Annotated in this window: 122 protein-coding genes, 1 pseudogene and 3 riboswitches (2 of these 126 running past the window's edge); of the genes and pseudogenes, 31 read left to right on the forward strand and 92 right to left on the reverse strand. The window is 38.7% G+C overall.

The features are described from left to right. From J2S10_RS09645 to J2S10_RS09725, 17 genes are all read right to left on the reverse strand, one after another. On the reverse strand, positions 1-927 hold the 5' portion of the coding sequence (locus J2S10_RS09645) for a glycosyltransferase family 1 protein (RefSeq protein ID WP_307407029.1). It extends 219 nt beyond the left edge of the window; 927 of the gene's 1146 nt are visible here — the first part of the coding sequence; it begins with the start codon at positions 925-927; its stop codon lies off the left edge, out of view. A 24-nt stretch (positions 928-951) separates the two neighbouring features. After that, positions 952-2019 carry an EpsG family protein gene (locus tag J2S10_RS09650; protein WP_307407031.1) on the reverse strand — a complete coding sequence of 356 codons (1068 nt, stop codon included), beginning with the start codon at positions 2017-2019 and terminating at the stop codon, positions 952-954. A gap of 67 nt (positions 2020-2086) precedes the next feature. After that, positions 2087-2971: a glycosyltransferase family 2 protein gene (locus J2S10_RS09655; protein WP_307407034.1), complete on the reverse strand. Its 885-nt coding sequence runs from the start codon at positions 2969-2971 to the stop codon at positions 2087-2089. Positions 2972-2976: 5 nt separating this feature from the next. Further along, complete coding sequence (locus tag J2S10_RS09660) at positions 2977-4083, reverse strand: glycosyltransferase family 1 protein (RefSeq protein ID WP_307407036.1); 1107 nt, start codon at positions 4081-4083, stop codon at positions 2977-2979. Continuing rightward, positions 4068-5219, reverse strand: a complete 1152-nt coding sequence (locus J2S10_RS09665; RefSeq protein ID WP_307407038.1) for a glycosyltransferase family 4 protein — start codon at positions 5217-5219, stop codon at positions 4068-4070. The genes J2S10_RS09660 and J2S10_RS09665 overlap by 16 nt, the downstream gene beginning before the upstream one ends. Positions 5220-5251: 32 nt before the next feature. After that, a complete protein-coding gene (galU, locus tag J2S10_RS09670; RefSeq protein ID WP_307407040.1) occupies positions 5252-6133 on the reverse strand; it encodes a UTP--glucose-1-phosphate uridylyltransferase GalU in 882 nt (293 codons plus the stop codon). 19 nt (positions 6134-6152) lie between these two features. Further along, positions 6153-7973, reverse strand: coding sequence for a polysaccharide biosynthesis protein (locus tag J2S10_RS09675; protein ID WP_307407043.1), 1821 nt, complete (start codon positions 7971-7973; stop codon positions 6153-6155). A gap of 37 nt (positions 7974-8010) precedes the next feature. Then, complete coding sequence (locus tag J2S10_RS09680) at positions 8011-8151, reverse strand: hypothetical protein (protein ID WP_307407045.1); 141 nt, start codon at positions 8149-8151, stop codon at positions 8011-8013. Positions 8152-8412: 261 nt separating this feature from the next. Beyond that, the gene (locus J2S10_RS09685) at positions 8413-9078 is read right to left on the reverse strand and encodes a CpsD/CapB family tyrosine-protein kinase (protein ID WP_307407047.1); all 666 of its coding nucleotides are present in this window, start codon (positions 9076-9078) and stop codon (positions 8413-8415) included. Continuing rightward, positions 9056-9790, reverse strand: a complete 735-nt coding sequence (locus tag J2S10_RS09690) for a YveK family protein (protein ID WP_307407049.1) — start codon at positions 9788-9790, stop codon at positions 9056-9058. Before J2S10_RS09690 ends, J2S10_RS09685 begins: the two co-directional genes overlap by 23 nt. Before the next feature lie 210 nt (positions 9791-10000). After that, on the reverse strand, positions 10001-11812 hold the full coding sequence (locus tag J2S10_RS09695) for an ABC transporter ATP-binding protein (protein WP_307407051.1): 1812 nt from the start codon (positions 11810-11812) through the stop codon (positions 10001-10003). Positions 11813-11824: 12 nt separating this feature from the next. After that, complete coding sequence (locus J2S10_RS09700) at positions 11825-13012, reverse strand: nucleotidyltransferase domain-containing protein (RefSeq protein WP_307407053.1); 1188 nt, start codon at positions 13010-13012, stop codon at positions 11825-11827. Positions 13013-13031: 19 nt separating this feature from the next. Beyond that, positions 13032-13487: a lasso peptide biosynthesis B2 protein gene (locus tag J2S10_RS09705; RefSeq protein ID WP_307407055.1), complete on the reverse strand. Its 456-nt coding sequence runs from the start codon at positions 13485-13487 to the stop codon at positions 13032-13034. A 43-nt stretch (positions 13488-13530) separates the two neighbouring features. Continuing rightward, positions 13531-13824, reverse strand: coding sequence for a lasso peptide biosynthesis PqqD family chaperone (locus J2S10_RS09710; RefSeq protein ID WP_307407057.1), 294 nt, complete (start codon positions 13822-13824; stop codon positions 13531-13533). Between the two features lie 3 nt (positions 13825-13827). Beyond that, on the reverse strand, positions 13828-14757 hold the full coding sequence (locus J2S10_RS09715; RefSeq protein WP_307407059.1) for an aldolase: 930 nt from the start codon (positions 14755-14757) through the stop codon (positions 13828-13830). Between the two features lie 183 nt (positions 14758-14940). Further along, positions 14941-15072: a paeninodin family lasso peptide gene (locus J2S10_RS09720; protein WP_307407062.1), complete on the reverse strand. Its 132-nt coding sequence runs from the start codon at positions 15070-15072 to the stop codon at positions 14941-14943. Positions 15073-15086: 14 nt separating this feature from the next. Then, positions 15087-17027: a lasso peptide isopeptide bond-forming cyclase gene (locus J2S10_RS09725; RefSeq protein WP_307407065.1), complete on the reverse strand. Its 1941-nt coding sequence runs from the start codon at positions 17025-17027 to the stop codon at positions 15087-15089. A 460-nt stretch (positions 17028-17487) separates the two neighbouring features. Continuing rightward, positions 17488-17602, forward strand: a riboswitch (SAM riboswitch). A 190-nt stretch (positions 17603-17792) separates the two neighbouring features. Here J2S10_RS09725 and J2S10_RS09730 point away from each other — a divergent pair. The 8 genes from J2S10_RS09730 (at position 17793) to J2S10_RS09765 (ending at position 28188) form a co-directional block, all read left to right on the forward strand. Continuing rightward, complete coding sequence (locus J2S10_RS09730; protein ID WP_307407067.1) at positions 17793-18905, forward strand: methionine biosynthesis PLP-dependent protein; 1113 nt, start codon at positions 17793-17795, stop codon at positions 18903-18905. Continuing rightward, positions 18905-20092: a cystathionine beta-lyase gene (metC, locus tag J2S10_RS09735; protein WP_307407069.1), complete on the forward strand. Its 1188-nt coding sequence runs from the start codon at positions 18905-18907 to the stop codon at positions 20090-20092. The genes J2S10_RS09730 and metC overlap by 1 nt, the downstream gene beginning before the upstream one ends. After that, positions 20089-21951, forward strand: coding sequence for a bifunctional homocysteine S-methyltransferase/methylenetetrahydrofolate reductase (locus tag J2S10_RS09740; protein WP_307407071.1), 1863 nt, complete (start codon positions 20089-20091; stop codon positions 21949-21951). Before metC ends, J2S10_RS09740 begins: the two co-directional genes overlap by 4 nt. Then, complete coding sequence (metH, locus tag J2S10_RS09745) at positions 21929-25378, forward strand: methionine synthase (RefSeq protein ID WP_307407073.1); 3450 nt, start codon at positions 21929-21931, stop codon at positions 25376-25378. The genes J2S10_RS09740 and metH overlap by 23 nt, the downstream gene beginning before the upstream one ends. 251 nt (positions 25379-25629) lie before the next feature. Continuing rightward, a complete protein-coding gene (locus J2S10_RS09750) occupies positions 25630-26043 on the forward strand; it encodes a MarR family winged helix-turn-helix transcriptional regulator (RefSeq protein WP_307407075.1) in 414 nt (137 codons plus the stop codon). A gap of 13 nt (positions 26044-26056) precedes the next feature. Then, on the forward strand, positions 26057-27259 hold the full coding sequence (locus tag J2S10_RS09755) for an MFS transporter (RefSeq protein WP_307407078.1): 1203 nt from the start codon (positions 26057-26059) through the stop codon (positions 27257-27259). A gap of 66 nt (positions 27260-27325) precedes the next feature. After that, positions 27326-27568: a hypothetical protein gene (locus J2S10_RS09760; protein WP_307407080.1), complete on the forward strand. Its 243-nt coding sequence runs from the start codon at positions 27326-27328 to the stop codon at positions 27566-27568. A gap of 56 nt (positions 27569-27624) precedes the next feature. Further along, a complete protein-coding gene (locus J2S10_RS09765) occupies positions 27625-28188 on the forward strand; it encodes an FAD-dependent oxidoreductase (protein ID WP_307407082.1) in 564 nt (187 codons plus the stop codon). A 148-nt stretch (positions 28189-28336) separates the two neighbouring features. Here J2S10_RS09765 and J2S10_RS09770 read toward each other — a convergent pair whose 3' ends face one another. Then, entirely contained in the window at positions 28337-29203 is an 867-nt protein-coding gene (locus tag J2S10_RS09770) for an aldose epimerase family protein (RefSeq protein ID WP_307407085.1), read from the reverse strand. A gap of 20 nt (positions 29204-29223) precedes the next feature. Next, positions 29224-29691, reverse strand: a complete 468-nt coding sequence (locus tag J2S10_RS09775; protein ID WP_307407087.1) for a MarR family winged helix-turn-helix transcriptional regulator — start codon at positions 29689-29691, stop codon at positions 29224-29226. A 154-nt stretch (positions 29692-29845) separates the two neighbouring features. Between J2S10_RS09775 and J2S10_RS09780 the strand changes: the two genes are divergently transcribed. Next, entirely contained in the window at positions 29846-31372 is a 1527-nt protein-coding gene (locus J2S10_RS09780; RefSeq protein ID WP_307407089.1) for an MDR family MFS transporter, read from the forward strand. Positions 31373-31411: 39 nt separating this feature from the next. Here J2S10_RS09780 and J2S10_RS09785 read toward each other — a convergent pair whose 3' ends face one another. The 7 genes from J2S10_RS09785 to J2S10_RS09815 form a co-directional block, all read right to left on the reverse strand. Continuing rightward, positions 31412-32140: a VC0807 family protein gene (locus J2S10_RS09785; protein ID WP_307407092.1), complete on the reverse strand. Its 729-nt coding sequence runs from the start codon at positions 32138-32140 to the stop codon at positions 31412-31414. Between the two features lie 239 nt (positions 32141-32379). Further along, the gene (locus tag J2S10_RS09790) at positions 32380-32781 is read right to left on the reverse strand and encodes a cytosolic protein (protein WP_307407095.1); all 402 of its coding nucleotides are present in this window, start codon (positions 32779-32781) and stop codon (positions 32380-32382) included. 104 nt (positions 32782-32885) lie between these two features. Further along, entirely contained in the window at positions 32886-34370 is a 1485-nt protein-coding gene (locus J2S10_RS09795) for an aldehyde dehydrogenase family protein (RefSeq protein ID WP_307407097.1), read from the reverse strand. A 220-nt stretch (positions 34371-34590) separates the two neighbouring features. After that, positions 34591-35529, reverse strand: coding sequence for a magnesium transporter CorA family protein (locus J2S10_RS09800; protein ID WP_307407099.1), 939 nt, complete (start codon positions 35527-35529; stop codon positions 34591-34593). 11 nt (positions 35530-35540) lie between these two features. Continuing rightward, positions 35541-35672 carry a hypothetical protein gene (locus J2S10_RS09805; RefSeq protein WP_307407102.1) on the reverse strand — a complete coding sequence of 44 codons (132 nt, stop codon included), beginning with the start codon at positions 35670-35672 and terminating at the stop codon, positions 35541-35543. Positions 35673-35747: 75 nt separating this feature from the next. After that, positions 35748-36650: a cation diffusion facilitator family transporter gene (locus J2S10_RS09810; RefSeq protein WP_307407105.1), complete on the reverse strand. Its 903-nt coding sequence runs from the start codon at positions 36648-36650 to the stop codon at positions 35748-35750. Positions 36651-36811: 161 nt separating this feature from the next. After that, positions 36812-36949: a hypothetical protein gene (locus J2S10_RS09815; RefSeq protein ID WP_307407108.1), complete on the reverse strand. Its 138-nt coding sequence runs from the start codon at positions 36947-36949 to the stop codon at positions 36812-36814. Positions 36950-37051: 102 nt separating this feature from the next. Here J2S10_RS09815 and J2S10_RS09820 point away from each other — a divergent pair, with 102 nt between their 5' ends. Beyond that, positions 37052-37234, forward strand: coding sequence for a YozQ family protein (locus tag J2S10_RS09820; RefSeq protein ID WP_307407110.1), 183 nt, complete (start codon positions 37052-37054; stop codon positions 37232-37234). Between the two features lie 45 nt (positions 37235-37279). Here J2S10_RS09820 and J2S10_RS09825 read toward each other — a convergent pair whose 3' ends face one another. After that, on the reverse strand, positions 37280-38038 hold the full coding sequence (locus J2S10_RS09825) for a yteA family sporulation protein (protein WP_307407113.1): 759 nt from the start codon (positions 38036-38038) through the stop codon (positions 37280-37282). 432 nt (positions 38039-38470) lie between these two features. Here J2S10_RS09825 and J2S10_RS09830 point away from each other — a divergent pair, with 432 nt between their 5' ends. Then, a complete protein-coding gene (locus J2S10_RS09830) occupies positions 38471-38632 on the forward strand; it encodes a hypothetical protein (RefSeq protein WP_307407115.1) in 162 nt (53 codons plus the stop codon). Between the two features lie 105 nt (positions 38633-38737). Next, positions 38738-40048, forward strand: a complete 1311-nt coding sequence (locus J2S10_RS09835) for an amino acid permease (RefSeq protein WP_307408103.1) — start codon at positions 38738-38740, stop codon at positions 40046-40048. Positions 40049-40204: 156 nt separating this feature from the next. On the opposite strand, the gene J2S10_RS09840 is transcribed toward J2S10_RS09835, so the two are convergent. Continuing rightward, a complete protein-coding gene (locus tag J2S10_RS09840; protein ID WP_307407117.1) occupies positions 40205-40831 on the reverse strand; it encodes a LysE family transporter in 627 nt (208 codons plus the stop codon). A gap of 122 nt (positions 40832-40953) precedes the next feature. Continuing rightward, positions 40954-41988, reverse strand: a complete 1035-nt coding sequence (locus J2S10_RS09845; protein WP_307407119.1) for a glycosyltransferase family 2 protein — start codon at positions 41986-41988, stop codon at positions 40954-40956. A gap of 171 nt (positions 41989-42159) precedes the next feature. Between J2S10_RS09845 and galU (J2S10_RS09850) the strand changes: the two genes are divergently transcribed. Together galU (J2S10_RS09850) and J2S10_RS09855 are read left to right on the forward strand one after the other, a co-directional pair. Further along, complete coding sequence (galU, locus tag J2S10_RS09850; protein ID WP_307407121.1) at positions 42160-43044, forward strand: UTP--glucose-1-phosphate uridylyltransferase GalU; 885 nt, start codon at positions 42160-42162, stop codon at positions 43042-43044. A gap of 346 nt (positions 43045-43390) precedes the next feature. Beyond that, the gene (locus J2S10_RS09855) at positions 43391-44377 is read left to right on the forward strand and encodes a potassium channel family protein (RefSeq protein ID WP_307407123.1); all 987 of its coding nucleotides are present in this window, start codon (positions 43391-43393) and stop codon (positions 44375-44377) included. A gap of 2 nt (positions 44378-44379) precedes the next feature. On the opposite strand, the gene J2S10_RS09860 is transcribed toward J2S10_RS09855, so the two are convergent. From J2S10_RS09860 to J2S10_RS09875, 4 genes are all read right to left on the reverse strand, one after another. Further along, a complete protein-coding gene (locus J2S10_RS09860; protein WP_307407126.1) occupies positions 44380-44787 on the reverse strand; it encodes a YugN-like family protein in 408 nt (135 codons plus the stop codon). Between the two features lie 72 nt (positions 44788-44859). Beyond that, positions 44860-45807, reverse strand: a complete 948-nt coding sequence (locus tag J2S10_RS09865) for a metallophosphoesterase family protein (RefSeq protein ID WP_307407128.1) — start codon at positions 45805-45807, stop codon at positions 44860-44862. 86 nt (positions 45808-45893) lie between these two features. Next, positions 45894-47243: a glucose-6-phosphate isomerase gene (locus J2S10_RS09870; RefSeq protein WP_307407130.1), complete on the reverse strand. Its 1350-nt coding sequence runs from the start codon at positions 47241-47243 to the stop codon at positions 45894-45896. Positions 47244-47492: 249 nt separating this feature from the next. Then, a complete protein-coding gene (locus tag J2S10_RS09875) occupies positions 47493-48656 on the reverse strand; it encodes an iron-containing alcohol dehydrogenase (protein ID WP_307407132.1) in 1164 nt (387 codons plus the stop codon). Between the two features lie 164 nt (positions 48657-48820). Between J2S10_RS09875 and J2S10_RS09880 the strand changes: the two genes are divergently transcribed. Further along, positions 48821-49054: a DUF378 domain-containing protein gene (locus tag J2S10_RS09880; RefSeq protein ID WP_307407133.1), complete on the forward strand. Its 234-nt coding sequence runs from the start codon at positions 48821-48823 to the stop codon at positions 49052-49054. A 43-nt stretch (positions 49055-49097) separates the two neighbouring features. On the opposite strand, the gene J2S10_RS09885 is transcribed toward J2S10_RS09880, so the two are convergent. The 3 genes from J2S10_RS09885 to yugI all read right to left on the reverse strand — a co-directional run bounded on the left by J2S10_RS09885 (position 49098) and on the right by yugI (position 52311). Further along, positions 49098-50381, reverse strand: coding sequence for a Glu/Leu/Phe/Val family dehydrogenase (locus tag J2S10_RS09885; RefSeq protein WP_307407135.1), 1284 nt, complete (start codon positions 50379-50381; stop codon positions 49098-49100). Between the two features lie 24 nt (positions 50382-50405). After that, entirely contained in the window at positions 50406-51605 is a 1200-nt protein-coding gene (locus J2S10_RS09890) for an ornithine--oxo-acid transaminase (RefSeq protein WP_307407136.1), read from the reverse strand. Between the two features lie 301 nt (positions 51606-51906). Beyond that, on the reverse strand, positions 51907-52311 hold the full coding sequence (gene yugI / locus J2S10_RS09895) for a S1 domain-containing post-transcriptional regulator GSP13 (RefSeq protein ID WP_307407137.1): 405 nt from the start codon (positions 52309-52311) through the stop codon (positions 51907-51909). Positions 52312-52517: 206 nt separating this feature from the next. Between yugI and J2S10_RS09900 the strand changes: the two are divergent. Beyond that, positions 52518-52706: pseudogene (locus tag J2S10_RS09900) on the forward strand (helix-turn-helix domain-containing protein); the annotation flags it as partial. Between the two features lie 222 nt (positions 52707-52928). Here the strand turns inward: J2S10_RS09900 and J2S10_RS09905 are convergent. From J2S10_RS09905 to J2S10_RS09935, 7 genes are all read right to left on the reverse strand, one after another. Continuing rightward, positions 52929-53192: a DUF1871 family protein gene (locus tag J2S10_RS09905; RefSeq protein ID WP_307407141.1), complete on the reverse strand. Its 264-nt coding sequence runs from the start codon at positions 53190-53192 to the stop codon at positions 52929-52931. 155 nt (positions 53193-53347) lie between these two features. Next, positions 53348-54760 (reverse strand): NADP-dependent phosphogluconate dehydrogenase, encoded by a 1413-nt coding sequence (gene gndA, locus J2S10_RS09910; RefSeq protein WP_307407142.1) that lies wholly within the window; start codon positions 54758-54760, stop codon positions 53348-53350. Between the two features lie 270 nt (positions 54761-55030). Further along, positions 55031-56227: an alanyl-tRNA editing protein gene (locus J2S10_RS09915; protein WP_307407145.1), complete on the reverse strand. Its 1197-nt coding sequence runs from the start codon at positions 56225-56227 to the stop codon at positions 55031-55033. 125 nt (positions 56228-56352) lie between these two features. Further along, complete coding sequence (locus J2S10_RS09920) at positions 56353-56652, reverse strand: hypothetical protein (protein ID WP_307407148.1); 300 nt, start codon at positions 56650-56652, stop codon at positions 56353-56355. A 376-nt stretch (positions 56653-57028) separates the two neighbouring features. After that, on the reverse strand, positions 57029-57577 hold the full coding sequence (locus J2S10_RS09925; protein ID WP_307407151.1) for a superoxide dismutase family protein: 549 nt from the start codon (positions 57575-57577) through the stop codon (positions 57029-57031). A 103-nt stretch (positions 57578-57680) separates the two neighbouring features. Beyond that, positions 57681-57887 (reverse strand): hypothetical protein, encoded by a 207-nt coding sequence (locus J2S10_RS09930; RefSeq protein WP_307407153.1) that lies wholly within the window; start codon positions 57885-57887, stop codon positions 57681-57683. A 92-nt stretch (positions 57888-57979) separates the two neighbouring features. Then, positions 57980-58720, reverse strand: a complete 741-nt coding sequence (locus J2S10_RS09935; protein ID WP_307407155.1) for a peptidylprolyl isomerase — start codon at positions 58718-58720, stop codon at positions 57980-57982. A gap of 119 nt (positions 58721-58839) precedes the next feature. Here J2S10_RS09935 and J2S10_RS09940 point away from each other — a divergent pair, with 119 nt between their 5' ends. Beyond that, on the forward strand, positions 58840-59220 hold the full coding sequence (locus tag J2S10_RS09940) for a kinase-associated lipoprotein B (RefSeq protein ID WP_307407158.1): 381 nt from the start codon (positions 58840-58842) through the stop codon (positions 59218-59220). A gap of 143 nt (positions 59221-59363) precedes the next feature. Here the strand turns inward: J2S10_RS09940 and kapD are convergent, their stop codons facing one another. The 10 genes from kapD to J2S10_RS09990 form a co-directional block, all read right to left on the reverse strand. Then, complete coding sequence (gene kapD, locus J2S10_RS09945) at positions 59364-59984, reverse strand: 3'-5' exonuclease KapD (protein ID WP_370876185.1); 621 nt, start codon at positions 59982-59984, stop codon at positions 59364-59366. A 203-nt stretch (positions 59985-60187) separates the two neighbouring features. After that, entirely contained in the window at positions 60188-60571 is a 384-nt protein-coding gene (locus J2S10_RS09950; RefSeq protein ID WP_307407162.1) for a hotdog fold thioesterase, read from the reverse strand. Between the two features lie 124 nt (positions 60572-60695). Continuing rightward, complete coding sequence (locus J2S10_RS09955) at positions 60696-60944, reverse strand: hypothetical protein (protein ID WP_307407164.1); 249 nt, start codon at positions 60942-60944, stop codon at positions 60696-60698. A 280-nt stretch (positions 60945-61224) separates the two neighbouring features. Continuing rightward, positions 61225-62733 (reverse strand): leucyl aminopeptidase, encoded by a 1509-nt coding sequence (locus J2S10_RS09960; RefSeq protein WP_307407166.1) that lies wholly within the window; start codon positions 62731-62733, stop codon positions 61225-61227. Between the two features lie 63 nt (positions 62734-62796). Beyond that, positions 62797-63177 (reverse strand): DUF309 domain-containing protein, encoded by a 381-nt coding sequence (locus tag J2S10_RS09965; protein WP_307407168.1) that lies wholly within the window; start codon positions 63175-63177, stop codon positions 62797-62799. A 98-nt stretch (positions 63178-63275) separates the two neighbouring features. Then, positions 63276-63992, reverse strand: a complete 717-nt coding sequence (locus tag J2S10_RS09970) for a 3D domain-containing protein (protein WP_307407170.1) — start codon at positions 63990-63992, stop codon at positions 63276-63278. A 134-nt stretch (positions 63993-64126) separates the two neighbouring features. After that, a complete protein-coding gene (locus tag J2S10_RS09975) occupies positions 64127-64450 on the reverse strand; it encodes a YuiB family protein (RefSeq protein ID WP_307407172.1) in 324 nt (107 codons plus the stop codon). A gap of 169 nt (positions 64451-64619) precedes the next feature. After that, positions 64620-64757, reverse strand: a complete 138-nt coding sequence (locus tag J2S10_RS09980; RefSeq protein ID WP_307407175.1) for a YuiA family protein — start codon at positions 64755-64757, stop codon at positions 64620-64622. 155 nt (positions 64758-64912) lie between these two features. Continuing rightward, positions 64913-65404: an NUDIX domain-containing protein gene (locus tag J2S10_RS09985; RefSeq protein ID WP_307407177.1), complete on the reverse strand. Its 492-nt coding sequence runs from the start codon at positions 65402-65404 to the stop codon at positions 64913-64915. 85 nt (positions 65405-65489) lie between these two features. Next, on the reverse strand, positions 65490-66707 hold the full coding sequence (locus J2S10_RS09990) for an NAD(P)/FAD-dependent oxidoreductase (RefSeq protein WP_307407179.1): 1218 nt from the start codon (positions 66705-66707) through the stop codon (positions 65490-65492). Between the two features lie 471 nt (positions 66708-67178). On the opposite strand from J2S10_RS09990, the gene J2S10_RS09995 reads away from it, so the two are divergent. After that, positions 67179-68174 (forward strand): NAD(P)/FAD-dependent oxidoreductase, encoded by a 996-nt coding sequence (locus tag J2S10_RS09995; protein WP_307407181.1) that lies wholly within the window; start codon positions 67179-67181, stop codon positions 68172-68174. Positions 68175-68221: 47 nt separating this feature from the next. Here the strand turns inward: J2S10_RS09995 and J2S10_RS10000 are convergent, their stop codons facing one another. After that, positions 68222-68587, reverse strand: coding sequence for a HesB/IscA family protein (locus J2S10_RS10000; protein WP_307407183.1), 366 nt, complete (start codon positions 68585-68587; stop codon positions 68222-68224). A 129-nt stretch (positions 68588-68716) separates the two neighbouring features. Beyond that, entirely contained in the window at positions 68717-68956 is a 240-nt protein-coding gene (locus tag J2S10_RS10005) for a YuzB family protein (RefSeq protein ID WP_307407185.1), read from the reverse strand. Positions 68957-69230: 274 nt separating this feature from the next. On the opposite strand from J2S10_RS10005, the gene J2S10_RS10010 reads away from it, so the two are divergent. Continuing rightward, positions 69231-70298: an NAD(P)/FAD-dependent oxidoreductase gene (locus J2S10_RS10010; RefSeq protein ID WP_307407187.1), complete on the forward strand. Its 1068-nt coding sequence runs from the start codon at positions 69231-69233 to the stop codon at positions 70296-70298. A gap of 22 nt (positions 70299-70320) precedes the next feature. Here J2S10_RS10010 and J2S10_RS10015 read toward each other — a convergent pair whose 3' ends face one another. Both J2S10_RS10015 and J2S10_RS10020 read right to left on the reverse strand, forming a co-directional pair. Further along, entirely contained in the window at positions 70321-71358 is a 1038-nt protein-coding gene (locus tag J2S10_RS10015; protein WP_307407189.1) for an acyltransferase family protein, read from the reverse strand. A 135-nt stretch (positions 71359-71493) separates the two neighbouring features. Beyond that, positions 71494-71823 (reverse strand): DUF1462 family protein, encoded by a 330-nt coding sequence (locus J2S10_RS10020; protein WP_307407191.1) that lies wholly within the window; start codon positions 71821-71823, stop codon positions 71494-71496. Between the two features lie 152 nt (positions 71824-71975). Here J2S10_RS10020 and J2S10_RS10025 point away from each other — a divergent pair, with 152 nt between their 5' ends. Beyond that, a complete protein-coding gene (locus J2S10_RS10025; protein ID WP_307407193.1) occupies positions 71976-72212 on the forward strand; it encodes a NifU family protein in 237 nt (78 codons plus the stop codon). An 86-nt stretch (positions 72213-72298) separates the two neighbouring features. Here J2S10_RS10025 and yutH read toward each other — a convergent pair whose 3' ends face one another. Continuing rightward, on the reverse strand, positions 72299-73306 hold the full coding sequence (gene yutH / locus J2S10_RS10030; protein ID WP_307407195.1) for a spore coat putative kinase YutH: 1008 nt from the start codon (positions 73304-73306) through the stop codon (positions 72299-72301). A 209-nt stretch (positions 73307-73515) separates the two neighbouring features. On the opposite strand from yutH, the gene J2S10_RS10035 reads away from it, so the two are divergent. Beyond that, positions 73516-74022, forward strand: a complete 507-nt coding sequence (locus tag J2S10_RS10035; RefSeq protein WP_307407197.1) for a phosphatidylglycerophosphatase A family protein — start codon at positions 73516-73518, stop codon at positions 74020-74022. Positions 74023-74191: 169 nt separating this feature from the next. Here the strand turns inward: J2S10_RS10035 and J2S10_RS10040 are convergent, their stop codons facing one another. Continuing rightward, on the reverse strand, positions 74192-74956 hold the full coding sequence (locus J2S10_RS10040) for a TIGR01457 family HAD-type hydrolase (protein ID WP_307407199.1): 765 nt from the start codon (positions 74954-74956) through the stop codon (positions 74192-74194). Positions 74957-75025: 69 nt separating this feature from the next. Further along, positions 75026-75463, reverse strand: a complete 438-nt coding sequence (gene hepT, locus J2S10_RS10045; RefSeq protein ID WP_307407201.1) for a type VII toxin-antitoxin system HepT family RNase toxin — start codon at positions 75461-75463, stop codon at positions 75026-75028. 236 nt (positions 75464-75699) lie between these two features. On the opposite strand from hepT, the gene J2S10_RS10050 reads away from it, so the two are divergent. After that, complete coding sequence (locus tag J2S10_RS10050; protein ID WP_307407203.1) at positions 75700-75966, forward strand: DUF3055 domain-containing protein; 267 nt, start codon at positions 75700-75702, stop codon at positions 75964-75966. Between the two features lie 61 nt (positions 75967-76027). Further along, on the forward strand, positions 76028-76315 hold the full coding sequence (locus J2S10_RS10055) for a cytosolic protein (RefSeq protein WP_307407205.1): 288 nt from the start codon (positions 76028-76030) through the stop codon (positions 76313-76315). Between the two features lie 34 nt (positions 76316-76349). On the opposite strand, the gene J2S10_RS10060 is transcribed toward J2S10_RS10055, so the two are convergent. Beyond that, positions 76350-76625 (reverse strand): YutD family protein, encoded by a 276-nt coding sequence (locus J2S10_RS10060; protein ID WP_307407207.1) that lies wholly within the window; start codon positions 76623-76625, stop codon positions 76350-76352. Between the two features lie 114 nt (positions 76626-76739). Between J2S10_RS10060 and J2S10_RS10065 the strand changes: the two genes are divergently transcribed. Then, positions 76740-77375, forward strand: a complete 636-nt coding sequence (locus tag J2S10_RS10065) for a YhcN/YlaJ family sporulation lipoprotein (protein WP_307407209.1) — start codon at positions 76740-76742, stop codon at positions 77373-77375. A gap of 56 nt (positions 77376-77431) precedes the next feature. On the opposite strand, the gene lipA is transcribed toward J2S10_RS10065, so the two are convergent. Further along, a complete protein-coding gene (gene lipA / locus J2S10_RS10070; protein WP_307407211.1) occupies positions 77432-78349 on the reverse strand; it encodes a lipoyl synthase in 918 nt (305 codons plus the stop codon). Between the two features lie 237 nt (positions 78350-78586). Here lipA and J2S10_RS10075 point away from each other — a divergent pair, with 237 nt between their 5' ends. Next, a complete protein-coding gene (locus tag J2S10_RS10075; RefSeq protein WP_307408105.1) occupies positions 78587-79534 on the forward strand; it encodes a M23 family metallopeptidase in 948 nt (315 codons plus the stop codon). Between the two features lie 25 nt (positions 79535-79559). Here J2S10_RS10075 and yunB read toward each other — a convergent pair whose 3' ends face one another. The 22 genes from yunB to J2S10_RS10185 all read right to left on the reverse strand — a co-directional run bounded on the left by yunB (position 79560) and on the right by J2S10_RS10185 (position 102768). Beyond that, on the reverse strand, positions 79560-80324 hold the full coding sequence (gene yunB / locus J2S10_RS10080; RefSeq protein ID WP_370876186.1) for a sporulation protein YunB: 765 nt from the start codon (positions 80322-80324) through the stop codon (positions 79560-79562). 81 nt (positions 80325-80405) lie between these two features. Continuing rightward, positions 80406-80708: a YunC family protein gene (locus tag J2S10_RS10085; protein WP_307408107.1), complete on the reverse strand. Its 303-nt coding sequence runs from the start codon at positions 80706-80708 to the stop codon at positions 80406-80408. Positions 80709-80769: 61 nt separating this feature from the next. Further along, a complete protein-coding gene (locus J2S10_RS10090) occupies positions 80770-82122 on the reverse strand; it encodes a bifunctional metallophosphatase/5'-nucleotidase (protein ID WP_307407215.1) in 1353 nt (450 codons plus the stop codon). Between the two features lie 21 nt (positions 82123-82143). Continuing rightward, complete coding sequence (locus J2S10_RS10095) at positions 82144-82965, reverse strand: sulfite exporter TauE/SafE family protein (protein WP_307407217.1); 822 nt, start codon at positions 82963-82965, stop codon at positions 82144-82146. A 40-nt stretch (positions 82966-83005) separates the two neighbouring features. Next, positions 83006-83851: a DUF72 domain-containing protein gene (locus tag J2S10_RS10100; protein ID WP_307407219.1), complete on the reverse strand. Its 846-nt coding sequence runs from the start codon at positions 83849-83851 to the stop codon at positions 83006-83008. A gap of 324 nt (positions 83852-84175) precedes the next feature. Next, positions 84176-85573 carry a Fe-S cluster assembly protein SufB gene (gene sufB / locus J2S10_RS10105; protein WP_307407221.1) on the reverse strand — a complete coding sequence of 466 codons (1398 nt, stop codon included), beginning with the start codon at positions 85571-85573 and terminating at the stop codon, positions 84176-84178. A gap of 170 nt (positions 85574-85743) precedes the next feature. Then, the gene (gene sufU / locus J2S10_RS10110) at positions 85744-86184 is read right to left on the reverse strand and encodes a Fe-S cluster assembly sulfur transfer protein SufU (protein ID WP_307407223.1); all 441 of its coding nucleotides are present in this window, start codon (positions 86182-86184) and stop codon (positions 85744-85746) included. Next, entirely contained in the window at positions 86174-87403 is a 1230-nt protein-coding gene (locus J2S10_RS10115; RefSeq protein ID WP_307407226.1) for a cysteine desulfurase, read from the reverse strand. The genes sufU and J2S10_RS10115 overlap by 11 nt, the downstream gene beginning before the upstream one ends. Further along, on the reverse strand, positions 87403-88713 hold the full coding sequence (sufD, locus tag J2S10_RS10120) for a Fe-S cluster assembly protein SufD (RefSeq protein ID WP_307407228.1): 1311 nt from the start codon (positions 88711-88713) through the stop codon (positions 87403-87405). Before sufD ends, J2S10_RS10115 begins: the two co-directional genes overlap by 1 nt. 18 nt (positions 88714-88731) lie before the next feature. Further along, on the reverse strand, positions 88732-89517 hold the full coding sequence (gene sufC / locus J2S10_RS10125; RefSeq protein WP_307407230.1) for a Fe-S cluster assembly ATPase SufC: 786 nt from the start codon (positions 89515-89517) through the stop codon (positions 88732-88734). A gap of 448 nt (positions 89518-89965) precedes the next feature. Beyond that, a complete protein-coding gene (locus J2S10_RS10130) occupies positions 89966-90808 on the reverse strand; it encodes a MetQ/NlpA family ABC transporter substrate-binding protein (RefSeq protein WP_307407232.1) in 843 nt (280 codons plus the stop codon). 22 nt (positions 90809-90830) lie between these two features. Further along, a complete protein-coding gene (locus J2S10_RS10135; RefSeq protein ID WP_307407235.1) occupies positions 90831-91502 on the reverse strand; it encodes a methionine ABC transporter permease in 672 nt (223 codons plus the stop codon). Next, positions 91495-92520, reverse strand: a complete 1026-nt coding sequence (locus tag J2S10_RS10140) for a methionine ABC transporter ATP-binding protein (protein WP_307407237.1) — start codon at positions 92518-92520, stop codon at positions 91495-91497. Before J2S10_RS10140 ends, J2S10_RS10135 begins: the two co-directional genes overlap by 8 nt. A gap of 176 nt (positions 92521-92696) precedes the next feature. Further along, a riboswitch (SAM riboswitch) is annotated at positions 92697-92803 on the reverse strand. Positions 92804-92937: 134 nt separating this feature from the next. Further along, complete coding sequence (locus J2S10_RS10145; RefSeq protein WP_307407239.1) at positions 92938-94254, reverse strand: O-acetylhomoserine aminocarboxypropyltransferase/cysteine synthase family protein; 1317 nt, start codon at positions 94252-94254, stop codon at positions 92938-92940. A 95-nt stretch (positions 94255-94349) separates the two neighbouring features. Continuing rightward, positions 94350-94449: riboswitch (SAM riboswitch) on the reverse strand. A 69-nt stretch (positions 94450-94518) separates the two neighbouring features. Then, positions 94519-94875, reverse strand: a complete 357-nt coding sequence (locus tag J2S10_RS10150) for a hypothetical protein (protein ID WP_307407240.1) — start codon at positions 94873-94875, stop codon at positions 94519-94521. 280 nt (positions 94876-95155) lie between these two features. Continuing rightward, positions 95156-95464: a thioredoxin family protein gene (locus J2S10_RS10155; RefSeq protein WP_307407242.1), complete on the reverse strand. Its 309-nt coding sequence runs from the start codon at positions 95462-95464 to the stop codon at positions 95156-95158. Between the two features lie 11 nt (positions 95465-95475). After that, positions 95476-95832, reverse strand: coding sequence for a toprim domain-containing protein (locus J2S10_RS10160; protein WP_307407244.1), 357 nt, complete (start codon positions 95830-95832; stop codon positions 95476-95478). Between the two features lie 310 nt (positions 95833-96142). Continuing rightward, positions 96143-96526 carry a glycine cleavage system protein GcvH gene (gene gcvH, locus J2S10_RS10165; protein WP_307407246.1) on the reverse strand — a complete coding sequence of 128 codons (384 nt, stop codon included), beginning with the start codon at positions 96524-96526 and terminating at the stop codon, positions 96143-96145. Between the two features lie 89 nt (positions 96527-96615). Beyond that, a complete protein-coding gene (locus J2S10_RS10170) occupies positions 96616-96972 on the reverse strand; it encodes an arsenate reductase family protein (protein WP_307407249.1) in 357 nt (118 codons plus the stop codon). A gap of 218 nt (positions 96973-97190) precedes the next feature. After that, on the reverse strand, positions 97191-98975 hold the full coding sequence (locus J2S10_RS10175) for an acyl-CoA dehydrogenase family protein (protein ID WP_307407251.1): 1785 nt from the start codon (positions 98973-98975) through the stop codon (positions 97191-97193). Between the two features lie 71 nt (positions 98976-99046). Continuing rightward, complete coding sequence (locus J2S10_RS10180; RefSeq protein ID WP_307407254.1) at positions 99047-100222, reverse strand: acetyl-CoA C-acetyltransferase; 1176 nt, start codon at positions 100220-100222, stop codon at positions 99047-99049. 158 nt (positions 100223-100380) lie between these two features. After that, positions 100381-102768 (reverse strand): 3-hydroxyacyl-CoA dehydrogenase/enoyl-CoA hydratase family protein, encoded by a 2388-nt coding sequence (locus J2S10_RS10185; RefSeq protein ID WP_307407256.1) that lies wholly within the window; start codon positions 102766-102768, stop codon positions 100381-100383. A 207-nt stretch (positions 102769-102975) separates the two neighbouring features. Here J2S10_RS10185 and J2S10_RS10190 point away from each other — a divergent pair, with 207 nt between their 5' ends. The 3 genes from J2S10_RS10190 to J2S10_RS10200 all read left to right on the forward strand — a co-directional run bounded on the left by J2S10_RS10190 (position 102976) and on the right by J2S10_RS10200 (position 103924). Next, positions 102976-103110 (forward strand): YuzL family protein, encoded by a 135-nt coding sequence (locus tag J2S10_RS10190; protein WP_307407259.1) that lies wholly within the window; start codon positions 102976-102978, stop codon positions 103108-103110. A 23-nt stretch (positions 103111-103133) separates the two neighbouring features. Continuing rightward, entirely contained in the window at positions 103134-103412 is a 279-nt protein-coding gene (locus tag J2S10_RS10195; protein ID WP_307407261.1) for a hypothetical protein, read from the forward strand. Positions 103413-103579: 167 nt separating this feature from the next. Then, positions 103580-103924, forward strand: a complete 345-nt coding sequence (locus tag J2S10_RS10200) for a spore coat protein (RefSeq protein WP_307407263.1) — start codon at positions 103580-103582, stop codon at positions 103922-103924. A gap of 101 nt (positions 103925-104025) precedes the next feature. On the opposite strand, the gene J2S10_RS10205 is transcribed toward J2S10_RS10200, so the two are convergent. Genes J2S10_RS10205 through J2S10_RS10215 form a run of 3 tightly spaced genes read right to left on the reverse strand, consistent with a single transcriptional unit; the run spans position 104026 to position 106915 of the window. Then, the gene (locus J2S10_RS10205) at positions 104026-104838 is read right to left on the reverse strand and encodes an ABC transporter ATP-binding protein (protein ID WP_307407265.1); all 813 of its coding nucleotides are present in this window, start codon (positions 104836-104838) and stop codon (positions 104026-104028) included. A gap of 20 nt (positions 104839-104858) precedes the next feature. After that, entirely contained in the window at positions 104859-105914 is a 1056-nt protein-coding gene (locus J2S10_RS10210; protein WP_307407267.1) for a FecCD family ABC transporter permease, read from the reverse strand. Beyond that, entirely contained in the window at positions 105911-106915 is a 1005-nt protein-coding gene (locus J2S10_RS10215; RefSeq protein ID WP_307407269.1) for a FecCD family ABC transporter permease, read from the reverse strand. The genes J2S10_RS10210 and J2S10_RS10215 overlap by 4 nt, the downstream gene beginning before the upstream one ends. Before the next feature lie 210 nt (positions 106916-107125). On the opposite strand from J2S10_RS10215, the gene J2S10_RS10220 reads away from it, so the two are divergent. Then, complete coding sequence (locus J2S10_RS10220; RefSeq protein ID WP_307407271.1) at positions 107126-108079, forward strand: ABC transporter substrate-binding protein; 954 nt, start codon at positions 107126-107128, stop codon at positions 108077-108079. Between the two features lie 152 nt (positions 108080-108231). Here J2S10_RS10220 and rodA read toward each other — a convergent pair whose 3' ends face one another. Continuing rightward, positions 108232-109404 (reverse strand): rod shape-determining protein RodA, encoded by a 1173-nt coding sequence (gene rodA / locus J2S10_RS10225; RefSeq protein WP_307408109.1) that lies wholly within the window; start codon positions 109402-109404, stop codon positions 108232-108234. Positions 109405-109512: 108 nt separating this feature from the next. Further along, positions 109513-110280, reverse strand: coding sequence for a DUF4931 domain-containing protein (locus J2S10_RS10230; protein WP_307407273.1), 768 nt, complete (start codon positions 110278-110280; stop codon positions 109513-109515). A 177-nt stretch (positions 110281-110457) separates the two neighbouring features. Between J2S10_RS10230 and J2S10_RS10235 the strand changes: the two genes are divergently transcribed. Together J2S10_RS10235 and J2S10_RS10240 are read left to right on the forward strand one after the other, a co-directional pair. Beyond that, positions 110458-111240, forward strand: a complete 783-nt coding sequence (locus J2S10_RS10235) for an undecaprenyl-diphosphate phosphatase (RefSeq protein WP_307407275.1) — start codon at positions 110458-110460, stop codon at positions 111238-111240. 161 nt (positions 111241-111401) lie between these two features. Next, entirely contained in the window at positions 111402-112160 is a 759-nt protein-coding gene (locus J2S10_RS10240) for a (S)-benzoin forming benzil reductase (RefSeq protein WP_307407277.1), read from the forward strand. A 57-nt stretch (positions 112161-112217) separates the two neighbouring features. Here the strand turns inward: J2S10_RS10240 and J2S10_RS10245 are convergent, their stop codons facing one another. From J2S10_RS10245 to kamA, 3 genes are all read right to left on the reverse strand, one after another. Continuing rightward, entirely contained in the window at positions 112218-113711 is a 1494-nt protein-coding gene (locus J2S10_RS10245; RefSeq protein WP_307407279.1) for an amino acid permease, read from the reverse strand. A 168-nt stretch (positions 113712-113879) separates the two neighbouring features. Beyond that, the gene (locus J2S10_RS10250; RefSeq protein WP_307407281.1) at positions 113880-114158 is read right to left on the reverse strand and encodes a YokU family protein; all 279 of its coding nucleotides are present in this window, start codon (positions 114156-114158) and stop codon (positions 113880-113882) included. Between the two features lie 2 nt (positions 114159-114160). Beyond that, positions 114161-115343 carry the 3' portion of a lysine 2,3-aminomutase gene (gene kamA, locus J2S10_RS10255; protein WP_307407283.1) on the reverse strand. The gene runs 227 nt beyond the window's last position, so 1183 of the gene's 1410 nt are visible here — the last part of the coding sequence; its start codon lies beyond the right edge, outside the window; the stop codon is at positions 114161-114163.

Genomic DNA, 115343 nt, shown 5'->3' on the forward strand with positions numbered 1-115343 from the left:
ATCTGCAATGACACATGGGGTTCCAGAGCATTGTGCTTCTATTGTAACAATGCCAAAGCCTTCGAATTTTGAAGGAAATAGAAATACATCGAAAGCCTTCATTAATTTAGGGATATCTGACCTAACTCCTAGAAACCTTATATGATTTAGTACTCCAAGCTTTGCCGCTTCTTTTTCAATATTAATTCTTAATGGCCCATCGCCAATTAATAAAGCAACATAATGATCGTCTTCCTCTATCAATTTTTTCAAAACCTTCAAAATAAAAAAATGATTTTTTGAATCTGAAAACCGTCCAACATGACCTATAATTTTTACATTACCCGATAAATTTAGTTCATTAATAACACTATTCCTTAAATTTGTTCTTGCCATAGTAAATTGTGCAATATCTACCCCATTCTTAAGAATACTTACTTTTCCTGTTTTTCCGATATTTTGACCAAATAAGAACTGTGCGGCTTCTAAACTGCAGCTACAGTAATTTGTCGCCGATATCTTTATTAAAGAGCGAAGTATGATTAGGGTGACCCAACTCTTGAAACTTTTTGCTTTTGACCAGTTATTACTGTGTGAATGACAGATTCTTTTGTTGATACCAGCTATTTTTGCTGCTAAAGCTGGAAACCCGCCTTGATAGTCTGTATGTGAATGAACCGCGATATAGGAGTTAGAATTCATAATCTTAATTAAATTCTTTATATAGGAAAGTGGTCCAAGGTTTCCGAGACTAGGAATCTTATAGATTCTTCCTCCAAGTGTTAAAATTTCTTCATCGAAATCCCCTTTTTTATTCGAATGGGTTATGAAATCAAACTGTAATTTGGTTCTATCTAAATTTCTGTATATATTCATGATTAAAGTTTCTGCGCCGCCACGTTCCATGGAGCTAACAATGTGTAAAATCCTTTTAGGTTCCTTTTCCATTTCATCAACTCCATGTTTTTTCTATCAGATATAATTACTTTGGTAAATAATATTTAAAGATTTAACACTCTCATAATAATAATAAATCAAATAACAGACCAAAATGAGATAATAGACAACCCTTTGATCTTTCTGATTAAAAAGCTTTACGATCCATGAAATTAAAATTAATTGATATAATTCGAAATAAATCGAAAATCGTGCAAATATCCAGTTTTGTGTTGAAACTATCATAAATATAAACCCTATAATCGACATATTTACAATATAATCACTCTCTGGGAAAATCCCCCTGAGTTTTTCCCTTCCAAAATAAGAAATTATAATGGGTACCCCAAATACTGCTACCCTTAGAGTGTTTGCGCCGCCTTCATTAAAATTCTGGTAGTGTCCATACTCGGTGTCCTTAATGGCCGAAAATAGTACGGATGAAAATTTATCAAATCCCAAAACTATGAGTACAGAGAGACCTAAAAGGATAAAAGTAGCCTTTGACCAAGCTCTATACCTAGATAAAAAATAAATGGGTATTAAAACTAATGCACTTTCATGGAATGTGGATGCAAAAAGAACAACCAAGATGTATCTTTTCCAACTTCCATCAATTAGAAATTTAGTTGCAGTAAAAACTATTGCTGCAGCTAGACATTCCCTTATTCCATTCATCGAAACTAAAAACCAACCACCTGTAATATAAACATACGTACTTAGCTCAAACATTCTTGAGTATTTATACAAAACAATAATAATCAGTACATTGGTAATGATTGCAGTAGTTAATAGTAAAATTTGTGGATCACTTGAATACCTCTTTAAGATCATTTGTAAAATTCCAAAACCGATTTCTTTTTGAGATTTAACAAAGTCCCAAGTATAATTATTTATTTCAAATGAATGCTTGTAAAAGTAAGTATCCCCAATGTTAGATCGTAAACCGGAAATCACCGCTAATGAAAACAAAACACCAAAAGCTAGAAATTTATTTGGTTTAATGGACATTGGATATATTGTTGCATATGTTGTAACGGCGAAGTATCTTGAAAAAAAGGACAACATAAAAACTATGGCAAGGTTAATCCATAGGATAGTCATAAATTATTTCCTTTCAGAGGTACTTTTTCTTTTGGTTATCATCAAAAAACATGCTTAAATTAATAATTCAGACAGTCCTTGTTTTAGTTGAAATATATAAAAATAATAAAATACCAAATGGGATTGCCAAAAATGTATGAATTTTGTATGGGGTTTCGCTTAAAAATCTCCAATTATTGCTCATTAAACTGCTCGAGACAAAATGAATTGCTTGCCTAAACTTAAATGATGAACTCGTAAAAGGTAATTTCATTAACTCTTTACGATAAAAAGCGAATCCCCTAGGGTTCTTTCGGTACTGATTAAACATATTTAAAGATGACCCATCAGGGAGGTACTCAACACAACAAAGCACTTCATTCATTAACAACATTTCATACTCTTTATCAAGCATATAATATTTATAAGCTAGCCCAACATATTTCTCGTTATTAAATATTGGATAAGGATATTTCCTGGTTAGATCAGTGCGATAGACAAGCTTTTTATCCCCACTAACACCATGCTTATAATAAAGATCAAACAATGTAGATTTTATAATGTCTTTTGGTAATTTTGTCCCTATGATTCTATCATCGCTATCTGCATCAAGACCGATGATACCACTTACTTTTTCACTTCCAAATTTACTCCAAAAATTTACTATCTTTTCAACTGCTTTCTCTGGCATATAATCATCCGAATCAATACAAACATTTAATTCTGTATCAATAAGTTCATAGGCTGTATTGTGCGCACCATGCATTCCCTGGTTTTCTTGCCTATGATATTTAATTTCAATCTTATTCTCCTTAATCCAGCTATTTACTAATTCCAATGTATTATCGGTTGAGCCATCATCAATGATTAACCAAACAAAATCAGTACATGTTTGATTAAGAAGGCTTTGATAACAGTTATTAAGGCAATATGCTCGATTATATGTCGGAGTAAAGACCGTTAGCTTTTTCAAAAAAATCACCCCGAAATACTTAAATAAAATTCTTCAATATTCCCCGCTGTTTCTTTAATATCATATCCTTGTATTGAAATTGAATTTGAAGCAATCCTTCTGTTGAATCCTATAGGTTCAATTCCTTTTATTTTTTGTACCCACTGTTTTAGATCTGTTAGCGGAATGAAATCTACTAAATTACAACCAAGATCCACTTCCTGTGAAATATTATCTGATATTAAGCAAGGTAATCCAGCGCCCTGTGCTTCTATCAATGAGACAGGCAATCCTTCATGCAAAGATGGGAATACTAATACATCAAAAGCTTGGAGTAAACGATGTATATCACTTCGAATTCCAACAAACTTTACCTTGTCTACTAAGTTTAGGTCCCTTACTTGTTTCTCAATATCAACTCTTAATGGCCCGTCACCAACTAATATCAATACAGAATCATTGTTAATTTGGCTGAAATTCGAAAATATTTCAATAAGGAAGTGATGATTTTTTTGATGTGCAAATCTTCCTATATGGCCTATTACAAATTGGTTAGTAAGATTTAGTTCTTCCCGTATTTCTTTTCTTATTTTAGGAGAGTAGGCAAATTTTTCACTCTCAATCCCGTTTTTTAAGATTTTTGCAGAGTTTGATTTTCCTGTAAATAACCAATCAGCCGCTTTATTTGAACAGGCAAATAAATTGGTGGCGCTTGTTAAAATGTATTTCCCTATATACCATTTATAAACTCTTGCTGCAAATCCTCCCTCACTGCTAGTGTTATGACTATGTGAAATTCGAATTGGGATTCCTGCCCTTTTGGCTGAGCGAAGAACCAATCCAGTCATCTTATCCATGTGTGAGTGGACAATTTTATATTGATTATTTGCAGAAAAAAAATGATCTAACTCATTCACATATTTGAAATGGCCAACATCCGAAATGTAAGGAATTCTATGGACATTACCACCCATTTTTAGTATTTCGGAATCGAATACACCTTCTTTACATGTCAAAAAGTCAAATTGAACCTTAGAGCGATCTATATTCCGATACAGATTCATGATCAACGTTTCTGCACCGCCCCTGTTCATATTGACAACAACATGCAATATCCTTAATGGACTGCCCACATTGCATCCTCCATTTCATCCATATACAATCTATAAATATCGCTTTTTTCCTCAAGGATTTTATTTATGCTATACCTCGTAAGGATCAGGTTACGTCCATGTAATCCAAGCTCATATTTTAGATTCCTATTTCTTGCAAGAAGCTTTATCTTATTTGAAAACTCCACTGAATTATTCTTAATAATAAAACCATTTTTGCTATTTTCTATTAGTTCTTTATGCCCTCTATTTTCATTTGCGATAACCGGCAATCCGCAGGCCATCGCTTCCATAATATTCACTGGAAGTCCCTCACGAAAACTCGACCCAACTGCTGCGTCACACATTTTTAAAAGCTCCTCAATATCATCCCGATAACCGAGAAAGTCAACCATCCCATCAACACCTAACGTAACGGCATGTTCTTGACATTCCTTTAATAAGGGCCCATTTCCTGCGAGTAAGAGCTTCATATTCGGCACCTCATTTTTAATTACGGCTAAGGATTCAATAAGCAGCTTTTGGTTTTTATTTTTGTTAAATTCAGCAGCATAAAACATTAAAAACTCACTTGTTTTATACCCTTGAGCTTTTCTAATAATATCCTTTTGATCTTTTTCTATTGGTTTAAACATCTCCGTATTAATGCCGACACCATGAACATGCTTGATTGATTCAGCCTTAAATCGATGTTTGTTTGCCAGATTAAAATCCTCCTGATTGATCGTAATCAAACAATCTGTAAACCTGGAAAGAAACTTTTCAATCGGATAATATAGAATCCAGTTAGCTATAGGTGCGCCTTTACAAAAGTGAAAGCCATGGGCAGTATAAATGACCTTAGTCCCATTCTTTCTTGCCATTCTTGCAGCTAACCGAGTGAGCACTCCACCCATTGGTGTGTGGCAATGAATAATCTTATATTGATGTTTATTTATAATTTCTTTAAGCTCTTTGTAAGCTACTAAATTCATTTTGTTCAACGGAGATCTTTGAATGGGAATATTAAATTTTCTGTCTACATACGGTAGCTTCAAATCTCCATTTGCTGCAACATGAACCTCCCACCCTTGCTCCTTAAACCACTTCAAATATGGAAGGTGGAAGGCTTTGAAGTGGAAATCCACTGTGGCACAAAAAAGCACTTTTTTAGGCATTTTTATCACCTCCTATTATCTTTTTGTACGAATTATTCCTTAATTAGCTCTTTATTCAGTACAGATGATAAATAATCTAACAATTGATTCCTCAAATCATCACGTTGTAATGCAAATTCAATACTTGTTTGAATGAAGCCCATTTTTTCACCGACATCGTATCTGACACCTTCAAAATCATAAGCGTAAACAGCTTCGTATAAATTCAAAGCAGCTATTGCATCAGTAAGCTGAATTTCTCCACCAGCTCCGGGTTCCTGTTTACCTAATATTTCGAAAATTTTCGGACTTAAAATATATCGGCCAAGAATAGCAAGATTAGAGGGTGCCTCTTCTTGTTTTGGTTTTTCTACTAAACTATTAACACTATAAAAACGTTCGTTAATAAAATTACCGTCAACAATTCCATACCTCGATACTTCACTTTCTTCAACTGTTTGCACACCAAGGATAGAAGCATTGTATCTTTCATATTGATCCATCATTTGTCTTAAACAAGGTTTATCTGCTTGCACAATATCATCACCCAAAAGGACGGCAAATGGTTCATCGCCAATAAACTTTCTCGCACACCAAATGGCATGACCTAATCCTTTCGGTTCCTTTTGACGAATATAATGGATGTCAACCAACTTCGATGATTTTTGAACCTCATCTAATAAGGCAAATTTCCCTTTTTCATATAGGTTTTGTTCTAGTTCAAAAGAGTTGTCAAAATGATCTTCAATCGCTCTTTTGCCTTTACCGGTGACGATAATAATATCCTCAATCCCTGACTCTACTGCTTCTTCCACAATATATTGGATAGTCGGTTTATCAACTATTGGTAGCATTTCTTTAGGCATTGCTTTAGTTGCAGGAAGAAACCTCGTACCTAGTCCTGCTGCTGGTATAATTGCTTTTCTAACTTTCATTACATACACTCCTTTAAATCTAGACCGATAATATTTGTTGAGGCATTACTTTTTTATTGGCTAGTTCCAAAAGCCTTTCTCTAATTTCCTCTTTTTCCAGAACTGAATAGGTTGTTATTATTTCTTCTATTTCCGCTAAAAAAAGTTCAGATGTCTTTCCAATATAAATTTTCGGATAGATTTGTTGATCTTTAACTTCATCTTCTTTTAATAATTCTTCAAATAACTTTTCCCCAGGTCTCATTCCTGTGAATTCAATCCCTATTTCTTCAATGGAATTGCCCGAGAGTTTTATTAAATTCTTAGCCAAATCTACAATTTTCACTGGATCCCCCATATCTAATACGAAGATCTCCCCCCCCTTGGCAAGAGCCCCAGCTTGAAGGACCAACCTCGATGCTTCAGGAATCGTCATAAAGTAACGAACCATTTCAGGGTGGGTAACCGTGACGGGTCCACCTTTTTCAATCTGTCTTTTAAATAATGGGATAACACTCCCTCTACTCCCTAATACATTCCCAAAACGTACCGCAACAAATTTTGTATCACTAATTTTATCCATGTTTTGGATAATCATTTCCGCAAGCCTTTTTGTTGACCCCATTACACTTGTTGGATTTACTGCTTTATCAGTTGAAATCATCACAAACGTCTTAACCCCATGCCAACTTGCTGCTTTTGCCGCATTCATTGTTCCAATTAAGTTATTTTTGACCGCTTCTTCTGGGTTACCTTCCATTAAAGGAACATGCTTATGAGCAGCAGCATGATAAACCGCATCTGGTTGATATGTACTCATAACCATCATCATCTTCTTTTCATCTTGTAAATCGGCAATAACTGGAACAAATTCAATTCCTGAATTTTTATATGTCTCTTTCAATTCCATCTCAATGGAATAAATGCTATTTTCACCATGGCCTAATAGGATAAGCTTTTTGGGATTAAAATTTGCTATTTGTCGGCAAATTTCCGATCCAATGGAGCCACCAGCACCGGTTACTAGAACAACTTTATCCTTAATATAGCCTGAGATACTATCAATATCTAATTCCACAGGATCCCTTCCTAATAAATCCTCAACCTGCACGTCGCGAAATTGTTTAACTGATACTTTTCCTGTCATCAGATCCTCAAGCATTGGAAGAATTTGCGTTTTTGCGTGGGTCTTTATGCATTCCTGAAAAATGGTATTTAACTCTTTTTTACTCAATGATGGAATGGCGATAACAATGTTATCTATATCTAGCTCATTGACAGTTGCCTCGATTTCTGTAATACCGCCACGGACAGGAATTCCTAAAATATCCAGGCCATGCTTTTTATCATCATCATCAATAAATCCAACTGGAAAAAGGTCAGCCTCGTTATTTTTTTTTAGTTGTCTTGCAACCATCATCCCTGCAGAACCTGCACCAACAATGAGTGTTCTCTTTTTGTTCTCTATCTTAAAAAGGTAGGAATCCCTAAACATTCTCCAACAGAAACGAGATCCACCTATAAGAGACATATTGAGTAACCAAGTTACGATAAGTAGTCGAAACTGTGTTTTTTGAAGTAATAGTTGTTGTACAACTGCAGCAATAAGAATTGTAAATGTTACAACCTTTAAAATAATTAATAATTCACCAACACTGGCATATTCCCAGGCCTTTTTGTATAGTTTGAATTTAATTGAAAGGAAATGGTGACAGAGTAAAATAACTACAGAGCTTAGTGCGATTGGATATGTAATAACATAAAAAGTTCCGTTTACTAAAAAACGACTAAAAAAAATAGCGGTTAAAACAATACATGAATCAATAATGATAAATAATGATAGCCTTTGGCGATACGTCATACTTTCCCTCCTTTAAGAAAGCTTTACATTACATCTACTAATCTACTTTAAGACTTCTTAATTTGATTGCATTTTCAATTAATTGCCTAATTTCTTCGAGCTGTTCCTTCGTCGCATCCTGTTTTATGTATCTAATAGCCTTTTTGATTGATTTTGGGTAATGATCAATATTTTTCATTCTTTCATCTCCTTAAAAAGGTTAATTATTTGAACTTCGTAAAGAACAAATAATTAACCTTTTTAATAATAAAATCGGGCATCTAACCCGTCCTCACGTCACACTCTCGACGACTAGCGTCTAAGGCTTTGGACCCACAGCATGACCGAGTGCCTCCATTGATAATGGAAAGGAGACATTACCAAACTATTAAAAGATACAAATTCGTCCCCAATAAAGAACGTCAAAACAAAAAAATATACACTGATTTATTCGTTGGTTTTATTGATTGAAAACTACTCCAACCAACCTTGCCTTGGCAAAATCTAACACTTTCTTTGCCTCTTTGGCTTTTTCAATCTTTGTTTTGCCATTCTGCATGACCAATACCACACCATCACATTGCTGCACTAAAAGTTTGGTATCCGTAACATCAAGCACTGCGTTAGAATCAATTAATATCACATCATAGGATTGTAAGGCATAATTGAGTAATTCCTGCATCATGTTTGATCCTAATAATTCAACTGGATTATGCGGAATGAATCCGCTTGTTAATACGTCTAACCTGCCAATTTCGGTATGATTAATAGCTTCTTCAAATGAGGACTTACCTGTTAGAACTTCTGTCAACCCATTAGAATTAGGAAGTTTAAAAAAGGAATGCAAAGAAGGATTTCTTAAATTTGCATCGATTAAAAGGACCCTTTCCTTTTGCTGAGCCATCGAAACGGCTAAATTAGCAGAAGTAGTCGATTTTCCTTCCCCTTCACTTGGAGAGGTAATTAAGAACTTTCGGCCTTTTTGCTCAGCAATTGAAAATTTAATATTTGTTTGAATCGTCCGAAACTGCTCAGATATGATGGATTCAGGAAAAGAATAGGTAATTAATGTTCTTTTTTTTGTTTCAGCCAATGTCTTTCGTTTATTTATAACCAATGGTCTCACCCCTTAATTCTAAGTCAGGCTGCTTATTGTTCTTCTTTTTTATATTTTTTTTGTTCATCTTAGAGATTCTTCCTAATACCGGTACTCCCAATATGGCTTCAATTTCGCGATCTGAACGAATGGTATCGTCCAATGACTCTAATAAAAAGACGAGCCCAACTCCGACAACTAAACCAAAAATAAATAAATAAATGATTTTATTATAATTTTTTTGATTAATTGGTATTGGATTTACTTTAGCATTAGATAATAAGCGAACATAATCTTGACCAACAATAATTGGTACTTCATCTTTAAACACTTGTGCTGTGGTATCAGCAATTTTAGCAGCTCGTAAAGGGTCTGTATCCATCACACTAATACTTACTACTTGGGAACTATCTACACTCGAAACCGTTATTTGCCCTGCCAAAGCCTCTGCTGATTTTTGAAGACCCAGTTCTTCAACCACTTTGTCTAAAATAGTTGAGTCCCTAACAATTACTTGGAGCGTTTTTCTAGATTCTTCATCTGCACCAATAATGACTCTTGAAGAGGCTTGATATTGTAATACAGTAGGAGACATACTTTGAATGATCCCTGCTATACTAGCAAGTAGCGTAATAATCCCTATTACCCAAAAACGCCTTTTTATTACGACAAATAACTCTTTTAAATTGATTTCTTTTGCTTTTCTGTTATCTCCATTGTTAACTTGTTGAAAGCTATTCATTTGACCACCTTTTTAGTAAGACTTTTAATATCTTGATTACGATTAATTTCGTTCAAAATAATGAACAATTTAATCAAAAAAAATACTTATTAATTCTTATTATTATGTTTTTGAGTATTTTCTCTGAAAAATCTAAAAACAAACTTTATATTCATTATAATAGTTCTTTATAAAGAACATGTCAATAAAAAATATTTTTAAAAAAAGTGGCTAATTCATAGATCTAACACTAACTCCCATTTGCTTTCTTAGCAACCTACTAAACATTCCTTTTTTTTCATTTGCAAGTTGACTGAATTGACCTTGTTGGATAATCTCCCCGTGATCTAAAACAATTACTTGGTCCGCATTCCGAATGGTTGATAATCGATGGGCAATGACAAGGATCGTCATCGTTCCTTTGAGCCTTTCTAATGCTTCTTGGATCTTAGACTCGTTCTCAGTATCTAAAGCACTAGTGGCCTCATCTAAAACAAGGATTGATGGTTTACGCAATATAGCCCGGGCAAGAACAAGTCTTTGACGTTCTCCACCAGATAGCTTAATACCCCTGTCACCAATCAGAGTATCAAGTCCATTAGGTAACTTTCTAACGAAATCAGCAGCTGCAGCGAAATCAAGTGCCTCCCAAATTTGTTCTTCGTTAGCATATTGATCAATAATCTGCAAATTTTCACGGATAGTTTTATTAAATAAAAATGGATCCTGTGGTACATAACTGATTGAACGTCTCAAAGCGAGCAAATTTTGACTAGTTAATGATTCACCGTCAATTAGAACTTCGCCTGTTTCAGGCTGATTAAGTCCCATTAATAGATCAATTAATGTGCTTTTTCCTGCACCTGAGCGACCAACAATAGCTGTCATACGATTAGCTGGGATGTTTAGATTAATATTTTGTAACGCATAGGTATTTTCAGTTGTATTGTATCGAAAATTGATATTTCGACACTCCAAACCTTTTTCAATTAAAAGTGGTTTTACATTATGAAGATCTCTTTCATTAAATTCCTTAGTCTTGTTACATTGATCTTGCAAATCTACTAATGCCTTAAAAGATGGAGAAACGGATCCCAATTGTTCTAAATTAGATTGAATGCCACTAAATCGAGGCCATAACCTTGAGAATATAATAACAATTAGTATTAATTGTGCTTGCTGCGCTTGAAACATTTTAATTGAGAAAAACATAAAAATTACAATTAACACAGCCGAAACTATTTTATATATAAGCTCAGAAATAGTATTTAATTTTACCAATTTCAACCGATTTAGTTCCATTCTTTTACTTAAATCCTGAAACCAAGTTAAATGGGGTTCTTCAAGCATATTACTTTTAATATCTTTAATTCCATTAAAATGGTCTGTAATACCTGCAATATACATTTCAGTTAGTTCATATGTTTCATTTCCAATTAAATTAGATTTATTTATAAATTTTCGAGAGAAAAAAATAATTGCTATTCCAAAAAACATGACACATATTGTCATTTTTGGGGATAAACAAAACGCTATTCCTAACTGAATTAAAGTAAATACAATTGAGGTAAGGAATTGTAAAAACATATTCGTTCCTGCACTAACCAGAATTATCTCATTTGTCATTAAATTAATAATGTCTGACTTTCTCTTGTTGAGAAAAAATGACCAATTCGCTTGAAGTAATAACTTATAGGTCTCTTCTCTTAAATGTCGAATAAAACTTTGTTGAATCTTTGTATTTAATATTGTTTGCTTTCTCTGAAAGAAACTTTGCCCTAAAATTAATAATAAATACATTACTAAAATTATTAACAAGCTTATTGTTTTGGGGAAATTATTAAAAAAAGTAGACAACCAAGAAAAAGCCGAAGTTGATTTGGAGTTAACATCTAACAAACCAGTTAAATTGATCAGTGGTATTAACAACAAAATGCTAACACCTTCAAATAAACTTACCAATACCATCCCTATAAGGTTGAGATATAAAATTCGTCCAGAAAAGGAGTGTATTCGCTTTGTAAAATATAATACATGTTTCATTTCCATATCCTCCTATGATAATGCATGGTGCTTCGTTTTCCGCCAAGCCCATAAAAACGGACGTAATAGAAAATATAAAAAGTGAAGACGTTCTGGTAAAGGCAAAGTCTTAGCATCCTCAGGATATGGGTATAAAAAGCTCAAAATAAAGAACAACTTTTGCTTCTTAGACATTAAAGAATATAAATGTCGTTTATGATAACTTGCAACATCATCCGGTACAGGGTCATTATGTAAATTAACCATTCTTTCCAAATAATAGATGGCTTCCTGAGCTAATCTTTTTGTATGATTTCCTTTGAATAATTTTTTCATTTCTTGCGTCATAGGAGTGCTTAATAATTGTGAAGCTAAAACAAGCGCCTGTCCTCCTACATGAAGGTACTGATATTTCTTTAATAATCTACTAAGTGTTACCCAATCGATCCTTTGTCCAACTATCTGATTTATATCTAATAACCATCGAAGGCGAGACCAACCATGTCGCGCACCATGAGAAACAAGAAATAAAAATAAATCCTCTCTTCCCAAATAGTAGACAGGATAACTTGTTAGTGAACTTACTCTTTTCCGCTCCCATAATTCGTTGAAGCTTGGTTCTTTCCCAGGTCCTGGATTTAGTCTCCAATGGATTTCTAGTTTAATCTCTTTTTTAGGATGAAAATATGTAACATGATGATGTCTCCATTTCCAGTCATTTAATACCGTTTGAATATAATCATCCTTCTCATATCCATGACTTTTAAGAAGTTGATCCGCTTTATCCAAATCATTTATTGAGATAAGAAAATCTAAATCACCAGATGACCTGAGTGAGACATCTCCATAAAGATCAACACCAAGTACTGGGCCTTTTAAGTTGAGCAAATTTATTTTATTACCAGCAAATAATTTACATACTTGTTCCATTTCACCGCTAAAATGGAGCATATTTAATGTATTCATCAGATTTGTTTGGTTAATAGTTTGTATAACATGTGGAGGTATCAAGGTTGAATTGATAGTTTTAAATTTTCTCGATAATAATGGAAAAACTCGATGATGTATAGCAAGTTCGATAAATAAATCCCAATCTGTATCTTTAAACCATTCATTTAAATGAGGATGAGAGGTTTCATCATTTTTTATCGTTAAGATTTCAATAATTAGTTTTAGTTCCTTTGGGATTTGGGTAATATTGAGACTGAAATTTGTTTCCATGGCTGTCTCCTTTATTATTTTAAGAAGATATTTTTTTAGCAAATTTACTTACGACCACAAATTGGTCCATAACTTCTGCTCCTGTTATATAGAAAGGTCCACTCCGGAGCCAGGCATGAGCAATCAGTTTCCCAGTCTCATCTTTTGCGGTTCCTAAATAAATGGTACTCTCAATTTGACGTCTTTCTAACATTTTCATTGCAGCAATTGCTTTAACCAGACACATGCTTTCCCAAAATGTATTACGACTCATTATATTGACTGCTTCAGATATATTCTTAAGTTGTTGTTTTTTAGATTCATCTATAATTAGAGATGTTTCATTCATGTGCTCACCTAAAGAAGGAGCAATCTTTGAAAATGGCATACTTTTCAGAATGCGAGCCCAACCTAGTAGAAAAAACGCCTCTAAGAAAAGGAGCTTAATATTTATACCCAATAACAAAAAAATCCTTATACTTTTAAACACTTTCATTAGTTGCTCCCTACCTATAAATTAATATTAGGTTGCTAAATTATTAATTATCAGAAATTTCAATTAAACCTTCATTCAATAAAAGTTCCAAAAAGGAGATAACTTGTTTCTCACATTCTGATTGATCTACTTCATAATCTGTCAATAATGTTGAAACCAATTGATTAACCGATTTCTTTTCTTCAATTAGATCCCAAATATCTCCACCAATGCCACCTAAGTTATAATACTTTCCATTTTTCACACTTAGCATAACCTTTTCTCCACCCATATCACTTACTATATTTCCTTTGATTTGTGAAACAGTTTGACCAATTGAAATTCTATTTGTAATCATAATTTATTCTCCTTCACTTAATGTTTTTAAAATTTGGGCTACCATCTGAGTAGGACTTGTTCCAGAAACAGGGCGTTGTATTTGGTAAATACCTATTTTATTTATGATTTTTGTTGTAGTATTAAAGTGCCAAGCCATAAGCCCTAAATTGGGAATAAAACAATTTTGGTAGGTATTGTAGTATAGTGTATGAAATCGTTCAAGGCTATCGATTCTACGAATATCAAACTCACTATTCTCTGATTTAATTAGTTCAAACACACCCCCAAGTGGTAATGGTTCAGTGAAATATTTTGAAGAAACGGGTATGGAATACTTTGCTTCCCTCCCATATATTGGTCGAAAATTACTTACCTCCATTCCAAGGCTACTAAGACTATCATCCCAAAGTTTTTGATGTGGATAGGATGGAGTAACAAATGGAATATCTTCTTCTTTCGAAAGCGATACTGCAATCACATCATCACTTAAAAGTTTATAACCTTGATTCAAGAATGCTGATGCTAGCGTAGACTTTCCCGCACCGGAATTGCCCATGAAAGCATATGCCTTTCCATTAATGGCAACTGCACTGCCATGAAGGGGTAATACCTTTCTTTGCATCAGTATAGCTCCCATACAGGTTCCAAGAATATATAGCCTTATGTGGTTTTCTTCGTCTTCTTTCAAAGGGGAAACTGTAATTCTTTTTCCTTCCTGTATAGAAAACGTAGCAATATTAGGAACTTGAAACATAACAAAGTTTTCCTTAATAACAAAGGCATTTTCTTCATCAGATAATTCAAACCAAAGTTTTGATAAATCCCCTTTTACTATTTCAACATCTATTGAACATATTTCACTATCTAAATGTGGCAATTCAGGTAAAGGAATTTCACTGGTTAAAGTTAAACCAAATGCTTTGTATATTAGTTTCTTTTCAGTTTCTATCATTCTTTTCACTCCAATTTACCAATTGTCATGTTAAAAGCCCTTATTCTCTATTTCAAGTATAAGGGCTTTAACATCTTGTTCTATAAAACATAATCTACCAGGTGCCTTATGTAGTTCCCAAGCAGATTTGCAGAATAGAACAAAGTTAATAATTTAACTTGTTCTATCTCTTTTCTAATTTCCTTAACAGAAAGTTAACTTACCTTTTGGAGTGTTTGCCGGAAAAGCAGCATCTGTATAATCTCCATCTTTTCCAAGCATCGTCATTTTTACATCAAGTACTTCTAATACAGGTTTTTCCCACTGTTTTTTCATTTTATCACCCCCTTTCAAGTAAATTTCTTAATGAATCTATATACTATTAAACTACGCATTAATATTTTATAATTCGGATCAGTGGCATTTTCAGGTTTAACTCCTATTTCTACCTTCGAAAAGGCAGTTTTTAGCACCTGGCCATCTAAATATTCTAAAACTTTTTTATCTGAACAAAGTTGCCTTAATTCCTCCTTATATTTGTCCCAATAAGGAATTATCCGGTGAACCCAATCCGCACCTTGAACACCCCGAATGCGTTGATTTAACCTTACATTTTCAGGTAAATAGTTTAAGGTTGCCCTTCGGATAAGAGCCCTGTCTAATCCATTTTGTACAAATTGCTCTTCTGGGACGGATAAACAAAAACGGACTACACGTAAATCATTCGTTGGATCACGTTTCCATAATTTATAACGTAAAGATAGTTTTGTAGAAAGTGTATTCCCAGCATTCCACTGAAAAACATCTTGAAAATGTCTTTTTCTTTCATGAAATATACTTGAATTGGAATACCATCCAGATTGATCAATTCCGTGCTCTTTAAATCTTTTGAAAACGCCTGTTATTTCTGCAAATTCTGGGTTAATTAGCATAGGACGTTTATAGGGTGCTTCTTCCGGAAAGATTTTATCAATGATCGGAAAACCTATTCTTGCAATGTCGGGTAAATTACCTAATCTTGCTCCGCCTACATTTTTACTAAAGTAATCTAATTCTTGAAAAAGTCGAATCCACTTTAGCTTTTTTAATAGTGTGGCGTAATAGTCTAGGGCAAATCCCCAAGAAACGGTAAAGTTCCCTCTATCACCGTTAAGTAATATACCGATTCCTTTCTCATGAGCCTTCTCAAACATTCCCTTTAACCAGAATGAGTTTTCAAAAAACTTGTATGGCATCTCTAGTATTTCTAAAAATTCATCGATATCCGAATAAGAATTTTTCTCCTTAAAATCAAAGTAGTGGTCTTCAATTCCACCTACATGTTGTACTGTTGAATGAATAAATGGCCTCTCATCAGCCAATAAATATTTAGGTGTGAAATCTACAAAATCTTCTGGAGGAATATAACTAAAGGTATGTAACTTTTTTTTTTCCTCAAGCATTGCTTTTGCTGCAAAACCAACTACAGCTCCTGAATCAAGTCCGCCACTTAACTGTGCTCCTATATTAAGGTGCGTACGTAACCTTGAAGTAACTGCTTTTTGGAATACATCTTGAAAAGCTTCAACATATTCTTCATTTGACTTAAGTTTTAGATGTTCTCCTTGTGCTAAAGTACAATATTTGGTTAGTGTAATTTTATCCCTAACAACAGAAATGCTATGAGATGGAGGCACCTGCTCTATATTTTTATAAGGGGTTATTGAAGCATCTACTGCATCAATCATCCCGGCAATAGCCAAATATTCCGCAAGCCACTGCTCATTAAGTTTCATATCAATATAAGGAAAAGACAATAATGGGTGAATTACTGTACAAAATGAAAACCGCTGAAGATTATTATTAAAGTAGAGAGTTCGTGCACCAGAAAAGTCCCTAGCTCCAAAAAGTTTACGATGTTTCTCATCCCAAATCATAAAGGCAAAGTCACCTAGTAAATGCTTAGGTGTATCTTCTCCCCATTTATAATAGGAAAGTAGTATAAGTTCACTATCAGACATTGTTTTTCTATCGGATTTTTTAACTTGTAGCTTTTCAAATAATTCCTCACGATTATCAATAATCGCATCAGCCGTAATGGCTAACTGCCTTTCCTGATCATAGTAAGGCAACTTTTCACCAATAGATTCCGGGGTGATCCACTGTGCATGGCAGCCAAGAAAGACTTTGTCACTATGCCAGGTTTGAACATCATCGGCGGGATACTTCTCTAACTCTTTCATCATCCGCCTGCCATGTTCTAGATTAATTGGTTCATCGTTCAAGTGATAAATACCAGCAATAGCGCTCATCTTTTCCTCCTTCCAAACATGAAATAAACTGTATGTAGTTTAAATATTTTAAATAAAGAATTAACATATAGAACGCTACCAATTATAGTTCTTTAAACAGAACGTACAATCCATAGTTAACCAATAAGGGTTCATTTCACAATGATTCTCCCCTATTACAAGCAATTATTTCATTGTATAAAACCATGTAAATCTATGTTTTCTTCCTTTTTAGGCTAAATTTCATTAGGACTATACAAGAGATGTGCTGTTTAATTAAGTTCATTATTAAGAACATCTTATGCATTAAAAATATCATCTCTTAATAGTAGTGTCAACATCTTTCTTGGAAATTAATTTTATATTTTTTCATGACTTTTTCATGATTTTTTCATCTAGAATCTTCAATTTAAAAAAATAAAAAACAATTTGACACCGTCTCAAAATTGTAGTAAATTTTATAAATAATCTAAATATTGATTTCTTATCAAGAGAGGTTGAGGGAATGGCCCGAAGACACCTCAGCAACCTTCAATGGTTTTTTCATTGAAAAGGTGCTAAGTCCTGCAAATTCTAGGTAATTTGCGAGATAAGAAGAATGACGATGCGTTCGTGCAAACAAAAGTCTTCTTCTTATAAGAAGGCTTTTTTCTATTTATGCGTTAAAGGGCTGAAATCATTGCCTCAAACGAATCGTAAATGTCCGATTAGTTCAACTACCCAACAATGGGAATCAATTACCCTCGACCGGTGGAAATCAATAATTTAAAAATGGGAGTGGATGACATGTATAAGATCGAAACGAAGCTTGCTCAAATTGGAAATCGTAGTGAAACCGCAACAGGGACTGTAAACCCACCAGTTTATTTTTCAACGGCCTATCGCCATGAAGGGATTGGGCAGTCAACTGGCTTTGACTATAGCCGTACAGGAAACCCGACTCGCCAGCTCCTTGAAAAAGCGATTGCCGATTTAGAATACGGGGACCAAGGTTATGCCTGCAGCTCGGGAATGGCAGCTATCTTTACGATTCTTTCATTATTCCAATCTGGCGATGAATGGTTAGTAAGTGAGGATTTGTACGGTGGTACCTACCGTTTGTTAGAACAAGGCTTTAAAAAATGGGGCTTAAAGACTCAATATGTGAATACGTGTTGTCCGGAAGAAGTGGAAAGTAAGATTACTCCTCATACAAAGGCCATCTTCCTTGAAACTCCGACCAATCCCCTCATGCAGGAATCGGATATTGCCGCGATTTCAGAAATTGCCAAGAAACACGGAATCCTGTTGATTGTTGACAACACTTTCTATACTCCTCTTCTGCAGCAGCCAATCAAACTTGGTGCTGATATCGTCATCCATAGTGCCACTAAATATTTAGGCGGACACAATGATGTCCTTGCCGGGCTGATAGTGGCGAAGGGTGAAAAACTTTGTCAGGACCTAGCACTCTATCATAACGGAGCAGGCGGTGTCCTTGGACCATTTGATTCCTGGCTGTTAATGCGCGGAATGAAAACCTTAGCCCTCAGAATGGAAAAGCATGAGAAAAATGCGAAGGATATCGTTGAATTTTTATCTAATCATGATGGGGTTACAGACGTTCTTTATCCTGGAAAAGGCGGAATGCTTTCTTTCCGGATCAAAGATGAGTCTTGGGTAAATCCATTTTTACAAAACTTATCACTTATTTCTTTTGCTGAAAGCCTTGGCGGTACAGAAAGCTTCATTACCTATCCGGCAACGCAAACACATGCTGATATTCCGGAAGAGATTCGTATTCAGCAGGGTGTATGTAATCGTTTATTACGGTTCTCCGTTGGAATTGAAGATGCACATGATATAAAACAGGATCTTGAACAAGCATTTGCCAAAATTAAAGAAGGAGTGATCGCATAATGGGAGAATATACCTTTGAGACGAGGCTCCTTCATAATAAACACAAAGTCGACCCGGCCACAGGGGCTGTATGTGTACCAATCCAACATGCATCCACCTTCCACCAATCCGATTTCGATCAGTTTGGTAAATATGATTACGGCCGCAGTTTGAATCCAACAAGAGAAGCGTTGGAAGATGTGATTGCCGAGTTAGAAGGCGGCGCTAAAGGCTTTGCTTTTTCATCGGGGATGGCCGCCATTTCAACGGCATTTCTTCTTCTCTCTGCAGGTGACCATATCGTTATTACCGAGGATGTTTATGGCGGTACATTTCGGATGGTTACACAAGTACTTACGAGATTCGGAATTGAACATACCTTTGTTGATATGACGGATATTAATGAAGTAAAACAAGCCATCCAGCCGAATACAAAAGCATTTTATGTAGAAACACCATCCAACCCGTTAATGAAAGTAACGGATATTAAAGCAATTAGCGAGTTAGCGAAGGAAATTGAAGCATTAACCTTTGTCGATAACACCTTTTTAACTCCTGCCCTGCAAAAACCGTTGGACCTTGGAGCAGATGTTGTCCTGCATAGTGCTACTAAATTTTTGTCCGGACACAGTGATGTAGTTGCAGGACTTGCCGTTGTCAAGGACGAGGATTTGGCTAAAAGATTAGGCTTTTTGCAAAATGGCTTCGGCGCAGTCCTTGGCGTTCAGGATGCGTGGCTCGTTCTAAGGGGATTAAAGACGCTTCACGTCCGCCTGGAACAATCGCAAAAATCAGCTATTAAACTGGCAGAATTTTTAGATGCGCATCCGCTCGTTGAAAAGGTACATTATCCGGCCCTTGAACATCATCCGCAATACCATGTGCAAAAAAGCCAGGCAGCAGGTCCCGGTGCGGTTTTATCCTTTGAGCTGGCAAATGAGGATGCCCTTCGTTCCTTTGTTTCAAAGGTTAAGATCCCTGTTTTTGCTGTAAGCCTTGGGGCGGTTGAGTCAATTTTATCCTATCCGGCGAAAATGTCTCATGCCGCAATGCCTGAAGCAGAAAGGGAAAAACGCGGTATTAAAAATAGCCTGATTCGTTTATCAGTTGGCCTTGAGAATCCCGATGACCTCATTAAGGATTTTTCTGAAGCCCTCCAATCTATACAGCAAAAAGAATTAGTTTTACAGCAAGGAGAATCCTCATGAGCTTTTTAGAAAAATTACAAAATCAGATTTTAATTGCTGACGGCGCCATGGGTACTCTGCTTTACTCATATGGGACTGATTGTTGTTTTGAAGAGTTAAACCTGTCCCATCCTGAGCAAATCCAGCATATTCATAAAGCCTATATCAATGCGGGTTCAGATGTTATCCAGACCAATACCTATGCAGCTAACTATCTGAAGCTGCTCAGGTACGGTCTGGAGGATTCAGTTAAAGAAATTAATAGCGCAGCCGTTCGCAACGCTAAAATCGCTGCCGCAAATCAAGCATATGTTCTTGGAACGATTGGCGGAAATCGTGGGATCAAGCCTAATTCTATTACAAATGAAGATATAAAGCGGAGCTTTCGGGAGCAGCTGTATTGTCTCTTGTTAGAAGGTGTAGACGGAATACTGCTCGAAACCTTCTATGACTTGGAAGAGCTTGAAACCATTCTGACCATTGCAAGGAAGGAAACCAAGCTGCCGATTATTGCTCAGGTTTCTTTGCAGGAGCCGGGAATTTTGCAAAATCAAACGCCTGTAAATGATGCCCTAAAGCGTCTTGAAGGTCTTGGTGCCGATGTAGTCGGCCTCAATTGCAGACTCGGTCCCCACCATATGCTTTTAACACTTGAACAAATCGAACTGCCGAAGAATGCCTTTTTATCAGCGTATCCAAATGCCAGTCTTCCAACCTATACAGATGGAAAATTCCATTATGAAAGTGATGCTGATTATTTCCGCAATTCCGCCCAAGCCTTTCGAAAAGAAGGCGTTCGCTTGCTTGGCGGCTGCTGCGGGACAACGCCTGAACACATCAAGGCCTTTGCTTCCGAACTAAAGAATAGTGTACCGATTACCGAAAAAAGCGTAAAATTAAAGCCAAAGAAAATCATTGTTGAACCTGTCTCAGCTAAACGCGATGATGCTCCTCTTCATGAACTCGTTAAAGAAAAGCCGTCAGTAATCGTAGAATTAGATCCTCCGAGAAAACTAGATACAACAAAGTTTTTTGAAGGAGCAAGAGCATTAAAAGAAGCGGGAATCGATGCGATTACGCTAGCCGATAATTCCCTTGCCTCTGTAAGAATTTCGAATGAATCATTAGGATATTTGGTCAAACAAGAGTTAGGGATGAGACCACTTATCCATATTGCCTGCAGGGACCGAAATATTATCGGACTGCAATCCCATTTAATGGGTCTCCACACCCTGGGCATGCATGATGTTTTGGCGATCACAGGCGATCCTGCCAGAGTGGGAGATTTCCCGGGGGCTTCATCCGTTTACGATGTATCTTCCTTTGAATTAATTCAAATGATTAAACAGTTGAATAACGGGTTATCTTTTTCAGGAAAAGATCTTGGACAAAAGACTGCCTTTAGCATTGCTGCTGCCTTTAATCCAAACGTACGATCACTTGAAAAAGCGGTGAAAAGGCTTGAAAAGAAAATTCACTTCGGGGCCGATTACTTTATCTCCCAGCCAGTGTTTTCCGAAGAGAAATTACTCGAAGTCTATGAAAATACGAAGCATCTTGAAGCACCGATTTATATCGGCTTAATGCCATTGTTAAGCAGCAAAAACGCGGAGTTTCTTCATAACGAAGTCCCGGGAATCAAAATCGCCGATAGCATTCGCGAATCTATGGCAGCCTTAAATGACAATCCTGAGCTAGCCGTTCGTGAAGGAATTGAAATTACGAAATCATTAATTGATGCAGCCCTTGACCTATTCAACGGAATTTATTTAATTACACCATTCTTACGCTATGAACTAACAGCAGAGTTGGCAATTTATTCCCGTCAGCGTGCAAGTCAGATTAGGGGGAACAGCTATGCCGAAAGCACCATTTATTGATCAATTAAAGAAACGAATCCTCATAATGGACGGGGCAATGGGTACAATGCTCCAGCGGGCCAATCTTACGGCTGCCGACTTCGGCGGTGAAGAATATGATGGCTGTAACGAGAACCTGAATTTAACAGCTCCTTCGGTGATTGCTACTATTCATAAAGAATATTTGGATGCAGGAGCAGATATCATTGAAACCAATACCTTCGGGGCAACGAGCATTGTCCTTGATGAATATGGACTTGGATACAAAGCATATGAAATTAATAAAATCGCCGCACTGATCGCGGGCCGGGAAGTACAAAAGGCTTCTACAGATGAATGGCCCCGCTATGTTGCCGGTTCGATGGGACCGACAACGAAAACCTTAAGTGTCACCGGCGGGACAACGTTTGATGAACTCACTGCTTCCTATGAAGAACAAGCCATTGGCTTGATTGACGGCGGAGTAGATCTTTTATTGCTTGAAACGAGTCAGGATATGTTGAATGTCAAAGCCGGATTCGTTGGGATCCAAAATGCTTTTTCAAAAACAGGCAAGACTCTGCCGTTAATGTTATCGGGAACGATTGAACCAATGGGCACCACGCTTGCCGGTCAATCGATTGAATCCTTCTATATTTCTATCGAACATATGAACCCGGTTGCGGTCGGTTTGAATTGTGCGACAGGTCCGGAATTTATGCAGGAGCATATCCGCTCCTTGGCGAATTTGGCCACAACTGCTGTCAGCTGTTATCCGAATGCCGGTTTGCCGGATGAAGAAGGACACTATCATGAAACACCTGAAACATTAGCGAAAAAGCTTGGGGACTTTGCAGCCCAAGGCTGGCTTAACATTGTTGGCGGATGCTGCGGTACCACTCCAGAGCATATTCGCGCCATTTCTGAAGTGATGCAAAATTATCAGCCGCGGGAAACCAAATCATCATCAACTCACATGGTTTCAGGCATTGAGCCATTTATTTACGACGATCCTACCCTCCGCCCGATTATGGTTGGCGAACGAACAAATGTCATTGGGTCCCGTAAATTTAAACGGTTGATTATCGAGGGGAAATTTGAGGAAGCTTCGGAAATTGCCAGAGCACAGGTAAAAAGCGGTGCACATGTCATCGATATTTGCCTTGCCGACCCGGATCGTGAAGAAATCGTCGATATGGAAAACTTTGTTAAAGAAGTGGTGAAGAAAATCAAGGTACCACTTGTTATCGATTCAACAGATGAAAAAGTAATCGAAAGGGCTCTAAAGTTTTCACAAGGAAAGGCAATCATTAATTCGATCAATCTTGAAGACGGCGAAGAACGTTTCGAAGCGATAGTACCTTTAATCCATCGTTACGGCGGAGCAGTTGTTGTTGGAACCATTGATGAAGAAGGCATGGGGGTTTCGGCGGAGCGAAAATTAGCAATTGCGAAACGATCCTATGACCTTTTAGTTAACAAATATCATCTTAATCCACAGGATCTTATTTTCGACCCGCTTGTGTTTCCAGTCGGCACCGGGGATGAACAATATATTGGTTCGGCAAAAGCAACTGTTGAAGGAATTCGCCTTATCAAAGAACAGCTTCCGGAGACACAAATCATTCTCGGAGTCAGCAACGTATCATTCGGACTTCCACCTGTTGGCCGTGAAGTGCTAAACTCTGTTTTCCTCTACCACTGCACACAGGCCGGACTTGATTATGCGATTGTCAATACAGAAAAACTGGAGCGATTTGCTTCAATTTCCAAAGAAGAAGTAGCAATGGCAGAAGAACTGCTCTTTAAAACAACGGATGAAACGTTGGCTACCTTTACTGAATTTTATCGGGGCAAAAAGAAGGAAGCGAAAGTGACAGTTCCTAATATGACCTTGGAGGAGCGTCTTGCCTATTACGTAATAGAAGGAACAAAGGAAGGATTGCTTCCGGATTTAGCAATAGCACTCGAAGCATATCCTGCACCGCTTGAGATTATTAATGGTCCATTAATGGAAGGGATGAAGGAAGTCGGCCGTCTCTTTAACGATAATCAGCTCATTGTTGCTGAAGTGCTGCAAAGTGCCGAAGTCATGAAAGCAGCCGTATCGTTTTTAGAACCGTACATGGAAAAAGGCGATGTTTCCTCTTCAAAAGGAAAAGTTATTTTAGCAACCGTCAAAGGCGATGTTCATGATATCGGTAAAAACCTTGTCGACATTATCCTTAGCAATAACGGTTATGATGTCATCGACATGGGCATTAAGGTTTCACCCACCGAATTGGTCCAGGCGATTCGTAAAGAAAAACCTGATATGGTCGGATTATCCGGCTTGCTGGTAAAATCAGCACAGCAAATGGTATTAACGGCACAGGATATGAAGGAAGCGGGAATTTCCTTGCCGATTTTAGTTGGGGGCGCTGCCCTTTCGCGTAAGTTTACAGATACCAAAATTTCTAAGGAATATGATGGTCTTGTCCTTTATGCAAAGGATGCGATGACAGGTCTTTCCCTTGCGAATCAACTGAATTCAGAAGAGGAAGTTCAGAAACTGTTAGCTGAGAAAAATGAAAAGTTAGCTTCTTTAGATGTTCCTAGGGAGTTTGAGCGCAGGACTTCTGTTTCCGTTGCGGTGAAACCAAAGCCGGCTGTTTCAACTCAGGTCCCTGTATTTACGCCAATGGACACGAAGAGGCATTTACTAAGATCGTATTCTCTTTCTCATATTGAACCATATATCAATATGCAAATGTTGATTGGCCACCATCTTGGTGTAAAAGGGAAAATCGCTAAATTAGTAGCCGAGAAGGATGAAAAGGCGCTAAAGGTAAAAGAAGTAGTCGACCAATTGCTGGCAGATGCAAGTCAAAATAATTGGATTACACCTGCAGCTGTTTATCAATTTTTCCCTGCTCAATCGGATGGGAATAAAGTGATTATTTATCATCCGGAAAACCCTGATCAGGTTATTGAAACGTTTGACTTCCCTCGTCAGGAGTCAGCACCGCATTTGTGTTTAGCTGATTTTCTTAAGTCTGTTGAAAGCGGCGAGAAAGATTATGTTGGCTTCTTTACGGTAACAGCAGGCCGTGGGATTCGTGAACGGGCTGAGCAGTTTAAAAGTGAAGGACGCTTTTTGGAAAGTCATGCGCTTCAAGCGTTGGCACTGGAATCAGCAGAAGGGTTTGCTGAATTGATTCACCGGCAAATGCGCGACCGCTGGGGATTCCCGGATCCAATTGAGTTTTCGATGCAGGATCGTTTTGCCGCTCACTATCAAGGTCAGCGTTTCTCCTTTGGATACCCAGCATGTCCTGAATTAGAAGATCAGAAGAAATTGTTCGGGCTCATCCATCCGGAAGAAATCGGCATTGAATTAACCGATGGATGTATGATGGAACCGGAAGCCTCGGTTTCGGCGATAGTCTTTGCCCATCCGGAAGCCAGGTATTTTAATGTTTTAAGATAATTTATTTGTTTTTCCGCGGGAAGAATATAATTTTCCCGCGGATTTTTATTTTCAGATTTAGATTTAGATTTTTATCTGCCACTTTTAATGTTTTATGTGCCGCTTTTTTAAAGTTATGGGCCACTTTCCCGGGTTTTTGTGCCAGCCTATAGTTCAGGAGTTCAGTAACAAACCTTGACATTCCTGTTAAAATAACATATAGTTACCTAGGTAACTATTTTATCAATTAACTATCCGGAGTGACTTTTATCATGCATAGCCACGAATTGTTCCATACCCTTCATCAGCTTTCACGGCATCTTACCAACAAACTTAATGAAGTATTAAAATCATTTGGACTTTACGGCGCTCAGTGGGCCGTCATTTTTGTTTTGAAATCAAAAGGTTCCTTAACGCAAAAAGAACTTTGTGAGTATTTATTTGTTGAAGCACCGCCAATGACAAGAACCATTCAAAGACTTGTCAAGCAAGGATATGTAAAACAGGTGCCCGGAAAAGACAAACGGGAGAAGCACATTCAATTAACTGAAGAAGCACTGAATGAGTATCCAAAGTGGGAAAAGGCTGTTACTGATCATAACCAGTCGTTATTAAAAAATTTCCCTGATGAATCCCAAGAACAACTTTTCGCCTTACAAAGCGCATGGTTAAAGAATCTTTTATAAAGGAGTGCCGAACATGAACAAACCTAAATTATGGACAAAGAATTTTATTAGTATTTCCTTAAGTAACTTTTTTCTGTTTTTAACTTTTTATATCCTGCTCGTTACCCTTCCTATTTTTGCATTAAAGGATTTTCACAGCAGTGCTACACAGGCAGGATTAATGACAACTGTATTTTTACTTTCAGCGATCATATCACGGCCGCTCGCCGGTCAATGGCTTGAGAAGGTCGGGAATAAAAAAGTACTGTTAACGGCTCTAATCATATTCGCAGGTGCTTCACTTCTATACTTTTTCCCGAAAACGGTCATGGGTTTCTTAGCGATTCGTTTGTTACATGGGGTTGGCTTTGGGATGGCGACAACAGCTGTCGGGACCATTGTTGCTGATATCATCCCAATTTCACGCCGCGGAGAAGGAATGGGATACTTTGTAATGTCGACAAATATGGCGATGGTATTAGGTCCATTTTTCGGTTTGATGGCCATTCAACAATGGGGCGCACAAATATTGTTCATCGTAAGTGTGATAGTTGCCTTCGGTGCTTTGGTTACGGGTTTAAGTGTCAAGATTACGAAAACGGAACACTCGAATCAATCAGCTTTTTCCATTCGAAACCTTATCGAACCTTCTGCTGTTCCGATCGCGATTGTTGGCGGCTTCCTGGCGATCGTTTATTCTGCCCTGTTATCTTTCGTATCGGTTTATGCAAATGAAATTCATCTTGAACATGTTTCAAGTCTTTTCTTTGTGGTCTATGCCATTGTGTTGTTAATGTCTAGACCGTTTACGGGAAAATGGCTGGATCGGTATGGTCCAAACGTTATTTCCTACCCGGCTATCTTTCTTTTTGCCATGGGAATGTTTGTTTTAGGTAAAAGCGGTGGAGCGGTCACATTCCTCGTTTCAGCCGGAATGATTGGTTTAGGCTGGGGAACTCTTTTTCCAACCTTTCAAACGATTGCCATTCAAGATGCTGCACCGAGAAAAAGAGGCTTAGCAACGGCAACCTTTTTATCGATTTATGATACCGGCATTGCCTTGGGTTCGTTTTTAGTGGGCTTAGTTGTGGCAAAAATGGATTATAGTTCTTTATATTTCTTATCCTCCTTCTACGTTCTGATCGGGGCTGTTCTCTATTACTTTTTGCATACACGCAAACGGGCTGTCTCAGAGAAATTAACTAGCCGGGAGAATTTAACGGTAAAAGAGTCATAAAACACCTCGCCAATACGCTCTTACTGTAATATAATGGATTGTACTATTATATTAGGAGTGAATATTATGGCCAAGTCCAAAGCCAAAAAACTGCGCGAAAAGCTGACGCGGGAAGGAAGACTGAATCCTGAAGCAAAGCGAAGTCCCTTTGTTTTTACTGACATGAGAACAAGGACAACCAAGACGAAAAGAGATCATTTATATCAATTTAAACATAAGAACCATCAATCCCAAGAAGGAAATGATGGTTCTTTTTATTTTGCTTTTCTGCATCAAATTGGTAAGGAAGCACTTTCATTTACAATTTAATCCTATATAAGGTACACTTTATTTATAATAACTATAAATATTAGGAGGTATGTATTATGTTTGATGTAGTAATTATTGGTGCCGGGGCTGCAGGCGCAAGTGCGGCATTATTTACGGCAAAAGCCGGTAAGAAAACATTGGTTCTCGATAATGATAAAAGCATGACAAAACGAGCATGGATTGAAAATCATTATGGCGTATTGGAAATTACCGGGCCGGAACTTATTGAAATCGGTAAAAAGCAGGCAAGCAAATTTGGTGCTGAAATTGTCCAAGCTACCGTTACGAACGTTACGAAAATCGAAGCCGGCTACAAAGTAGAAGCTGAAGATAATAGCTATGAAGCTAAACACGTAATCGTTGCAACCGGAGCTTTGGTAAATCTTGCGGAAACTATTGGATTAAAAACAAAGCCTGGAACTGAACCAAGAATCAAAACCGTGCTGGATGTTGATGCAGCCGGAAAAACAAATTTAGAAGGTATCTGGGCAGCCGGTACAGTTGCCGGAGTGAGTGTCCATACAATCATTACCGCCGGTGACGGAGCCAAGGTAGCTATTAATGTGGTAAGTGAATTAAACGGCGAGCGTTATGTTGACCATGATGTTTTAAAAGCGTAATTTATTAGGAGGAAAATCCTTGGTGGCTGAACGAAGCCACAGCACTTCCTAACGGATATCGTCTATTTTATGTTCGAAGACCAGAAGGCGAGAAGGTCGAGTTTTCCAAAAGGTAATGTAGAAGGCCACCGATATGCTGGCCTTCTTTTTATTGTATGGATATTCGCATAGTGGTTTTCAAGGCTTTCCCCGGCTGGACTATAACTAATTCTTCTTTTCGATTCAGTTCATTGGTTAATGCCATCCACGGTTCAACACAAACGAAATCTTGGTCTTTTTCCGTCCACAGGACAACATATTTAAATTCCTCACCATAGGTCAGCACGAAAGTTTTCTTGCGTTCTGGTAATTCAAATTCAATTTCTCTCTTGGCTGCATCCAAAAGCGCGAAAGATTCCTTCTTTTCCGTCAAATCTAAGCTTCCTTTAATCACTTTAATTTCCATATCATTATAATCCAAATAGGTTTTTGCATCGGTAATGTATGATAAGTCTTTGTGTGTTGTTCTAAAGTATGGATGAAATCCGGGATACATCGGCATTGGAGAATCGGAATGGTTTATGTATTGTTGCTGAATGTCTAAACCGCCTGCCCCTATTGTATAGGTGAAAATTAATTCAAAATCAAATGGAAATTCTTTTTTTGTTTCTTGATTACTTTTTAAACATAAGGTCATCGATGCTTGTTCTTCATTTGCCTTTGTGTTCATTACTTCCCATGGATTATTCCTTGCCACACCATGATTTTTCATTTGATAAACTTTTCCGTTCCATTCATATTCGCCGTTATCTAATTGACCTGAAATCGGAAAAAGAATCGGGATCCCGCCTCTAATATTTTTATCAGGATTATATAAAGTTTCTTTGTTTAGGAAAAGCGTTTCTTCCCCGTCTACTCCAAAACCAATAATAATTCCGCCTCGCTCGGGAACTACCTTTAACCAAGATTCAGCTTCTGAATTAACAAGCTCATAAACATCAAATTCCTTATCTTTATATACTTTAACTTGATACATAAGCTCTTTACACCCTTTCCTTAATCCAAGTGACTATTACGTTGAATTTCCTTTTCATGGATCGCAATCGTTTTTTCAATAAAACCAATAATAAGGGATAATTCTTCTTCAGTATAGTGTGAGCATAACTCTGAAAAAGATTTGTTTAACGGGACATAATGCTCTTTGATAAATGCATGACGTTCTTTAACAGGAACAATAATGACCCGACGGCGGTCGTTGGGATCTTTTTCTCTCCTCACATATCCCGCTTGCTCGAGCCTGTCGATTAAAGCTGTTACAGACCCTGTGCTAAGAGCGGTTATTTTTCCTAACTCACCAGCAGTCAGCGGTCCGACTTCATTCAAAATGTCAGCCGTTTTAAAATCAGTATGAATAACCCCAAGTGAATGAGCGGCTTTTTGTTGAAAAAGAACCGTTCTCGTGGTTAGTCTTCGTAAACCGCTAATTAATTTACTAATGAGTTCAGGATGATTGGACATAGTCATTGACAGTTTTCATCCTTCCTTTTAAAATTGAAATATCTTGATTATCAAGATATACGGTATTCTAATATTTATTTTATCTTATTCAATTTTTAAAATAAAGGAGGTTTATTAAAACTATTACATTAAATTTCAGGAATGAATAAGGAGACATTTTATGATAAAAAAAGATAATAACCTTAAGTTCGTTGTTGCGGGTCTGCTATTAGGGATTTTAATGGCTGCTATGGATAATACGATTGTAGCGACGGCGATGGGAACAATCGTGTCAGACCTTGGCGGTTTTGACAAATTTATTTGGGTAACTTCTGCCTATATGGTTGCTGTTATGGCGGGTATGCCGATTTTCGGTAAGCTGTCAGACATGTTCGGGCGGAAACGCTTTTTCATATTCGGATTAGCTGTATTTCTAATCGGCTCTGCCCTTTGTGGATTAGCGCAAAGTATCATTCAGTTAAGTATCTTCCGCGCTATCCAAGGGATTGGCGGTGGCGCTCTCATGCCGATCGCCTTTACTATTGTTTTTGATATTTTCCCACCTGAAAACCGTGGAAAAATGACTGGTTTACTCGGTGCAGTATTTGGTGCAGCCAGCGTTTTAGGACCACTGCTTGGAGCCTATATAACTGATTATTTTAGCTGGCATTGGGTGTTTTATGTAAATGTGCCGATTGGAATTGTTTCACTTATTTTGATTGTTCGTTTTTATAAAGAATCTTTACAGCATTCGAAGCAAAAAATTGATTGGGCCGGCGCAATTACTCTTGTCATCTCCGTTGTAAGCTTAATGTTTGCCCTCGAATTTGGCGGAAAAGAATATGATTGGAATTCACCTCAAATTATCGGGTTATTTGCAAGCTTTTTCATCTTTTTCGTTGCCTTCTTCATTGCCGAAATCAAGGCGGAAGAACCGATTTTACCGCTGTGGCTGTTTAAAAGGCGCTTATTTGCGACATCGCAAATTCTTTCCTTTTTATATGGCGGCACTTTTATTATTCTAACTGTTTTTATACCGATTTTCGTGCAAGCTGTTTACGGCGGTTCCGCTAAGAACGCCGGCTTAATTTTAACACCGATGATGTTAGGATCTGTTGCTGGAAGCTCTGTTGGTGGTATTTTTCTTACAAAGACTTCCTATCGAAACCTGATGATTATTTCGATTATTTCATACGTGGCAGGAATGTTTTTCCTTGGAAACATGACACCCGATACTGCACGTTATTTAGTGACGGTTTATATGATTCTTGTTGGATTCGGGGTCGGTTTCTCCTTCTCTTTATTGCCAACAGCGTCCATGCACAATCTCGAGCCGCAATACCGTGGTTCAGCCAACTCTACAAATTCATTCCTTCGCTCTTTTGGTATGACATTAGGAGTAACCATTTTCGGTTCCATTCAGACGAATGTGTTTACAGATAAATTGAAGATAGCATTTAAAGGAATGCAGGGAGCTGGAAATCAAGGGGCAGCATCGTTTAAAATGGGGGACCCGCGCGAAATATTCCAAGCGAGCGAACGCTCGAAGATCCCTGGCTTTATTTTAGATAAAATTGTTCATGCTATGTCGGATTCGATTACACACACATTCATGCTTGCATTAATTCCCATTGTACTTGCAGCCATTGTGATTATTTTTATGGGTAAAGCGCGAGTTCAAGTATCCAAACAAGTTATGAAAAGCTAAACATAAGACACTGGATTTGCATCCAGTGTCTTTTTTGTGTTACCTTCTTTGGTTGCTTAGAAAAAAATAATTAATTTCATAATGTTTATAGTACCAGTTAAAAGATACTATTAGCCGTTTTTTTCTCTGTTGACTATTTGACTTCATCTGATGGACCAATTTAATTTCATCTATGTTTTTATATAATAGGATAAATCCAATCACAGAAATCCCCGATATTACTAAACTTAGCGTTTGATCAATGATGATACTGTAACTGTATGCTTCTATTCCATTTTTTGAAATGGATTGAATCAGTAGTAGTGCATATAGAAGGTTGTCAATACTATTTATAACGGTCATTAATTTTAAAATGTTTAATGAATTTGTTTCTTTCAGCATTCCCTTCGTTATTTCCCTGTCATATCCCTGTAAAACCAATATATCTAAGGCAAAATACAAGAAAATAGGCTTATGAATAAAACAACTGGTAAGGTAAAGGAATGCTAGTCCTATGGAGTAAAAAGCTGAATTCCATAATACTTGTATGGATGAACGAGATAATAAAACCACTGCCATTTCAGCAACAATATTTATGATCAAAAATACCCTCGTGAAATTAAGCCCCCTAGAACGGAACAATCGATAAAAGCTATAGATAATCCCTGGCATATAGGAAAGGATTATTGCAAGATAATCATTGAAATATGGTCTGCACATTTTCCAGATTACAAGTGGAAAAAGGAAGTAAAAAAAAAGATCTAATATCAGGTTCATTTCTTTTCTCATTTAAGGTCTCCCATTTTTTGTGGACTAGTATACTTTATTTTAACTTCTATTTAATTATGTATTTTTTGACCCAATATTCTATAATCAAAAAAGGCATACAGCGAAAACTGTATACCTTTTTTATGTTTACTTGACTTACTCTAAGAATTTCCCTTCTGATAAATCGGTTAGATTCGCTGATAAAACAGTTTAAATTCATTCAAAAGGAAAACAATAGATTTTTCACAAAAAGCTTAGATTTATACCTCAAGGTCCTCCCCCTCTTGAACTATATGAAACAAGAGATGTGCGAGATGATGAATCGGTCCGTATTCTTCCTCATCAGCTTCTTCGTCGATTTCTTCATTAAATTCCAAGTCATTTAAGTAAAGTGCCATAAACTCGTAAAAATCCTTCATCTGGAAGGAGTAGCAGCCGACCGGGTCTTCATTGTCTTCTTCATATTGAAGCATCAAATAGGAAACATCTCCATCCGCATCCTCTGCATCGAAAAAGACAAAAAAGCCAACGTTTGTATCAAGATCAAATAAATGCCTTGTACCGCCTTCCGTTGCTTTATTAAATTCCTCTTGACTTAGTTTTTGAATCTGCATGCTATCTACATTATCTTCTTGATGAAAGCCAACAATAAATGATTTCATAATATCCTCCTTAAATAAGCAAATATAGGTTTAGCATACCCAATTTAACAATAAAAAAACGAGAACTGAAAGTTTTCCAGTCCTCGAATGAATTATCTTATGTTTTAATTCAACCCAACCCAGACACTCTTCACTTCAGTGTAGTTGTTCAATGCATACGATCCCATTTCCCGGCCAATGCCCGATTGTTTGAAACCGCCAAAAGGAGAAGCAGCATCGAATGCGTTGTAACAGTTCACCCAAACAGTTCCTGCACGGAGTCGTCCCGCAATATAATGTGCTTTTGACACATCCTTTGTCCAAACGCCTGCCGCCAAGCCATATTGGCTGTTATTCGCACGATCAATTAATTCATCAAGATCTTCGTATGGCAATGCCGAAATTACAGGACCGAATATCTCTTCCTTGGCAATTGTCATTTCATCACGTACATCGGCAAAAATTGTCGGGGAAACAAAATATCCTTGTTCAAAAGGCTTTTCTCCGCCGACTAACAGTTCTGCCCCTTCATTCACGCCTTTTTCTATATATCCAAGAACACGGTTTTGCTGCTCAATTGAAACGAGCGGCCCGATTTCAGTATCCGAGTGTATTCCAAAGCCCTGCTTAATTTTTTGCGCATGGCTTACCATATCAGCCACAACATTATCAAATTGTTTCTTTTGAATAAATACACGTGAGCCCGCACAGCAAACCTGTCCTTGGTTGAACATTACACCATTTAACGCACCTGGAATTGCTTTCGTTAAGTCTGCATCAGGTAAAATAATGTTTGGTGATTTTCCGCCAAGCTCCAGCGTCACTCGTTTAAGTGTTTTTGCCGCCTTTTCCATGATTAGTTTTCCGACTTCTGTGGAACCGGTAAAGGCAATTTTATCAACAAGCGGATGATCAACAAGCGGCTGGCCTGCTGTTTCGCCAAAACCGGGAACAATATTGACAACCCCTGCCGGGAATCCTGCCTCTTGAATTAGCTCTGCTAAATATAAAGCTGTTAGTGGAGTTTGTTCAGCCGGCTTTAAGACAACTGTGCATCCGGTCGCAAGAGCTGCTCCTAGCTTCCACATTGCCATTAGCAGCGGGAAATTCCATGGAATGATTTGTCCAACCACACCAACTGCTTCATGGCGGGTATAGTTAAAGTATGGTCCGTTCACAGGAATTGTCTGGCCTACGATTTTCGTCGCCCAGCCTGCATAGTAACGCATATGCTCAATCGCAAGCGGGATATCTGCAGCTGTTGTTTCCCGAATCGGCTTTCCGTTATCTAACGTTTCTAGTTGTGCAAGCTCTTCTTTATTTTGTTCCATTAAATCCGCTAGCTTGTACATTAATCGGCTGCGTTCTGCTGTACCCATTCTTGACCAAGGACCTTCATCAAAAGCTTTACGTGCAGCCTTTACTGCCCGATCAATATCTTCAGGCCCGGCTTCAAAAACTGCTGCAAGGACTTCACCGGTAGCTGGGTTATAGGTATCAAACGTTTTTTGAGAGAGACTTTCTACAAATTGACCATCAATATACAGCTTCTTTTTCCCCAATAAGAATTTCTCAACCTTTTCTTTTAAACTGACTGCTAATTGACTCAAATGTTATTCCTCCCTTTGCAATATGTACAACCTTGGAAATCTCGTAAACATTTATTGATAACGCTTACATTCCCTTGTTAATATTAGCACTTTTAAAAACTAGCAATCAACTAAAAAATGTTCAAATATTCAAAATATTTACGACAGCATTTTTAGACATCTTTCGGTACTGGATGGTTCATAATTCGTAAAAAAAACCGGCCCAAAGGAGGCCGGTATATTAAAAATACTTCTTTTTCCAAAATATTAAGGCAGTTATGCAAGATAAAAATCCTGATAATAATAGCGCAATTAAAAATGAATGAGGGCTGTGTTGAAACGGGATATTGACGTTCATTCCATAGAAGCTGGAAACCATCGTTGGAAATGAAAGAATAATTGTAATCGATGTTAAAAATTTCATGACTATATTCAAGTTGTTGGAAATAATCGATGCGAAGGCATTCATCATCCCATTCAAAATGGAGCGGTAGGTTTCCGCCATTTCAATGGCCTGCGTTTTTTCAATAATAACGTCTTCTAATAAATCCTTATCTTCCTCGTACATTTTTAAATAGTTAAAACGGAGAATTTTATCCAAAACGACCTTATTTGATTTTAAAGAGGTCGTAAAATAGACCAAACTCTTTTCTAAAGCCAAAAAGGCATATAATTCCTTATTTTTCATCGATTGATGTACTTCACGTTCAATTTCATTTGTCTTCTTATTAATTTGTTTTAGATAACGAAGATAATAAGAAGAAATCACAAACAGAATTTGCAGCGCAAACCGCGTCTTTTTAAAAGTAAAAAATTCTTTTATGCGATTTTTTCTGAACTCCTCCATGATTGGGGAATCTTTTAATGAAACAGTAATAATACAATCATCAGCCAAGACAATTCCAATAGGGATCGTTTCGTAAATTGGAAACCCTGATTCATCATGGGTAATATACGGAAAGTCGACAATAATATAAACCTGTCCGTTATCTCTTTCAATCCTCGGACGTTCTTCATCGTCCAAAGCATCTTTTATAAGATCAACATCAATCTGGGCATCATTCGCCACTTGATTTATTTCTTCTTGCGTGGGTGAATACATATTAACCCAGCAGCCTTTAGAAATCTTATCGATTTTTTCTAATACTTTTTCATCAGTGCTTTTAAAAATTTCTAACATATAAAACCTCCTCACTTTAATGTTTGAGGAAGCCATCCTACCTTTTCCAGAGCTGATATTCTTGAAGAATCCAATGCAATCAATTCAAAGATAATATTGACTTCCCCGCGCCTACTTGGGTCCGGGTCTACGGAATAACTCAAAAATATCAACTCCTTCGTACTTTTATATCCTATCCTATCATAAACCGAAACGCACGAAAGTACCAAGTAGTTTTTTTAGCTTTTAGGATCATTCGAAAAATATGGATTTAAATGAATTAACACTTCTTCGATGTTATCATTTTTCTCCATTAATTTTCTTTTAATCGCTTTAGATAGGTCATGCCCCTCTTTTATTGTTTTATAATGGTCAATGGAGATTCGAATATCGACTAAAACATAATGCCCGTGCTCTCTTGCCCTAAGCCGATCAATCCTCTTAACCTCTTGAAATTCTGAAACAATATCCATGTAATCCTGAAGTATTTCTGTGTTGATATTCCGTTCCAGTAAAATATCAAATGCTTCCATTATCATTTCTTTTGAAATTTTGAAAATTAAAAATGCGACAAAAATACTGGCTGCCTTATCACCGTAAACTAAGAAGTGAAGATTAAAGCGCTCACCTAAAATAGAAATAAGAACCCCTAGTGCAGCAGCAATGGAGGCAACAATATCAGCTTTATGGTCATAAGCAATCGCTTCAATTGCCTTACTGCTTTGTTGTTTAGCTGCCCTTAAAGATGTCCGGTATAAAATAATCTTAATGATGTAAGAAAAAATAGCCACCCACATTGCTAAAAAACTCGGCGTTTCAACTTCATGAAAGAAACCGCTAATTCCTTCGATAACAACATAAACGGCAACAAGAAAAAGCAAAATCCCGATAATTTCCGAGACGATCACTTCTGCCTTTCCATGACCATATGGGTGTTCTTTATCAGCGGGTTTATTTGAAATTTTTATCACTAATACCACAATAATCGATGCAAACACATCTGCCGCGGAATGGATTCCATCTGCAAATACGGCATCACTATTTCCATACAATCCAATGATAATTTTTCCTAGAGTAAGGAGAATGTTGCTCAGCACACTGATCCAGGCCACTTTTCTAGCCAGTGTTTCTCTCATTTCCATATTAAACCACCCCGAAAATTTCTCTTGAAATCATACCAAACAAAAGGCGGATGGGTCTAGAGAAAAAATCTTGCCCCTATACAACCTTCTCTGATAGATTTCCGCTTGTATCCTCCGAAACTTCGGTGGGAAAAAGGCCCAAGATACAATTAAATTATTGTTTACTCTTCCTGCCCATCTTTTTCATTCATTACCATTTCTTCTTCCTCATCAACAGATATTCTCGTGATTTGGTCCTGAAGGAAATGAAACGCTTCATCTAAATCTCTCCGTGATGGAAATTGGCTTTTTTTGCGCAATAAAATCAGCTCCCTATAATTTTTTCAACAGATTGTAGGAGTAATCCTTAGATAAAAAGAAGAAAATACGCATGTATCAATTTTAAAAAAGGAGTGTTTATTATGGATAAAAGGAATCTAAACGAAAATACTGAAATTGCAGGCCGCACCTTCCACCCAAGTGATTATCAAAAAGACGATTCCCTTTCTTCAGGCCTAGCCACCACCCATGAGCAGGTTAGCGATACCTACATGGAAGGAGAAATCGGTGTCGGGACAGAAAATAGCAACAAGACACAAAAATAAAATCAGAGAAAACAGCTCTCCTTAGCGAAAGCTGTTTTCTTTTTCTCATCTTTTATCATCATCCACATATGGGTCATGTTCGAATGCGGGTAAATCTCCATAGCTTGTCATAATCCCTTCGTCATCAAGTGAATCTTCATAGCGCTCATGCTCAGGATTAGGATAAACCTTAATATTTTTACCATCTATATCATTACCGACAAAATTCTCAAAATCCTCCACATAGCCAACATGCTCATCCGCTTCAATATAGATGTCATTGTATTCATCCTGCGGAAATGCCAAATCTGAAGGGGTTTCGGATGTTCCCCATTCTGCAACTGCTTGCCATGAATCCTCAGCATCAAAGGCAACATCCTCATCTTTTTCATCCATATCAAATTTACCCCACGGCGGCATCAATACACCTTCCTCTACCGGTCGATCATGAGAAACAACCTGATCAGGGCTATGCTCTTTACAGAAGGTAGTATTAGGTAAGGCTTCTAATCGCTCAACCGGAATATCTTTACCGCACACCTCACATTTTCCATACGTTCCGTTTTCCATTGCCTCCAATGCTCTATCTATATTACTAAGCAGCAATTCATAATGTTCATTTAACGCAATGTCTTTTTCGCGTTCATATAACTCGGTTGCATCATCTGCAGGATGGTTATCGTAGCTGGATAATTCCCCCATTGACTCATGAGAATGACCTCGTTCTAAGCCAAAATGGTCATTTTGCTTAAAATGTTCTTCAACCTCAGACTTTTCTTTTAATAATTGTAACCGTAACTCAGCTAACTGCTGTGTCGATAGCATATTACAAACCCCTTTCAAATTAGAAAAGCGCAAGCGCCCCGTTTAGCTTAGCGGCGTATGGACTGGAGCACACCGTATGATATAAAGGAAACACGAATCGCGTTTTTTGCGATTCGATGTTGACTTATCGTAAGGAGGTGAGCGAAGTACACTAGCCGCTGGGCGCTGAAGCTGGACAAATCTCAAAGTCAAAAATTTATACTTTCTTATCCTTTAAGAAAAGCAAGTGCGCATTCTGCGAAGCATATCTAATTTTTCCTCAGTGAACAAAATCTTTTCTTTTTATTTTCAATGAATTCGCGATTGATTATGTACTAAATTTTTAATTCCATCAAAATCCTAAAAGTTTCTTTCGCATCTGTTGGAATAAGATTCAGTTACTCGTGCAATCTTAATAATTGTTAATGCATTTAAAAGAAATGAGGGGAACCTGTGGTAAATGAAAACTGGGATAAATTTAGAAAAACTCAAGCGACACATCAGGGTGAATATTTAGGAAATGGGAAAAATCAAAAACCCGGCCTTAATGATGCAGAATATAATAACCAGGATAATACCGATAAATCGGTTGGAGCAACTGGCTTCAATTTATAAGCTTTTTTTTCAGTAATTGTAAATACTGAATGGTTGGGGATGTTTCCCCAACCTTCTTTACTTGAAGGAGGGGCGTGATTGGGTGCTTTGCAAGAAAAAAACGATATGAAATGGTGGCAGCTTTCTTTATTCGGAGTAGCGTGTACCATTGGCACAGGTTTTTTCCTTGGATCAAGTCTTGCGATTAAAATGACCGGTCCTTCCATTTTAATTGCCTTTGTAATCGCAGCAATTGGTACTTATTTAGTTTTTGATGCCCTTTCTAAAATGACGGTACAGGATCCGCAAAAAGGCGGTTTTCGCAGCTATGCTAAAAAGGCATACGGAAGGTGGGCAGGATTTAGCAGCGGCTGGGTTTATTGGTGTTCCGAAATGCTTATTATGGGAAGCCAAATGACAGCACTCTCCATTTTTTCGCGCTTTTGGTTTCCAAAGGTTCCGTTATGGATATTCGCAACCGTCTATGCGGTTCTGGGACTGGTTGTCCTATTGATTGGCGTAAAGGTATTGAACAAAGTGGAAAATATTTTGGCGATCCTCAAAATTTCTGCGATTTTAATGTTTATCATTATCGCAGGATTGGCACTTTTCGGAGTCATAGACGGTGACCGCCCTATTCAATATCCAAAAAGTTTAAAAGCATTTTTTCCTAGTGGTGTTAAAGGTCTGTGGTCTTCTGTTATCTTCGCTTTTTATGCATTCGGAGGAATCGAGATATTAGGTTTAATGGCAGCCCGATTGAAGGATCCAAAAGAAGCTCCGAAATCCGGCAAAGTGATGCTGTTTACATTAACCGCCATATATATCCTCTCAATTGGACTTGCAGTCATCATGGTAGCTTGGAGTTCCTTTAACTCAAAGGAAAGTCCTTTCGTCGTGGCATTGGCTCATTATCATTTATCCTTTGTACCGCATCTATTTAATGCAGCCTTAATTATTGCCGGTTTTTCAACAATGTCCGCATCGCTTTTTGCCGTTACAAGCATTCTGGTTACTTTAGCAGAAGAAGGAGACGCTCCTGCACTTTTTTCTAAAAAAGGCAAACTAAAGGTCCCCCTTCCTGCTTTAATTCTCACGATAATCGGAATTGCAGCCTCCATTGTGACAGCTTTAGTGATGCCTAATCGGATTTATGAATATATCACAACAGCAGCAGGGCTCATGCTCCTGTATAACTGGATTTTTATCCTTGCTTCATCAAGAAAGATTTTAGAATTAGCCGTAAAGGACAAGATTAAATATTCGCTTGGAGCCCTCTTTATTTTAATCGCCGTAAGCGGAACCGTTTTCCATGAAACAAGCAGGCCTGGATTCTTTATCAGCCTATTGTTTGTTGGCGTCATTAGTGTGATTACGTTTATCATGCATTTTAAATGGAATAAGAAAAAAGTCCTTAAGCCCTGGCCGACCGCTTAAAAGCCGGATTGGAAGAGATATTTTAACTTAGCAAAAAATAAAAGGCTGGCTCAATTGTCATTTGTAATAACCAATTGAGCCGCCTTTTTATATATCTTTCAATCTAAAACGCTGCACTTTTCCAGTGTTTGATATGTGGTAACGGAGCCGGCAGTTCTACGTTATTAAAATAGTCATAGCCTGAAATCCAAAGTAAATGCCAAAACCTATTAAAGATGCACCGGACAGAAGTGAGATCCCAATAAGCAAGCGGGTAGTTAAATACTTACGAAAATTACTTGAAATACCGGCCATCATAATATCCCAAATTAAAAGACCCATAAAAATGGCACTGCTATAAAGAATCAATTGGCTGCTTTCATAGGAGGCTGCTGTCTTGGCAAGTACGGAACCATAAATCCCCAGCCAAAATAAAATTGTTAGCGGGTTGGAAATGGACATGAAAAACCCTGAGAAAAATGATTTCACAAGCCGCTCTTTACTTCTTTTATATTCAAAGTTCAACTTGCTTGCATTTAAAAGAGTCTCAACACCTGTATAAATTAAAACAAAACACCCGAAAAGCCAAAGAAATGTTTTCATAAATGACATTTCGAGGAACTGGACCACACCTATGTAAACTACAAGCATATAAACTGCATCCGCAACAACCGCTCCAACCCCAATAAGCCATGCATGCATAAAACCGTTCCTAATTCCCCGGTCAATTTGAGCAGCATTGATTGGACCGATTGGGGCTGCCAGCGACAGCCCTAACAAAATATAGCTAAGAAAAACATTCATCCCAATCTCCCCCCATTTATGCAAAAAAGCCTGTCTTCCCATTTTTATTCAAGAAAAGAGGTTTGTACTACCAAAAATCCATAAAAAAGAGCTTTCCTTATTAGGGAAAACTCAAAATTGCATTAATTGGTTTCTGATCTATGACGGTGGTCCAGTTTATAAAACTCATCCTCAACTTTTTTATTAAGCAAATGATGTCTTGGTAAAGGCAAATTAAAAGAATCAATATCGACAATATACTTGGGCCGTTGTTTTGCCTCTTTATAGATTTTTCCAACATACTCTCCTATTAATCCAATCGCAATAAGCTGAAGTCCGCCGATTAGCCAGATGGAGGTAATAAGGGATGTCCAGCCTGTTTGGGTATCACCTAAAAATTTAAGCGTTAAAAAATATAACCCGAATAAGAGACTCATAAAAAAGGAAATAAATCCAATAATCAGTACAAACCGAATCGGAGACACCGAAAAGGAAGTGATACCGTCAAAGGCAAAGGCAAGCATCTTTTTTAACGGATATTTCGTTTCTCCCGCCTGCCGTTCTTTCCGATCATAATAGACAACATCTGAACGAAAACCAAGAAGCGGGACAATTCCTCTTAAAAAAAGATTTACTTCATTAAATCGTTCCAATTCTTGAAGTGCCCGCCTGCTCATTAAACGAAAATCGGCATGATTATAAACAAGATCGACACCCATTTTTTTCATCATTTTATAAAATCCCTGAGCAGTACTTCGTTTAAAAAAAGTATCTTTATCCCGGCATTTACGGACTCCGTAAACAATCTCGAAACCGGCATTAAATTTATAGATAAACTCCCGAATGACTTCAATATCATCTTGAAGATCAGCATCTATTGAGATCACACAATCAGAGGAATCCCTGGCGGTAAATAATCCTGCTAATAAAGCATTTTGATGACCAACATTCCTGGACAATTTTAAACCTCTGACATACTCGTTCCTCAGTCCCTCTTTATAGATAATTTCCCATGTTTGATCCTTACTTCCATCATCAACAAATAATATTCGACTGTGATGCGAAATCAGATGTTCATTCACTAGATCCACCATTAATTGCTGAAGTTGAAAAATCGTTTCCGGTAATACTGCTTCCTCGTTATAACAAGGCACCACAATGGTAAGAATTGGTTCCATTACTTGATAAAACCTCCGATATCAATAACTGTTGCTATTCATTTAAATTTCACATAATGACCGGAATTTATTCGTTTTTATTCACAAATAATGGAAAGAAAATCAAGGCCTACTAAATTTTTTTTGTCTGCATAGGATTAAATCAGGGAAAAAAAACAAGGGGTTGAATTAATGATAAAAAAAGCCGTCATTCCTGCCGCCGGATTGGGCACACGATTTTTGCCGGCAACCAAGGCGCAACCAAAGGAAATGCTGCCAATTGTAGATAAACCAATGATTCAATACATTATTGAAGAAGCTGTACTTTCAGGAATTGAGGATATCATCATCGTGACCGGTAAAAATAAACGGGCCATCGAAGACCACTTCGATAAATCACTTGAATTAGAAATGCAGTTAAAAACAACAGGAAAATATAAAATGTTAAAAGTTGTGCAAAATATCTCGAATTTGGCAGATATCCATTACGTCCGCCAAAAGGAACCATTAGGTCTTGGCCATGCCATACTTTGTGCCAAGAAATTTATTGGAAATGAGCCATTTGCCGTCTTACTCGGAGATGATATTATTGACAGTGAAACACCGGCCTTACGGCAAATGATTAATAAATTTCAAGAAGTCCAATCAAGTATCCTTGGCTGCAAAGAGGTACCGCGGACAGAAGTAATCAAATATGGAATCGTGGATTATTCCTATCATTATCAAGACATGTTTAAAGTTCAAAGTCTAATAGAAAAGCCTTCTGTTGAGACAGCTCCTTCTACCCAAGCAATTGTGGGCAGATATATTTTGAGCCCTGTGATATTTGAAATGTTAGAACGGATTAAACCTGATGCAAAGGGCGAGCTGCAATTGACAGAAGCCATCGACCTCTTGCTCGCAAGGGAACCGATTTTTTCCTATCTCATTCAAGGAAAGCGGTATGATGTAGGAGACAAAATCGGTTTTTTACAAGCTTCCATTGATTTTGCCTTAAAACGTCCGGACTTAAAAACACAGCTTGAAAAGTACTTAAGGGAGTCAGTTATAAAAGTCGAAAAAGAGGTTGACTCATAAGAGCCAGCCTCTTTAGTTTGTGAAGGTGATGGGCATTTTTGAGTTTTAGTGTTTTACTTTTGTATTATTATTTTTGTAAACAATAATGATATAGAAAATCAGGCTAATCGTTTTATACAAGGCTTTTTCGTCAATAATAGGAAAAGCGCAAGCGCCCGTTTTAGCGACGTATGGACTGGAGCACTTCGACTGAGATAAAGGAAACACGAATCGCGTTTTTTGCGATTCGATGTTGACTTATCGTAGGGAAAAGAGCGAAGTACACTAGTCGCTGGGCGCTGAAGCTAGACAATTCTAAAAGTCAAAATTTATACTTTTCTATTAGCCAAGAAATAAGGTGATAATCGTGCCCAACCGTGTTTATATTAGCTTTTTGCGATTGCCTCTCCCGGTTCGGATTCTAATGTTTGCATTGCTTGTATTCCTGACCTTCGGAATATCGATACATTTATTGGAGCCGGAAACATTTCCAACTGTTTTCGACGGAATTTGGTGGGCCATTATAACAGCATCAACAGTGGGTTACGGAGATTACGTTCCTCATTCAATGTTTGGTAGAATAACTGCCGTCATCCTCATTTTGCTCGGTGTCGGATTCGTTTCAGCTTATTTTGGTACTTTGGCTGCCGCAGCTGTCACAAAACAAGATGCGTTTTCCGAAGGGAAGATTCCGTTTAAAGGGGAAGGCCATATTATTATTATCGGTTGGAATGAACGGTCCCGGGAGTTAATCACCAAGCTGATAAATTCCAGATATCCGCAAATGATCGTATTAATTGACGAAACCCTTGAATCAACCCCCGTCCATTCGAGGTTTGTCCACTTTATTCAAGGAAAGGCCCATGTAGATGAAACAATTTTAAAAAGTGATATTGAAAGAGCGGAGAAGGTCCTAATTACCGCAGACCGGGGAAATGATGAGCTTCAAGCTGATATGAACAGTATTCTTACCTTACTCACCATTAAGGGCTTATGTTCACAAGTTAAATGTATTGTTGAAATTTTAACGGCCGAACAAGTGATCAATGCCTTAAGGGCAGGTGCGGATGAAGTCATTCAATCGAATAAATTAACAAGCGTGTTTATGGTAAATAGCCTGCATTCCAATGGTGATGGTCTATTATCAGATTTTGTCCATCATCTGCAGGAAAGTAGATTGTCAGCCCGGATAACCCATGAAGATGATATCGGGAAACCCTTTATTGATGTCTGCCATCAATTTTTAACAAAAGGTATTTTGTTACTCGGTATTAAAAGAGGGGAAGAAACATTTCTAAACCCTTCCCGCTCTTTTGAAATCGAAAAGGACGATTTGCTGTTAATTTTCAGATAACCTTAATCGGATAAAAGAATGGTTTCCAGTTCTTGCACCAGTGTTTTACCAATGTCAATATAGCGATCCGGAAAGCTTGCATCCTTGTCGACAGGTTCCTGGAATTGATTTAGCGTACCGGAAAAGGTGCCGGTACTGCCTTGATCATCAAGCCCGGCCTCATATTTGTGGGACAATAAAAACGGCCTTCCTAACTTTACCGTACAAGATCGTGCATCCAGCTGCCCGTCTATCGATGTAAATGGCAATCGTAAGAACTGATACCCTTCTTCATCATTGATCTTATAGTCAAATGCTCCGTGATCATAATCCCAGTTTCCGCCAATCGCGTAACCGATTGGCTTTAATTTTTGTTCCAGTTTATACAAATCAAACTGTTTCCCTTCCACCTTTGATGACAATTCAATCATGGTGAAACCCCCTTTTTAATCATTACCATTTAGTTTCTCCTAACAAAACGGTTTCATTTATAAAAAAATGGTTTAATTCCAAGGAAAGAGAAGTGTCGTTGTTTTTAGTAAGCTACTATTACTAAACTCCCTTGCTTGTAATTCAATTTTATTGCCGTAAATCGTAACAATTAATCCTTGTGAATGCAGATAATTCGACTTTTCCGCTTCAAATGTGTAAGCCACTGAACCGGTGTTAACCATGATAATTTCATTCTGAACAATACTTTTTGGGTGATTAAGAACATAATGAGAATGCCCGCTAAAAAGAATGATTTGTGGATAATGTTTCAAAATACTTAACAGTTTCTGATCCTCTAAACCTGCTCCCCAATGACTTCCGTAAACCGTATTCCTAATCGGCTGATGCAAAAATACAAATATAGGTTTATTTAATTCTGCCTTTATCGGCAATCTTTGTTGCAACCATTTATATTGAGCTTCACTGATAAAAGCAGAATCACCATCATCAGGATTACTCGAAATTTCCATCATGGTTTTCATAGATTTCTCCCCGGCTAAAGAAATGAAGTGGTAACCATTGATCCACTTATCGTAATAGAGATTGGAAACACCCATTTTACGAAGGAATCTTTGTTTTAACTCCTCATCGGAAACCTTTGAATTAGGAAATACAGTATTTTCAAACCACTCGTGATTACCGATAACAAAAAAATCTTGAGCCCTCTTACTTTTGTTTACTTTGAAAATTGCATTAAACAAATCATACTCTTCTTCTAAGCCATGTTCCGTCATATCACCAACAAAAGCAATAACTTCATAATTTGGAGAAACTGTTTTTAAATCAACCAACGCCCTTTCTAATTTATTGTTCACACTTTGGTAATTTTTATAATTCACATGGGCATCACTTATAACTACCATCCGAAGTTTCGGCTTAAGGTCAGCAGCCTGTATTGGATCCGCAGTGGATATAGATAATAGAAGTAAAATTGTTATACGGACCAGCTTTATTTTCATTGGATTTACCTCATTTACTCTTTTTAGAGTAGTATTACCAATCAAAATAAAAAGAGTACTGACCAAAACATCAGTACTCTTGCAAATTATTTTAAACGTTTTTCAAGTTCTGCCTTCTTCTCTTCAAATCCCGGCTTACCCAGTAAAGCAAACATATTCACTTTATAAGCTTCTACACCTGGCTGATCAAATGGATTAACCCCAAGTAAGTATCCACTCATCGCACATGCTTTTTCGAAGAAGTAAACAAGATAACCAAAAGTATACTCGTCCATCTCAGGGATTGTAACAATTAAGTTTGGCACGCCGCCATCTGTATGGGCAAGCATGGTTCCTTGGAAGGCTTTATTATTTACAAAATCCACCGTTTTTCCAGCGAGATAATTTAGACCATCCAGATCATTATCGAAAGCTTCAATTTTTAATTCGTGGCGAGGCTTATCCACCTTTATGACCGTTTCAAACAAATCGCGACGTCCTTCTTGAACATATTGTCCAAGCGAATGAAGGTCTGTAGAGAAGTTAGCAGAGGATGGATAAATTCCTTTTTGGTCTTTGCCTTCACTTTCACCGAATAATTGCTTCCACCATTCTGAAAAATATTGAAGCCCCGGCTCATAATTAATCAGCATTTCAATCGTTTTACCTTTATTATATAAAGCATTTCTTACTGCAGCATATTGGTAGGCTGGATTATCTTCAAGTTCGGAATGACTAAAGTCTTCTTGCGCTTTTGCTGCGCCTTCCATCATTTTTTCAATGTTTGCACCGCTTGCTGCTATAGGAAGTAAGCCTACTGCCGTTAGCACAGAATAACGGCCGCCAACATCATCAGGAATCACAAAGGTCTCGTAGCCTTCTTCATTCGATAATGTTTTTAGTGCGCCCCGTGATTTATCAGTAGTCGCATAAATTCTTTTGCGTGCTTCCTGTTGTCCATACTTTTCCTCAAGAAGTTTACGGAAAATACGGAAGGCGATTGCCGGTTCTGTTGTCGTACCTGATTTGGAAATGACGTTAATAGAAAAGTCTTTTCCTTCAAGAAGGTCCATCACGTCCCGCATATAAGAAGAACTGATATTGTTTCCAACAAAAATGATTTGCGGTGTTGTGCGTTTTTCCTTTGGAAGTGCATTGTAAAAGCTGTGGTGAAGCATTTCAACCGCTGCCCTCGCTCCTAAATAGGAACCGCCAATCCCGATTACAAGTAAAACATCTGAATCGGATTTGATTTTTTCAGCAGATTTTTGAATACGGAAAAATTCTTCTTTATCATAGTTGGTTGGTAGTTCAATCCAGCCTAAAAAGTCATTACCCGCTCCTGTTTTTTCGTGCAGGGAATGGTGAGCAACTTTCACTGCATCCCGTAAATATGTAAGCTCGTGTTCTCCAAAGAAGGTTAGTGCTTTTGAGTAATCAAAACGAACGTGTGTCATGCCTGATCCTCCATAAATTTATTTTCAATAACCACTTTAACGAATGCTGGACTGTTTTTCAAGGAAGGTATCCGATTGTAAGCGTATGCATTTTCGATAAATTTTTTACTTTTTTGTCGAATTGTTTAGAAAAGCGGAAGTCGCCCTTGTTCATGTCAAGTTCGGTCGCTTATGAGCTTCATAAGAGACCGTTTTCTATTATACTTACCGTGGATAAAAAAACTCGGACATACTGCCCGAGCTCACTATTTATAATGACGCACGATAAATTTCTAAAACATCTTCCCGATTCAGCTTTGCAAAATTACCAAACTCACCATTTGCCATCGCTCTATCAGCCATTAAGTCAACTTTGCTATCATCAATATCATAATCTGCTAAACGAGAAGGTGCACCTATGCTATTCCAGAATTCACGTAATTTTTGTATTCCTTCAAGACCTGCTTCTACAGCAGTTTTTCCTTCAGGGTCAACCCCGAACACTCTTATAGCCAGCTGCTGAAAGCGTTCCGGTTTTACATTTAGGTTATGCTTCATCCAATTTGGGAATAAAATGGCAAGGCCGCCGCCGTGCGGGATATCATAGACTGCTGAAACAGCATGTTCCAGATTATGAGTAGCCCAATCACCTTGATAGCCCATATTTAAGGTCCCATTTAATGCCATCGTTCCGCCATATAAAATGGTTGAACGGTGTTCATAGTTTTCAAGGTTCGCTAACAACTTTGGTGCTGTTTCCATCACCGTAAGCAGCAATGATTCACACATGCGGTCCTGGTACTGAGTATTTTCTTCTAAATGAAAATAATGCTCGAGTACATGCGTCATCATATCGACCATTCCATAAATCGTTTGATCCTTCGGTACGGTAAACGTGTTAACCGGATCTAAAATAGAGAATTTCGGATAGGTAACAGGACTTCCCCAGCCATATTTTTCATTTGTTTCCCAATTGGTAATAACAGATCCGGCGTTCATTTCCGAACCGGTTGCCGCAAGTGTTAAAACAGTCCCAAATGGAAGAGCTTCAGTTGCAATAGCTTTCTTAACCACAAAATCCCATGCATCACCATCATATTTTGCACCGGCTGCAATAAGTTTTGTACAATCGATAACACTGCCGCCGCCAACTGCCAGCAGGAAGTCAATGCCTTCTTTTTTACATATCTCAATGCCTTTTCGGGCTGTTGTAATTCTTGGATTTGGCTCCACGCCTGAAAGTTCAAGAACTTCAGCACCTATTTCAGCTAATAATGACGTTACTTTTTCATAGAGACCGCTTCGTTTAATGCTTCCTCCGCCATAAACGAGTAAAACTTTTTTTCCATAGTTAGGAACTTCAGTCTTTAATTGCTCGAGCTGGCCTTTTCCAAAAATTAATTTTACAGGATTCCAGAAAGTAAAATTTTGCATAGCAAACACCATCCTTTTCAACTTACATTATTATTTAAAATCAGTTAATTTGCAAAAAACTAGCTTTATATTTCCCTCTAAAAAAGCAAATTACACTGATGAATATTTAGCAGGCAGATGACTCAACCTATTAAATAATTCACTTAATCTAAGGAGGAAATCATTTGAGTACTATTCAACGGATTGCTTTAGTACTTACCATCATTGGCGCTATTAACTGGGGATTAATCGGTTTTTTTCAATTTGATCTTGTTGCTGCGATTTTTGGCGGTCAAAATGCTGCACTCGCAAGAATTATCTACGGTTTAGTTGGAATTGCAGGCCTTCTTAATCTTGGGCTTCTGTTTAAGGCAAATGAGTCATTTGTAAAAGAGCCGGAAACTGATCGAGTAAGGTAGACGTTAAAAAAATCCTTGCATAACGTGCAAGGATTTTTTTTAGTCAGACCCAGCCTCTCAATTGGGCTGCCTCTGCCATTTTTCTTACGCCAACCATATAGGCGGCTAAGCGCATATCTACATTACCTTTTTGTGCCGTCTCGTAAATATGATTGAAAGTTCTTACAAGCTTTTCCCGCAATTTTTGTGTGATTTCCGCTTCGCTCCAATAATACCCCCGGTTATTTTGAACCCATTCAAAATAGGAAACCGTTACTCGTCCTAAGCCAGCTAATACATCGGGTACCAGCAAAATGCCCCGTTCAGAGAGAATTCTCGTTGCTTCCAGTGTTGTAGGACCACTGGCTGCTTCTACCACAATCTTCGCTTTTATGTTGTGTGCATTTTCAGCTGTGATTTGGTTAGAGATTGCTGCAGGCACTAAAATATCACAGTCCTGCTCAAGTAATTCTTCATTCGATATCGTGCCGTCGAATAACGTGGTAACTGTTCCGAAGCTATCACGACGACTCAGTAAATACTCGATATTTAGCCCATCAGGGTCATAAAGGGCGCCATAAACATCAGAAATACCTATGATTATGGCTCCCGCATCATGCATAAACTTAGCCAGATAGCTGCCTGCATTGCCAAAGCCCTGTACAATCACCCGGGCGTCCTTTATCGAAATTCTGCATTTCCTTGCCGCTTCTTCAATACAGATCGTGACACCCAATGCCCCTGCCTTTTGCCACCCCTCAGAACCTCCAAGCACGAGCGGTTTCCCGGTAATAAAGCCGGGGGAGCCGTGCTTCCGAAGCCGGCTATATTCATCCAGCATCCAAGCCATAATTTGCGAATTGGTATAAATATCTGGTGCGGGTATATCTTTTGTTGGGCCGACAATTTGACTAATTGCCCGGACGTATCCACGGCTTAAACGTTCCAGTTCCCCCGATGACATGGTTCGTGGATTACAGACAACACCGCCTTTTCCTCCGCCAAAAGGTAAATCAGCAATCCCGCATTTCAAGCTCATCCACATTGATAATGCCTTTACTTCATCCTCATTCACGTTAGGATGGAAACGGACGCCGCCCTTTGTCGGTCCAACTGCATCATTATGCTGGGCCCTAAATCCGCTGAAAATTTTCGTAGAACCGTCATCCATGCGGACGGGAATCCTGACAGCAAGCATTCTGGCTGGTTCTGACAATAAGCTGTACATTTCTTCGTTGTGCCCAAGTTTTTTTAATGCATCTTTGATAACGATCTGTGTTGAAGTAAGGAGATTTAAGTTCTCTTTTTCCAGCCCTTCCTCTCCACCGTTGATTAGCTTTTTCCCCATTTCGGCACCTCTAATTTTCACAAATTATCCTAATACTTTATGAATTCGTTCAATCGCCCAATCTAATTCTTCTTTCGTAATGACGAGTGGCGGAGCAAAGCGGATCACGGTGTCATGTGTTTCTTTACATAATAGCCCATGTCCTTTTAATTCCTCACAATATTTCCGAGCAGGTTGATCCAGCTCGACACCGATAAATAATCCACGGCCACGGACATCCTTAATCATCGGGTTTTTTATATCCTTTAATTTGCTAATAAAATATTCCCCAAGCTCCTGAGATTTTTCCGCTAATTTCTCATCAATTAAAACATCAAGGGCGGCAATCGATACTGCACAAGCCATGGGATTTCCGCCAAAGGTTGAGCCATGGGAACCCGGGTTAAAGACGCCTAAAATATCCTTATTCGCTACGACGCAGGAAATTGGAAATACGCCGCCCCCAAGTGCTTTACCGAGAATATACATATCAGGCTCAATTTCTTCCCATTCACTGGCAAACATTTTACCCGTACGTGCTAAGCCTGCTTGGATTTCATCGGCAATAAATAAAACATTATTATCTTTACAAAGCTGATATGCGGCTTTCATAAACCCTTCTGGAGGAATCACGATTCCCGCTTCTCCTTGAATTGGTTCAATTAAAAACGCAGCCGTGTTTGGAGTAATCGCAGCCTTTAATGCCTCTAAATCACCATACGGGATAAGCTTAATTCCCGGAAGCATCGGCCCAAAGCCCCGCTTGTATTCCGGATCAGATGACAATGAAACAGCCGTCATAGTCCGACCATGGAAATTTCCATTACACGCGATAATTTCGGCTTGATCATCGGAAATCCCCTTAACATCGTAGCCCCAACGGCGTGCTGCTTTAAAAGCAGTTTCCACTGCTTCAGCACCCGTGTTCATCGGAAGGACCATTTCTTTGTTTGCTAACGTACTAACTTTTTCATACCATGGCCCGAGCTTGTCATTATGAAAAGCTCTTGATGTTAACGTCACCCTGTCAGCCTGGTCCTTCAGTGCCTGAATAATTTTTGGGTGGCGATGGCCTTGGTTAACTGCTGAATAAGCACTTAACATATCCATATATTTATTGCCCTCAGGGTCTTCCACCCACACACCCTCAGCACTTGAAATTACGATTGGAAGCGGGTGATAATTACGGGCCCCGTATTTTTCTGTCTGCTCAATCAACTTGTTTGTATTTCCTGCTGCCGCCATTCCTTTTCCTCCAATTCAAAAGATAAGATATTTACACATAATTCTATTGTAGCCGAGCAATCAAAAACAATGAATCATTCAACAAATCTTTTTTGAAAAAAAGAAAAGCGGAAGCGCCCGTTTAGCAAAGTACACTAGTCGCTGGGCGCTCCTCGGAAAAGCTAACGCTTTTCCTTCGTGCGAGGTATCGCTTCCGAAGCTTACTCTTGTGAAGTGGACAATTCTCAAAGTCAAAATTTATGCGTTCTTATCCTATAAAAAAAGGCCTGGGTCCATTGCAGGTTCCAGGCCTTTACTCGTTTTACTTTTTAATTAAATCTTCACGCTGTGATTGGTCAATCCATTCTTGAAGCTTATCTTTTAATGTGTTAAAACCTTGCTGTCCTTCAACCTCAGGGATAATCGCAGCAGCTTGGCGTTTACGCGGCTGTTTTTTTGGCTTAGCAGCCTGTTGAACAGGTGCTTCTTCAGTAGCACGAATCGATAAGCCGATTTTTCCTGCCCCTTCGTCTATGGATAAAACTTTAACCTGAACTTCGTCGCCCACTTTCAAATGATCATTAATATCTTTTACATAACCGTGCGTGATTTCAGAAATATGCACAAGACCTTGTGTATTTTCGTCTAATGCTACGAATGCACCATAGGGTTGAATACCTGTTACCTTACCTGTTAAAATACTACCGGTTGTAATTTTTTCCGACATGAAAACACTCCTAAAAAAATTTTATTTTATCTCTTATATACGCATTATAATATTATATCACACTATAATGGTTTAATCAAAAAAGCCGGCTTTACTGTGCGGTTTTTGAAAAACTTAACATAAAGTTTAAAATGATTTTCGAAAAAATAGGAATACTATGTTAAAATAAATAATGAGTAAATTTTTAACTAGGAGAGGTGAACAGTATGAATTCAATTGGCCAAAGAATTAGAACCTGTCGTGAAATGCTTAAAATGACACAAGAAGAACTGGCACAAAAAATTAGAGTTGGAGCAAACACCATTGAAAAATACGAAAATGGGGAACAAATTCCAAGTACTCAGACAATTTTAAAGTTGTCTACTGTTCTTGATATCCCTGCTTCTGAGTTATTAGGACAAGAATATACCGAAACTCCACAGTAATAAGTTGAGAGTTTAGAAAATTTTTAAGAATCGTTATTTTTCTAAAAGCGGTTAGCTTTACCGCTTTTTTATTTTTTTTAGTATAAAAAAAGGAAAACTGTCAAACCTTATTCCATAAGGCTTTCTAGTATTCCCCCCTTTTTTGAAGTGGACAACCCTTGTTGGTTTGTCCGCTTTTTTTGTTTAATTTCCCTATAAGGAACATGTACCGCTATCCTTAATCAGTAAAAGTTTCCTGGAAATTTCCAAGCAGCTTTCCATTGGAATTATTTTTTCGAATGAAAACTCATAAATCTCTTGAATTCTTTTCGCTAACAGGAAAGAATCATTTAGCACATGTACAGCTTGAATGGTATCGGCAATTTCTGTGTCGTAGCCGCCGGTTTCTAAATGAAACGGATCCCATTCATTTAATAAATCAACAAATTGCAGATTAGTTTGAAGCTGACTGTTCATTATTATATTCTCCTAGTATTTTTACATTTGTTAAATGTATTCTATCATATGAATATTGCCTGCTCAAAAGATGAACTTACCCGCGGGGCTTTAGCGGTTAAAAATCACTCACAAATATACAAAAAAGCTAGGCGGAAACACCTAGCTCTTTTTATCTATTTGTTCATCCACTCTGTATGGAATGTTCCTTCCCGATCTACTCTTTTGTACGTATGAGCGCCGAAATAATCCCTTTGTGCTTGAAGCAGATTGGCCGGCAGGACTTCGGCACGGTAGCTATCATAATAAGCAATGGCACTCGAAAGTCCAGGAACAGGAATACCCGCTCTTATTGCAATAGAAACCACTTCTCTGGCTGCATCCTGATAATCAGCTGCAATTGATTGAAAATAAGAATCCATTAAAAGATTTTCTAAATTAGGATTACGGTCATAGGCTTCTTTAATATTTTGAAGGAAGGCTGCACGGATGATACACCCTCCTCGGAAAATCATCGCAATCTCCCCTGGATTTAAGTTCCAGTTATATTCCTCTGAAGCAACCTTGAACTGGGCGAAGCCTTGTGCGTAAGAGCAAATTTTACTTAAATATAATGTTTTTCGAATCAGCTCGATAATATCTTGTTTATTGCCTGCAAACTCTTTTTTGACAGGACCTTTTAATATTTTGCTTGCTTTTACACGCTCTTCCTTCATGCCAGAAAGGAAGCGGGTAAAAACGGATTCGGTAATAATTGATAGCGGAACCCCAAGGTCGAGTGCACTTTGACTCGTCCATTTTCCGGTCCCTTTTTGACCGGCAGTGTCGAGAATAACATCTACCAATGATTTACCTGTTTCCGGATCTAGTTTTGTAAAAATATCTGCTGTTATTTGAATTAAATAGCTATCGAGTTCACCCTTATTCCACTCGCTAAAAACTTCATGAAGCTCTTCATTTGACAAACCGAGCAGCTCTTTTAATAAATGATACGCTTCACAGATTAGTTGCATATCACCATATTCAATTCCGTTATGTACCATTTTTACGTAATGTCCTGCACCATTAGGACCAATATAGGTACAACACGGTTCCCCGTTTACCTTTGCTGAGATTGCCGTTAATAGCGGACCTGCCGCAGCATATGCTTCTTTTTGTCCGCTAGGCATGATGGCAGGACCTGTAAGCGCACCCTCTTCTCCACCTGAAACACCGGCTCCAATAAAAAGAAACCCTTTTTTTGCCAGGTCTTCATTTCTCCGAATGGTATCCTTATAGAAGCTGTTTCCCCCATCAATTAAGATATCGCCTTTGTCCAAATAAGGTACCAGCGATTCAATCGCTTTATCAGTGATCACTCCTGCATTTACCATTAATAATATTTTGCGAGGGCTTTCCAAAGATTGAACAAATTCTTCTATATTAATTGTGCCAAAAAGATTCTTCCCTTTATTATGCTCAATGATTTCATTTACTTTTTCGGCGGAAAGATCGTACACGGATACAGAGTAACCTTTGCTTTCAAAATTTAGGGCGAGACTTCGTCCCATTACTCCAACACCTACTACGCCAACTTTCTGTTTTCCCAAGTCAAATCATCCCTTCAAGATACTAAAAAAAATTTCTTTTAATTACATTATATGATAAAAAAATTTTCATACAAACCTTTTGTTTTAAAATAATAAAAAAAACCTAACCCAAGTAAAGGTTAAGTTTATTATTTTACTTATTAGGGCAGTTCATCCTATTAATTGACCCTTTATCCCTTAACGGTGTTCAACCAGCCGTATCATCTTGAAAAAGAGTCTTCAATCATTTTAAAATAACGAAAAGGCCTCCTATGACTGGTGAACTTTTCGTTATTTTATTACTTCCAATAAATGTTGTAACATTTCTTGCCCCGAAATCAATGCTTCTCCACCACCCTGGGCAAAAGATTCGTTTCCTCCGCCTTTACCGTTTATGAGACGAAGTGCACTTCCGATTAGATTTTTCATATTTTCTGCTCTATCCGCCCCTCTTGCACAAACCAGCTGCAACCGCCCCTCATTTTCAGACACTAAGAAAACCAGAGACTGTTCAGCTAAAGCAGTCACATTTCGGGCCAGCCTTTGAAGCTCCTGTATGGTACGATTTTGAAATATGCAGGTGACGATATTTTCTCCACTTTTTTTACTTTTTCCCACTAAGTCCTCTGCCTCGTAGTGAAGTAGATTTTCCCGTGCTTGTTCAAAAGATTTCTCTAATTGCCTGCCGTTCTCAAGAAGCCTTATAACGGCTTGTCCCATGTCCTTTTCAGGTGCATTCAGGCGCTTGGTTAGTTCAAGAAGGACTTTTTGCTTTTGATCAAGCTGGATCATTACACGATTTCCACACACAAAATGAACGCGAATATTTTTCTTTTGCTTTTCCCAATCCAATATTTTAATCACTTGAACTTCCCCGGTTGCTTTTGGATGCGTTCCGCCGCAGCCGTTATAATCAAAGTCCGGAATGATGACCAACCGAATATCCTCTTTTACCTTCGTCTCTTTTCGTAAAGGGTATTGAGACAATTCCTCTTCTTTCACCCATTTTATTTCGATCGGACGATTCTCTAAAATAATTTTATTAGCAAGGTCTTCCGCTCTTTTAGCTTCTTCCTCCGTTAACATTTCTGTCTCAATATCGATCGTAAGTAGCTCATTTCCTAAATGAAAGCTTACCGTATTATAGTGGAATAAATGGTCAAAGGCAGCTGATAAAATATGTTGACCTGTATGCTGCTGCATATGATCAAAACGTCTTTGCCAATCGATTACGCCAGTAACCTCCATACCGATTTCTTGTAATGGGCTTTCAAGATAGTGGCGAATTTCTCCATCGACTTCTTCAACATTTAATACTCTTCTATCCCCGATCGTTCCTATGTCATGAGGCTGCCCTCCGCCCGTTGGATAAAAGGCCGTTTGCTGCAAAACTAGATACCAATTTCCAGCCTGGTCTTGTTCCTGTTTTACAACCTTGCCAGTAAAAGATTTTATGTAGGCGTCTTTATAATACAATTTATTTTCCATCCATTGTAACACTCCTATTGATTATTGCTTATTGAACTAATTGTCGGTAAAAATGAAGAAGAAATCAAGAAAAGTGAAAAAAACCTGTTCCCTCTTTATTTGAGGGAACAGGACATAGCTGATAATTACTTTTCTTTTCGCTGGCCAGTTGGTGGCATTTGAGTTTGACCGCTTTGTGGGAATCCGCCCATTCCATGAGGGAATCCTGTATGCGGATAGCCAGTCATTCCATATGGATATCCTGGATGGTGATGGTGATGATGGTACGGGTAGCCATGTGGATGATATCCGCCATATGGATATCCTGCATGTGGATAGCCTCCCATTTGTGGATAACCAGTATGCGGATAGCCTCCCATTTGTGGATAGCCCATTTGCTGGCCAGGCTGGCCTGCAAAACCGCCGGGGTATTGCCGTTTTGTCATGAAAAATCGCCTCCTAAAAATGTGTACATGGTAGTGTATGTATCACTTTTGGGATAAGCTTAGATTTTCACCTATAAACATAAAAATTATTTCCTAATATAAATGAAACTACACTTTTCGCAAATAGAATCGGTGTTTTCGCAAATAGAATTGGTTTTTCCGCAAATGAAAGTGGCTTTTAAAAATGATATCGGCATATCGGCATATCCGCCAGCAAAGGCAGTCTAAACGTCAATTAATCCATCCTCGCGACCTAAATAATTTAGTTTTGTAAAACAACAATGTTTACGAAAATAGCCTAAATTAAAAAGGATAGGAAAATATGGGCCTGATTCAAAAAAAGAAGGCTATTCCTTACGGAGTTAGCCTCTTCCTACTATTTCTTTTCCTCCTGCCCTGATTTTGATGCTTTTTTTGTACTTGATATTTTACCACAGGCAATCCGTTCTCCCGAATTCCCTGCCGGCTGGGTCATCCCATCATCTTTCCCTTGCGTAATGACAATTGAGGTGCCTTTTTTTGTAAACAGAGACTTTTTATCATTTTTCAGGGTAACATTGGGTGCCATGATATCTGCTTTTACAGAACCATCATCCTCGACAATCAAATTCGGAAGATCTCCTGCATGAGCTCCTTTTGGATTGAGAAGACCATGTTCCTTTTTTTCCGGATTGAAATGGTTGCCGGCAGATTTAAAATCAGGTGCCTTGCATTTTCCAGTTTCATGGATATGAATGGCATGAATGCCGGGGGATAATCCCGATAATTTTACAGACATCTTAACACCGCTGGCTTGCTCCGCTAGATTTATTTTTCCAAGTGAATCTCCTGTCGCATTAAACAATTCTACATCAAGCTTTTTCGGATTTTGCTGGGTACACCCGGCTAATAAAAGGAGCGGAATAATCATCCAGCTTTTTTTCATATGTATGACCCCCACATAGACAATTTGCGATTAGTATCTACAAACAGACTATTAGGTATTCAAAATCCGCTTCTGAATAGAAAAAAGGAACAGCGGTTATTCCCTACTGTTCCTTATGATTACTATGAATATTTAATTTTTCTTCTAATTCTTTTGCTTTTTTTGCTTCTTTCTTGGAATGAGAAATAATAAACCTCATTGTTAAAACGGCTCCAATGAAAAAGAAAAAAAAGCTGATAGCTGCAGGTATATATTCTGATTTATCCTTTGGAAAGTATAAAAAATCTGCTAATACGAACGGATGAAACATCATCTTCTCCCTTTCTATAAAGGAATACTCAATGCTTCATTATAACAACAAAAAACGTTTCAAACCAATTTATTGCACGTTCCATTAGTTGTTTATTGTAATACCTTTATATTTCTAATCACAACATCTTTTTGCGGTTTATCCTTGGCGTCTGTAGGGCTATTGGCAATTTTATCGACAATTTCCATCCCGTCAATTACCTGTCCAAATACAGTATGCTTATGGTCAAGCCACGGTGTACCGCCGTGTTTCCCGTAAGCATCAATTATCGTATTTGGATACCCCACTTTCTCCATTTGCGATTTCAAGGATGGGTCCAGTTTGGTGTTTTGTACGATAAAAAACTGACTGCCATTTGTGTTTGCACCTGAATTCGCCATCGACAATGCACCGCGAATATTAAAGAGATGATCAGAGAATTCATCTTCAAAAGGGTGACCCCAAATGCTTTCCCCGCCTGTGCCATTTCCATTCGGGTCACCACCCTGAATCATGAAATCTTTAATCACTCGGTGAAAAATCAGACCGTTATAATAGCCTTTTTCACTATGCTTCACAAAGTTTTCGACGGCTTTCGGAGCATACTCAGGGAATAATTTGATTTTAATTGTTCCCATCGAGGTTTCCATTTCAATTAGTTTTTCATTGTCAGACACAGTGGTTGAAAGTTGGGGATAATCTGTTTTTGTCACTTTATTGCTTCCTTCTTTCTGTTCTGTTTTTGGCGTGGAATTGGTTGATTTCGTTTCGTTTTTTGCGTTGCTTGTCCCACAAGCGGCCAAAACTAGAATTACTGCTATGAACGTTGCCCAAATTTGTAAACTTTTTCTCATTTATCATCCCTCCATTTTTTAAATTTAACCGAAATGATCTATTTTTGCACTTTGTTTTTTGATTTGAATGTCTCATAATGAAAGAGAAATTAGGTATTTTTTAGTTAGGGGGAAAAGCGATGCAGGAATTCCGGATTGGCGATACAGTCACAGCTATTTATAAAACAGGGAAATATATTGGGGAAATTACTGAGGTGCGTCCGCAAGGATTTCTGGTGAGAGTGTTAGCAGTGGTCAAACATCCGATGCAAGGAGATCTTCATAACCCGAAAGACGCAGATGTTCTCATTTTCCATGAGAGACGCGCCCTCTCCTATAGAGAACAGGCAAATATTCCAAAACAAATGGTCAAGCATTTTGAAGATGATGTTCCTGACTATCAAACATCCTTAAAAGAAGCTTTGGCTAAAATGAAAAAGGAATTGCTGGAAAATCCATCACCTTGGGCTGATATGAGCTTAAAGATGGCGGACTCTCTTGAGAAGGATTATTTCAAATAATAAAGAAAACTCGCCGATTGGCGAGCCCCTAAGGGCGAAGACAGAAGCGTAGTTGCATGCTTATAGGAAAGTACAAACTTGCAAAAGTTTAAACTTTCCTATTAACGTATAAAAGGCCAAATCAGGTGGAATGATTTGGCCTTTTATGCAAATTTATTTAATAGCTTTGAAAAATCAACTCGGTCACCAATCGTCGTTGGTTTCGGTTTTTCTAAATAACGTTTATCCTTTTCAACGAGACGGAATATATTATAAGTGGTTAATGCATCATCAAGCGCCCGGTGGTGTCTGCCTGTCCCTTCTTTACCATATTCTTGAACAGCCTTCCATAAACCGGTTTGATTTTGATCTCCAAAGAATCGTTTATATTCCATTGACAAATCTAATTCAGCTGCATTAAATGGAAAAGAGACTCCGGCTTCTAAACAATTATGACGCAGTACTTTCATATCCATATTTCCCCAAGTAACAATGGTAGTTTCGTAATTTTTATTGAACTCATCCATTTTTCTTACAAGTTCATAAATAGATAACCCCTTGTCAACCTGCTGCTGCGAAATATGTAAGAATGATTTACAGCGTTCTGATAAAATAGGAAACTTAAGCGGTGTTACAAAAGATGAGAACTGCTCGGTAATTTCCTCGTCAACCACTGCAACAATTCCTACCTCGATAATTTCCGCAAAAAAATCTTTCATCCGGACATTACGTTCAGGCATGGTAAACTCAAAATCAATAAATAAATATTGTCGCCTTCCTTTCAATATTTTCCCCACCTTTCTTTCAATCTTCTTTACTACCATTATATAAAGAAACCTGTACAAAAAATTGTGCTTATTTTCTATTTTTTTATTTCTTTTATTATATCATGAAATGGGTGCTAATTTTTTAAATTTTTCTACAATATACGATCCAGCCTATAGAAAAAAGATGGGTAAAAATCCCCATCTTTCTTGTGGATGTTCTGTTATTTTTTCAATTTGATTACTGCCATGGTACAGCGTGAAACACAAATAAGGTTGTCCTTTTCATCGGTAATTTTAATATCCCAAACCATTGTCGTTTTACCTTGAAATAATACGGTTGCAACTGCCGTTACGATCCCCTCTGTTTTTGGGCGAACATGATTTGCATTGATTTCCAGTCCTGCAACACCTTCTGTTTCTTTATCCACCAATTCATACGCGCCGACACTGGCAACTGTTTCCGATAATGCAACGGATGCTCCCCCATGCAGTAAACCAAAGGGCTGGCGTGTCCGTTCGTCCACCGGCATTGTTCCGATGACTTTTCCTTTTTCTATATGGGTAATTTCGATACCCAAAGCTTCAATTAATGTGTTTTTTATCATTCTTATTCCTCCAATGATATGTAAATACTAGAAAAAAAGTTATATACCTATTTCTTCTCCAGCATTCTTTCAATTCCTTTTTATAAATGAAAAAAAACAGCCACAAGAGCTGTTTTTTACCTTTTTAATAATATGGCATTCCATAGCCCGGAAAGCCCATGCCGGGGTAACCCATGCCAGGGTAGCCCATTGGGGGATAACCAAATCCGGGATATCCGAAACCCGGATAGCCTCCAAAAAATGGGCGGCTCGCTAAAGCTCCACCTATTCCACCACCTATTAAACCGCCTAGAAAGGCACCTGCTAATGGTAATCCAAATATTCCAAAAAATCGTTGATCATGTACCGGGTACTGATTTCGATAAGGGTACATGCAGCCCTACCTCCTTTTCATCTATACTTGCCTACACTATTTCATATGCGAGGTTAAAGGAAATGGAGTGGGCTTTAGAAAAGCGGAAGCGCCCGTTTAGCGACGTATGGACTGGAGCGCTTCGACTGAGATAAAGGAAACACGAATCGCGTTTTTTGCGATTCGATGTTGACTTATCGTAGGGGGAAGAGCGAAGTACACTAGTCGCTGGGCACTGGAGCTAGACAGTTATCTTAGTTCAAAAAACCCCCTGGCCATTGGGTACCTGGTGACTTGAGTCTTACTTTTTAAATGGTTCAAAACGTTCTACGAATAATGCAAGTGTTCGGGTCATTACTCCTGTGGCACCAGACGGTCCAAGGTCATGTTCCTTAGAAGTTGTAGCCGTACCGGCAATATCTAAGTGTACCCATGGTGTGCCTTCTGTAAATTCTCCAATAAAGGCACCTGCAACTATGGCATGGCCTTCCGAACCGGGAGAATTATTTAAATCGGCTACTTTACTGTTTCTTACCCGTTGTTTGTCTTTTTCAAACAACGGTAATTGCCATATTGGCTCACAGGCTTCCATGGAGGCCTCCAAGACCTGTTCAAACAGCGTCCCGTGATTGGTCATTGCCCCTGTTGTGTGGAGTCCCAGTGCGGTAATAACACCGCCTGTTAAGGTGGCCACATCCACTAAATACTCAGCCCCATGATGTTTTGCGTAAGTAACGGCATCTGCTAACACCAGGCGGCCTTCAGCGTCTGTATTTAGGACCTCGATTGTCTTTCCGCTCATGGAGGTAATGACATCATCCGGTTTAAAAGCACCACCGCCAATCATGTTATCAGTTGAAGGAATAACCGCTACCACGTTTTGTTCAGGCTTAATTTCACCGATGATTTCCATCGCTCCAAGTACTGCAGCTGCTCCCCCCATATCCGTCTTCATCCCGACAATTCCTGCTTTGGTTTTAATGGAGTAACCGCCTGTGTCAAAGGTGACACCTTTTCCAACAAGTCCGATAACATCTTCCCATTGATCTTTTCCTTGATATTTTAAAACAATCATCTTTGGAGGCTCCACAGAACCTTGGTTGACAGCTAGAAATGCACCCATACCTAGCTTTTCAATTTCACCTACGTCTAATATTTCTACTTCAAAGTCATATTTGGCAGCAAGTTCTTGGGCATAATTTGCCATGTCCGTTGCCGTTAGTAAATTCCCCGGTGTGTTTACGAGGTTGCGGGCAGAATTGGTTCCCTTACCGAAAGCATACCCAACCGTTAAGGATGCCCGGATATCCTCCTGTTCATAGCCTTCACTGTAGACAGTAATATTTTTCAAGCTTTTTTCCGGTTCATTTGATTTTTGTCTGTAGCCTGAAAATTGGTACGTAGCTAAAGCATATGCTTCGCTCATAGCATGTGCAGCTTCTAAACCATCCAATTGTACAGAAGTAAATGAATTTAATAGCACCGCTGCTTCTTCCTGCTTAGCTGCTTTTAACTCTTTAAAAACCCTGCCAAGAGCCTCACACAGCAATTCAAAGGTTAAATCTTTCTCCTTCCCCAGACCGACAAACCAAATTCGTTTTGAGCCAATCTTACCGAAACTATGTACTTTACTAATACTTTTTAATTTTGCTGAGATATCTCCATTTTTAACGAGCTCTGTCAGTTGTCCTTCAAAAAGGTCATCAAGCTTAGCCAGTCGCCCTGTAAATTTTTCGGGCCGCTCGAAAATACCGACGACTAAACCTTCATGTTGATTTGAAAATTCTATTTCTGATTCCACTTTGAACATGTCAGGTACACCCCCATATGATATGTTCTTATTATATCGAAAAAGTTTTTTTATTTCGACTTCCTAATCATCCTCCATATATAAAAATAAACGCGGTAATTTGGGCAAATCATTCACTTGTCCAAATGGGACGTTATTGATATCTTTTGGAAACAACTTAAGACTTTGTTCAATAAAAGGATAGATCTTTTCTAAATCCAAGCCCCAGTACTTTGGGCGATATGCCTGCAGATAGTTGTGTGCTGTTTGCATCATCACCCTCGCCCCCTTAATATTCCCGTATTCATAATGATAAATCGCAACACTCATTTGCAGCAATCCCTTTAAAAATAGGTTATCCTTTTCCGTCATCCACATTTCTTCGAGCAGGTCGTGGCAGGTATAATAATCCCCTTCATTGAATTTAATAAAAAACTCATAGTATTCCCTTGGATAATCATTCATTGAAAAGGGGCCTCCCTTCCTTATTCTTTCCTTTTCCGTATCCAGTTTAAGTTAAAATTTAAAATACCACAAAAAAAACAGGCCCGAATGACCTGTTTTTACTTACTTTCTGATTTTATAAATTGTTGGCGAAAGACCTGCATGGTTTTATCTTCGTTTAATTTTTGTAATTGGTCCTCAGTTAGTTTCCCATTTCCTTTTTGAACAATATAGATGTCCAGTTTCTTTTTACCCCATAAATTATAAACATCTTCAACCGTCTTGTAATAAAGGTCTAACTCATTTCCCTTAATGGCTCCACCTTTATCTGCAACCACTCCATAGCCGTAACCCGGGATAAACAGGATTGTTCCGATTGGGAAAACGGTTAAATCCGCTGCGACGGTTGAAAATAAATCCCGCTTCACTTTTACGCCTGAAAACGTAATTCCATATTCAGGATTTCCTTCGCGTTTACCGGTGGATTCATAGCCGGCCGTATATCCTGTAGCGGTTACGGTGGTTTTTGGGTATCGTGACCAATCAAAGGCATCCTCTAAAGTCGGCGGTGTTTTTGCAACCGCTACATTTGACGCGAGAGAGTCAAATTGTACGAATTGCTTAATCATTTTAAAGGCAATTCCAATAGTTTTTAATTTATGAGTAAAATGAGAATTAATCTCATCACTCAATTGCTTTTCTTCCGATTTAAAGTTTGCAAAAGAAAAAAGGGATTCTGCTTTTACGCCGGATATTGATTGAAATGTCACTAATAATGCTAGTAAAAATAGACATGTCATGGCTAAACGTTTTGTCCCATTTCTTATCTTATTCATTAAAATATTCACTCCTCCAAAAATATTCATTTCCTAAGTGGCAATGAATTATTCAAATACGGAGGAAAAAAATAATTATTGTTTTAAAATTCAGATATTTTAGTGTAAATAAAAAAGAGACTGTGATCAGCCTCTTAAAACATTTGATAACCGTTTTTCCGTAACAGCTTTATCACAATTCCTGCTGTGATTGCTCCTGCCAACCCGCTAAGTAAAATGAGGATATCTGCTATAGCTAAAGAACTAATCCGATGTCCAAGTTGCCCAAATGCATATTTACTATTTGTAAAATATTGAATAAAACGCACTTTATCTACAATAAGAATGGCAATAATGGGGTAAATGAAAGCCATGATCCATGACATTCTTAAAAGCATATTAAGAATAAATCCAATACCAAAAAACAAAACAAAGAATAGCAATATTGATATAACCAAGACAACGATGCTCATTTGCACCTTGAGATTCCCCCTTTACACATCAATTCTAAGTGTACTGAATGTCCAAAAGGGAGTCAACTAGAAAAGCGTAAAAGCAGGTTTAGCTACGTTAGGAAGAATTGCTCCTAAATCCAAAAAAATAGCCTCCCGAATAGATTCGAAGAAGCATGCTGTCTTTTTATCGATACTATCTAGAACCTTCCTCTTTTTTCTCTCCTGTACCCTTGCAGCAGGAACAAGTTTCCGAGCCGCCCAGCAGTAACTGAAAATAGCCTGTACCCGAACAATAGTCACATTTAGTTGAATCTACTGTTTCAACTGCCATCCCAATCAGCCTCCTAATATTAACTTAATTTTCTGATAATATACCATAAATAATAAAAGAAAGGAAAGAGGGAAAAACAAGCAAAAACAGATAAGAAAACGGATACATCGAATCTTTTCTTTCATTTTCTAAAGGTTTCTTAAATTTTCTAAAAATTAAAAAAATAATTTATAGGCGGTATAGCCGAACTGATCTCCAGGATTTAACCCATCAATTCCAGGCAGAGAAGAGACATGATTCTGTTCAATCAGATAGCGAAGCAGGATGGAAGCATTTTTTTCATGAAGTAAGACTTCCGGGGCGATAAACTTCGCTTCAAACAGCTCATTTTCCTGATGTTTAAGTTGTCCGATATCTTGCGGCTCCAGTAGAAATAGGATTAAATTATCGCTTATTTCTTCCTCAATAACTCCTGTCCTTAACCCTATCAGTCCTTTAACCGCACACGTTATTCCCGTTTCTTCTTTTACTTCCCTTATTACGGCTTCATCAGCTGTTTCTCCCGTCTCGACAAAGCCTGCAGGAAGTGACCATTGGCCTTTAAGGCCTCCATACCGCTTTTTTACGACAAGCCATTTGCCATCTGCTGATTTTACCAAGCCGGATACGGCTAGCCAAACCTTCCCGCGTTTTTCGCGATTACTCATAAAACTCCTCCTCCCGTTGCTCATTATCCCTTATTTTAACAGAAAAAGGACAGATTACTCTGTCCTTTTGGTTGAAGGTTAATTTTTAAAAAACATTAAATTTTCCTTTTTTCAATACAAGAGATGCTCCGCCAATCATATAAAGGGAACGATTATCTACCACTTTTTTCATGAAGGCTGCTTTTGCTCCTGTTAACTTTTTACCAAATACGACACCAATAGCGTCATCCTCGCCGAGTGAGCAAACCGTTCCTTTATTATCAAACTTAAAGGTTTCAAGGTCTTGTTTATTACGAACTAAAGCCGCAATATTACGTGCGCAAACCTCACCTTGCTGCATAGCAATTTGTGCTGTTGGCGGGTATGGACGATTAATTTCTTCGTTAATCATAAGGGAGCTGTCACCAATAATGAAAACAGCATCAAATCCTGGAACACGCAGGTCCGGCTGTACTTTCACACGGCCTCTCATTGCTTCAAAACCGGATTTTTCAATAACGGAATTACCACGGACCCCCGCTGCCCAAACTACAGTTCCAGCCTTGATTTCACGCGGTTCATCCTCGCCTTTTGCTACAAAGATTCCTTCAGGTGTACATTCTTTAATGGCAGTTCCAATTAAAAATTCTACACCCTTACGCTGCAATTGAGAAACAGCATAATTTACTAATTCCGGGTCGAATCCCGGTAAAACTGTTGGGGCTGCTTCCACGCAAATAATTTTCACTTTATGAAAATCCACATCGTATTCATGGCATAGTTCAGGGATTCTGTTGGTTAATTCACCAAGGAATTCAATCCCAGTAAATCCTGCTCCACCTACCACGATAGAAAGTCTATCATCGTTCTTTTCTTCTTCCATATTGTAGGTCGCAAATTGGTATTCGATATGCTCACGCAATTGACGAGATGAATTGACATTGGTAATTCCAAATGCATATTCTTTTAAGCCCTTAATACCGAAAGTTTCCGGCTCACCGCCGAGAGCAAGCACAAGGTAATCATAATGGATTTCACTTTTTTCTAATATTACTTTCTTATCATCTTTGTTAATTTCGATAACAGTGTCCTGTACAAAATCAACCTTGCTTCGATCAATAACATCACGAATCTCATAACGGACTCGATCATGATGCAATGTACCTGCAGACGCTTCATGTAACCATGTTGTTTCATAGTGGTAATCATTTTTATTGATTAAAACAATATCTGCTTCATTTACTCCAATTAACTTTTGCAAGCGAACTGTCGTCATAAGTCCACCGTATCCAGCACCGACAATGACAATTTTTGGCTTTTTCAAAGTGATCACTTCCACCTTTTTTATTTTTTATTTAGAATCTCTTTTTCTTATCTTCCTCTGCTTCCATGAATTTTATTTTGCTAAGAAGGAAAATGTATGTGAGATAATTCACGTATGAAGTTAAAGGAAACACGCTGAATGAAAATCCCTTAGGGGGAGTATCCAGAAGCGCAGTTTATTTTATAATAAATAGGAATCTATTTCCTATTTGCTATAAAAAATGTACTTTTTTTGTCACAATATATCCACATTTCATCTTATTCTTTTTTCAGCTTATTTTCAAGCCATTTATTTAAATTATTTAACATAAGTACATTGGAAATTTTTCCATTTATATTAGATTACCTTTATTATATGCTAGTAAAATAATTCAAATGACTCTGAATATTCCCTTTAAAAAAGTGAGGATTTTTAAAATTTGTGCTATTATAAGGAATGGAGATTGTTACTACATAGTTGGGGGGATACGGAGTGCAAGAAAATCAAAAGGTTTATGATATTACCATTATCGGCGGCGGTCCTACCGGTTTATTTACTGCCTTTTACGGTGGAATGAGACAAGCATCAGTGAAGATCATTGAAAGCTTACCACAGCTTGGCGGTCAATTATCGGCGCTATATCCCGAAAAATATATTTATGATGTTGCAGGTTTTCCAAAAATCCGTGCACAAGAACTGATCAATAATCTAAAAGAACAAATGAAAAAATTTGAACCTGCTGTTGCATTGGAGCAATCGGTTGAAAAATTAGAAAAGCAGGAAGATGGTACCTTTAAATTAACAACAAATAAGGAAGTTCATTATTCTAAAACTATCATTATTACGGCAGGAAACGGTGCGTTCCAGCCACGACGATTGGAATTGGAAAGCGCTGTTCAATATGAACGGAAAAACCTTTATTACTTTATTGAGGACCTAAACCAATTTGCCGGGCAAAAAGTAGTGGTATTTGGCGGCGGTGATTCAGCAGTCGATTGGGCGCTAATGCTGGAACCAATTGCTAAAAAGGTCACGATTGTTCACCGCAGAGATAAATTCCGTGCTCATGAACATAGTGTTGAGAATTTATACAATTCTAAGGTCGATGTAAAAACACCTTTCATACCTGCAGAATTAATTGGGGATGAAACTGGAATTAAACAAGTGGTACTTGAAGGCACAAATGGCGAAGGAAAAGAAACCCTCGATGTCGATGCTGTCATTTGTAATTATGGATTTGTTTCTTCTCTTGGCCCAATCAAAGAATGGGGACTACAAATCGAAAAGAACTCCATCGTTGTCAATTCCAAAATGGAAACGAATGTACCAGGGATTTATGCCGCTGGAGATATTTGCACCTACGATGGAAAAGTGAAATTAATCGCTTGTGGCTTCGGAGAAGCACCAACGGCAGTCAATAATGCAAAGGCATTTATCGATCCAAAAGCAAAAATCCAACCATTACACAGTTCATCTATGTTTAATTAATAATATGTTAAAAGGCGCCCGTTTGGACGCCTTTTATTGTTATTCATTTAACATTCTTCAGGTGTTCCTGCAGCGGTTGCCGTTCTGAACGATGACCCGCAGCCGCAGGATGCAATGGCGTTCGGGTTATCAATCGTAAAGCCCCCGCCCATCATGGATTGCTTATAATCAATTTTCGTCCCTTGTAAAATAGGAGCACTTTCTTTTTCCACTAGAATTTGAATCCCATGCTGTTCAAAATGAAGATCGTCTTCCTTCACTTCATGGTCGAATCCCATACCATAGGATAAACCGCTGCATCCTCCGCCTTTAACGCCTACTCGTAACAGGGCACCCTCTTCTTCATTTTGTTTCATCATATCTTTAATTTGTAAAGCCGCCGCTTCCGTCAAAATAATAACATCTTTACTCAACATGTTCCCTCCTTTTGAGGTCTTTACTATAGTATATATTCAAAAGATTAAGTACTCAACTGATTAGTTTATATGGAATAACATATGAAATATATATAAAAAGGGAGCGGCAGTCTGCTCCCTTTTATCTTAAAACATCGGATTTTCTTCTAAATATTGATAAATATTATCGACTAATTCATCCGGCGTATTTCCAGTTACCACTTCGCCGTTAACAAGGGCATAAAGAGTGGAAGCACATTTGCCACAATAGCCTAGACAACCATATTCGATAATATCAAGGTTTGGATCTCTCTCTAATTTTTCCAGGGCCCGTTGGGCACCATTTGCCAGATTGCTGATACAAAATTCAATGATCGGTTTAATCATGCTTTCACCTCTCCACTAACTTATTATCCTACCCCATTTATTTTGCTTCGTCAATCATCATGTTCAAGGAGAGACTGTCAAGAAAATTATGATATATGTTGTTATTTCGACACAATTTAGATATACTCTTTTATGTATGAAAAAACATATAAATTATACTACTATTTTTAAAAAATTATCCATTTTATCCTTTTAATCCTGCATTTCATCATGCAATAAAAAGAGGCAAAAATGAAACATTAAAGATAACTGGTTTACAGAAGGGGAAATAAAAATGAAAAACCTTGTACTTCTCGGCGGAGGATACGGCGGGATGAAGATTTTGAATGAACTCCTGCCAAATCATCTGCCTGATGATGTAACAATTACACTAGTTGACCGCGTCCCATACCATTGTTTAAAAACGGAATATTATGCCCTAGCCGCCGGAACCATCTCGGATAAAGAAGTTCGTGTTGCATTTCCGGAACATCCTCGCTTAAGTATTAAATATGGTGAAGTAACGGGAATTGATACAAAAGCGAAAAAGGTTCTCTTAAATGAAAATGAATCTCTCGACTATGATGACTTAGTGATTGGACTGGGTTGCGAAGATAATTATCATAATGTACCCGGTGCAGAACAATATACTTACAGCATTCAAAATATTGAAAAATCCAGGCTTACCTACTCGATTTTAAATAATCTCGGCCCGGGTTCTGTTGTCGGAATCGTCGGCGCGGGTCTCAGCGGGGTAGAGCTAGCAAGCGAATTAAGTGAAAGCCGTGAAGATCTTCAAATCAAATTATTTGATAGAGGAAAACATATTCTTTCAGCCTTCCCGGAACGGTTAAGTAAATATGTTGAAAATTGGTTTCAAAAACACAATGTCGAAATTATTAATAACTCCAATATCACCCAAATTGAAGATAAAAAATTATATAATCACGGTCAACCGATTGATTGCGATGTAATTGTTTGGACTGCAGGGATTCAAGCTAATAAAGTTGTCCGTGATCTTTCTGAAGAAAAGGATCGGTCAGGTCGGTTAATCATCACCCCCCGCCACCATCTTCCTAATGATGAACATGTTTTTATCGTTGGGGACTGTGCCAGCCTTCCGCATGCACCAAGTGCCCAACTGGCGGAAGGGCAGGCAGAACAGATTGTAGAAGTATTGAAAAAACGTTGGAATGATGAAGAACCGCCTGAATCGTTCCCGGCGATTAAATTAAAGGGTGTCCTTGGTTCCCTTGGGAAAAAGCAAGGATTTGGGATGATGGCCGACCGCGCCATCACAGGACGTGTTGCCCGATTATTAAAATCCGGTATTTTATGGATGTACAAGTACCATAACGGATGAAATTTTCCTTAAAAAGCAGCCTTCAATATGAAAGCTGCTTTTCCTTTGCTCTTTTATTCAATTTTCTTCCAAGAATAAATGGAAAGTAGTTATTAATTATCATACAAACAGGTATTAGTATCACTATGGTACAAATAGTTACAGTAATTCCTAATAAATCTTGATTTTTTATCTCCAGATGGAATTTTCCTCTTACTAATAAATTATAAAGATTGAAGCCAAAAGGAACATGCAATGTCATTACTACTAATGAGTTTCTCCCTAAAAAATTTAGCATGGGGATAAAAGATAAAAATTGAGCTAGAAAAACTACAAATGAAATTCCTAAAATTGCATAAAAAACAGACTCTAAATATAAGTTCATCACGGAAGGCAAACTTAGCATTTGCCAACATTTAAAATAGACATTTGGAAAAATCAGTACAGGAATAGAGATAATAAAACATAAAATCAATATATAGGATTTTCTTAAATTCCTTTCAAAAAATCCTATTTTATTTATTAAGTTGCCTAATCCAAAATAAACCATGAAGTAAAGTGAATAATTTAAGCTCCAAGGAAGAATATTTCTACTAGTAAACACCTCAAATTTCATACAAATAAAAAAACCAATTAAAATAACACTACAAATAATTAAGATTATATTTTTTATATATTTCACTATAAAATAATAGATCATTTCGATGGTAAATAAAGATGTTAAAAACCAAATCGGTTCATCAAATGATAAAAAATTCCTTTTCGACACAATCAAATCGAAAAGAAATGATTTACTATTCAGTGGTTGATGAAATAGATAATTAAGCAGAATAAATGAAATAATTGAAAATGAAAAATAAGGAATAAGTAAAGAATTAACCTTGGCCAAAAAATACTTTTTAAAGTTGTCATATTTAGAAATCGAGAAAAAATATCCTGATATAAAGAAAAACAACGGCATATGAAATCCATATATTATGCTTCTAAACGAAGAATTAATAGGGGTATGACCGATTATTACTAAAAGTATTCCTATTCCTTTACAAGTATCCAGCCATTTTATCCTTATTTTCCCAGACATATTTCTCCCCTCTTTCAGTCTATGTATTTTTTTACTATAATTATAACATTATATCAAACTAACATGTTAAGTTAGTTTTGTTTTCATTAAATTCTTGTAAAAAAAGAAGCATCCCATAAATGGAATGCTTCTTTTTTATTCCTCTGCTTTATATCCGTATTTCTCTAGCTCTGCAAAAATCAATTTTAATCGGGGGTTTCCTTCTCCTACCACTTTTTCCTCAATAACAACGACAGGATAAAACATATCCTCTTCAATTACTCTTTTAGCAAAAGTTTGCTTGTCGGGTTCTTCATGCGGTTGATAAATATCCACATAGGTCATTTTAAACGGCTGATTAGGAAACTTTCTTTCAATGGCAGCCTCAAGCCATTCAAAGGTTTCTTTCGATGAGGGGGAACTTACACAGCTTGGACATAAGGTCTCAGCCCCATAAAGGACAATTTCAATTTCATTATTTTTCATATTATCTCTTCCCTACTTTTTCTTTTATTTTACAACATTGATACGGTAATAACGAAAGGATTCTTTCTCCGGTTAGATGATTTCCTTTCTCATTAGAATGGATTTTTGGCGCTAATGACATTATAATATAGATAGGAAAGGAGTCGATTGATATGGCAGAACAAGAAATGAAAGAACAAGTTCAGGAAGTATTAGATAAATTGCGTCCATTTCTTCTTCGTGATGGCGGAGACTGTGAATTAGTTGATGTGGAGGATGGCATTGTTAAGCTACGTTTGCTCGGCGCATGCGGCAGCTGCCCAAGCTCTACCATTACATTAAAAGCAGGCATTGAAAGAGCTCTTTTAGAAGAAGTTCCGGGAGTTCTTGAAGTAGAACAAGTATTTTAATAAGAAAAGCTCCTGCACTGGCGCTAAACACTTATCTTATTATTTAAAAGCGATTGCCGATAAAGCAATCGCTTTTTTGTTTATTCTTATTTAACGAGCCACTCCGGCCGTGGCAAATTCAACCGTCTAATTGGTGCCCCCGTTAGTTGAAAAAAGCTGCCTAAAAAGCGTTCATACTCTGCTGATTGCCTTAAAATCTTACTTAAATTCTCTTCCAAAACCTTTTTTTCCTGCTCTGAGCGGATAATATAATAATTCTCAACACAATCAAAATAATGAAGCGGGAATAATAATCGTGAATATAATAATCGCCAAGAAAAAGAAGATAATGGAGAAATGCTTTGGTATTCCAGGAAAAATTGTTTTAATTCCCGGTCGTAGGTTTGAATATTTCGGAAATAACGCTCCCGTGTCCATTCGGCAAGATCACGGCTGCGATGATCAAAAACCCAATCAAAAGGATTCTTAATTACATAATTACCTCCCCATGATTTTTTAGAAAACCGCTCATGGCACACTGTGCCACTATCCGTTTCCTGAGGATCATCATCAATTTCCGTGTCCACTAAATATTGAATCGCGTTCTCCGTCAAACCGATATAATAGGGAAAGGATTCAACAAACATTCTTTCAAACTCATCTTCAGGAGTTTGAATCAGAAGACCATTCCATACTTTTTCCATTTGCTCAAGGCGTTTTACCCACAAACTTTTCCATTGACCAATCCTGCTCGATCGTTCAATTTGAAAGGGCACCCTTCTTCCGCGTTCATGGAATTTTGCCAGCTTCCTACCCAGTTTAAGATTTTGCTGCTCTTCCTGTTGCCGGTTGGCTAACACACAGTAGTTATCCTGTTCCCATGTCGTAATTAAATTTCCTTCCTTTGAGGGAAGAAAAATGGGAACGTGGTAATCCCCATAATTTCGTAAATGCTCGGCTATTTTTTCTAATTCACTAATATCTGTTTCTTCCCTGCCTCCGGGTTTGGATACCAAGTAGAGCCAGCCGTTCCCGCGCAGTGCATCATAAGAATCAAGCTTGACATATTCTTCAACCTTTATCCCATACTGATTTTCAAGCAATTTTTGCAGCATTTTACTCGCCTCTCTTCAGGTACCTCATCTTTAGTCATATATATGTTTAGGCCCAAGAAAACTTGTTGTCTACTTGTTTAAATAGCTGAAAAAAATAGAAAAAGAATTATCGATTGAGAAAATTGTTCCATGGTCTTTTTCAATTAAAAATGCATATGTTAAGGAAAAAGAATAGTTAGTGAAAATTAAAAGAAAAGGTGATTAATGGGATGGCAGACGACAAAAAAGTGGATCTAACTGAAGAAACAGCTCGTAGATGGATTAAAGAAAGAGGCGTCGAAATTCAGGATATTGCCGATTTAGTTTACTATTTACAGAATAAATATCACGAAAACTTAAAAATGGAAGACTGTATAGCCAATGTTGAGCGGGTACTATCCAAACGGGAGGTTCAGAACGCCATATTAACGGGTATTCAGCTTGATATACTGGCTGAAAAAGGGTTGCTGCAGGAGCCTTTACTAGGGATTATTGGATCTGATGAAAGCCTTTATGGTGTAGATGAAATTCTTGCTCTATCGATTGTCAATGTATACGGCTCCATCGGTTTTACGAATTATGGATACATCGATAAACAAAAACCCGGGATATTAGCCCACTTAAATGATAAATCGACAGGCGAATGTCATACATTTTTAGATGATATAGTCGGTGCCATTGCGGCTGCCGCTTCCAGCAGGCTTGCCCATCGTGCCGCAAGAGCCGCCAAGGAATAAGAAAATCAGAAGTGCCCGTATAGCGGCGTATGGACTGGAGCGCTTCAACTGAGATAAAGGAAACACTTGAGAGCAATCCGATGTTGACTTATCGTAGGGAGATGAGCGAAGTCCACTAGCCGCTGGGCACTGGAGCTAGACAGTTATTGAAGTTCAAACATATTCTTTTTTATACTTCCCACCGGTCTAAGGAATCAATAGCATAAGTTGGCTTGCGGTCGTAGCCGGCGAGCAGTTCCTTTGTGGTCACACCTGTATGTACTAATAGCGTATCCATACCGGCATTCATTCCCGCTAAAATGTCGGTATCATAATAATCGCCTACCATTAACGTTTCCTCTTTAGATGTCCCCAAAACTTTTAATGCTTGTTCCATTATTATCGATTCGGGTTTCCCAATAAAAATTGGTTTTGTTTGCGTGGATACGGTAATTACAGACGTAAGTGATCCATTTCCGGGCAGCAAACCTCTCTCTGTCGGTATGGCGATGTCTCCATTTGTTGAGATGAACGTTGCACCATTTCGAACAGCTAAACAAGCGATGGAAAGCTTTTCATAGCTGATCGCCCTGTCAATTCCAACCACTACAAAGTCTGCATTTTCTTCCGTAAATCGAAATCCCTTTTCTTCAAGTGCCCTCTGAATTCCTTCTTCCCCGATAGCAAAAACGGACGCGGCTTGATTCTTATCGTAAATATAATTGGCTGTTGCCTGACTTGTCGTAAACACGAGCGCTTCTTCAGCCGGAATATCAAAGTCACGCAGCTTTTCAGCAACTTGAGCAGGTGTCCGCGATGAATTATTGGTTACGAATAAGTAGGGAATTCCATTGTCCCGCAGTTTTCTGACAAAATCAGAAGCTGCTTCAATCCGTTCTGTTCCTTTATACATCGTACCATCTAAATCAATTAAATAGCCCTTATATTTTTTCAAAAAATCATTCCTCTCTGAATTCAGCTTGTACTTTACCAATCAAAAAATACGTATCCACGGGACCTGAATTTAGTTTTTAAATGCCGATACAGGACCTAATTCATTAACTAAATAATCACGAGCATTTGTCGCAAATAAAGTCAATTCCTGAAGATGAATTGAAAATTGTTCCTGCAGTTTTTTATGATCGATATCCGTATACATTTGAACAAGGACTTTACGATATTGGACAAGAATTTTTAAACTGTTTCCCGTCTCAGATGAAATAACCTTTTCGTCCATTAATATATCGATGATATCCTCATAACTTCCGGGATCACGCATAATAAAGCCATCAATCATGGCGTTGCCCACATCTAAAACAGCCTCAACCATCATTTGAGTCAAGCGCTCAAGTGCCGCCTTTTCAATTGGCGTGGACCAAATCTTTTGGTTTGAGAAGAGCTTGATTTCCTCCTCTAGGAAGACTAATGTGGTTTCAATTTTTTCCCTGTCAACAAAGTACATGTCGTCCACTTCCTCGTATTTTTTCTATGTAGCATTTTTATCATTTTTTCGATTAATAATCGCTCAACTTTAATCATGTCTGGCACTTATCATTGTAACATAATTTGACATCTTTCGTGTTTTTCCAACACCAATCCCGACAAAATTTATGGAAAAATCAATACTCCCATCGTATCATTAAATTTGATACTATATAAGAGATGTCGAAAAAAGGAATTATTAAAGGAGACCATTGAATGAGCGAACGTTTTTTCTTATACGATGATACAGAAAATACAAAAACAAGATTTGTCAGCTTTGTTGGCGAAAATCAGCGATTTGATTTAGCGATTGTCCAAACCACTCGTCACTACGGAAAGAATCTTGTTCTTGATATGCAAGGAAACCGCTTTGCGATTATTGGCCAGGATGATCTGCAGGAAGAAGGATATTTAGAATATGCATTTCAGTTAAATGAAGAAGATGCTGAAGAGCTTCGCTCCTTCTTATACGAATTAATTTAATCAAAACTACTCATGTTTTTAAATCTCTATTGTCATACTAGTGATAAAAAGGAGTGAAAACATGGCGGAAAAAGATTCGAAAAAGTATACAGAACTTTCAAATGTAGAAAAGCAGAGGAACTTTCTTACTGCTGAGGAATTACCAGAAGGACCTTACGGTTCGCCTAATGGCAGCAACGATCCTGTTCAAAATAAAAGTACTCCCTGGAAAGAAGGGCAGCGCTTTTATAGTGCCTTTAATTACGAGGTTAAATCAATGCATCAAAATTTGCCGCGAGAAATGGATGGTGCACATCCGCCCCACGATGACCCGAACACAAGCGAGCAGCCTCCTTATTCCGGTGAATAAATGCAAAAGAAGGACCCGTAAACAGGTCCTTCTTTCATTTCTTCACTTTTTTCAAGACAAAATAAGCACAGCCGAAATTGCAGTATTCATACAGGTATTCACTAAGTGTGCTAATTTTTGTATCAAAAGTTGCTTTTTGATTTTGATCATCAAAAAAGCCTTTTAAACGAAGTTGACCGTAACCCCAATCACCGACAATGTAATCATACCTTGATAAAATATCGCTATACCTTGCCTTAAGGGCTTCCTCATTAAAACCATCCCTATGCTCCTGCATAAGTTCATAAACGGTGTTGTTGATAATTATCATGATATCACCTCATTTTACCAAAACAATCCTACTACCCATTATAACCGATTCCCCATCAATTACTAAGAAAAAAAATCCTTCTTTTGGCTATTCTAAAAAAAGGAGGTGTTTAAATTGAAAAAATACATCATAATCATTGGATTATGTACGTTAACTGCCTTAACCGGCTGTTCAACTGGTAATCGAAACGATGTTTACCAGAAAAGCGGTAATTCCATTAATGTAAATAATAAAAGGACTGAGCTCTATAATGAAGGAGCAAGCCGGAGCATTCGAAATGTAAGCAATGATTACGGCTATGTCCGTCACCAAAAGAGCCCAATTCTAAATGGTAAAACAGCGAATGACCATTATACAGCTGTTAACCGTGAACAGTTAGCAAATATCATAAGCAAATACAGTACGAACATTCCTAATGTACATGACGTAGCAACCTTGGTTACTGACCAGGAAGTCTTAATTGCCTATCGAACAGATGCAAAAAACCGAAATCTGGCGGCCGACCAAGTAAAAAGAACAGCTATGTCAGTTGTCCCACGGTACTACCATGTCTATGTAACAGATGATACTACGTTAATTCCTAATGTCGAAGCACTTTCACATCTTGATTCAACAAGCAAATCTGCACGTAAAAATGTCAACAGCATAATTGCGCAAATGAAAAAATCGCCTCAAGGAACAAGAATGAATGCAAGTGAAGACGAAAATGGTGTCACTCCTGATGACCATATTAGCCGACCGAATCAATAAAAAAAGCCTTCATGAAAAAGAGTTCAGTCTCAAGAAGGACTGAACTCTTTTTATAATTAAGCTTCTTTTGCTTCTTTCTCACCTTGTAATTGTTTGTGCTTGGCTGCAGCATTTACTTGTTCATCTGCGTGATAGGATGAACGAACGAGCGGCCCTGCTTGACAATGGCTAAAGCCTTTGCTCAGTGCAATCAAACGTAATTCTTCAAATTCTTCGGGACTATAATATTTTTCAACCTTTAAATGTTTTTTGGTTGGCTGCAGATACTGTCCAATAGTCATGATATCCACATGGTTTTCCCTTAAGTCATCCATTACATTTATAATTTCTTCTTTTGTTTCTCCGAGACCAATCATAAGGCTTGATTTTGTCGGGATACTCGGCTGCATTTCTTTGGCACGGCGTAAAAATTCGAGTGAACGGTCATATTGCGCACGTGCTCTAACTCTTGGAGTCAACCGTCTTACCGTCTCAATATTATGATTTAAAATATCCGGCTTTGCATCCATTAAGACCTTTAAATTTTCTTCCTTACCACCCATATCTGAAGGCAGAACTTCAATGCTTGTAAATGGATTTTTTCTGCGAATGGCCCTGACTGTTTCAGCAAAAACAGCTGCTCCGCCATCTTTTAAATCGTCACGGGCAACGGCTGTGACGACAACATGCTTTAAATTCATTAACTGAACAGAATCTGCAACCCGTTCCGGCTCTTGCCAATCCAGTTCCGTCGGTAACCCTGTTTTAACCGCACAGAAACGGCATGCACGGGTACAAACATCTCCAAGAATCATAAAGGTAGCTGTTCTTCTTTCTGCCCAACATTCATGAATATTTGGGCACCGAGCTTCTTCACAAACGGTGTGCAGGTTTTTTTCCCGCATCATCTTCTTGAGACCGACATAGGAATCATTTGTATTCAATTTTATTTTTAACCATTCCGGTTTCCGTAAATATTCTTCTTTCTTGCTCATTTTTACACCCCTTGAAGTACCTGTTAAGTATGATAAATTCGATTCTTCTGTTGTCACTTTAACATACTAGAATAGGAACGACAAGTGAACAAACCTTGATAAAGGTGATTACCATTTATTGACCATTATGAAAAAAGGATAAAGTCATAAACTAAATACGTACATCATCTTGGAAGGAGGATTCCTGTGCGGGCATTTCGGATTTTCGGAGCTTTCCTTTTATTCTTTACCTCAACTTTGGCTGTCGGGGATGTTTATGCGAAGGAACCTGATCCCTATTGGGAAAGAATGAAGTTATATAAAAAAGTCGAAACAGTTACCCAAATTCCTTGGTATTACCTGGCTGCAATTGATCAATACGAAAGAAGCATCCGCCAGGTCCGCAGAGACCTTCCAAAGGTGGAAGGTACAATCGGAATCTATTTTCGCCCTGAGGAATGGGCAGGTCTTACCAACCCTAATCCAACTGATAAAAACCCTGCTACCATTCAGTTTTTTAATGGAATCGGAGTCGATGGGGATGGAGACGGAAAAGCCAGTTTAAAGAATGATGAAGATGTCCTTTATTCTTTTGCCCATTATCTTCTTTCATATGGAGTTGATCAGGATAATATAAAAATTGGTTTATGGAATTATTATCATCGCGATAAAACTGTCAGCATTATTGTTGGAAAAGCAAAAATATATCGCCATTTTGGACGCCTTAATTTAGATGATCATTCCTTCCCAATGCCAATCCGCAGCAATCACAGCTACAGGAGCACATGGGGAGATGCAAGAGGCTGGGGCGGCAGAAGAATCCATGAAGGAACAGATATTTTCGCAGGATACGGGGTTCCTGTACGTGCAACTAACTATGGAATTGTCGAGATGAAGGGCTGGAATAAATTCGGTGGCTGGAGAATTGGTATCCGCGATATCAACAATACCTATCATTATTTCGCACATCTTAGCGGCTTTGCCAAAAACCTTAAAGTCGGCCAAATAGTCGAACCCGGAATGGTCATTGGTAGTGTTGGAAGTTCGGGATACGGGCCTCCCGGAACATCAGGGAAGTTCCCGCCGCATTTACATTACGGTATGTACAAAGACAATGGATATACAGAATGGTCATTTGATCCCTACCCGCATTTAGCAATGTGGGAACGTCAGGAACGGATGATGATGAGGTCTAAGAAAAGGTAAAAGGCCAGCCTGCGGACTGGCTTTTTTAACTTCCTGATTTCGGCAATTGGATGGCAGGTGTAGTTCCACCACCATTAAATTGCGGGACATCTCCTTGTATCAATGTACCTCCAAGCGGAACATTTTGAACGAGTTTGGTTATTTTAGTCGCAAATGGCGTTATAATCTGTACGGATACTTCTATTTGGATTGATACTTCAATCCATGTATTATTGATACCCATTGGTTTAGGGGTTACTTTTACATCTGGCCGAAGATCGCCAATTGCTGTAAACCTTACAGGTATTTTCGGTCCCAAATTTCCGAACAAAGCAAGATTGGTTGCCTGACCCAAGGGAACATACCAGACAAGTCCATCAGCATTATCGGTATTATTTGTCTCAATATCCACATCGGTCATCTGTTCTAATAAGGCAAGATCACCCTTTTTGGCTGTTTTTAAATTTTTAAGTATTTCTGAGGTTGTTTCGGCTAACGCTTGGTTGATTAAATCGGTATTAAGCTTAGCATTTGTTTGCTTTCCATTCGTACTTGGAATAAGTTGAATGACATCATTACCAACACTTGTTGTTCTTTTTGTAATGGCCTTATTTATTACAAGTGAGGCGATGTTTCTGGTTTCGGATTCAGCATATCTCATTAACGTTGGTTCAATGCCCTTGTTGACTACCCAAAACCCGGTTGCCGTAGAAATGATAAAAAAAACAATCGTTAATAGCAATACATAGCGGAAGGGCAACGGGCCTCGCTTCTGGAGTCGTCGGACGCGGAATTTTGCCAAATGAATCACTCCCTTACAAGCTATATGTATGCTAAAGAAGAAGGAACTAGCCTTATTAACGAAAAAAAGCCTGCTTTTTAAGCAAGCTTTTTAAATCATTTTTAGCAAAGCATCCTTGCCGATCATCCCTTTATTTACCCCCAATTTCTCTGCCTCATATGTTACAGACTCCATAGGGGCATTTAACAGCTGTTCGATCGTTTTGACGCCCACAGCACGGGCAGCAATGATGTTCCGATCCGCTAATTTTTCATTTAATAACCCAACATCCAATGCACCACACATAATATATCCCTTATTGCTTGTCACAACAAGCAACGTTGTTTTTGGAAGTAACACGGTAACAGCCAAAAAGGTATGGCCGCCAATTTCTACTGGTGAAAGATCAATCAATTTCCACACTCCTTTCCTCCTTATCACAGTATGAAAGGGATAGAAAAAGCGTGTATAACATCTAAAATTGCTTTTGTAATTTCCATTTTAATATATCACGTAAGAACTCCGGGAGAAAATATTCTTTATGCTGACTTTGTAATAAATCAGGAAAAAAGAATCCAAAGGTAAACATATCGGGTAATGCTAACGTATAATTTCTTTCAAGGTCCAATTCAGACCCATTTACCAATATCAAATCATCTTTAAAGATGATTTGATCATAGATCATAATTCCCATTACCGTTCCTCTAAAGCCCAGACCCTTTATTTGTCTATTTGGCCATTCCACATTTTTGGAAATCAGAAGAATATCCTTTAATTCCTGCCCAGTTAATTTAATCTTGCAGGGATTGATTGGATGCGGACAAATAGATAGCAAGTCATAGGCGGTAACATCACCGGTCAAGGGACCTAAAAGCAAGCCTGCATTGATAAGGGCACAATCCGCTTTGCACCATTCTCTTAATGCCTTACAAAGCAATACGGCAAGCTTCGTTTCCTTTAACGGGTCACTTACTAACGGTTCCCTTAGGGAAATTACCTTTTGTGTTAATCGTTTCTTCCCATTGAGGATAAATGCTTCAGTACGTTCCTGCTCATCTTTTGTTACTGGCAGCTTGTTTACATCATAAAGAATTGCCTTTTTACTTTCTAGCTTTTTGTGTTGATCGACCTGAAGTGTAACATGGCCAACATAATTACCATAATTACCTGCAGCACAAAGGATGGTGTTATTTACTAGCTTTCCTTCTTGAAGGACATGATGGGTATGCCCCCCTAATATCACGTCGATTTCAGGAAATTCTTCCGCAATGCGTTCATCTTCTTTTATGCCAAGATGGGAAAGCAATATGATAATATCCGTGTTTTCTTTTAAAAGATTAATCCACTCTTTCAGTTCTAAAAATGGATCTGTAAGCTGCCAACCGAGCAATTCATAAAGATGCGAAAAAGGAGCCGTTAATCCAATCACTGCCATACGTGTACCGCTCCCAGTTCGATAAATTTCAAATGGTTTCAACCATAAAGGATGGATTTTTCCTTTTTGATAAAGGTTGGCAACAAGCACATCAAATTGGGCATTATCATACAATTGATTTAAGTCTTCAAATGAAAGATTAATTCCTTCATTATTACCAATCGTAACAGCTGAAAAGCCGCATTCGTTTAAGAGATCAATATTTCCCAGACCCTTAGTTCCCTCAGAAAAAGGATGCCACCGGTCAATAAAATCACCGATATCAAAAAGAAATACGTCCTCTCCTTTCTTTTGATGCATTTTCTTCCGTTCAAGTAGAAAATCATGAATTCGAGGCCAACGTTCAAGATGGCTATGTATATCATTTGTATGATAAATATGAATGCTTTCCATTCTTGTTTCTCATCCTTTTTCCTATCCAAAGATACCTTGGTATATTAAACGAATGCCAACAATAACAAGGATTGTTCTTAATAGTAAAACAATGGTTTTGCTCTTAAGCTTCTGATTTAAATACACACCAACTCTTGCTCCAATCCATGCCCCAGGGATTAGGGCTAAAGCATATAGCCAATTGACATTGCCTAAGACAACATGCGTAATTGAACTTAGTATCGATGTCGGTAAAATCATAAACATTGAAGTGGCAACCGCAACATGCGGCGGAAAGAAAAAGACTAAAATCATCGTCGGTACCATTAGCGAACCGCCGCCAACTCCAAAAATACCGGAAAAAAAGCCAACAATAAAAGAGATGATAATTCCCATTAATGGACTAAAACCATATTCATATGTTTTCCCGCTGTTATCGGTAAAAGTACGGACAATCCCCTTATCCTTACGAAATGGAATTGGTTTTAATTTATCTTTTAATAATAATACAATCGAAACAAAAATGATAAAGATTCCAAAAAAGACGTTGAAGGATTGCAAATTTAACTTTTCTGTTACCCAGGCTCCAAGGATGCTTCCTGGTCCACTTCCAATCAGAAAAATTAAGCCGCTTTTATAATCTACAGTTTTATGCTTCATATAGGCGAGTGTGGAAGATAAGCCTGTAAAAATCATTGTAAATAAGGATGTCCCGACAGCAACCTGTGGCGTTATATGGCCAAATCCTGACAATGATCCAAGATAGAGCAGGGCTGGAACAACAATGATTCCTCCGCCCAAACCAATTAACGAACCAAGAGAACTAGCTGCAAGCCCGATTAAAATTAAAATAACCCATTCCATATTTCTTTCCCCTTCATTTGAATCAAATAGTAAAAGAATTTTAAAACAAATCCAATTGCCTTGGAGCAAGCCCCTTATAGTTTATATGTAATAAGTCAATCATTTCCTTAGCATTGTCTGCTGCATCTCCGCCCGAATTATTGTTAAAAAGCAGATAAACATTTGGACATTCCTTCGTTAATGTTTGAATAGAACCTGCCCATTCCTGTAATTCGCGTTGATTATAGCGATAGAGATAGCGGACCTCCCGCCAATTATCGGTACTCTTCTTTTGCCAGCCATGAAGGTTCCGTCCATGAAATCTCACCAACACTTTTTCGGAATCTACCGCGGATAAAACGGTTGGAATCGAACCCTCTCCTGATTGCGGTTCATCACAAATACTATGTATCCATTGTTCCTTCTTCATAAAATCAAGTGTTTTTTCACGAAATCTGGCAGTAAACCACGATTGATGCCTGAATTCAAGTGCACATGGAATTTCACCCATTTCATTTTTACACCATCTTAGATATTCAACATTTTCACGAACACATGAAAACCATGGCGGAAATTGAAACAGGGCCATCGCTAATTTTTGTTTCTCAAGGTATGGTTCCAGGGACTCTTTAAACGCCTTAAACATTTCTTGTTTATTAGTAAAAGGGATATCTCCCCTCATATGGCCTGTCATTCCTTGATAGGCTTTTACGATAAATTCAAAGGACTCCGGTGTTTCATTGACCCATTTTTCAGCGTTTCGCTTTGGCTGTATCGCGTAAAAGGCAGAATCAACTTCGACGATGGGAAAATGTCCTGCATATGCCTTTAGTTTATTCTTCGGGAAATTTTGACCGGGGTATAGGCTGTCATGGTCTCCCCATCCTGTTACACCAATATAGATCAATAAAATCACCTCTATTTCTTAATATTAGCATAACCTATTTTCCCATTGGATGTTAGATTTTCGATTGGCGGAATTAACCCATTTTCACCATTGTAACTGCTTCTCACAAAAAAAACTCCCTTCGATTGGAAATGAAGGCTAGCCTGCAGTAAATTGATGCTTTACGACAGTAAATGAAGTCTTTCCGACAGTAATGAGGGCTTTCCGACAGTAAATGAACTCCTTCCGACAGTTAACGAAGTCTATCCGACAGTAAATGAACTCTTTCCGACAGTAAACAGAAAAAACCGCTTGCCATTTCGGTAAGCGGTTTTAAGCAATTTATTAACCGATTGAACCTTCCATCTCAAACTTAATCAGGCGGTTCATTTCAACGGCATATTCCATTGGTAATTCTTTTGTAAACGGCTCGATGAAGCCCATTACGATCATTTCTGTTGCTTCCTGCTCAGAAATACCGCGGCTCATCAAGTAGAAAAGCTGTTCTTCTGATACTTTTGACACTTTCGCCTCGTGCTCAAGTGAAATGTTGTCATTTAAGATTTCATTATATGGAATTGTATCTGATGTAGATAGATTATCCATAATTAACGTATCACATTCGATATTGGCACGGGCACCGTCAGCTTTACGTCCGAAGGAAACAACGCCGCGGTAGGTTACTTTACCGCCGTGCTTTGAAATCGATTTTGAAACGATGGTAGAAGAAGTATTTGGAGCCAGATGAATCATTTTTGCTCCTGCATCCTGGTGCTGGCCTTTGCCTGCAATTGCAATCGACAAAGTCATACCGCGGGCGCCTTCTCCTTTTAAAATAACGGCCGGGTATTTCATTGTTAACTTCGAACCGATATTTCCATCAATCCATTCCATTGTTGCATTTTCTTCACAAACCGCACGCTTCGTAACAAGGTTAAAGACATTGTTCGCCCAGTTTTGAATCGTTGTATAACGGCAATAGGCATCTTTTTTAATAACGATTTCAACAACTGCACTGTGCAAGGAATTCGTCGTATAGACAGGTGCTGTACAGCCTTCAACGTAATGTACATGCGCGCCCTCATCAACGATGATGAGTGTCCGTTCGAATTGTCCCATATTTTCAGAGTTGATACGGAAATACGCCTGTAATGGAGTATCTACCTTTACGCCTTTTGGAACATAAATAAACGATCCGCCGGACCAAACAGCTGAGTTTAACGCGGCAAATTTATTATCCGTTGGCGGAATTACTTTTGCCCAATGCTCACGGAAAATGTCTTCATTTTCCTTAAGGGCTGAATCCGTATCTTTAAAGACGATCCCTAATGCTTCCAGGTCTTCCTTCATGTTGTGGTAAACAACCTCGGATTCATATTGAGCGGAAACTCCGGCAAGATACTTTTGCTCTGCTTCGGGAATGCCAAGCTTATCAAATGTCGCTTTAATTTCTTCAGGAACTTCATCCCAAGACTTTTCGGATTTCTCAGATGGTTTTACATAATACGTAATTTCATCAAAGTTTAATGATTTTAAATCTCCGCCCCATTGTGGCATCGGCATATTGTAAAAATGTTCTAATGATTTTAAGCGGAAGTCTAACATCCATTGCGGTTCATTCTTCAGCTTTGAAATTTCTTCAACAATTTCACGTGTCAAACCACGCTTTGAACGGAATATGGAGACGTCTTTATCGGCAAAACCATATTTATAATCACCGATTTCCGGCATTTTTTTCGCCATTGTCGTGTTCCTCCTTTTTGGAGCGGAAGCGCCTTGCACAGCCCCGGCAGGCATAAGACGAGACGGCTTGAAGGTTGCTTTTTAACCTTCAGGACGGATTGGCTTATGACCCCGAGGGTCTAGGCGCGGAGCTGGACATCAGTCCATTCTAAAAACCGCTTTTTAGTGTTTTATTGTTGTTCCTCTTCCTGTAATCCTTTTTCCATTGCTTTCCACGCTAATGTCGCACATTTAATTCTTGCCGGAAATTTTGAAACCCCTTGCAGTGCTTCAATATCACCTAGATCAATATCATCCTCATAGGCTTTTCCTTGCATCATATCTGAAAAAATCTTCGACAGCTTCAATGCTTCTTCTACTTTTCGCCCCTTAATCGCTTGGGTCATCATCGAAGCGGAGGACATTGAAATGGAACAGCCTTCTCCCTCAAACCTTGCATTTGTCACCGTTCCATCTTCGACTTTCATCGTCAATTGAATCCGGTCACCACAAGTGGGATTATTCATATTTATCGTCAGACTGCCATCCTCGAGAACTCCTCGGTTACGAGGATTTTTATAATGGTCCATGATAACCTGACGGTAGAGATTATCTAAATTATTAGAAGACATCGCTGAAATACTCCTTTGTTTTAACAAGCCCTTCAACAAGTTTATCAATATCTTCTTCCGTATTGTATAGGTAAAAGCTGGCACGAGCCGTAGCTGATGCTTTCAACCATCTCATTAGCGGCTGTGCACAGTGATGTCCTGCCCGGACGGCAATCCCTTCTGCATCCAAAACAGTTGCTACATCATGCGGATGAACATCATTTAAATTAAACGTAATGAGTCCTGCACGTTTTGCTGCGTCCAGCGGGCCATAGATGGTTAACCCCGGAACGGAAGACATTTTATCTAATGCATAAGCAACAAGCTTATGCTCGTGTTCGGCAATCGTATCAAGTCCGACCTCATTTAAAAAGTCAATGGCAGCACCGAGACCGACTGCGCCTGCAATAATAGGTGTTCCGCCTTCAAATTTCCAGGGAAGCTCTTTCCATGTAGATTCGTACAATTGAACAAAATCAATCATTTCACCGCCGAATTCGATCGGCTCCATGTTTTCCAGCAAATGTTTTTTCCCATAAAGGACACCGATCCCTGTTGGACCGCACATTTTATGACCGGAAAAAGCAAGAAAATCACAATCTAAATCCTGGACATCAATTTTCATATGTGGAGCACTTTGTGCGCCATCAACAACCATGATTGCTCCGTTTTCATGGGCAATTCGGGCAATTTCTTTCACCGGATTAATAACGCCAAGCACGTTCGATACTTGCATGACAGAAACAATCCTTGTATTAGCGGTAACTGTTGCACGAACATCATCAAGAGAAATCGTTCCATCCTCTTGAAGCGGAATGTATTTTAACTGAGCACCGGTCCGCTTGGCTACCTGCTGCCATGGAATAATATTGCTGTGGTGCTCCATATAAGTAATAACGATTTCATCGCCTGCATTTAAATTCGCTGCCGCATAACTTGCCGCAACTGTATTTAATGAGGTCGTCGTTCCTCTTGTAAAAATAACTTCCTGCGTTGATTTCGCATTGATAAATTTACGAACCTTTTCCCTTGCCCCTTCGTAGGCATCCGTAGCTCTTGTTCCTAATGTATGAACACCGCGGTGGACATTGGAATTGATTTCTTTATAATATTTTTCAATGGTTTCAATTACCTGAATCGGCTTTTGCGATGTAGCGGAACTATCCAAATAAACAAGTGGCTTGCCATTAACTTCCTGATTTAAAATAGGAAACTGGTTACGAATATCTCGGATATTCATTATCGTACTTTCCTTTCAATCACTTCAGTTAATTGTTTTTTTACTCCATCAATTGGAAGTTGGTTCACTACAGGTGCAAGGAAGCCATGAATAACTAATCGTTCTGCTTCAGCTTTCGGAATGCCTCGGCTCATTAGGTAATAAAGCTGCACTTTATCTACACGGCCTACAGATGCTGCGTGACCTGCTGTTACATCATCTTCATCAATTAACAGAATCGGATTTGCATCACCGCGTGCTTTTTCACTAAGCATTAACACCCGTGATTCTTGTTCTGCATTCGATTTAGTGGCGCCGTGTTCAATTTTACCAATTCCGTTAAAAATTGAAGTGGCACTGTCTTTCATGACACCATGCTTTAGGATGTATCCTTCAGTATGTTTTCCGAAATGAACGACTTTTGTTGTGAAATTCTGTATTTGATCCCCGCGTCCAACCACAACTGTTTTTGTATCCCCGTAGGAGCCGTCGCCCACTAGATTAGTGGTATTTTCAGAAATCGTATTACCTTCATTCATTAAGCCAAGTGCCCATTCAATCCGGGCATCTCTTCCGGCTACACCGCGACGGTTCACATAGGTAGTAATTCCTTTGGCAAGATTATCAACAGCACCGTATTGAACGCGTGCATTTGTGTTAGCAATTACTTCGGTTACGATATTATATACACTATTTGCCGCATCAAGCGTGGAAATATAGTTTTCAACATACGTAACCGAGCTATTATCGTCAGCAACAACAATAACATGGTTGAAAAGATTGGCATCAGCATCATCTTGTAAAAACACCGCTTGAATCGGTTCAGAAATTTCTACATTTTTCGGGACATATAAGAAAACTCCCCCGTTAACAAGTGCTGCATGAAGGGCAGTCAGACGATGTTCGTCTGCTTTGACGCTTTGTGTCATAAAATATTTTTTCAGCAGTTCACCATGTTCCCGTGCCGCTGTAAAAATATCTGTAAAGATAACACCTTTATTTTTAAGATTATCTGTTAAAGTTAAAAATGCCGGTACTTGATTCCGTTGGATATATACATTCTTATTTCCTGACTCAACGTCAACTAATGCTTTCACTTCTTCCGGCAACTCCGAAAGAGATGTAAATGGTGCACTTTTTACGTTGTGACGGTTGAATTGTGTAAAATTCCATTTATCAATCTTTGTTTTATCGGGTCTGGGCATTGGCAATGTTTCAACATTGGCTAATGCTGTTAAACGAAGCTCCTCCAACCAGGCGGGTTCGCCCAATTCTTTTGAAAAGGAGCTAACATATTCCTTGTCAAACGGTAATTTCGTTTCAATTGTCATAGTAATCCCTCCTAACTCTTACGCTTCTTGACCAACTGTTTCATCTTCAATTCCGAGCTCATTCTTGATCCAGTCATATCCTTCTGCTTCTAAACGTTGTGCAAGCTCAGGTCCTCCGGATTTAACAATACGGCCTTGCATCATTACATGGACATAGTCAGGAGTGATATAGTTTAAAAGACGTTGATAGTGAGTAATAACTAAGCAGCCGAATTCTTCTCCGCGCATTTCATTGATCCCTTTGGAAACAACCTTTAATGCATCGATATCTAATCCGGAATCAATTTCATCCAGGATGGCAATTTTCGGTTCTAACATCATTAATTGCAGGATTTCATTACGCTTTTTCTCCCCGCCGGAGAAGCCTTCATTTAAGTAACGCTGTGCCATATCAAGGTCCATTTCAAGAAATTCCATTTGCTTATCCATTTTACGGATAAACTTCATAAGTGAAATCTCATTTCCTTCGCCAAGTCGGCTATTAAGAGCTGAACGCAAAAAGTCAGCATTTGTTACACCATTAATCTCACTTGGATATTGCATCGCAAGGAATAGACCGGCACGAGCACGCTCATCTACTTCCATTTCAAGAACATTTTGTCCGTCTAAAATAATATTTCCGCTTGTCACTTCATATTTTGGATGACCCATGATTGCTGAAGATAAAGTGGATTTACCGGTACCGTTTGGTCCCATAATTGCATGGATTTCTCCACCTTTTATTTCAAGGTTTACACCTTTTAAAATTTCTTTCCCATCAATTGCTACATGTAAATCTTTGATCGTTAAAGTTGATCCAGCCATATTTATACCTCCGAAAAGAAAGTTTTGTATCTTTGTAGACCAAAAGTGGTCTCGATCTTATTCTCATTTTATTCTCATTACAATCTTATAACAAATGAAATGTATTAGCAACTCATAAACAGTGATAACTGGCTATGATTTTCACTAAATATAACTTAAATGAGAATGAGCTGATGATCCAAAGGGGTTTTTTTATAAAAATTCAGATTTTTATTTCTGTTATAGCACCTGGATAAACGCTCGCTTTAAATCATACCTTACTTTTTTATCTTTTGCCAAGACTAACGGAGGTCCGAGTCTTATCTATTTTTACCCACAAAAATGCTTTCATGTATTTTCTATTTGTCTAAAGTAAGTTGGGCAATTTTTTAGATTTTAACTTACCTTTTTTCTTCCTATAATGAATAAGCAAAAAAGCAGGCGGGTGCCTGCTTTCTATCCTAATTTATTACTCAGAAACCGGAAGAACGGCCCCGTGATATTTTTGTTTAATCCAGTCTTGGATTTGTTTTGAATGAAGTACTTGAACAAGTGTTTTAATTGCTGGTTTGTTTTCGTCACCTTTACGAACTGCAATGATATTCACATAAGGTGATTTTGGATCACTTGGTTCATGTGCAATCGAATCTTTCATTGGGTCTAACCCATTATCAATTGCATAGTTAGAATTAATCAGAACGGCATCGCCTTCACCGTTTTTATAGATTTTTGGCAATAAAGCTGCTTCGTAATTAGCATCAAGTTTTAAGTTCTTTGGATTTGAAACAATATCTTTAATATCATATTGCTGCGGGTCAATTCCCGGTTTTAATTCGATCAAGCCCAACTTCTGAAGCATTAAAAGAAGACGAGGATGATCAGAAACGGAGTTGCTTATGATAATATGTGCACCATTTGGAAGATCTTTTAGGCTCTTATATTTCTTTGAATAAACACCGATCGGCTCAATATGGATTCCACCAGCGTTGGAAAACTTATAGCCGTTTTCCTTCATTTGCAAATTAAAGTAAGGAATCGTTTGGAAATAGTTTGCATCTATTTGGTTTGTAGCAAGAGCCTTGTTTGGCAAAATATAATCTTGGAATGTAACAATTTTTAAATTAATGCCTTTTTCCTTTAAAATTGGCTGTGCTTGCTTTAAAATCTCAGCATGCGGAACGTTGGAAGCTCCAACCGTTAATGTTACTTCTTTGTTACTCCCTTGCGATTTATCAGTTGATGATGCTGAACCGCATGCGGCTAATACTAGTGCAAGTGATAAAGCTAAAACTAAACTTAACCATCTTTTCATGATAGACTCTCCTTTTTATCTTTTATCTTTTATCTATTTTAGAAGTGATAAAATCACCGATAAACTGAATAACAAAAACAATAACTAAAATAATGATGGTAGCAACTACTGTTACATCATTTTGATTTCGTTGGAATCCTTCTAAGTATGCGAGGTTTCCAAGACCACCGGCTCCAATTACACCTGCCATTGCTGTATAGCCAACGAGCGCAATCGCTGTAACCGTAATTCCTGAAACAAGCGCGGGCATCGATTCCGGGAGCAAAACCTTCCAGATAATCGTGCCTGTTGTTGCACCCATAGACTTTGCTGCTTCGATTACACCTTTATCAATTTCCCTAAGCCCGATTTCTACCATTCTTGCATAAAACGGAGATGCTCCAATAATCAAGGCTGGAAGTGCTGCATTCTCACCAATCATGGATCCAACTAATATCATAGTTAAGGGAATTAATAAAACGATTAAAATAATAAACGGAATCGACCTAAAGATATTAACAAAAGCACTGATCACCGTATTAATCGGTTTATTTCCCCACATATTCCCTTTAGTTGTAAGAAAAAGCAACAAACCAAGGACAATCCCCAAAATAAAGGTTGCTACTACTGATATACCTGTCATATAAAGAGTTTGAACGGTGGCATCCCACATGGCCTGCCAATCAATATCCTTAAAATATTGGCCATTATTCATTTGTAACCACCTCCACTCCAACCTGCTGTGAACGAATATAGTCAATTGCTTTGTTAACTTCTACATCGTCCCCATCCAGATGAATAAAGAGAGTTCCATATGAACCGCTTCGGGTCTGCGAAATTTTCCCCTGAAGGATATTAACCGTTACATTATAATGGCGGATTACATTTGTAATTAGGGGCTGCTGGGTTGTTTCACCGATAAAGGTCAACTGTACCACCTGACCCGAATGGTAGCGTTCAAGCAAATGCTCAGCTGTTTCTTTTGTTTCTTCAGGCTCAGTGACTTGCTGGACAAATCGTTTTGTAATCGGCGCTTGAGGGTTTTTAAACACATCTAAAACCGGTCCGAGTTCAACGATTTTTCCACCTTCCATGACAGCAACCCGATGGCAAATTTTCCGGATAACATGCATTTCATGAGTAATCAAGACGATTGTCAAACCAAGCCTTTTGTTAATATCCACTAACAATTCCAAAATAGAATCGGTCGTTTGTGGATCAAGTGCTGAGGTTGCTTCGTCACAAAGTAAAACCTTCGGGTTATTGGCCAGAGCCCTGGCAATCCCCACTCTTTGCTTTTGTCCGCCGCTCAGCTGTGACGGGTAAGCATTTTCTCTTCCCTCTAAACCAACCAGTTTAATAAGCTCATTAACTTTCTTCATCCGTTCAGGGCCTTTGACACCGGCAATTTCCAAAGGAAAAGCAATATTTTCCCTTACAGTCCTTGACCAAAGCAAATTAAAATGTTGAAATATCATACTAATTTCTTGGCGTGCCAGGCGCAAGTCCCTGCCTTTTATCTCAGAAATTACTCGTCCTGCCACTGTAATGGAACCATTAGTCGGAAGCTCCAGCCCGTTTAACATTCGAATTAAGGTACTCTTTCCTGCTCCGCTATATCCAATTACCCCGAATATTTCACCCTCATTGATTTCCAGGTTTACTTCGTCTACCGCTTTTAGTTGTCCCTGTTTGGAAGGATAAAACTTTTGGACATTTTTGATTGATATCATTGACTCACCTACTTTTTACCCGTTTTATGTGGAATTTCATCATTATTGCAAAAATTCCGACCGCTTCTAATCATTTAAATATAGGCTTTGACTATTTAATGCAAAACATTCTATTATTTTAGAAAAATAAAAAGCCTTTCTGCATAGGCAGAAAGGCATTATTAAAATAGTCCTTTCTCCCATCTCCCAAAGCTAACGCTTTGTGTGAATTGGCACCATTTCAATAAATATTGACGGTTGCCGGGTTTCATCGGGCACATCCCTCCACCTCTCTCGATAAGAGCTTTTCGCATCTATATTCAATTTATAAGTTAAATGATTTAAGAAATTATTTTATTACAAAAGCTATCGTAACATGGATAAAATGTAGTGTCAACGTAATTTTCTACATTTTTCGCACTATTATTATTGGGAAATTTATGCTTTTGCAGTTATTGAAGTTAAACCTGTTGCTGCTTCAATGGCAGTTTCCAAGTCTTCAATTAGATCCTCGACATTCTCAATACCAATAGACAGACGGATTAAATCCTCTGAGACGCCTGATGCCTTTAGACCTTCCGCATCTAATTGCTGATGGGTCGTACTTGCAGGGTGAATAATTAAACTTTTCGCGTCCCCAACATTGGCTACATGTGCCCATAAAGTAATCGAATCGATTAATTTAGCTCCCGCTTCTCTTCCGCCCTTAATACCGAAAACAACAATCGATCCTGCTCCTTTTGGCAGGTATTTTTGCGCCAATTCATAATTAGGGTGGGAGGAGTGCCCCGGATAGGATACCCATTCAACCGCAGGATGACTTAACAAATATTCCACTACCTTCTTTGTATTGGCCACGTGCTCTTTCATCCGGACATGCAGTGTTTCAAGTCCAAGGGTAAACAGGAACGCATTTTGCGGACTTAAAGAGGGCCCAAGGTCACGGAGAAGCTGCACACGTGCTTTAATAATATACGCAGCTGCACCCAAGCTACGGGCATAAACAAGATTATGATAGCTAGCATCCGGTGTTGTAAAGCCGGGGAATTTCCGTGAATTCCAATCAAACTTACCGCCGTCTACGATCACACCGCCTGTTGTTGTTCCATTCCCCAAAAGCCATTTTGTAGCAGAATGGACAACAATATTTGCACCGTATTCAATTGGTCTGCATAAATAAGGGGTCGCAAAAGTATTATCAATAATCAACGGAATACCCGCTTCATGGGCCACTTCCGCTATTTTTTCAATATCTAAAACCTGTAAGCTTGGATTACCGATTGTTTCTGCAAATACTGCTTTTGTTTTTTCCGTAATCGCCTCTCGGAAGTTTTCAGGTTTCTCAGGGTCAACAAATTTCACCTTGATTCCATACTTAGGAAGGGTAACAGCAAATAGATTATACGTTCCTCCATAGAGGGTAGAAGCAGATACAATTTCGTCTCCTGCCTCGGCAATATTTAAAATCGCTAGCGTGATAGCAGCCATTCCGCTCGCAACCGCAAGGGCTCCAACTCCGCCCTCCAACAAAGCCACTCTTTCTTCAAAAACGGTTGTGGTTGGATTATGAATCCGAGTGTATATGTACCCTGTTTCACTCAAAGCAAACAAATTGGCGGCATGCTCCGTACTTTTAAATTGATAGGCATTGTTTTGATAAATCGGAACAGCGCGGGCGCCCGTTACTGGATCTGGTGCAAGGCCACCATGTACACTTAATGTTTCAAATCGATACTTCTTTTGGTTCTCTCCCATACGTTTTTCCTCCTTCATTTTTGTAGAATGAAAAATCATTATGTTAATCACCTGAATACAAAAAAAAACCACTTCATTAGAAGAGGGAGCTTCTCTTCTTATCTTTCAGAGCTAGTGGTCTACTGGAATTAGCACCGTGTCTTCAACAGGTTGCGGGGCATCACAGGGCCAGTCCCTCCGCACTCTTGATAAGAGTTGTTTCTATTATTAATTGAATATTCAAAAAATAATACGCTGAATTGCCAATAATAGTCAATCTTTTAATTAAATTATTTGATCAAGCTCATTCCCTACTTTAGTTAGATAAAAAATTGATTCTAGCATTAAAATAGTACGAAATGGTGCTTTAACCTTTAGCCGGCCTATCTTAACGAGAAACCGCAATTTTTCCTTCCCTTCAAGCAACTGCTGAATTGCAGATCCCTCTCCTTCAATCTCACATGCTAGGAATTTCTCCCCAGTATCATGAAGCCATGAAAACTCCCCATTTATTAAAGCAATAGGAACCGTTTTGGGGCCGCTAATAAAATGAATCATTAATTTATCTGTACTTTGTATTAATTGAAGAACATGCTTCCGCTCTTTTATAGTCTGAAGAAAGGTTTGAATCGTTTCAATCATATCCACCACTCCAGTCTTCTTGCTTATATCAAACTATTCACCAAAAAGACTCTATATCCTTTTAAAAGTGTTCGACAATAACCAACGCTCTCCTTAGACTTTCGAGAAATTACTTCCAATTTAGGCGAAATCAATGATAATTCATGAAGAAATAACTCTAAAATACTCGGAATCGAGGGTAAAAATAGTGGATTGTTCTTGAAGTGGGCTCTGAGGGACAAACCTGTTAGGTTAGCTATTGGATAGCCATAGTAAAAACAGATGCTTGTTTGCATCTGCTTTATAATAAAAGTTCTTTTATTTTCTCATACAGGTATGGGACTGAGTGGAACGCATAAACCATTTCGACCACTTGCCCATTCTTAATAAATAGTAAGCAAGGAACACTTTCGACTGCGAAGCCTTTCGCGAAATCAGGGTGGTAGTTTAAGTTCATTTTACCCAGATCTACATTTACCATTTCTCTGATGATTTCGAGCATCCTGGAGGCGACCTGACATGTCCCGCATAAAGGCGTATAAAAATAAACGATTCCGGACGATTTATTTTCAATAAATGATACTAACTCTTCTCTAGTCCATTCTTCCATCTTAAAAAGCCTCAGCAATTCTCAAGATATTGAGTATGAACGTCGATATTTGCACTTAAGAGAACGGTAGCAAGATGCTTTACAGGAGCTGTTGCTACTTCCCGATACATCCGATCAATATATAAGTGCTCTGCATGCGGGAACTCCCGTTTAAACTGCTTGCGGAGCTTTTCGCCAGCTTCATCCGCATCTACAAGAATATAGACCTCTTTGTCTTCAAGGAAATCGATCAATTCATCTAATTTTGTGATACTGATCGTTCCATTTGTGCAGATGATTTCAACAGGTTCCTTTACAATACTCTTTACCTTTTTTTTATCTGACTTGCCTTCGACAATAAGAACTTTGTCAACATACGAATCATTCATATTCGATCACCTATGAAAAGAAGTTGTTTGTTTTCTGTTAACATATTCCAAAGTTTCAATAACGTGTGCCTTCTTATTAGTATGTTAACTATATCATTATTGTTATTTTAAGAATAGGGATTTGCTTAGGTTTTCGGATTTGTAAAGTCCAATCAGCTTTTTATCCTTAGCACATTTTATTACAGCATGCCCTAAATTAGGACAAGAAAAAGTGGAAAAAACAAGAAAAGCGGATTCGCCCGTTTAGCGCTAGACAGTTCTCTAGGTATAGAAAAAGCACCTTGAAAATACAGGTGCTTTTGATCTCATTTTAGTCTTCTTTAATCATTTCTTCATATTGTTCAGCAGTCATTAATTTATCCAATTCGCTGCTGTCAGAAACTTCAATAACAATCATCCATGCTTTTTCATATGGAGATTCGTTCACAAACTCAGGGCTGTCACTTAAATCTTCGTTAACTTCGACAACCTTGCCGCTAACAGGAGCATAAAGCTCGGAAACCGTTTTAACAGATTCAACACTGCCAAATGGCTCATCCGCTTTTACTTCATCGCCGACTTCAGGAAGCTCAACAAATACGATATCTCCCAGTTCGTGCTGTGCAAAATGAGTAATCCCAACACGCACTTTTTCCCCTTCAGCTTTTACCCATTCATGTTCCTCAGAATAACGTAAATCCTGTGGTGTAGTCATAAAAAAATCCCTCCATAAATTTAATAAAAATCTATCATCGATAAAATCGATTACACTATGTAAGAAGTTGAAGAGAGTGGTTTAAGCTCTTACAGCCACTTTTCCTCGTACTCAGCTTCTTTAAAACCCACCGTTACCTTTTCACCATCAGTTAGAATTGGTCTTTTGATTAACATTCCATCTGATGCAAGTAAGTCGAGGAGTTCATCATCTGTAGCTGACTTCATTTTATCCTTTATACCTAATTCACGGTATTTTAAACCGCTGGTATTAAAGAATTTTTTTAAATCCAAGCCGCTTTTTTGATAAAATTCCCTTAAATCCTCACGAGACGGGGGATTCTCAACAATATGTATTTCTTTGTAGGAAAGATGCTGAGCATCCAGCCATTTCTTCGCATTTCGACATGTACCGCATTTCGGATACCAGTAAAAAGTCAAAGACATCTGTTTCACCTACCCTTAAAACCTAAAAATCAATAACGTTTCCCTATCAATTGAATAGTATCATATCAATGTCGAAATTCCTAACAGTAGGACCCGACAAAAAAACCGTATATTAGAAAATTTTCGACTTCATTTACAAAAAATCCTTCTCGATTCCTTAATTATTTTTCTATAAAACGAATAAGGAGGCTGACCTAAATAAGCCAGCCTCCATGATATTAAACAATATAGCGTTCAGCTTCAATTAATACATCTGCAGCTTCACGTTTTTTCGCAATTACATTAATTGGTGTATGACGAGTAAATTTGCGAAGAGCGGACATCATCATGCGAAGGGTATCTCCATGTTCAACTGCGACTAGTGTTTCTTTTGCATCCTGCTCAATTTGATTAAAGGCTTCCTGGCAGAAGATTTGCGTATAAAGAAGCTTTTGTTTGCTCTTTTCTAGGCCCTCTTTTGCAATCGCCTTTTCTGTACGTAATACGACTGATTCCATTGCATAGGCATTAGAAACGATATCAGCTATATTCACGAAGATTTCCTGCTCTTTTTCAATCGCTTTGCCATATTTTTGAGCAGCTAATCCAGCCGCAAGCAAGCCGATTTTCTTCGCGTTTTTCACTAAATATTTCTCTTGGGCTAATGGCTCATCACCAGGCTCTTCAGGCATAAGCATCATTAGTTCTTCCTGAAGGGCCATGGCTTTTTGGAATAATGGAAGCTCTCCCTTCATCGCTTTACGTAAATAGGTCCCTAGCACCAACAGGCGGTTAATTTCATTTGTTCCCTCGAAAATACGGTTAATACGGGAATCACGGTACGCTCTTTCAATAGCATACTCCTGCATAAAGCCGTATCCACCGTGAATTTGGACGCCTTCATCGACAACATAGTCTAATACTTCACTATTAAAGAATTTATTTAATGAACACTCAATTGCATATTCTGCAATCGAATTAGCAACCTTTTTGATATCTTTTGCTTCTTCCTCAGTAAGCCTTCCTTGGTTATCCTCAAATAAACCAATCGTACGGTATACTGAGCTTTCTGCAGCATAAATTTTGGATGCCATTGTACCGAATTTTTCTTTTGTTAAATTGAACTGGGCAATTGGTGTTTTGAATTGCTTACGGCCGTTTGCATATTTAACCGTGATTTCAAAGGCATTCTTAGAACCGCCAACCCCGCCGACTGCCAGCTTATAACGTCCGATGTTTAAGATATTAAAAGCAATAACGTGACCCTTACCAAATTCACCTAGGAGATTTTCTACCGGAACCTGCACATCCTCTAAAATAAGCGTTCGAGTAGAAGAGCTCTTAATTCCCATTTTCTTCTCTTCAGCACCGGTAGAAACTCCGGAGAACTCTCTTTCCACAATGAAGGCTGTGAAGTGCTCACCATCAACCTTTGCATAAACGACAAAAACATCAGCAAAGCCGGCATTTGTAATCCATTGCTTTTCACCGTTAAGGATATAGTGTGTACCGGCAGCATTTAATCTAGCTGTTGTTTTCGCACCAAGGGCATCGGAACCAGAACCCGGCTCAGTTAATGCGTAAGCAGCAAGTTTTTCACCTGATGCAAGCGAGGGCAAATATCTTCTTTTTTGATCATCATTCCCGAATAATACGATAGGCAAGGATCCAATACCGACGTGAGCACCGTAAGAAAGTGAGAATCCGCCAGCCTTTGACATTTTTTCCGTAATGAGTGAAGATGTTATTTTATCCAGTCCCAAACCGTCAAATTCTTCAGGTACATCGGCTGCTAATAGACCAAGGTCGCCCATTTCCTTTAAAAGCTTTACCGTACGGTCAAATTCATGGTGTTCTAAATGTTCGATTTGCGGAAGAACTTTGTTTTCAACAAAATCTTCAGCTGTTTTTCCAATCATTACGTGCTCATCAGAAAAGTCCTCCGGGGTAAAAATACGATCATAAGAAATATCTTCAATTAAAAAGCTTCCGCCTTTAATAATTTTTTCAGTTTGATTTGACATTTTATTTCCTCCTAATCTTTTATCTTGCTATTAGGTCCAATAAGGGAATATGCTTCCACCCCTAATTCTTCTTAAAGTAATTCAAACACTCCGGCAGCACCCATGCCGCCGCCGATACACATCGTTACGACACCAAATTGCTCGTTTCTCCGTTTTAACTCATGAATAAGTGATAATGTAAGTTTGGCGCCTGTACAGCCTAGCGGATGTCCGAGGGCGATTGCACCGCCGTTGACATTTACTTTCTCTTCATTTAGGCCAAGTTCGCGAATAACCTGAATCGACTGCGAAGCAAAGGCTTCATTTAATTCGAACAAGTTGATATCGGATAATTCTAAACCTGCCAGCTTCACAGCTTTTGGTACGGCGACAACAGGACCGACACCCATAATTTCCGGTGGTACCCCACCAACCGCAAACGATCTGAATTTCGCTAGAGGCATAAGACCAAGGGCTTCTGCCTTTTCACGGTCCATTACCATCACTGCTGCAGCCCCGTCACTTGTTTGTGAGGCATTTCCTGCCGTAACTGAACCTGTTACAGAAAAAGCCGGGCGAAGCTTTGCCAGTGATTGAAGGTTCGTATCCGGGCGAACTCCTTCATCCTGAGAAAATTGAATTGTTTTTTCAACGATTTTATTGTCTTTTCCAACAGAGCGGGAGGTAACATCTACGGGAACAATTTCATCCACGAATTTTCCTTCTTGAATCGCTCTTGCAGCACGCTGGTGGCTTCTCACGGCAAATGCGTCCTGGTCTTCACGGGAAATGCCGTATTTCTTGGCAACTTCTTCGGCTGTGTGACCCATTCCCATATAGTATTGCGGTGCTGTTTCTGCCAATTTTACGTTCGGACGAACGACATGCCCCATCATCGGAATAAGGCTCATTGATTCTGCTCCGCCTGCGATAGCTGTATCCGTATGGCCAAGCATAATTCCTTGTGCCGCATAGGCAATTGCCTGCAGTCCTGAAGAACAAAAACGATTAATTGTGATCGCAGGAACCGTATATGGAAGTCCTGCCAATGCCCCGATGTTACGGGCCATATTGTTTCCTTGTTCCGCTTCCGGCATCGCGCAGCCAATGATTAGATCATCGATATTTCCTTCATAATTTCCGGCACGCTTTAATGTTTCTCTTACAACCAATGCTCCTAAATCATCAGGGCGAACATGGGCAAGCGTTCCTTTCTTCGCCTTGCCCACCGGGGTCCGAGCTCCGGCCACGATTACCGCTTCTCTCATGAAAGTACCCTCTCTTTCTTTTAATCTATTAATTTTGTCTAGCTTCAGCGCCTAGCCCCTCGAGGTCGCTTCGGTCCTGACAATGAAGTCAAAAAACATGACTTCACCGTCAGGCCCTCCAGCGCTTGTCGGGGCTGACCAAGGCGCTTACGCTTTTCTTAATTACGTAATGGTTTACCATTAACAAGCATATGCTGCATCCGCTGCTGTGATTTTGGTTCAGAAACAAGACTTAAAAATGCTTCTCTTTCTAAATCTAATAAATATTGTTCATCTACTTCCGTTCCAAATGGTACTTTGCCGCCTGCGATTACAAAGGCTAGCTTTTTGGCAATTTTTAAATCGTGCTCTGAAATATAACCTGACAAGCGCATGGCTTCTGCCCCGAGTAAAAGCGTCGCGTATCCTGTTTCACCTACTACAGGGACCTTTTTGCGCACCTTTGGCTTATAGCCTTTTTCATGTAAAGCAAGAACAGCTTGTTTGGCATCGTATAGCTGATGATCTCCATTGATACTGATTCCATCTGCAAAATTTAAAAAGTTATTTTCGCGTGCTTCGTCCCCGGATGTGGATACTTTTGCCGTAGCAATCGATTCAAACACTTTATTCGCAACATTTTGCAGGTCGAATTGCACGCCATTCGGGATGCTTTCCAAATGTTTTATATAAAGCTCTTTGTTTCCGCCGCCGCCGGGAATTAAGCCAACCCCCACTTCGACAAGTCCCATATATGTTTCTGCGGAAGCTTGAATATGGGCTGCAGGCAAGCAAATTTCTGCGCCGCCGCCAAGTGTCATCGCGAACGGTGCAGCAACGACAGGCTTTGAGCTGTATTTAACTTTCAGCATCGCCTGATGGAAATGACGAACAACCATATCCAGTTCATAAACATTGTCGTCCTGTGCTTCCATTAAAATCATCGCAAGGTTGGCACCGACACAGAAGTTCTTTCCCTGATTGCCGATGACAAGTCCCTTGTAGTTTTTCTCTACTTCATCAACTGCAAAGGTAATCATTTGCAGAATATCTAGACCAATTGCATTGTTAGGAGAATGGAATTCAAGCAGGGCAACCCCGTCACCTAGATCAATGAGGCTGGCGCCGCTATTCTTTTTGATTATGCCTTTTTGTTTCTTCAATTGTTTAAGATTAATTACCTTTGGATTGAACTCCACTGGTTTGTATTCGCCTTTGTTATAGAAATAGAGCTCGTTGTTTTCTTCTTTATAAAAAGATGGTGCGCCTTTTTCAAGCATATCCGTAACCCAAGCAGGCACTTCAAGTCCTGAATCTTTCATTTTTTGAACTGATTTTTCAACACCGATGGCATCCCATGTTTCAAACGGCCCCATCTCCCAGCCGAAGCCCCACTTCATCGCCCGGTCAATGGCAACGATATCGTCTGCAATCTCGACTAATAGCTGAGCGGAGTAGACTAGAACCGGGCTAAAGATGTTCCATAATAATTCTCCGGCGCGGTCATTTGCGTATACAAGCGCTTTCAATTTATTGGCCGTGCCTTTTTCCTGCTTGCTAAGCTCGACTGCAGGTGTTGAAAGCTTTTTACGTGGACCGTATTCTAATGTCGTTGGATCCAATTCAAGAATATCCTTTCCTTTTTTCAAGAAAAATCCTTGTCCTGATTTGCTTCCAAGCCAACCTTTTTCCACCATTGCTTTTATAAATGAAGGAACTTCAAAAACTTCTTTCTCTTTGCCTTCAACTTTATCGTACACATTGTTCGCCACATGAAAGAACGTATCCAATCCAACCACGTCGAGTGTCCGGAAAGTTGCACTTTTGGCACGGCCTATTAACGGTCCGGTGATGGAATCTACCTCGCCGACACTATAGCCGCCCTTTAACATTTTTTGAACGGTAACAAGGAGTCCGTAGGTACCGATGCGGTTAGCAATAAAGTTCGGTGTATCCTTTGCCGTTACAACACCTTTCCCAAGGACATTTTCACCAAAGGTTTTCATGAAAGCGAGAACTTCCGGGTCTGTATATTGTGTTGGAATCACTTCAAGCAATTTCAAGTAACGCGGAGGATTAAAGAAATGGGTGCCAAGGAAATGCTTTTTAAAGTCATCCGATCTTCCTTCGACCATTGCTTCAACGGAAATTCCGGAAGTATTGGAACTTATAATGCTGCCCTGTTTACGATATCGGTCCACTTTTTCAAACACTTGTTTTTTAACATTCAAGTTCTCAACAACGACTTCAATAACCCAGTCAACGTCGCTTAATTTGCTAAGATCATCTTCCAGGTTCCCCGCCTCAATAAGCGCTAAGTTCTTTTCCACAGTTAATGGTGCCGGTTTTTGCTTTAATAATTTTTGAATAGACGTTTGACTGATACGATTACGCACCTGTTTGTCTTCTATTGTAAGCCCTTTTGCTTTTTCTTCTTCGGTTAAATCACGCGGGACAATATCCAACAATAACGTTGGTATGCCTATGTTTGCCAGATGGGCTGCAATTCCCGATCCCATAACACCTGATCCAAGAACAGCTGCTTTTTTAATAAGTTGGTTCAACATTTTCTCCCCCTTCAACACTTTGAATGAATACTCATTCATTTTTATGTCAAAAAAATTTTGCTCATGAATGAGTCCTGATACTATTTACTATAAAATATTTTGAAAATTTGTGCAATCAATAAACGCGGAATTTTAAATATTTTTTGAACTTTTATTTCTCTAACATAAATTTTTTTGGTTGGGCATCCTATTATTGAGGTGATCATGATGGGAAAAATGAAGAAGAACCCTTCAAAAGCAGGAATAAGTGCGGCAAGTGTTGAAGGCAACGCCGGTCCTGATGGTGAACGGGATCGCGGCGGAAAAAAGAACAGCCAAAATAATCAGTTCAAGAAAAGTTAAACAATGAAATAGGAGGATTACACATGCAGCAACAAAATATGAACATGCAAAATCAACAAGGAATGATGCAGCAGCCTCCGGGAGTCATTTCAACTAAAGACTCCCTTTATCTTACAGATATGATGTCATGGAATTTACTTTCTGCTAAAAAAGCACATTTTTTTGCACAGCAGTGTCAGGATCCGCAAATAAAAGCAGAAGCTGAAAAATGCGGGCAAATGCACCAACGGCACTATCAGCAGCTGCTCAATCACTTAGGTCAGCACGCGAACAGTCAGCAGCCATTAAATAATATGCAATAAGAAAAGCGGAAGCGTCCGTTTAGCGCACGACAGGACTGGACCGCTCCGAATGAGATAAAGGAAACACGGAGAGCGATAGCTTTTCCGTGTTGACTTATCGTAATGAGGAGAGGGAAGTCCACTAGTCGCTGGACGCTGAAGCTAGACAAATTCGAAGGAGAATCACCATGAACCAATTCCAAAACCAGCAAAACATTCAGAACCCGGAAACACAAGTGCCAAAAACACCGCAAATGAATGAACGCGATTTTATCAATGACTTATTGACAACAGAAAAATACATGACGACATCATACAGCATGGCTTTGCATGAGGCAAGCCACCAAGGATTATATAATGATATCCTTAACATATTCACGGAAACAGAAAAATGCCAACGCGATCTATATGATTTAATGTTTCAAAAAGGCTGGTACTCAGTAGAGGCAGCCGACCAACAAAAACTGCAGCAATCCTATCAGCAGTTCCAGGGTTATACGAATCAGCTTCCTACTGGGGGCACCTTGCAATAATACAAAAACCGAGGGCAAAGATGCCTTCGGTTTTTGTATTATTCTATATAAAAAGTCTACTTATTTTTGCGATGCTGTTCATTTAACTGTTTGATTTCATACTACCCATTAGACACAGCCGCTTTCTTTAGAATACATCTCCCTCTACCATAAGGAATACAAAGGGGAGTTCCGAATAATGGGTCCCTGGTCACTTCACAATCCATCCCAAACACATTATTAACAAGCTGGCAATTTATCACCTTCTCGGGCTTTCCCTGAGCAAAAACCTGCTGATCCTTAATAGCAATTATATTATGGGCATAACGGCAGGCAAGATTCAAATCATGAAGCACCATGACAACGGTTCTTTTTTTGGACTCATTTAATTCAAAAAGTAAATCGAGTATTTCAATCTGGTGAGTCATATCAAGATATGTGGTTGGTTCATCCAGAAGAATAATGTCTGTATCCTGTGCCAAAGTCATGGCAATCCAGGCGCGCTGTCTTTGACCGCCAGAAAGCGAATCAACCGACCTTTCTTTTAAATGCTCCAAACGAGTAGCCTTCAAGGCCTCATTTACCTTTTTCTCATCTTCTGCCGACCATTGTTTTAACCATGTTTGATGTGGATAACGACCTTGTTTAACAAGCTGCAAGATGGTGAGCCCCTCAGGTGCTGCGGGTGATTGCGGAAGAATTGCCATTTTTTTCGCCACTTGCTTCGTCGAAAGCGTGGCGATTGCTTCGCCCTCCAACAAAATAGCACCCGAGTTTGGCTTGAGCAGGCGGGCAAGTGATCGAAGGAGAGTCGATTTCCCGCACCCATTTGCACCGATAAAGACCGTAATCTCTCCTTTAGGAATGTGCAAATCCAAATCATTAATAATGAGTGTTTCCCCATAAGAAAGGGATAACTTTTTCGTTTCAATCATCCTTGGTTAGCTCCTTTATGTTAGGCATTTCTTGTTTTAAAAAGTAAATAGATAAAATACGGGGCACCAATACCCGCGGTAAATACCCCGGCCGGCACCTCTAATGGTGAAAACAAGGTCCTGCCGATTAAATCGGCGACCATTACTAGGATTCCACCAATTAACGCTGCTGTAGGCAGAAGTGCCCCAAAGGAAGATCCGGCCAGCCTTCTCGCCATATGCGGTGCCATAAGGCCAACGAAGCCAATGCCACCGGCAAAAGCGACGGAACTCCCGATTAAGGCAGTACTAATCATCAATAGGATAAACCGTTGTTTTTGCACCATGCCACCCAAACTTGTGGCAACCTCATCACCAAGCTCCTGAATATTCACCGTTCTTGCTGCGACCATCGCACAAATGAGAAAGAGAACTGTCCATGGAACTAAGGTAGCGACATTCTTCCAATTTGAACCGTACACGGTACCCGTGATCCAAATATTGGCCTGACTCGCCTGATAGATCGGCCCCATAATCATCATTAATGTCGTTAAAGCCTGCATTAATGTTGAGATGCCAATTCCAATCAAAACCAGCCTAATCGAAGATACGCCATTTTTCCATGCAAGAAAATAAACGAGAAAAGCAACGACCCCCGCTCCTAAAAATGCAGCAAAGGGCAGCCATGTTACACTGACAGTTAAGGCATTATTTTTATCGCTAAACAAGGCTAAAAAGGTAACGACCGCTACACTCGCTCCCCCGGTAATGCCAAGTACATCAGGTGAGGCTAGTGGATTTCTACTCATCCCTTGTAAAATTCCACCCGCTACTGCTAACGACATTCCCACCATCAAAGCGACAAAAATCCTTGGCAGACGAAGCGATTTTATAATGAGCGTTTCCATACTAGTCCCGCCGCCAAACAATACCTTTATGACGTTTTGGGGGCTTATTTTCATCTCTCCACTGCCCGTGCTAATCACAAATACGAGAAAAGAAATAATAAGGAGGACTCCAAAAATTAAAGCAGCTTTCCTGTCCATTAAAACTGAAAATCTCTCGTTAAAGAGACGGATATATTTATATTTTTTCATCGGCCATTAAACCCCTTTCTTGCTAGGTAGATAAAGAATGGGGTTCCAATGATTGCTGTCATGACACCAACCGGTGCCTCTGACGGCATTAAAATATATCTAGCAGCGATATCAGCAGCTAGCAACAGTATTGCACCGAGAACGCCTGACATGGGAATTACCCAGCGGTGATCAATTCCAACAATCGCCCTCGTCATATGTGGAACGACAATTCCAATAAAACCAATCGGCCCTGCCACAGCTACGGAGCCCCCTGCCAGTAAAATAACGATGACGCCCACGGCGATTTTTACAAATCCTATGTTTACGCCCAGCCCTTTGGCGACATCCTCCCCCATTGAAAGGATATTCATTTTTCCCGCCATCAGCAGCGCGCAAATCCAGCCTATACCTATGTAGGGTAAAACAGCAAGGAGTGTCGCTAATTTCCTGCCTTGGACAGAACCCGCAAGCCAAAACAATACTTGCTCAAGAGCTGCTTCATTGATAACCAGAAGTCCTTGTGTAAAGGAAGAAAACATCGCAGCCAGTGCTGCACCCGCTAACGTTAGCTTCATTGGTGTTAAACCTCCGCGTCCAACGGAACCAATGGCATAAACACTGAAGGCTGCGACAGCTGCCCCTAAAAAAGCCAGCGCACTAAATGCTTGCAAATCAACATTGGAAAATAAGGTGACGGCAGCGACAACAGCAAATCCTGCCCCAGCATTAATCCCGATAATCCCCGGTGAAGCCAACGGGTTCTTCGTTAAGGTTTGCATCAGCACCCCTGAAATAGCTAAGCTTGCTCCTACTGCCGCAGCAATCAAGGCCCTGGGAAGCCTTACTGTTTTTATTATTAAATGTTGGTTCGAACCATTGTAATGAATAAAAGCATTGATAGTCGTCCTCCAACTCGTTTCTGTATAACCAAAGATAATACTTGCCCAAATGAAAAACAGCATCGTGAAGATAGCTGTCACTAAACCTGCCCATTTTAATGGCGTATTTTTTAAAAGCATGGTTTTAAAGCCTTTCTTAATATATTGATAGATTTAGTCTATCTCTAATTGATAATGATTGTCAATGAAAATCATTATCAATTAGATAAACGTGCTTTTGAGAATGATTTTCAATTAATCATTGACAGCACTCTTTGATTCATTTTATGATAGATTCACAAATGATAATGATTATCATTCACAATTACTCAAGGAGGAATACATAACCAAATGAAAGCATTAAAAACAATTCTATCTCTCTTTTCGATCATGGCGATTTTCTTATTAGCTGCATGTGGCAGCAATAATGAGAAAACAATTGCTACAAAAACAACGGAAGAAAAAAGTTTTACGGTTAAACACGAAATGGGAACGACAACGATTAAAGGCACACCAAAAAGGGTTGTTATTTTAACAAATGAAGGAACAGAAGCACTTTTAGCGATGGGCATTACCCCTGTCGGTGCTGTAAAATCCTGGACGGGAAACCCATGGTATGATCATATTGCGGATAAAATGAAAAACGTAAAAGTGGTCGGCACGGAAAGTGAAGTCAACGTTGAAGCGATTGCAGCACTAAAACCTGATTTGATCATTGGAAATAAAATGCGCCAAGAAAAAATCTATGATCAATTAAGTGCGATTGCCCCGACCGTTTTTGCTGAAACACTTCGCGGTGATTGGAAAGAGAACTTTAAATTATATGCAAAAGCTGTGAATAAAGTAGAAAAAGGGAATGAAATACTCAAAAACTACGATTCCCGCATCGCTGACCTAAAAGGAAAATTGGGTGATAAGCTGAAAATGAAGGTTTCGATGGTGCGGTTTATGGCTGGGGATGTCCGGATTTACCATAAAGACACCTTCTCCGGCGTGATTTTAGACGAACTGGGCTTTGCTCGTCCGGAAGGTCAAAATGCCAATGATTTTGCCGAAAGAAACGTCACAAAAGAACGGATGCCCGCAATGGATGGTGATATTCTTTTTTATTTCACCTACGATACCGGTGATGGTAAAGCATCTTCTTTAGAAAAAGAATGGCTCGGGGATCCGCTATTTAAACATCTCGAGGTGGCGAAGAAAGGAGAAGTCCATAAGGTGAACGATGTCATCTGGAATACAGCCGGAGGAGTGCTAGCGGCTAATCTGATGCTGGATGATATTGAGGAGATTTTTCTTAAATAATCGTTGATTAGTAGACTATAAAGGGAATTTGTTGATATCCTCTGAATTTATGTTGATATCTTCTAAATTTGTGTCGATATCGTCTTAAAATTTGTCGATATGTCAAAATACAGCAAAAAAAGAGCGTGGACATAGCCCGCGCTCTTCTTGTTTTATGCACTCGTTGAGAACATATATTTTTTATAATGGTAACGAATAGAGAAAATTAACCCCAGCCCCATCATATTTCCCATTAACGAACTTCCGCCATAGCTGATAAACGGCAATGGGATACCAGTGATCGGTAAAACACCAATTGTCATCCCGATATTTTGAAACACGTGGAAGGTGATCATACTGATGACCCCTACACAAATATAGGTATAAAAATTATTCTTTGTTTCCATACCGACCTTTGTAATATGGTAAATCAGCAAGAAAAACAAACTAATTAACACACTGGCGCCAATAAAGCCAAATTCTTCACCAACAACACTAAAGATAAAATCGGTTTGACTTTCCGGTAAGTAAATTTCTCGGCGCATAAACCCTTTACCGCCTGTCATACCTGAGCCAATTGCCAGTAAGGACTTGGTTAACTGATACCCTTCTGAACTTTGATAATTATAAGGATCAAGCCAGGAATAGATCCGGCCAAATTGATATTGTTTTACCCCTAAATATTTTTCGAGCAGGTCAGGTTTCACAAGAACGAAGTAAAAAATAACAGTAATCAGTGATACCCCAACTGAAAAAATCGGTACGAGCAATTTCCAGCTGATTCCTGAAATAAAGATCATCCCTAACAAAATAGCGATAAAAACGAGACCAGTACCTAAATCGGGCTGTTTCATGATGAGGGCTAATGGAACCATTGTAACAAGACCAAGCTTTATCAAAAGCCACAAATCAGTTTGAAGCGTTTTAACTGTATTTTTTTGATGATGATCATCAATGACTCGGGCAAGGGTCAAAATAATAAATACTTTAACAAACTCTGATGGCTGTAACGATCCCATTGCAGGTACCTTAAACCAGCTCTTCGCTCCATTGATAACTGGAGCAATACTTGCAGGCGCAACAAGTAATAGCCCAAGCAGAAAGATACCAAATCCATACGCATACCAGGCCAGTTTTTTTAATTGGTCAGAATCCAGGGTCATTATCCCTGCAACAAGACCTGCACTCACTCCATACCAGAGAATCTGCTTTATTAAAAAGTTTTCTTTGTATTGTCCTGTTGTTTGCGCACTATAAATAGCAGCACAGCTCGCCAAAAATAGTAGCATCACAATAAAAACAAGACTGTAATCAAGTTTAGAAGTTGTATTGTTATTTGAAGTCATGCTCATTCAATCTCCTTAATGTAACAAACCAATAAAAGAACCTATACATTTCTCCATTATATTTTTATTGAGCACAAAGTACAACTTCTAACCATGAGATGGTTTTTTTTACATTTTATTAAAATATAATCTCTTAACCTCTGAAGCCATCCACTCGAGATTATTCGGAACCTGCGGGATTCCATACCCAATGTAAAGCGGGGTGGTAACGAATCGCGGGACAATTTTGGCAATAATTTCTCCATTAATATGATGAAAAAATAAATTGTAGCTGCCTGCCTTGAAGGGAAAATGGGTGAGAATATAATGCACTGCTATTTGAAGGTTTTCTCCGAATCTTTCAATATAGCCTGTATCAATCATTCGCACATTAAACTCATAAAATCCTATTCTTGGCTTTGTTGATAGTGTGAATCGGACCCCTTCCGCTTCATGAATAACAATCCCTTCGAAGACCGCAGCATCTATCTTTTCTCTACAATCAATATCATGTAAACCAATAATTTGCATATGGGGATGCGCCAGCGTTCCTCCCGATAACGGGCCATGGTTTTTGAAAAAAATAACCGATTCAAATTCACCGGTTTTCTCCATATCCAACCAATGAGCGACTCCAAACCTGATCAATTTATGTAAATGCTCCGGTGAATACGTCGACAGTTCAGCATCACAATCGTCCGTTTCTATTAACACCGTTTGATACGCATTCTCCAACACAGGGTATTTATTTTTTAAAAGAATGATGGAACCATCGACAGCCAAAATATTGGTTAGCCGGTCTCTATCGCAAAAAGGACATGCTTGCTGTTTATTGCGAATATTTTCAGGCTTTTGGACACCGATGGAAGTATTAAAAAATAGATGGCTTTTATTCAAATGCGTATCCCCTCTCTAACATACTTACTACTATATTTATTGTCTTTTTCTTACTTTTATCATAACACGCATTTAAATATCCACATCATATAATGCTTAATTTACTAAATGGTTGAATAGTGGGCATTTTTACGAATATCTATTAGATAAACAAGCTATAAAAGAAAGGGGGATTTTATGTTAACGAAATTAGAAGCTCTCATTTTAGGGATTATTCAAGGATTAACGGAGTTTTTACCGATAAGCAGTACAGGCCATTTGTATTTAGGGCGAAATTTATTTGGATTGCAGGAAGCCGGGCTGCTGCTTGACACGATGCTCCATGTCGGGACATTGCTGGCTGTGTTTGTTTTTTATAAGGACGAGTTTATGAAAATCATAAAAAATCCCTTTAGTAAACTAACCTTTCTCTTACTTGTCGGGACCATTCCCGCGGTTGTCATTGGACTCTTATTCAAGAACTATTTTGAGGAAATTTCGAAAACGGGGGCAACAATCGGTTGGGAGTTTTTAATCACAGGCATCTTTCTTTGGTTTGCAGACAGCATTAAAAATGGTTATAAAAAGATGGATGATATCAGCTATGCGGATGCCTTTATTATTGGTACCTTTCAGGCAGCCGCTATTTTCCCCGCCATATCCCGTTCAGGAATGACGATTGTGGCTGCACTATGGAGAAAATTAGACAGGGAAACGGCCGCTTATTTTTCCTTCCTTCTGTCAACTCCTGCCATTGCCGGTGCTGTTATCCTACAGTCACTCGATTTAGTCAGCGGCGGTGGCGAAGAGATCTCGTTATCTGCCTTGCTCGTTGGCATTGCCTCCTCTGCCATTTTCGGTTATTTTGCCGTTAGATGGATGATCGGTTTTTTAAAAAAGCATTCCTTAAAACCATTTGCGATTTATGTTTGGGTGTTAGGTGCTGCCGTACTGTTTTTTCAATTTACTGGAAAGTTTTAAAATGCGGCTCGATTTCCGAGCCGCATTTTATTATTTTCGGAAAATGATCCATTCCTTCCGATTTGGTTGAATTAAGCTGGATGGAATACTAAAATAAAAATACGTTCGTTTTGTCTACATATTACTATCTAAATGAGCAGTTGTTTCCTAGGGGGAATTTTATGAGATATGCTATTATCACAGGGGCATCAAGGGGTCTGGGCGAGGCGATTGCCAAAAGGATGTTGCAGGAACAAATCGCTGTTGTTTCCGTTTCCCGGACAGAAAATGAAGAAATACGGAAGCTTGCAGTGGAAAAAGGCCTTTTCTACCAACATTATTCCTGTAATCTTTCTTTAGAAAAAGAAGTCCAGGAAGTGTTTATGGAAATCGCCCATTGTATTTATCAAAAAAATCCGCATGAAATCTACCTTTTTAATAATGCAGGTGTTATCGAACCAATCGAAACGGTCGGAAATTTGGATCAAACCCCGATTATTCGAAATATCCAAGTAAACTTAATAGCACCGATTTTAATTACCAATATCTTTTTGAAGAAGGGCGGCCAGACAGGTACGACGGTTCATGCCATTAATATTACTTCAGGCGCCGCTGTCCGCTCGATTGAGGGCTGGAGTGTTTATTGCAGTGCAAAGGCCGGGTTAAATATGTTTACGCAAACTGCTGCATTAGAGCAGGCAGAAATGAAAACCAACAATAAAATTATTGCTTATAGTCCCGGAATTATGGATACAAAAATGCAAGAAACGATTCGCTCCTCCTCTAAGGAAGCATTTAAGGAATTGGAGAAATTTCTCGATTACAAAGAAGAAAACAAGCTGCTGAAGGCTGAAGTCGTGGCTAACGCTTTAATTGATTTGGTATTGAATGGAAGTGCCGAAAGCGGAAAAGTATATCATGTGAGTGATCTAATAAAATAGTTCATTGAAAAAAACCTACTCGGCATAAGCCAGTAGGTTCCTTTTAACCAGGTTTACTTATTTAACAGACGTTTCTTCGAAATTACACTCATTTAGAGGAATAACTTTCGTTTTATGAACGAATTTATACCCGAGCCAAAATACCAAAAAGATAGGTAAACCAATATAGGCCACGGCTATTCCATACCAATCAATCTTACTAGTTAAAAAAGCTTGATAATTTTGCCCGAAAATGACAATGGCACACATCGCAAAAGCGAGAATCGGACCGAACGGGAACCATTTCGCCTTAAATTTCAAAGCATTTATGTCCCTGCCCTGGGCCAAATATGCTTTTCTAAAACGGTAGTGGCTGACGGCAATTCCAAGCCATGCAATAAATCCAGTTAAGCCTGACGCATTTAATAACCAGGTATACACTTGATCTCCAAAAATGGACGTTAAAAAGGCAAAGGCCCCAATAATTGTTGTTGCGACAAGAGCATTCATCGGAATCCCGCGATTATTTACTTTTTGTAAAAATTTAGGTGCCTGACCGTCCTTTGCCATGGACCAAAGCATGCGTGTCGATGCATATAAACCAGAATTCCCTGCCGATAAGACCGATGTCAAAATGACCGCATTCATCACAGATGCAGCAAATGCAATGCCCACTTTCTTAAATACAAGAGTAAAAGGACTGACAGCGATTTTGTCGACATCCCCGCCTAAAAGGTTAGGACTTGTATAAGGAATAATAAGACCAATGACAGTAATGGCAACAATATAGAATAGAAGAATACGCCAAAATACTTGTCGAATCGCCTTTGGTACGTTTTTCTCGGGCTCTTCACTTTCTCCAGCGGCAATCCCGACGAGTTCCGTTCCTTGAAATGAAAAACCTGCGATGAAAAAAATACTTAATATGGACAAAAGGCCTCCATGAACCGGAGCATCTCCTATAGTAAAGTTTTTAAACCCGATAAACTGTCCGCCCAAAATACCGAAAATGGTGAGCAAACCGACTCCTATGAAAACGATGATTGTTACTACTTTTATTAAGGAGAACCAATACTCGGATTCTCCGTAACTTTTAACCGACAATGCATTCAATAAAAAGATTAGTCCTAAAAACAGGGCACTCCACACGATGCTCGGTACATCCGGAAACCAAAACTTCATAATAATAGCTGATGAAACTATTTCAACCGCCAATGTTATAGCCCAGTTGAACCAATAATTCCAACCGAGCGCAAAACCAAATGCCGGATCAACAAAACGGTTGGCATATGTTGAAAAGGAGCCCGAAACCGGCATGAAGGTAGCCATTTCTCCGAGACTTGTCATCAAAAAGTAGACCATGATGCCTATAGCTCCATAAGCTATTAGCGCTCCTCCAGGTCCGGCTGTTTGAATGGACGCCCCTGACGCTAAAAATAACCCTGTCCCGATTGACCCTCCAATCGCAATCATCGTCATGTGACGTGCCTTAAGATTGCGTTTAATGTGCATCTCTCTTTTTTCATCATTGCGACTATTCTGACTATTTTCGTCAATTTTGATTGCTTCCATTCTTTGTCCCACCTTTACTATTGAACATACTTGTCTACTTCCCTTTTTTTAAAATCCTTGTTTCTCCACTAATTGTTAGCTGAACTTACTTGATTCTTATGAGCGATTTATTTCACCTTGAGAAAGAAGGGAATAAATCACCCATAAGAATTACACTCATCTAGCAAATTATTTCGAAAAATCAAAGTAGTTTCGTTTCAATAAGCGAGAGGCGGCCATAAGCGTTTCATACGTCATACTTTTTTCGAGCTTTGACGTATCAATTAAAAACAGCTGATCTTCAATTTCTTTCACCGTTTCATCTCTTTGATAGTTCATTCCGCATTCCAAGCAATGGACGGATGGTGTGTTCTGAATTTCGATCACTTTTGAACCATCCGGAAGTTCCCAATAGACTGTGTTGCTCGTTTCACGTGCTGTGTCAGACTCGCACCATTGACAATTCACGATTATTCCTCCCTTGCTCCGACCGTCTCATACTTGTTCAGCTGCGATTGGAATTTTTTCTCTTTTAACTCATCACGTTTGTCACGTTTATCCTTTAAAGAGCTATGCTCAGGATTTTCATTATATGTTTTTCGTCGATCTAACCGTTTTAGGCCTTCTGGAGTAAGGTTAAATTTCGTGTCATCAATAATGGATAAAACACCATTACTTTCAAACTTTTCAAACACTTCAGGATATACCTTTTTATAGTAATCCTCTGCACTTCCTGACTGATAATTTTCCGGCTCCGGATAGGATGTAATGACACCTTCAAAGTTACGCAATACGACTTTATTGGAACTTTGAGAAATGATATAGTTCGGCTGCAATGGAATTTTGCCGCCGCCTCCAGGAGCATCAACAATAAATGTCGGAACGGCATAACCCGATGTATGGCCGCGAAGACCTTCCATAATTTCCAATCCTTTGCTGATTGGTGCACGGAAATGACCGATCCCTTCTGATAAATCGCATTGGTAAATATAATATGGACGAACGCGAATTTTAACAAGGTCATGCATAAGCTGTTTCATGATCGGTACACTGTCGTTAATGCCTGCTAAAATAACCGATTGGTTACCAAGCGGTACCCCCGCATTTGCAAGCATTTCACATGCACGCTTCGATTCTTCCGTAATTTCAATAGATGTATTGAAATGTGTATTCAACCAAACTGGATGATACTTTTTCAATATATTGCAAAGATTTTCGGTAATGCGCTGTGGGAACACGACAGGTGCTCTTGTACCGATACGAATAATTTCCACATGTGGAATCTCACGTAAATTCTTTAAAATATATTCTAAAATATTGTCATTAATAAGGAGCCCGTCTCCTCCGGAAATTAGCACATCACGAATTTGCGGGTTAGAAGCGATATAATGAATTGCTGTGTCTAACTGTTTTTTCGGAACACCCATTCCGATTTGTCCGGAGAAGCGTCTTCTAGTGCAATAACGGCAGTACATCGAGCATTGGTTTGTGACTAAGAACAACACGCGATCCGGATAACGATGGGTTAAGCCGGGTACCGGTGAATCTTCATCTTCATGCAGCGGATCCTCTAAATCATATCTTGTTTTATGCAATTCCTGCGCAATTGGTACAGACTGCATACGTACCGGACATCTTGGATCATCTTGATCC

Source organism: Neobacillus ginsengisoli, assembly GCF_030813055.1.

Excerpts from the sequence above, each read along its gene's own strand:
- J2S10_RS09650 (WP_307407031.1), bottom strand. The coding sequence starts at position 2,019 with ATGACTATCCTATGGATTAACCTTGCCATAGTTTTTATGTTGTCCTTT.
- J2S10_RS09665 (WP_307407038.1), bottom strand. The coding sequence starts at position 5,219 with ATGCCTAAAAAAGTGCTTTTTTGTGCCACAGTGGATTTCCACTTCAAA.
- galU (WP_307407040.1), bottom strand. The coding sequence starts at position 6,133 with ATGAAAGTTAGAAAAGCAATTATACCAGCAGCAGGACTAGGTACGAGG.
- J2S10_RS09675 (WP_307407043.1), bottom strand. The coding sequence starts at position 7,973 with ATGACGTATCGCCAAAGGCTATCATTATTTATCATTATTGATTCATGT.
- J2S10_RS09680 (WP_307407045.1), bottom strand. The coding sequence starts at position 8,151 with ATGAAAAATATTGATCATTACCCAAAATCAATCAAAAAGGCTATTAGA.
- J2S10_RS09690 (WP_307407049.1), bottom strand. The coding sequence starts at position 9,790 with ATGAATAGCTTTCAACAAGTTAACAATGGAGATAACAGAAAAGCAAAA.
- J2S10_RS09695 (WP_307407051.1), bottom strand. The coding sequence starts at position 11,812 with ATGAAACATGTATTATATTTTACAAAGCGAATACACTCCTTTTCTGGA.
- J2S10_RS09700 (WP_307407053.1), bottom strand. The coding sequence starts at position 13,012 with ATGGAAACAAATTTCAGTCTCAATATTACCCAAATCCCAAAGGAACTA.
- J2S10_RS09705 (WP_307407055.1), bottom strand. The coding sequence starts at position 13,487 with ATGAAAGTGTTTAAAAGTATAAGGATTTTTTTGTTATTGGGTATAAAT.
- J2S10_RS09710 (WP_307407057.1), bottom strand. The coding sequence starts at position 13,824 with ATGATTACAAATAGAATTTCAATTGGTCAAACTGTTTCACAAATCAAA.
- J2S10_RS09715 (WP_307407059.1), bottom strand. The coding sequence starts at position 14,757 with ATGATAGAAACTGAAAAGAAACTAATATACAAAGCATTTGGTTTAACT.
- J2S10_RS09720 (WP_307407062.1), bottom strand. The coding sequence starts at position 15,072 with ATGAAAAAACAGTGGGAAAAACCTGTATTAGAAGTACTTGATGTAAAA.
- J2S10_RS09725 (WP_307407065.1), bottom strand. The coding sequence starts at position 17,027 with ATGAGCGCTATTGCTGGTATTTATCACTTGAACGATGAACCAATTAAT.
- J2S10_RS09730 (WP_307407067.1), top strand. The coding sequence starts at position 17,793 with ATGTATAAGATCGAAACGAAGCTTGCTCAAATTGGAAATCGTAGTGAA.
- metC (WP_307407069.1), top strand. The coding sequence starts at position 18,905 with ATGGGAGAATATACCTTTGAGACGAGGCTCCTTCATAATAAACACAAA.
- J2S10_RS09740 (WP_307407071.1), top strand. The coding sequence starts at position 20,089 with ATGAGCTTTTTAGAAAAATTACAAAATCAGATTTTAATTGCTGACGGC.
- metH (WP_307407073.1), top strand. The coding sequence starts at position 21,929 with ATGCCGAAAGCACCATTTATTGATCAATTAAAGAAACGAATCCTCATA.
- J2S10_RS09750 (WP_307407075.1), top strand. The coding sequence starts at position 25,630 with ATGCATAGCCACGAATTGTTCCATACCCTTCATCAGCTTTCACGGCAT.
- J2S10_RS09755 (WP_307407078.1), top strand. The coding sequence starts at position 26,057 with ATGAACAAACCTAAATTATGGACAAAGAATTTTATTAGTATTTCCTTA.
- J2S10_RS09760 (WP_307407080.1), top strand. The coding sequence starts at position 27,326 with ATGGCCAAGTCCAAAGCCAAAAAACTGCGCGAAAAGCTGACGCGGGAA.
- J2S10_RS09765 (WP_307407082.1), top strand. The coding sequence starts at position 27,625 with ATGTTTGATGTAGTAATTATTGGTGCCGGGGCTGCAGGCGCAAGTGCG.
- J2S10_RS09770 (WP_307407085.1), bottom strand. The coding sequence starts at position 29,203 with ATGTATCAAGTTAAAGTATATAAAGATAAGGAATTTGATGTTTATGAG.
- J2S10_RS09775 (WP_307407087.1), bottom strand. The coding sequence starts at position 29,691 with ATGACTATGTCCAATCATCCTGAACTCATTAGTAAATTAATTAGCGGT.
- J2S10_RS09780 (WP_307407089.1), top strand. The coding sequence starts at position 29,846 with ATGATAAAAAAAGATAATAACCTTAAGTTCGTTGTTGCGGGTCTGCTA.
- J2S10_RS09785 (WP_307407092.1), bottom strand. The coding sequence starts at position 32,140 with ATGAGAAAAGAAATGAACCTGATATTAGATCTTTTTTTTTACTTCCTT.
- J2S10_RS09790 (WP_307407095.1), bottom strand. The coding sequence starts at position 32,781 with ATGAAATCATTTATTGTTGGCTTTCATCAAGAAGATAATGTAGATAGC.
- J2S10_RS09800 (WP_307407099.1), bottom strand. The coding sequence starts at position 35,529 with ATGTTAGAAATTTTTAAAAGCACTGATGAAAAAGTATTAGAAAAAATC.
- J2S10_RS09810 (WP_307407105.1), bottom strand. The coding sequence starts at position 36,650 with ATGGAAATGAGAGAAACACTGGCTAGAAAAGTGGCCTGGATCAGTGTG.
- J2S10_RS09820 (WP_307407110.1), top strand. The coding sequence starts at position 37,052 with ATGGATAAAAGGAATCTAAACGAAAATACTGAAATTGCAGGCCGCACC.
- J2S10_RS09825 (WP_307407113.1), bottom strand. The coding sequence starts at position 38,038 with ATGCTATCGACACAGCAGTTAGCTGAGTTACGGTTACAATTATTAAAA.
- J2S10_RS09835 (WP_307408103.1), top strand. The coding sequence starts at position 38,738 with ATGAAATGGTGGCAGCTTTCTTTATTCGGAGTAGCGTGTACCATTGGC.
- J2S10_RS09840 (WP_307407117.1), bottom strand. The coding sequence starts at position 40,831 with ATGAATGTTTTTCTTAGCTATATTTTGTTAGGGCTGTCGCTGGCAGCC.
- J2S10_RS09845 (WP_307407119.1), bottom strand. The coding sequence starts at position 41,988 with ATGGAACCAATTCTTACCATTGTGGTGCCTTGTTATAACGAGGAAGCA.
- galU (WP_307407121.1), top strand. The coding sequence starts at position 42,160 with ATGATAAAAAAAGCCGTCATTCCTGCCGCCGGATTGGGCACACGATTT.
- J2S10_RS09860 (WP_307407126.1), bottom strand. The coding sequence starts at position 44,787 with ATGATTGAATTGTCATCAAAGGTGGAAGGGAAACAGTTTGATTTGTAT.
- J2S10_RS09865 (WP_307407128.1), bottom strand. The coding sequence starts at position 45,807 with ATGAAAATAAAGCTGGTCCGTATAACAATTTTACTTCTATTATCTATA.
- J2S10_RS09870 (WP_307407130.1), bottom strand. The coding sequence starts at position 47,243 with ATGACACACGTTCGTTTTGATTACTCAAAAGCACTAACCTTCTTTGGA.
- J2S10_RS09875 (WP_307407132.1), bottom strand. The coding sequence starts at position 48,656 with ATGCAAAATTTTACTTTCTGGAATCCTGTAAAATTAATTTTTGGAAAA.
- J2S10_RS09885 (WP_307407135.1), bottom strand. The coding sequence starts at position 50,381 with ATGGGGAAAAAGCTAATCAACGGTGGAGAGGAAGGGCTGGAAAAAGAG.
- J2S10_RS09890 (WP_307407136.1), bottom strand. The coding sequence starts at position 51,605 with ATGGCGGCAGCAGGAAATACAAACAAGTTGATTGAGCAGACAGAAAAA.
- yugI (WP_307407137.1), bottom strand. The coding sequence starts at position 52,311 with ATGTCGGAAAAAATTACAACCGGTAGTATTTTAACAGGTAAGGTAACA.
- J2S10_RS09905 (WP_307407141.1), bottom strand. The coding sequence starts at position 53,192 with ATGAACAGTCAGCTTCAAACTAATCTGCAATTTGTTGATTTATTAAAT.
- J2S10_RS09915 (WP_307407145.1), bottom strand. The coding sequence starts at position 56,227 with ATGGAAAATAAATTGTATTATAAAGACGCCTACATAAAATCTTTTACT.
- J2S10_RS09920 (WP_307407148.1), bottom strand. The coding sequence starts at position 56,652 with ATGACAAAACGGCAATACCCCGGCGGTTTTGCAGGCCAGCCTGGCCAG.
- J2S10_RS09925 (WP_307407151.1), bottom strand. The coding sequence starts at position 57,577 with ATGAAAAAAAGCTGGATGATTATTCCGCTCCTTTTATTAGCCGGGTGT.
- J2S10_RS09930 (WP_307407153.1), bottom strand. The coding sequence starts at position 57,887 with ATGTTTCATCCGTTCGTATTAGCAGATTTTTTATACTTTCCAAAGGAT.
- J2S10_RS09935 (WP_307407155.1), bottom strand. The coding sequence starts at position 58,720 with ATGAGAAAAAGTTTACAAATTTGGGCAACGTTCATAGCAGTAATTCTA.
- J2S10_RS09940 (WP_307407158.1), top strand. The coding sequence starts at position 58,840 with ATGCAGGAATTCCGGATTGGCGATACAGTCACAGCTATTTATAAAACA.
- J2S10_RS09950 (WP_307407162.1), bottom strand. The coding sequence starts at position 60,571 with ATGATAAAAAACACATTAATTGAAGCTTTGGGTATCGAAATTACCCAT.
- J2S10_RS09955 (WP_307407164.1), bottom strand. The coding sequence starts at position 60,944 with ATGTACCCTTATCGAAATCAGTACCCGGTACATGATCAACGATTTTTT.
- J2S10_RS09960 (WP_307407166.1), bottom strand. The coding sequence starts at position 62,733 with ATGTTCAAAGTGGAATCAGAAATAGAATTTTCAAATCAACATGAAGGT.
- J2S10_RS09965 (WP_307407168.1), bottom strand. The coding sequence starts at position 63,177 with ATGAATGATTATCCAAGGGAATACTATGAGTTTTTTATTAAATTCAAT.
- J2S10_RS09970 (WP_307407170.1), bottom strand. The coding sequence starts at position 63,992 with ATGAATAAGATAAGAAATGGGACAAAACGTTTAGCCATGACATGTCTA.
- J2S10_RS09980 (WP_307407175.1), bottom strand. The coding sequence starts at position 64,757 with ATGGCAGTTGAAACAGTAGATTCAACTAAATGTGACTATTGTTCGGGT.
- J2S10_RS09985 (WP_307407177.1), bottom strand. The coding sequence starts at position 65,404 with ATGAGTAATCGCGAAAAACGCGGGAAGGTTTGGCTAGCCGTATCCGGC.
- J2S10_RS10005 (WP_307407185.1), bottom strand. The coding sequence starts at position 68,956 with ATGATTAAACCGATCATTGAATTTTGTATCAGCAATCTGGCAAATGGT.
- J2S10_RS10010 (WP_307407187.1), top strand. The coding sequence starts at position 69,231 with ATGAAAAACCTTGTACTTCTCGGCGGAGGATACGGCGGGATGAAGATT.
- J2S10_RS10015 (WP_307407189.1), bottom strand. The coding sequence starts at position 71,358 with ATGTCTGGGAAAATAAGGATAAAATGGCTGGATACTTGTAAAGGAATA.
- J2S10_RS10020 (WP_307407191.1), bottom strand. The coding sequence starts at position 71,823 with ATGAAAAATAATGAAATTGAAATTGTCCTTTATGGGGCTGAGACCTTA.
- J2S10_RS10025 (WP_307407193.1), top strand. The coding sequence starts at position 71,976 with ATGGCAGAACAAGAAATGAAAGAACAAGTTCAGGAAGTATTAGATAAA.
- yutH (WP_307407195.1), bottom strand. The coding sequence starts at position 73,306 with ATGCTGCAAAAATTGCTTGAAAATCAGTATGGGATAAAGGTTGAAGAA.
- J2S10_RS10035 (WP_307407197.1), top strand. The coding sequence starts at position 73,516 with ATGGCAGACGACAAAAAAGTGGATCTAACTGAAGAAACAGCTCGTAGA.
- hepT (WP_307407201.1), bottom strand. The coding sequence starts at position 75,463 with ATGTACTTTGTTGACAGGGAAAAAATTGAAACCACATTAGTCTTCCTA.
- J2S10_RS10050 (WP_307407203.1), top strand. The coding sequence starts at position 75,700 with ATGAGCGAACGTTTTTTCTTATACGATGATACAGAAAATACAAAAACA.
- J2S10_RS10055 (WP_307407205.1), top strand. The coding sequence starts at position 76,028 with ATGGCGGAAAAAGATTCGAAAAAGTATACAGAACTTTCAAATGTAGAA.
- J2S10_RS10060 (WP_307407207.1), bottom strand. The coding sequence starts at position 76,625 with ATGATAATTATCAACAACACCGTTTATGAACTTATGCAGGAGCATAGG.
- lipA (WP_307407211.1), bottom strand. The coding sequence starts at position 78,349 with ATGAGCAAGAAAGAAGAATATTTACGGAAACCGGAATGGTTAAAAATA.
- J2S10_RS10090 (WP_307407215.1), bottom strand. The coding sequence starts at position 82,122 with ATGGAAAGCATTCATATTTATCATACAAATGATATACATAGCCATCTT.
- J2S10_RS10095 (WP_307407217.1), bottom strand. The coding sequence starts at position 82,965 with ATGGAATGGGTTATTTTAATTTTAATCGGGCTTGCAGCTAGTTCTCTT.
- sufB (WP_307407221.1), bottom strand. The coding sequence starts at position 85,573 with ATGGCGAAAAAAATGCCGGAAATCGGTGATTATAAATATGGTTTTGCC.
- sufU (WP_307407223.1), bottom strand. The coding sequence starts at position 86,184 with ATGTCTTCTAATAATTTAGATAATCTCTACCGTCAGGTTATCATGGAC.
- J2S10_RS10115 (WP_307407226.1), bottom strand. The coding sequence starts at position 87,403 with ATGAATATCCGAGATATTCGTAACCAGTTTCCTATTTTAAATCAGGAA.
- sufD (WP_307407228.1), bottom strand. The coding sequence starts at position 88,713 with ATGACAATTGAAACGAAATTACCGTTTGACAAGGAATATGTTAGCTCC.
- sufC (WP_307407230.1), bottom strand. The coding sequence starts at position 89,517 with ATGGCTGGATCAACTTTAACGATCAAAGATTTACATGTAGCAATTGAT.
- J2S10_RS10130 (WP_307407232.1), bottom strand. The coding sequence starts at position 90,808 with ATGAAAAGATGGTTAAGTTTAGTTTTAGCTTTATCACTTGCACTAGTA.
- J2S10_RS10135 (WP_307407235.1), bottom strand. The coding sequence starts at position 91,502 with ATGAATAATGGCCAATATTTTAAGGATATTGATTGGCAGGCCATGTGG.
- J2S10_RS10140 (WP_307407237.1), bottom strand. The coding sequence starts at position 92,520 with ATGATATCAATCAAAAATGTCCAAAAGTTTTATCCTTCCAAACAGGGA.
- J2S10_RS10145 (WP_307407239.1), bottom strand. The coding sequence starts at position 94,254 with ATGGGAGAGAACCAAAAGAAGTATCGATTTGAAACATTAAGTGTACAT.
- J2S10_RS10150 (WP_307407240.1), bottom strand. The coding sequence starts at position 94,875 with ATGATTGAAACGATTCAAACCTTTCTTCAGACTATAAAAGAGCGGAAG.
- J2S10_RS10155 (WP_307407242.1), bottom strand. The coding sequence starts at position 95,464 with ATGGAAGAATGGACTAGAGAAGAGTTAGTATCATTTATTGAAAATAAA.
- J2S10_RS10160 (WP_307407244.1), bottom strand. The coding sequence starts at position 95,832 with ATGAATGATTCGTATGTTGACAAAGTTCTTATTGTCGAAGGCAAGTCA.
- gcvH (WP_307407246.1), bottom strand. The coding sequence starts at position 96,526 with ATGACTACACCACAGGATTTACGTTATTCTGAGGAACATGAATGGGTA.
- J2S10_RS10170 (WP_307407249.1), bottom strand. The coding sequence starts at position 96,972 with ATGTCTTTGACTTTTTACTGGTATCCGAAATGCGGTACATGTCGAAAT.
- J2S10_RS10175 (WP_307407251.1), bottom strand. The coding sequence starts at position 98,975 with ATGTCAAATCAAACTGAAAAAATTATTAAAGGCGGAAGCTTTTTAATT.
- J2S10_RS10180 (WP_307407254.1), bottom strand. The coding sequence starts at position 100,222 with ATGAGAGAAGCGGTAATCGTGGCCGGAGCTCGGACCCCGGTGGGCAAG.
- J2S10_RS10185 (WP_307407256.1), bottom strand. The coding sequence starts at position 102,768 with ATGTTGAACCAACTTATTAAAAAAGCAGCTGTTCTTGGATCAGGTGTT.
- J2S10_RS10190 (WP_307407259.1), top strand. The coding sequence starts at position 102,976 with ATGGGAAAAATGAAGAAGAACCCTTCAAAAGCAGGAATAAGTGCGGCA.
- J2S10_RS10195 (WP_307407261.1), top strand. The coding sequence starts at position 103,134 with ATGCAGCAACAAAATATGAACATGCAAAATCAACAAGGAATGATGCAG.
- J2S10_RS10200 (WP_307407263.1), top strand. The coding sequence starts at position 103,580 with ATGAACCAATTCCAAAACCAGCAAAACATTCAGAACCCGGAAACACAA.
- J2S10_RS10205 (WP_307407265.1), bottom strand. The coding sequence starts at position 104,838 with ATGATTGAAACGAAAAAGTTATCCCTTTCTTATGGGGAAACACTCATT.
- J2S10_RS10210 (WP_307407267.1), bottom strand. The coding sequence starts at position 105,914 with ATGAAAAAATATAAATATATCCGTCTCTTTAACGAGAGATTTTCAGTT.
- J2S10_RS10215 (WP_307407269.1), bottom strand. The coding sequence starts at position 106,915 with ATGCTTTTAAAAAATACGCCATTAAAATGGGCAGGTTTAGTGACAGCT.
- J2S10_RS10220 (WP_307407271.1), top strand. The coding sequence starts at position 107,126 with ATGAAAGCATTAAAAACAATTCTATCTCTCTTTTCGATCATGGCGATT.
- rodA (WP_307408109.1), bottom strand. The coding sequence starts at position 109,404 with ATGACTTCAAATAACAATACAACTTCTAAACTTGATTACAGTCTTGTT.
- J2S10_RS10235 (WP_307407275.1), top strand. The coding sequence starts at position 110,458 with ATGTTAACGAAATTAGAAGCTCTCATTTTAGGGATTATTCAAGGATTA.
- J2S10_RS10240 (WP_307407277.1), top strand. The coding sequence starts at position 111,402 with ATGAGATATGCTATTATCACAGGGGCATCAAGGGGTCTGGGCGAGGCG.
- J2S10_RS10245 (WP_307407279.1), bottom strand. The coding sequence starts at position 113,711 with ATGGAAGCAATCAAAATTGACGAAAATAGTCAGAATAGTCGCAATGAT.